The 115,343-nt window shown below is 55.3% G+C and carries 102 protein-coding genes (2 of these 102 only partly in view); 58 read left to right on the forward strand and 44 right to left on the reverse strand.

The window, feature by feature from the left end; genetic code table 11:
• Positions 1-987 carry the 3' end of an efflux RND transporter permease subunit gene (locus RGW60_RS01945; RefSeq protein ID WP_322201638.1) on the forward strand. It extends 2,079 nt beyond the left edge of the window, so only the last 987 of its 3,066 coding nucleotides appear in the window; its start codon lies beyond the left edge, outside the window; its stop codon occupies positions 985-987.
• A 70-nt stretch (positions 988-1,057) separates the two neighbouring features.
• On the opposite strand, the gene RGW60_RS01950 is transcribed toward RGW60_RS01945, so the two are convergent.
• From RGW60_RS01950 to RGW60_RS01980, 7 genes are all read right to left on the reverse strand, one after another.
• On the reverse strand, positions 1,058-1,747 hold the full coding sequence (locus tag RGW60_RS01950) for a DUF4197 domain-containing protein (protein WP_322201640.1): 690 nt from the start codon (positions 1,745-1,747) through the stop codon (positions 1,058-1,060).
• 65 nt (positions 1,748-1,812) lie between these two features.
• A complete protein-coding gene (locus RGW60_RS01955; RefSeq protein WP_322201642.1) occupies positions 1,813-2,211 on the reverse strand; it encodes a YbaY family lipoprotein in 399 nt (132 codons plus the stop codon).
• A 62-nt stretch (positions 2,212-2,273) separates the two neighbouring features.
• Positions 2,274-4,769: a glycerol-3-phosphate 1-O-acyltransferase PlsB gene (gene plsB, locus RGW60_RS01960; protein ID WP_322201644.1), complete on the reverse strand. Its 2,496-nt coding sequence runs from the start codon at positions 4,767-4,769 to the stop codon at positions 2,274-2,276.
• 193 nt (positions 4,770-4,962) lie between these two features.
• On the reverse strand, positions 4,963-5,340 hold the full coding sequence (locus RGW60_RS01965) for a hypothetical protein (protein WP_322201646.1): 378 nt from the start codon (positions 5,338-5,340) through the stop codon (positions 4,963-4,965).
• Positions 5,341-5,379: 39 nt separating this feature from the next.
• A complete protein-coding gene (locus RGW60_RS01970; protein ID WP_322206825.1) occupies positions 5,380-6,225 on the reverse strand; it encodes a putative RNA methyltransferase in 846 nt (281 codons plus the stop codon).
• Positions 6,225-7,376 carry a succinyl-diaminopimelate desuccinylase gene (gene dapE, locus RGW60_RS01975; RefSeq protein WP_322201648.1) on the reverse strand — a complete coding sequence of 384 codons (1,152 nt, stop codon included), beginning with the start codon at positions 7,374-7,376 and terminating at the stop codon, positions 6,225-6,227. The genes RGW60_RS01970 and dapE overlap by 1 nt, the downstream gene beginning before the upstream one ends.
• 117 nt (positions 7,377-7,493) lie before the next feature.
• On the reverse strand, positions 7,494-10,082 hold the full coding sequence (locus tag RGW60_RS01980; protein ID WP_322201650.1) for a glycosyltransferase: 2,589 nt from the start codon (positions 10,080-10,082) through the stop codon (positions 7,494-7,496).
• Between the two features lie 280 nt (positions 10,083-10,362).
• Between RGW60_RS01980 and tcdA the strand changes: the two genes are divergently transcribed.
• Entirely contained in the window at positions 10,363-11,193 is an 831-nt protein-coding gene (gene tcdA / locus RGW60_RS01985; RefSeq protein ID WP_407074120.1) for a tRNA cyclic N6-threonylcarbamoyladenosine(37) synthase TcdA, read from the forward strand.
• On the opposite strand, the gene RGW60_RS01990 is transcribed toward tcdA, so the two are convergent.
• The 16 genes from RGW60_RS01990 to map all read right to left on the reverse strand — a co-directional run bounded on the left by RGW60_RS01990 (position 11,169) and on the right by map (position 30,783).
• Entirely contained in the window at positions 11,169-11,582 is a 414-nt protein-coding gene (locus RGW60_RS01990) for a SufE family protein (RefSeq protein WP_322201654.1), read from the reverse strand. The two genes, tcdA and RGW60_RS01990, sit on opposite strands and share 25 nt — an antisense overlap.
• Positions 11,579-12,784: a cysteine desulfurase gene (locus RGW60_RS01995; RefSeq protein ID WP_322201656.1), complete on the reverse strand. Its 1,206-nt coding sequence runs from the start codon at positions 12,782-12,784 to the stop codon at positions 11,579-11,581. Before RGW60_RS01995 ends, RGW60_RS01990 begins: the two co-directional genes overlap by 4 nt.
• Before the next feature lie 68 nt (positions 12,785-12,852).
• A complete protein-coding gene (gene dapD / locus RGW60_RS02000) occupies positions 12,853-13,887 on the reverse strand; it encodes a 2,3,4,5-tetrahydropyridine-2,6-dicarboxylate N-succinyltransferase (protein ID WP_322201658.1) in 1,035 nt (344 codons plus the stop codon).
• 48 nt (positions 13,888-13,935) lie between these two features.
• Complete coding sequence (locus tag RGW60_RS02005; RefSeq protein WP_322201660.1) at positions 13,936-14,307, reverse strand: ArsC family reductase; 372 nt, start codon at positions 14,305-14,307, stop codon at positions 13,936-13,938.
• Positions 14,308-14,709: 402 nt separating this feature from the next.
• Positions 14,710-16,329, reverse strand: a complete 1,620-nt coding sequence (locus RGW60_RS02010; RefSeq protein ID WP_322201662.1) for an ArnT family glycosyltransferase — start codon at positions 16,327-16,329, stop codon at positions 14,710-14,712.
• Positions 16,330-16,449: 120 nt separating this feature from the next.
• On the reverse strand, positions 16,450-17,835 hold the full coding sequence (locus RGW60_RS02015) for a UDP-glucose/GDP-mannose dehydrogenase family protein (RefSeq protein ID WP_322201664.1): 1,386 nt from the start codon (positions 17,833-17,835) through the stop codon (positions 16,450-16,452).
• Positions 17,832-18,245 carry a 4-amino-4-deoxy-L-arabinose-phosphoundecaprenol flippase subunit ArnF gene (gene arnF / locus RGW60_RS02020; RefSeq protein ID WP_322201666.1) on the reverse strand — a complete coding sequence of 138 codons (414 nt, stop codon included), beginning with the start codon at positions 18,243-18,245 and terminating at the stop codon, positions 17,832-17,834. The genes RGW60_RS02015 and arnF overlap by 4 nt, the downstream gene beginning before the upstream one ends.
• A complete protein-coding gene (arnE, locus tag RGW60_RS02025) occupies positions 18,242-18,586 on the reverse strand; it encodes a 4-amino-4-deoxy-L-arabinose-phosphoundecaprenol flippase subunit ArnE (protein WP_322201668.1) in 345 nt (114 codons plus the stop codon). The genes arnF and arnE overlap by 4 nt, the downstream gene beginning before the upstream one ends.
• Entirely contained in the window at positions 18,583-20,229 is a 1,647-nt protein-coding gene (gene arnT / locus RGW60_RS02030; RefSeq protein WP_322201670.1) for a lipid IV(A) 4-amino-4-deoxy-L-arabinosyltransferase, read from the reverse strand. The genes arnE and arnT overlap by 4 nt, the downstream gene beginning before the upstream one ends.
• A complete protein-coding gene (gene arnD / locus RGW60_RS02035) occupies positions 20,226-21,110 on the reverse strand; it encodes a 4-deoxy-4-formamido-L-arabinose-phosphoundecaprenol deformylase (protein ID WP_322201672.1) in 885 nt (294 codons plus the stop codon). The genes arnT and arnD overlap by 4 nt, the downstream gene beginning before the upstream one ends.
• Positions 21,110-23,101: a bifunctional UDP-4-amino-4-deoxy-L-arabinose formyltransferase/UDP-glucuronic acid oxidase ArnA gene (gene arnA, locus RGW60_RS02040; RefSeq protein WP_322201674.1), complete on the reverse strand. Its 1,992-nt coding sequence runs from the start codon at positions 23,099-23,101 to the stop codon at positions 21,110-21,112. The genes arnD and arnA overlap by 1 nt, the downstream gene beginning before the upstream one ends.
• Positions 23,098-24,114 (reverse strand): undecaprenyl-phosphate 4-deoxy-4-formamido-L-arabinose transferase, encoded by a 1,017-nt coding sequence (gene arnC / locus RGW60_RS02045; RefSeq protein WP_322201676.1) that lies wholly within the window; start codon positions 24,112-24,114, stop codon positions 23,098-23,100. Before arnC ends, arnA begins: the two co-directional genes overlap by 4 nt.
• Complete coding sequence (gene arnB, locus RGW60_RS02050) at positions 24,111-25,259, reverse strand: UDP-4-amino-4-deoxy-L-arabinose aminotransferase (protein ID WP_322201678.1); 1,149 nt, start codon at positions 25,257-25,259, stop codon at positions 24,111-24,113. The genes arnC and arnB overlap by 4 nt, the downstream gene beginning before the upstream one ends.
• 717 nt (positions 25,260-25,976) lie before the next feature.
• Positions 25,977-27,170 (reverse strand): succinyldiaminopimelate transaminase, encoded by a 1,194-nt coding sequence (dapC, locus tag RGW60_RS02055; RefSeq protein ID WP_322201680.1) that lies wholly within the window; start codon positions 27,168-27,170, stop codon positions 25,977-25,979.
• A 65-nt stretch (positions 27,171-27,235) separates the two neighbouring features.
• Positions 27,236-29,935 (reverse strand): [protein-PII] uridylyltransferase, encoded by a 2,700-nt coding sequence (locus RGW60_RS02060; RefSeq protein WP_322201682.1) that lies wholly within the window; start codon positions 29,933-29,935, stop codon positions 27,236-27,238.
• Between the two features lie 59 nt (positions 29,936-29,994).
• Complete coding sequence (map, locus tag RGW60_RS02065; protein WP_322201684.1) at positions 29,995-30,783, reverse strand: type I methionyl aminopeptidase; 789 nt, start codon at positions 30,781-30,783, stop codon at positions 29,995-29,997.
• Positions 30,784-31,117: 334 nt separating this feature from the next.
• On the opposite strand from map, the gene rpsB reads away from it, so the two are divergent.
• From rpsB to ispD, 24 genes are all read left to right on the forward strand, one after another.
• Positions 31,118-31,861, forward strand: coding sequence for a 30S ribosomal protein S2 (gene rpsB / locus RGW60_RS02070; RefSeq protein ID WP_322201686.1), 744 nt, complete (start codon positions 31,118-31,120; stop codon positions 31,859-31,861).
• Positions 31,862-32,043: 182 nt separating this feature from the next.
• Positions 32,044-32,907, forward strand: coding sequence for a translation elongation factor Ts (tsf, locus tag RGW60_RS02075; RefSeq protein WP_322201688.1), 864 nt, complete (start codon positions 32,044-32,046; stop codon positions 32,905-32,907).
• A gap of 206 nt (positions 32,908-33,113) precedes the next feature.
• A complete protein-coding gene (pyrH, locus tag RGW60_RS02080; protein ID WP_003440426.1) occupies positions 33,114-33,857 on the forward strand; it encodes a UMP kinase in 744 nt (247 codons plus the stop codon).
• Positions 33,854-34,411 (forward strand): ribosome recycling factor, encoded by a 558-nt coding sequence (frr, locus tag RGW60_RS02085; RefSeq protein ID WP_322201690.1) that lies wholly within the window; start codon positions 33,854-33,856, stop codon positions 34,409-34,411. Before pyrH ends, frr begins: the two co-directional genes overlap by 4 nt.
• A 17-nt stretch (positions 34,412-34,428) precedes the next feature.
• A complete protein-coding gene (gene uppS / locus RGW60_RS02090) occupies positions 34,429-35,184 on the forward strand; it encodes a polyprenyl diphosphate synthase (protein WP_322201692.1) in 756 nt (251 codons plus the stop codon).
• Positions 35,184-35,999, forward strand: a complete 816-nt coding sequence (locus tag RGW60_RS02095; RefSeq protein ID WP_322201694.1) for a phosphatidate cytidylyltransferase — start codon at positions 35,184-35,186, stop codon at positions 35,997-35,999. Before uppS ends, RGW60_RS02095 begins: the two co-directional genes overlap by 1 nt.
• Positions 35,996-37,186 carry a 1-deoxy-D-xylulose-5-phosphate reductoisomerase gene (gene ispC / locus RGW60_RS02100; RefSeq protein WP_322201696.1) on the forward strand — a complete coding sequence of 397 codons (1,191 nt, stop codon included), beginning with the start codon at positions 35,996-35,998 and terminating at the stop codon, positions 37,184-37,186. The genes RGW60_RS02095 and ispC overlap by 4 nt, the downstream gene beginning before the upstream one ends.
• A gap of 41 nt (positions 37,187-37,227) precedes the next feature.
• Complete coding sequence (rseP, locus tag RGW60_RS02105) at positions 37,228-38,580, forward strand: sigma E protease regulator RseP (RefSeq protein ID WP_322201698.1); 1,353 nt, start codon at positions 37,228-37,230, stop codon at positions 38,578-38,580.
• 74 nt (positions 38,581-38,654) lie between these two features.
• Complete coding sequence (gene bamA / locus RGW60_RS02110; RefSeq protein WP_322201700.1) at positions 38,655-41,048, forward strand: outer membrane protein assembly factor BamA; 2,394 nt, start codon at positions 38,655-38,657, stop codon at positions 41,046-41,048.
• Positions 41,049-41,093: 45 nt separating this feature from the next.
• On the forward strand, positions 41,094-41,597 hold the full coding sequence (locus RGW60_RS02115) for an OmpH family outer membrane protein (protein WP_322201702.1): 504 nt from the start codon (positions 41,094-41,096) through the stop codon (positions 41,595-41,597).
• 2 nt (positions 41,598-41,599) lie between these two features.
• Positions 41,600-42,655, forward strand: coding sequence for a UDP-3-O-(3-hydroxymyristoyl)glucosamine N-acyltransferase (gene lpxD, locus RGW60_RS02120; protein WP_322201704.1), 1,056 nt, complete (start codon positions 41,600-41,602; stop codon positions 42,653-42,655).
• Positions 42,656-42,766: 111 nt separating this feature from the next.
• On the forward strand, positions 42,767-43,207 hold the full coding sequence (gene fabZ, locus RGW60_RS02125) for a 3-hydroxyacyl-ACP dehydratase FabZ (protein WP_322168082.1): 441 nt from the start codon (positions 42,767-42,769) through the stop codon (positions 43,205-43,207).
• A complete protein-coding gene (gene lpxA / locus RGW60_RS02130) occupies positions 43,204-43,980 on the forward strand; it encodes an acyl-ACP--UDP-N-acetylglucosamine O-acyltransferase (protein WP_322201706.1) in 777 nt (258 codons plus the stop codon). The genes fabZ and lpxA overlap by 4 nt, the downstream gene beginning before the upstream one ends.
• 11 nt (positions 43,981-43,991) lie before the next feature.
• Entirely contained in the window at positions 43,992-45,131 is a 1,140-nt protein-coding gene (lpxB, locus tag RGW60_RS02135; RefSeq protein WP_322201708.1) for a lipid-A-disaccharide synthase, read from the forward strand.
• An 11-nt stretch (positions 45,132-45,142) separates the two neighbouring features.
• The gene (gene rnhB, locus RGW60_RS02140; RefSeq protein ID WP_322201710.1) at positions 45,143-45,784 is read left to right on the forward strand and encodes a ribonuclease HII; all 642 of its coding nucleotides are present in this window, start codon (positions 45,143-45,145) and stop codon (positions 45,782-45,784) included.
• A 65-nt stretch (positions 45,785-45,849) separates the two neighbouring features.
• Positions 45,850-49,377 (forward strand): DNA polymerase III subunit alpha, encoded by a 3,528-nt coding sequence (gene dnaE, locus RGW60_RS02145; RefSeq protein WP_322201712.1) that lies wholly within the window; start codon positions 45,850-45,852, stop codon positions 49,375-49,377.
• Between the two features lie 137 nt (positions 49,378-49,514).
• Positions 49,515-50,462: an acetyl-CoA carboxylase carboxyltransferase subunit alpha gene (locus tag RGW60_RS02150; protein ID WP_322201714.1), complete on the forward strand. Its 948-nt coding sequence runs from the start codon at positions 49,515-49,517 to the stop codon at positions 50,460-50,462.
• Positions 50,463-50,619: 157 nt separating this feature from the next.
• A protein-coding gene (locus RGW60_RS02155) for an IS3 family transposase (RefSeq protein WP_416194835.1) occupies positions 50,620-51,986 on the forward strand; the annotation gives its coding sequence in 2 pieces (ribosomal slippage) (positions 50,620-51,096 and positions 51,099-51,986; 1,365 coding nt in all).
• A gap of 50 nt (positions 51,987-52,036) precedes the next feature.
• The gene (gene tilS, locus RGW60_RS02160; protein WP_322201716.1) at positions 52,037-53,356 is read left to right on the forward strand and encodes a tRNA lysidine(34) synthetase TilS; all 1,320 of its coding nucleotides are present in this window, start codon (positions 52,037-52,039) and stop codon (positions 53,354-53,356) included.
• Positions 53,357-53,623: 267 nt separating this feature from the next.
• The gene (locus tag RGW60_RS02165; RefSeq protein WP_322201718.1) at positions 53,624-55,255 is read left to right on the forward strand and encodes a CTP synthase; all 1,632 of its coding nucleotides are present in this window, start codon (positions 53,624-53,626) and stop codon (positions 55,253-55,255) included.
• A gap of 17 nt (positions 55,256-55,272) precedes the next feature.
• A complete protein-coding gene (gene kdsA, locus RGW60_RS02170) occupies positions 55,273-56,118 on the forward strand; it encodes a 3-deoxy-8-phosphooctulonate synthase (RefSeq protein ID WP_322206826.1) in 846 nt (281 codons plus the stop codon).
• 167 nt (positions 56,119-56,285) lie between these two features.
• On the forward strand, positions 56,286-57,575 hold the full coding sequence (eno, locus tag RGW60_RS02175) for a phosphopyruvate hydratase (RefSeq protein ID WP_322201720.1): 1,290 nt from the start codon (positions 56,286-56,288) through the stop codon (positions 57,573-57,575).
• A gap of 159 nt (positions 57,576-57,734) precedes the next feature.
• Positions 57,735-58,013, forward strand: coding sequence for a cell division protein FtsB (ftsB, locus tag RGW60_RS02180; protein WP_322168092.1), 279 nt, complete (start codon positions 57,735-57,737; stop codon positions 58,011-58,013).
• Entirely contained in the window at positions 58,010-58,711 is a 702-nt protein-coding gene (ispD, locus tag RGW60_RS02185; protein WP_322201723.1) for a 2-C-methyl-D-erythritol 4-phosphate cytidylyltransferase, read from the forward strand. The genes ftsB and ispD overlap by 4 nt, the downstream gene beginning before the upstream one ends.
• 8 nt (positions 58,712-58,719) lie before the next feature.
• Here ispD and RGW60_RS02190 read toward each other — a convergent pair whose 3' ends face one another.
• Positions 58,720-59,625, reverse strand: a complete 906-nt coding sequence (locus RGW60_RS02190) for a LysR substrate-binding domain-containing protein (protein ID WP_322201725.1) — start codon at positions 59,623-59,625, stop codon at positions 58,720-58,722.
• Positions 59,626-59,728: 103 nt separating this feature from the next.
• Between RGW60_RS02190 and RGW60_RS02195 the strand changes: the two genes are divergently transcribed.
• From RGW60_RS02195 to rpoS, 8 genes are all read left to right on the forward strand, one after another.
• The gene (locus RGW60_RS02195; protein ID WP_322201727.1) at positions 59,729-60,841 is read left to right on the forward strand and encodes an S-(hydroxymethyl)glutathione dehydrogenase/class III alcohol dehydrogenase; all 1,113 of its coding nucleotides are present in this window, start codon (positions 59,729-59,731) and stop codon (positions 60,839-60,841) included.
• Positions 60,842-60,925: 84 nt separating this feature from the next.
• Entirely contained in the window at positions 60,926-61,771 is an 846-nt protein-coding gene (gene fghA, locus RGW60_RS02200; protein ID WP_322201729.1) for an S-formylglutathione hydrolase, read from the forward strand.
• A 52-nt stretch (positions 61,772-61,823) separates the two neighbouring features.
• Entirely contained in the window at positions 61,824-62,297 is a 474-nt protein-coding gene (gene ispF, locus RGW60_RS02205; protein WP_322201731.1) for a 2-C-methyl-D-erythritol 2,4-cyclodiphosphate synthase, read from the forward strand.
• Positions 62,294-63,352 carry a tRNA pseudouridine(13) synthase TruD gene (truD, locus tag RGW60_RS02210; RefSeq protein WP_322201733.1) on the forward strand — a complete coding sequence of 353 codons (1,059 nt, stop codon included), beginning with the start codon at positions 62,294-62,296 and terminating at the stop codon, positions 63,350-63,352. Before ispF ends, truD begins: the two co-directional genes overlap by 4 nt.
• Positions 63,340-64,089 (forward strand): 5'/3'-nucleotidase SurE, encoded by a 750-nt coding sequence (surE, locus tag RGW60_RS02215; protein ID WP_322201735.1) that lies wholly within the window; start codon positions 63,340-63,342, stop codon positions 64,087-64,089. The genes truD and surE overlap by 13 nt, the downstream gene beginning before the upstream one ends.
• A gap of 41 nt (positions 64,090-64,130) precedes the next feature.
• Positions 64,131-64,766 (forward strand): protein-L-isoaspartate(D-aspartate) O-methyltransferase, encoded by a 636-nt coding sequence (locus RGW60_RS02220; protein ID WP_322201737.1) that lies wholly within the window; start codon positions 64,131-64,133, stop codon positions 64,764-64,766.
• A gap of 186 nt (positions 64,767-64,952) precedes the next feature.
• Complete coding sequence (locus tag RGW60_RS02225; RefSeq protein WP_322201739.1) at positions 64,953-65,825, forward strand: peptidoglycan DD-metalloendopeptidase family protein; 873 nt, start codon at positions 64,953-64,955, stop codon at positions 65,823-65,825.
• A 106-nt stretch (positions 65,826-65,931) separates the two neighbouring features.
• On the forward strand, positions 65,932-66,936 hold the full coding sequence (rpoS, locus tag RGW60_RS02230) for an RNA polymerase sigma factor RpoS (RefSeq protein WP_322201741.1): 1,005 nt from the start codon (positions 65,932-65,934) through the stop codon (positions 66,934-66,936).
• Between the two features lie 538 nt (positions 66,937-67,474).
• On the opposite strand, the gene fdxA is transcribed toward rpoS, so the two are convergent.
• Together fdxA and mutS are read right to left on the reverse strand one after the other, a co-directional pair.
• The gene (gene fdxA / locus RGW60_RS02235; RefSeq protein WP_322206827.1) at positions 67,475-67,798 is read right to left on the reverse strand and encodes a ferredoxin FdxA; all 324 of its coding nucleotides are present in this window, start codon (positions 67,796-67,798) and stop codon (positions 67,475-67,477) included.
• Positions 67,799-68,038: 240 nt separating this feature from the next.
• The gene (gene mutS / locus RGW60_RS02240) at positions 68,039-70,606 is read right to left on the reverse strand and encodes a DNA mismatch repair protein MutS (protein ID WP_322206828.1); all 2,568 of its coding nucleotides are present in this window, start codon (positions 70,604-70,606) and stop codon (positions 68,039-68,041) included.
• Between the two features lie 516 nt (positions 70,607-71,122).
• Here mutS and RGW60_RS02245 point away from each other — a divergent pair.
• The 3 genes from RGW60_RS02245 to recX all read left to right on the forward strand — a co-directional run bounded on the left by RGW60_RS02245 (position 71,123) and on the right by recX (position 73,246).
• Positions 71,123-71,605, forward strand: a complete 483-nt coding sequence (locus RGW60_RS02245; RefSeq protein WP_322206829.1) for a CinA family protein — start codon at positions 71,123-71,125, stop codon at positions 71,603-71,605.
• A gap of 102 nt (positions 71,606-71,707) precedes the next feature.
• A complete protein-coding gene (gene recA / locus RGW60_RS02250; RefSeq protein ID WP_322168105.1) occupies positions 71,708-72,766 on the forward strand; it encodes a recombinase RecA in 1,059 nt (352 codons plus the stop codon).
• Positions 72,767-72,778: 12 nt separating this feature from the next.
• Positions 72,779-73,246, forward strand: a complete 468-nt coding sequence (gene recX, locus RGW60_RS02255) for a recombination regulator RecX (RefSeq protein ID WP_322201743.1) — start codon at positions 72,779-72,781, stop codon at positions 73,244-73,246.
• Positions 73,247-73,258: 12 nt separating this feature from the next.
• Here the strand turns inward: recX and RGW60_RS02260 are convergent, their stop codons facing one another.
• Positions 73,259-74,377: an LOG family protein gene (locus RGW60_RS02260; protein ID WP_322201745.1), complete on the reverse strand. Its 1,119-nt coding sequence runs from the start codon at positions 74,375-74,377 to the stop codon at positions 73,259-73,261.
• Between the two features lie 205 nt (positions 74,378-74,582).
• On the reverse strand, positions 74,583-74,993 hold the full coding sequence (locus tag RGW60_RS02265; RefSeq protein ID WP_322201747.1) for a quorum-sensing-regulated virulence factor family protein: 411 nt from the start codon (positions 74,991-74,993) through the stop codon (positions 74,583-74,585).
• 250 nt (positions 74,994-75,243) lie between these two features.
• Between RGW60_RS02265 and RGW60_RS02270 the strand changes: the two genes are divergently transcribed.
• Positions 75,244-75,954: a tRNA-uridine aminocarboxypropyltransferase gene (locus RGW60_RS02270; protein WP_322201749.1), complete on the forward strand. Its 711-nt coding sequence runs from the start codon at positions 75,244-75,246 to the stop codon at positions 75,952-75,954.
• An 86-nt stretch (positions 75,955-76,040) separates the two neighbouring features.
• On the opposite strand, the gene RGW60_RS02275 is transcribed toward RGW60_RS02270, so the two are convergent.
• On the reverse strand, positions 76,041-76,976 hold the full coding sequence (locus RGW60_RS02275; RefSeq protein WP_322201751.1) for a DMT family transporter: 936 nt from the start codon (positions 76,974-76,976) through the stop codon (positions 76,041-76,043).
• Between the two features lie 223 nt (positions 76,977-77,199).
• On the opposite strand from RGW60_RS02275, the gene erdR reads away from it, so the two are divergent.
• Complete coding sequence (gene erdR / locus RGW60_RS02280) at positions 77,200-77,850, forward strand: response regulator transcription factor ErdR (protein WP_322201753.1); 651 nt, start codon at positions 77,200-77,202, stop codon at positions 77,848-77,850.
• 81 nt (positions 77,851-77,931) lie between these two features.
• Positions 77,932-78,297, forward strand: coding sequence for a diacylglycerol kinase (locus RGW60_RS02285; protein WP_322201755.1), 366 nt, complete (start codon positions 77,932-77,934; stop codon positions 78,295-78,297).
• Between the two features lie 12 nt (positions 78,298-78,309).
• Here the strand turns inward: RGW60_RS02285 and RGW60_RS02290 are convergent, their stop codons facing one another.
• Positions 78,310-79,236 carry a LysR family transcriptional regulator gene (locus tag RGW60_RS02290; RefSeq protein ID WP_322201757.1) on the reverse strand — a complete coding sequence of 309 codons (927 nt, stop codon included), beginning with the start codon at positions 79,234-79,236 and terminating at the stop codon, positions 78,310-78,312.
• A 122-nt stretch (positions 79,237-79,358) separates the two neighbouring features.
• Between RGW60_RS02290 and fpr the strand changes: the two genes are divergently transcribed.
• Positions 79,359-80,138 (forward strand): ferredoxin-NADP reductase, encoded by a 780-nt coding sequence (fpr, locus tag RGW60_RS02295; protein ID WP_322201759.1) that lies wholly within the window; start codon positions 79,359-79,361, stop codon positions 80,136-80,138.
• Between the two features lie 99 nt (positions 80,139-80,237).
• Here fpr and tsaA read toward each other — a convergent pair whose 3' ends face one another.
• The 3 genes from tsaA to RGW60_RS02310 form a co-directional block, all read right to left on the reverse strand.
• On the reverse strand, positions 80,238-80,945 hold the full coding sequence (gene tsaA, locus RGW60_RS02300) for a tRNA (N6-threonylcarbamoyladenosine(37)-N6)-methyltransferase TrmO (RefSeq protein ID WP_322201761.1): 708 nt from the start codon (positions 80,943-80,945) through the stop codon (positions 80,238-80,240).
• Between the two features lie 26 nt (positions 80,946-80,971).
• Positions 80,972-81,436, reverse strand: coding sequence for a DUF1456 family protein (locus tag RGW60_RS02305; protein ID WP_322168115.1), 465 nt, complete (start codon positions 81,434-81,436; stop codon positions 80,972-80,974).
• 77 nt (positions 81,437-81,513) lie between these two features.
• Positions 81,514-82,224 (reverse strand): rRNA pseudouridine synthase, encoded by a 711-nt coding sequence (locus tag RGW60_RS02310; protein WP_322201762.1) that lies wholly within the window; start codon positions 82,222-82,224, stop codon positions 81,514-81,516.
• 113 nt (positions 82,225-82,337) lie between these two features.
• On the opposite strand from RGW60_RS02310, the gene RGW60_RS02315 reads away from it, so the two are divergent.
• Positions 82,338-83,333, forward strand: a complete 996-nt coding sequence (locus tag RGW60_RS02315) for an alpha/beta hydrolase (RefSeq protein ID WP_322201764.1) — start codon at positions 82,338-82,340, stop codon at positions 83,331-83,333.
• Between the two features lie 101 nt (positions 83,334-83,434).
• Here RGW60_RS02315 and RGW60_RS02320 read toward each other — a convergent pair whose 3' ends face one another.
• A complete protein-coding gene (locus RGW60_RS02320; RefSeq protein WP_322201766.1) occupies positions 83,435-83,899 on the reverse strand; it encodes a GNAT family N-acetyltransferase in 465 nt (154 codons plus the stop codon).
• Positions 83,900-83,928: 29 nt separating this feature from the next.
• Complete coding sequence (locus tag RGW60_RS02325; protein ID WP_322201767.1) at positions 83,929-84,519, reverse strand: toxin VasX; 591 nt, start codon at positions 84,517-84,519, stop codon at positions 83,929-83,931.
• Between the two features lie 249 nt (positions 84,520-84,768).
• Between RGW60_RS02325 and RGW60_RS02330 the strand changes: the two genes are divergently transcribed.
• Positions 84,769-86,115 (forward strand): MFS transporter, encoded by a 1,347-nt coding sequence (locus RGW60_RS02330; RefSeq protein WP_322201769.1) that lies wholly within the window; start codon positions 84,769-84,771, stop codon positions 86,113-86,115.
• An 84-nt stretch (positions 86,116-86,199) separates the two neighbouring features.
• Positions 86,200-87,417 carry an MFS transporter gene (locus RGW60_RS02335; protein ID WP_322201771.1) on the forward strand — a complete coding sequence of 406 codons (1,218 nt, stop codon included), beginning with the start codon at positions 86,200-86,202 and terminating at the stop codon, positions 87,415-87,417.
• Between the two features lie 65 nt (positions 87,418-87,482).
• Here RGW60_RS02335 and RGW60_RS02340 read toward each other — a convergent pair whose 3' ends face one another.
• Positions 87,483-88,463 (reverse strand): DUF1853 family protein, encoded by a 981-nt coding sequence (locus tag RGW60_RS02340; protein ID WP_322201773.1) that lies wholly within the window; start codon positions 88,461-88,463, stop codon positions 87,483-87,485.
• A 171-nt stretch (positions 88,464-88,634) separates the two neighbouring features.
• Here RGW60_RS02340 and RGW60_RS02345 point away from each other — a divergent pair, with 171 nt between their 5' ends.
• Genes RGW60_RS02345 through pepN form a run of 6 tightly spaced genes read left to right on the forward strand, consistent with a single transcriptional unit; the run spans position 88,635 to position 95,182 of the window.
• Positions 88,635-89,525, forward strand: a complete 891-nt coding sequence (locus RGW60_RS02345) for an NAD(+) kinase (RefSeq protein ID WP_322201775.1) — start codon at positions 88,635-88,637, stop codon at positions 89,523-89,525.
• On the forward strand, positions 89,525-90,496 hold the full coding sequence (locus tag RGW60_RS02350; protein WP_322201777.1) for a metallophosphoesterase: 972 nt from the start codon (positions 89,525-89,527) through the stop codon (positions 90,494-90,496). Before RGW60_RS02345 ends, RGW60_RS02350 begins: the two co-directional genes overlap by 1 nt.
• Entirely contained in the window at positions 90,493-91,353 is an 861-nt protein-coding gene (locus RGW60_RS02355) for a rhomboid family intramembrane serine protease (RefSeq protein WP_322201779.1), read from the forward strand. Before RGW60_RS02350 ends, RGW60_RS02355 begins: the two co-directional genes overlap by 4 nt.
• Positions 91,354-91,380: 27 nt before the next feature.
• Positions 91,381-91,641 (forward strand): YeaC family protein, encoded by a 261-nt coding sequence (locus RGW60_RS02360; RefSeq protein WP_322201781.1) that lies wholly within the window; start codon positions 91,381-91,383, stop codon positions 91,639-91,641.
• Positions 91,638-92,468: a DUF2797 domain-containing protein gene (locus tag RGW60_RS02365; protein ID WP_322201783.1), complete on the forward strand. Its 831-nt coding sequence runs from the start codon at positions 91,638-91,640 to the stop codon at positions 92,466-92,468. The genes RGW60_RS02360 and RGW60_RS02365 overlap by 4 nt, the downstream gene beginning before the upstream one ends.
• Before the next feature lie 56 nt (positions 92,469-92,524).
• Complete coding sequence (gene pepN, locus RGW60_RS02370; protein WP_322201785.1) at positions 92,525-95,182, forward strand: aminopeptidase N; 2,658 nt, start codon at positions 92,525-92,527, stop codon at positions 95,180-95,182.
• A gap of 41 nt (positions 95,183-95,223) precedes the next feature.
• On the opposite strand, the gene RGW60_RS02375 is transcribed toward pepN, so the two are convergent.
• Positions 95,224-96,066, reverse strand: coding sequence for a VacJ family lipoprotein (locus RGW60_RS02375; protein WP_322201787.1), 843 nt, complete (start codon positions 96,064-96,066; stop codon positions 95,224-95,226).
• Positions 96,067-96,233: 167 nt separating this feature from the next.
• On the opposite strand from RGW60_RS02375, the gene RGW60_RS02380 reads away from it, so the two are divergent.
• From RGW60_RS02380 to RGW60_RS02395, 4 genes are all read left to right on the forward strand, one after another.
• Positions 96,234-96,944: a response regulator gene (locus tag RGW60_RS02380; RefSeq protein WP_322201789.1), complete on the forward strand. Its 711-nt coding sequence runs from the start codon at positions 96,234-96,236 to the stop codon at positions 96,942-96,944.
• Positions 96,941-98,272 carry an ATP-binding protein gene (locus RGW60_RS02385; protein ID WP_322201791.1) on the forward strand — a complete coding sequence of 444 codons (1,332 nt, stop codon included), beginning with the start codon at positions 96,941-96,943 and terminating at the stop codon, positions 98,270-98,272. The genes RGW60_RS02380 and RGW60_RS02385 overlap by 4 nt, the downstream gene beginning before the upstream one ends.
• A 248-nt stretch (positions 98,273-98,520) precedes the next feature.
• The gene (locus tag RGW60_RS02390) at positions 98,521-99,606 is read left to right on the forward strand and encodes a WD40/YVTN/BNR-like repeat-containing protein (RefSeq protein ID WP_322201794.1); all 1,086 of its coding nucleotides are present in this window, start codon (positions 98,521-98,523) and stop codon (positions 99,604-99,606) included.
• Positions 99,607-99,629: 23 nt separating this feature from the next.
• Positions 99,630-102,017 carry an RND family transporter gene (locus RGW60_RS02395; protein ID WP_322201796.1) on the forward strand — a complete coding sequence of 796 codons (2,388 nt, stop codon included), beginning with the start codon at positions 99,630-99,632 and terminating at the stop codon, positions 102,015-102,017.
• A 91-nt stretch (positions 102,018-102,108) separates the two neighbouring features.
• Here RGW60_RS02395 and RGW60_RS02400 read toward each other — a convergent pair whose 3' ends face one another.
• Both RGW60_RS02400 and RGW60_RS02405 read right to left on the reverse strand, forming a co-directional pair.
• Positions 102,109-102,831: a FadR/GntR family transcriptional regulator gene (locus RGW60_RS02400; RefSeq protein WP_322201798.1), complete on the reverse strand. Its 723-nt coding sequence runs from the start codon at positions 102,829-102,831 to the stop codon at positions 102,109-102,111.
• 160 nt (positions 102,832-102,991) lie between these two features.
• Positions 102,992-104,728 carry an IlvD/Edd family dehydratase gene (locus RGW60_RS02405; protein ID WP_322201800.1) on the reverse strand — a complete coding sequence of 579 codons (1,737 nt, stop codon included), beginning with the start codon at positions 104,726-104,728 and terminating at the stop codon, positions 102,992-102,994.
• Between the two features lie 169 nt (positions 104,729-104,897).
• Between RGW60_RS02405 and araD1 the strand changes: the two genes are divergently transcribed.
• From araD1 to RGW60_RS02425, 4 genes are all read left to right on the forward strand, one after another.
• Positions 104,898-105,890, forward strand: a complete 993-nt coding sequence (gene araD1, locus RGW60_RS02410; RefSeq protein WP_322201802.1) for an AraD1 family protein — start codon at positions 104,898-104,900, stop codon at positions 105,888-105,890.
• A 299-nt stretch (positions 105,891-106,189) separates the two neighbouring features.
• Positions 106,190-106,483, forward strand: coding sequence for a DUF5629 family protein (locus RGW60_RS02415; protein ID WP_322201804.1), 294 nt, complete (start codon positions 106,190-106,192; stop codon positions 106,481-106,483).
• Positions 106,484-106,649: 166 nt separating this feature from the next.
• Complete coding sequence (locus RGW60_RS02420) at positions 106,650-107,816, forward strand: lactonase family protein (RefSeq protein ID WP_322201806.1); 1,167 nt, start codon at positions 106,650-106,652, stop codon at positions 107,814-107,816.
• A 169-nt stretch (positions 107,817-107,985) separates the two neighbouring features.
• Positions 107,986-108,165: a hypothetical protein gene (locus RGW60_RS02425; RefSeq protein ID WP_322201808.1), complete on the forward strand. Its 180-nt coding sequence runs from the start codon at positions 107,986-107,988 to the stop codon at positions 108,163-108,165.
• A gap of 109 nt (positions 108,166-108,274) precedes the next feature.
• Here RGW60_RS02425 and RGW60_RS02430 read toward each other — a convergent pair whose 3' ends face one another.
• From RGW60_RS02430 to RGW60_RS02450, 5 genes are all read right to left on the reverse strand, one after another.
• The gene (locus RGW60_RS02430; RefSeq protein ID WP_322201810.1) at positions 108,275-108,910 is read right to left on the reverse strand and encodes a glutathione S-transferase; all 636 of its coding nucleotides are present in this window, start codon (positions 108,908-108,910) and stop codon (positions 108,275-108,277) included.
• On the reverse strand, positions 108,911-109,423 hold the full coding sequence (locus tag RGW60_RS02435; protein WP_322201812.1) for a peptidylprolyl isomerase: 513 nt from the start codon (positions 109,421-109,423) through the stop codon (positions 108,911-108,913).
• A 127-nt stretch (positions 109,424-109,550) separates the two neighbouring features.
• On the reverse strand, positions 109,551-113,198 hold the full coding sequence (locus RGW60_RS02440) for an AAA family ATPase (RefSeq protein ID WP_322201814.1): 3,648 nt from the start codon (positions 113,196-113,198) through the stop codon (positions 109,551-109,553).
• A complete protein-coding gene (locus RGW60_RS02445; RefSeq protein ID WP_322201816.1) occupies positions 113,195-114,439 on the reverse strand; it encodes an exonuclease SbcCD subunit D C-terminal domain-containing protein in 1,245 nt (414 codons plus the stop codon). Before RGW60_RS02445 ends, RGW60_RS02440 begins: the two co-directional genes overlap by 4 nt.
• A 178-nt stretch (positions 114,440-114,617) precedes the next feature.
• A protein-coding gene (locus tag RGW60_RS02450) for a BatD family protein (RefSeq protein ID WP_322201818.1) crosses the window boundary here: on the reverse strand, positions 114,618-115,343 show its end. The gene runs 936 nt beyond the window's last position; the window shows 726 of its 1,662 coding nt (coding positions 937-1,662); its start codon lies beyond the right edge, outside the window; it ends in the stop codon at positions 114,618-114,620.

Here is a 115,343-nt window from a genome sequence, read left to right on the forward strand (position 1 = left end):
CGGGAAAACCCGCGCGTGTCTAACGTCCATCTGGATTGGGAAGAGCCGAGCAAAGTTGTACACCTCAATGTCGATCAAGACCGAGCGAGAGCGCTTGGCGTGACCACGGCGGACTTGTCGCGCTTTTTGCAGAGTTCATTGACCGGCTCTAGCGTCAGCCAATACCGTGAAGACGATGAATTGATCGAAATTTTGGTGCGTGGAACCGCCGATGCCCGCAAAGACCTCGCCTCGCTGGCCAGCTTGGCGATTCCCACCGCTAACGGCACCAGTATTGTGCTTTCGCAAGTTGCGACGCTTGAATATGGCTTTGAAGAAGGCATTATTTGGCACCGCAACCGATTGCCCACCGTGACGGTGCGCGCGGACATCTACGGCAAGGAACAACCGGCCACGCTGATTCAACAAATCCTGCCGACGCTGGACACAGTGCGAGCTGAGCTGCCAGACGGTTACCTGCTGGAGGTCGGCGGTACGGTTGAAGAGTCTGAACGTGGCCAGCGCTCAGTCAACGCCGGTGTGCCGTTGTTCATCGTCGTGGTCCTGACCTTGTTGATGTTGCAACTGCGCAGCTTCTCGCGGGTAGCCATGGTGTTCTTGACCGCGCCGCTGGGCTTGATTGGCGTGACGTCATTTTTGCTGGTGTTTCACCAGCCCTTCGGCTTTGTCGCGATGTTAGGCACCATCGCTTTGTCGGGGATGATCATGCGCAACTCGGTGATCCTGGTGGATCAGATCGAACAGGATATCACTGCTGGGCTGGAGCCTTGGCACGCTATCATCGAAGCCACCGTCCGCCGTTTCCGGCCTATTGTTCTCACCGCTCTCGCGGCGGTGTTGGCCATGATCCCGCTGTCACGCAGCGTATTCTTCGGCCCCATGGCGGTAGCAATCATGGGCGGCCTGATCGTCGCCACCGCACTCACGCTGCTGTTCCTGCCCGCGCTGTATGCCGCGTGGTTCAGGGTAAAAAAGGTGGAGGTGTGACGATCCGCTGTTACCCAGCAAGCGCTAGGGGTTGCCAAAGCCGCCAAGCTCAATTTAAGGCAACGTTGAGTTACAGCGCGCCAAACACTTTCTTCGCCAAACTGGTCGCCGCCGCGGCCGGGTTTTTGCGGATGCTGGCTTCTTGCTCGCCGATCATTTTAAACAGGCCATTGAGCGCCTGTTCGGTCACGTAGCCTTCGATGTTGGCATCTTTAGCGTCGACGACACCCAATGCGGCAGCTTGTCCTGCAAAAGAGTTGTACTTCTGCGCCACGCCGACTTTGTCCGTCGCTTGTTTGACGATAGGCAGGAACTTGGCTCGGATCTGATCGCGGCTGGTCTTGCTCAGGTATTGGGTGGCTGAGTCACTGCCGCCGCTAAGGATGCCCTTGGCATCGGACATGCTCATCTTTTTCACGGCATCTACCAATAACGCCTGTGCTTGAGGCATGGCAGCTTCAGCAGCCTGGTTCATACTGGCTTCCAGTTGATCAACTTGTGCCCCCATGCCGAATTGCTTCATCTTCTTTGCGACTTTGCCGAGAGCACCCGGCAACTCGATACGCACCTCTTTGTTGTTACTGAAGCCACCGGGAACACCGAGCTCCTTGACGGCGATTTGTGCGCCTTGGGTCAGTGCGTCTTTTAGACCGCCGCCGGCATCCGACTGTGACAGATCGGTCAACGCCACGGCGAGGACATTGGCCGAAAACAGTACGCACGCGAACAGGCCTGCGTAGACAACGGAAGGGCGGAGCATGCAAATATCCTTTTAAAAAATCGATTTAAGCAAACGGCGCGGACTCGTGGGCCAACGCCAAGGTGTTACTGAACTGAGTCCAGACGAATCCGCAGCGGCTTTGGATCTTGTCCATCCAATCGTACGCCATGCTGCTCGGTACTGATGAACAGCAACTTGCCATCGAGTTCAATGTGCGCGCTGACCGAATAACGGTGGCCGGGTTGAACGTGCTTTGGATCGTAAGCCAGGGAAAAGGGCAGCGGTACCTGGCCTTTTACCGGGGCCGTTTGTCGGGCCAGAATCACCACCGGCGCATCGGCCCGGGAAATGTCCTGCAGGCTCACGGTCATGGTTGCGGCTGGTGGCAAGGCAATGCGTTGCAAGTAAAAAACCTCGCCATTAAGGCTGGCTTGATTCATGGGTTGCTGCTGGGCACAGGCGCCGAGCACGGTGGTTATCAATACGAGTAAAAGTTTTTTCATCGCAATCTCCATACGAGTGGCGGCAGAAGAAGCCTGACGCCACCGACAGGAATCTAACGGATTTATCCGGCAGGGTCAGCCTCTGAAACATCTTCACTGCGGTGTAGTGCCACTTGGCGAATCGATAAACGGATTTCGGCGGGCAGTACGCGCTTGGCTGCGCCCTCCGCCAGTTCTCCCAATAACGGGTGATAACTGAGCTTGCCTGCGGTGTCTTTGCGCAGCACCCCCAAGTCGAGCAGGTTCTGAATAAAGTGCCGAAACAGGCTTTTATCGAAGAACTCTGGTGCATTGAGCCCATGCAAAATCGACAGCCGTTGCGCCATGACTGTACACAGGTCTTCCAGTTCTTCGGCGCTGAGGCTGTTTTGACCGCCGTTGAGCAGCAGTGAGATTGCCATGTAGAAGCGTTGCAACGTCTGGGCAATGGCGCGTGACAGTAACGTCAGCTGCACGAACTGCCGCGAACTCGGCGCCGGACGCAAGTAAACTTCATTTTCCAAGCGCAACAGACCTTGCTCTACCAAGGCTTCGAGCCATTGATCAACGACCGCGTCCAGCTCGTTTAGCGGCCAGCGAATGAATAACTCAGACTGCAAATACGGGTACAGCGCGCGGGCGTAGCGCAGGATTTGTTCGCGGCTCATGCGCGACGCGCTTTGGAAAAAGCTCGCCAACAGGGAGGGTAGGGCGAAGATGTGCAACACATTGTTGCGGTAGTAGGTCATCAGAACTGCGTTTTGTTCATCCAAATATAGAATTTTGCCCAGCGCGTCGGCTTGTTCCGACAACAAGTTCATGCCCTTTACATAGCTGATCAGCGCCTTGCCATCGCCCTCCGGCAAAGTGGTGTGCGGCGAATAAGGCACTCGGCGCAGCAGCGTCAGGTACAGGTCCAGCACCCGGGTCATGGCCTGATCATCGAGCGCCAGTTTGTTGGTAGACAACAATGCCAGCGCCACCAGATTGACCGGATTAATTGCGGCGGCTTCGTTCAGGTGCTGCGCCACGCGCTGGCCGAGACGGTGAGTGGTTTCGTTCAACCAGGCAGGTCGGTAGAGCGGGCCAAGTTCTTGGTCACGCCAATTGGGTTGTTCATGGTCAAGGAATTCAGCCAGTTTGATCGGCTCGCCAAAGTTGACCGACACTTGGCCGAAGCGTTGTTTCTTCAGCGCACCAATGACTTTGAAGATATCGAAAATGGATTCTTTCTTTTTGCTCGCACCGCGCAACTCGCCCAAATACGTGCGGCCTTCTAGTACGCGTTCATAGCCGATGTAAACCGGCACAAACACAATTGGCATTCGCGAGTTGCGCAGGAAGCTGCGCAGGGTGATCGCTAACATGCCGGTTTTAGGCTGCAGCATGCGCCCGGTTCGCGAACGACCGCCTTCAACGAAATACTCGACCGGAAATCCTTTGGTGAACAGCGTGTGCAGGTATTCGTTGAATACCGAGCTGTACAAAGGATTGCCCTTGAAGGTACGGCGCATGAAAAAGGCGCCACCGCGTCTTAACAGGCCGCCGATGCCTGGCATGTTCAAGTTGATACCGGCAGCCACATGGGGTGGCGTCAGACCGTTGCGAAACAGCAGGTACGACAGCAGCAGGTAATCGATGTGGCTGCGATGGCACGGGACATAAATGACCTCATGGCCTGGAGCCACTGCTTGTACACCTTCGATGTGGCTGACCTTGATCCCGTCGTAGATCTTGTTCCAGAACCAGCTCAGCACCACTTCCATGAAGCGAATGACGGAGTAGCTGTAGTCGGAAGCGATTTCGTTGCCATAACGCAGCGCTTGCGTTTGGGCTTTGGCTTCTGTGATGTTAGACCGTTCGGCCTCTTCGAGAATCGCTTGCTTCACCAGCGGTTCGTCCAACAGGCCACGCACCAGCGTCCGGCGGTGGGACAAATCGGGGCCGATTACAGCGGTTTTAAGGTTGCGGAAATGCACCCGAAAAATGCGCTGGGCCATGCGCAATGTGCGTTCGTAACCTTTGTTTTCGTCGATCAGCTCGCGCAGGTGAACCGGTGCCGAAAACTGTACGCGGGTTTTGCGCCCTAAAATCAGGATGCTGACCAATCGGCGCAGACGCCCGGTAACCGCCCAACTGTCGGCGAATAATAACTTCCATGGGCTGGATTCGCTGTCCGGCGACTGGCCCCAAAACACACTGACCGGGATGATCTGAGCATCCTCTATGGCGTTCTGGGTGATGGTGCTGACCAACCGTTCCAAGGTAGGCGGTGCGCCGCGTTTGTCTTGACGGCCAAGCCAGTCAGGCTCGGGGGTCAGGTAGAAAAACGCAGCAGGCTCCAGCAAGTTGCCCACGGCTACCGGCAGGATCGGCCGAGGCAGGCCGGCTTTGCGGCACTCGGTGTCGACCACCGCGAGATCACTCAGGGACGGTGATTGCAGAACATAGAACACCGGTCGGCTGCGGTCGAGGTTGAGGGTGAACGACGATTGATTAATAGTTTCCGAGCGAACCCAGAGGTACAACAATCGGCGCAAGGTGCCAAACACAAGACGGCGGAGCGGAGAGCGGGTCATACGGTATCTGCTGCATAGTAAAAACGAGGCGGACAGTGTGCCGTATATGGTCGGGATGGGCAAAAGAGGGTCGTTAGTCCGGACCCGTTAAGTAACAACGTGTTGACGAAGCGGACGACGCGATTTTACTGTGAAAATGCCTCGTCAACAGGTTCGCTAAAGATATTTGCAAGAAGTCATGAGCATCACCAGATCAAGCGGTGTGCCAAACAATTTCTTCTTCGCCGTCGCTGCTGATGCGGATCCAGCGGTCGGCGGTTTCGTCGCTTTCTTCTTCGATCCAAGTGCCTGGTGCGCAACGCACTTCGACGCTCAGTGCGGCAAAGGCGGCACGGGCGCAGGCGATGTCGTCTTCCCACGGGGTCTGGTCGCTTTCCAGGTAAAGGCTGTTCCACTTACCGACGGCTTTAGGCAGCCAGGTCACTGCAATGTCGCCCGCGATGCATTTGTAGGTTTGGCCTTTCTTTTCCCACTCGCTGCACGGGCCGATGGCACCACTCAGCCAGGCGGCTACAGCTTTATAATCGACGTCGTGGTCTTTGAGATAAATTTCGATATCAGGTTGGCGCATGGATGCCTCGTCAAAAATTGAAAAAATCCATTCGCGGATTCAGGGTGTCGTGTTCGGTGCTTGTAGATGAGCTAAGGGCTCAAGCACGAAATAATCGTAGCGCATGGAGACCGTCACTTCGAACGGCTCTGGTTGATCAATCACATTGGCCCGGCGTTCGGCACTGGCTCGCCAGCCATGAGGCGTCATCGCCAGCAGGTTGGCGCGTGACTGACCGTCAACCAGCGTCAGCTTGAATTCCAGTGTTTCGCTGTGGTGCAACTGCATGCCTTCCGGGATCAGGGCCAAATGCTTGTCATCGGCGTAATTGCGTACTTCGTCGTATAGACGCTCGCGCAGCTCCATCAGATGTCCGCTGGTTGGGCCAACCCGTATCAGCCCGCCGCCCGGTGTCAGGAGGCGCTTGGCTTCATTCCAGTCCAAAGGGCTGAACACGCTGATCAGCAACTGGCAGCTGTCATCCGGCAGTGGCACTCGCGCCATGCTGGCGATCAACCACGTCAGTGAGGGATCGCGGCGGCATGCACGCTTGACCGCTTCACGGGAAATGTCCAGTGCGTAACCGTCGGCCTCGGGCAGCGCCGTGGCGATTTGCGCGGTGTAATAGCCTTCGCCGCAGCCGATGTCCAGCCAACGCGCTGGAACCTGCTCCGCTGCCAGTTCGGCCAAACGCTTGGCTACCGGTGTGTAATGCCCAGCGTTGAGAAAGTCGCGACGGGCTTCGACCATGGCTTGGTTATCGCCAGGGTCACGACTGTTTTTGTGCTGCACCGGCAGCAGGTTCAGATAACCCTGACGCGCGCGGTCGAAGCGGTGGCCAACGGGGCAAACGACGCCGTTATCGACGCCGCTAAGGGCGGCTGAGCAAATCGGGCAGGTGAGCATCATGCGAGTAATTTGACCAGCGTTTGAAAGTAGATCTCGGTCAACACGTCGAGGTCGGCGGCCAGTACGCGCTCATTGACCTGATGGATCGTGGCGTTGACCGGCCCCAGTTCGACCACCTGAGTCCCCATCGTCGCTATAAACCGTCCATCGGAGGTGCCGCCGCTGGTGGAGGCTTTGGTCTCGCGACCGGTGACGGCCTTGATGCTGGCCGAGACCGCATCCAACAGATCGCCCGGTTCGGTGAGAAACGGCAGGCCGGACAGCGCCCATTCCACGTGATAGTCCAGACCGTGCTTGTCGAGCAGGACCGCAACCCGTTGCTGCAAGCCTTCGACGGTGGATTCGGTAGAGAAGCGGAAGTTGAACACTGCAACCAGATCGCCAGGAATGACGTTGGTCGCGCCGGTGCCGGCGTTCAGGTTAGAAATTTGAAAACTGGTCGGCGGAAAGAATGCATTGCCGTTGTCCCAGTGCTCAGCCACCAGATCGGCCAAAGCCGGAGCCACCAGATGAATCGGGTTCTTTGCCAAATGCGGGTAGGCAACATGGCCCTGTACCCCGCGTACTGTCAGCGTGGCGCCCAACGAACCGCGTCGGCCGTTTTTCACGACATCGCCGACCAAGGTGGTACTCGACGGTTCGCCGACGATGCACCAGTCCATGCGTTCTTTGCGCGCCACCAGGCGCTCGATCACTGCCTTAGTGCCGTGATGCGCTGGGCCTTCCTCGTCGCTGGTGATCAGGAAGGCAACCTTGCCTTTATGGTTCGGGTATTCGCCGACAAAGCGTTCTGTTGCCACCAGCATTGATGCAAGGCTGCCTTTCATATCAGCTGCGCCACGTCCACAGAGCATGCCGTGTTCGTCGATCAAGGCATTGAACGGATCGTTTTGCCACGCTTTAACCGGGCCGGTCGGCACCACGTCGGTGTGCCCAGCGAAGCACAATACCGGGCCGTCCTGATGGCCGTGGGTGGCCCAAAAATTATCCACATCTTCGATACGCATGGGTTCCAGCGCGAAGCCGGCATTGCCCAGGCGCTGCATCATCACGGTCTGGCAGTCCGCGTCGATCGGGGTCACCGATGGACGACGGATCAAGTCGCAAGCGAGTTGAAGGGTGGGCGAAAGTTCGGCTGGGGCCGTCATGTACAAAACTCCGGTTAAAGCGCAGTAAACCTAGGTTTTTTAGGGTGCTTAAAAGGCGCATAGCTTAAAGCAAAACGGCGGCCCGAAGGCCGCCGTTTAATACCGCCCGTATTAATCTCAGGCCGACGTAGGCTCTACCACCTGTGTCGGTTTAGGCAGGGATGAAAGGAAGGCCATGATCAATGCGGCCAGATACGGCAGCGATTGCACCAACAGCATGGTCACCCAAAAACGCATATCGGCGCTTGGCAGGCCTTGGACCAAGCAGATACCCAGCGCGGCGCCCCACAACAGCAGCATGATGAACAATTCTTCCCGTGCTTCGGAAATCGCTACCCAGAGGCCGTGGCTGTCGACGTTCTTCGGTGTGCGGAAGAATGGAATGCTGGTGGTGAAGAACCCATACAAGACCGCTTTGGCGATGGTATGCGACAAGGCAAGGCCTGCCAGGGCTGCGGCAAATGCATCCTTAAGGTTGACGCCCACCGCGCGGCGGTAAAGGAAAATGATCTTGCCGACCTTGAACACGAACAGTGCCAGTGGCGGAATCGCGAAGATCAGCAGCGGTGGATCGACCCGTTGCGGCACGATTATCATCGCTCCAGACCACAGCAAGGCACCGAAGGTGAAGAAAATATTCATGCCGTCTGCCACCCACGGCAACCAGCCCGCAAGGAAGTGATAACGCTGACCGCGGGTCAGTTGCGTGTCTTTGCCGCGCAGCAGGCTCGACGTGTGGCGCTTGATGATTTGAATTGCGCCATAGGCCCAACGGAAACGTTGTTTCTTGAAGTCGATAAACGTGTCCGGCATCAGGCCCTTGCCATAGCTGTTATGGGCGTAGGCCGCAGACAGGCCTTTTTCGAACACCCGCAGACCCAGTTCGGCGTCTTCACAGATGCACCAATCAGCCCAGCCCAGTTCCTCAAGCACCGATCGGCGGGTCATGGTCATGGTGCCGTGCTGGATGATCGCATCGCGGTCGTTACGGGTGATCATGCCGATATGAAAGAAGCCTTTGTATTCCGAGTAGCAAAGCTTCTTGAAGGCGCTTTCGTTCTGGTCGCGGTAGTCCTGCGGCGACTGCACCACGGCGATTTTCGGATCGGCGAAGTGGGGCACCATGTGCTTGAGCCAGTTACGATCGACACAATAATCGGAGTCGATCACGGCAATGACTTCAGCATCCGGCGCGGTGTGTGGAATCAGGTAATTCAGCGCGCCGCCTTTGAAGCCAGCCAGCGGGGCAACGTGGAAAAACTTAAAGCGTGGACCGAGCAGTTCGCAATGCGCCTTGACCGGCTCCCAGACCGCAGGATCTTTGGTGTTGTTATCGATGAGAAGGACTTCGAAGTCCGGGTAATCGAGGGCCGCCAAGGCGTTAAGGGTCTGTTTGACCATCTCTGGCGGCTCGTTGTAGCAGGGCACGTGGACCGAGACTTTGGGTCGGTACGCGTTGTCGGTTTCCACCGGCAAGAATTCACGGCGACGCTTATGGGTCCAGACGGCTTCGGCCAGTTCATGCGCTTCGGCCATCAATACGATGAACACGCCCAGTGCGCCGAGCGCCAGCAAGAAGCCAACCGTCAGGCTAAACCAGGTGCTGTATTGCTGGCTGTAGTCGTAACCGATCCACACCAACACTGATCCACAGAGGAACGCGGTGAAGGTCAGGAAGGTTCGACCGCGTTGGCGCAACGCCGAACCGTCGATCAGCAATAGCGCTAGCGACAATAATGCCAATACCCCCGATCCGATGGCTAGAACTCGCCACTGAGGGATTGCGACAACGGGTCCGGTGAAGTTGAATTTCTGTTGGCGGTCGGCGTTGTACACGCCCCAATACGCGCCCACCGAACCTTCATCACTGGCTTTCCACGGCTGATCGAACGCTTCGATCACAAAGTAGTTGTAGCCTTGACGGTTCAGCTTGTTGACCAGCGTACGCAGATAAATCGCTTGATCTGCTGGGGTCGCGTCGGAACCGCCGCGCATACGGCCGTTACTCGGCCAGCCAACCTCAGAAAGTAACAGCGGTTTTTTCGGGAACATCTTTTTCAGTTCACGAGCGCGGTCGAGGACGAACTGACCCGCCTTGTCCACCGGGATGAATTCCCAGTAGGGCAGAATGTGCGCGGCGATCAAGTCAACGTGTTTGCCCAGCTCCGGGTATTTCTCCCAAATGTGCCATTGCTCCGACGTCGTTACCGGCACCTTAACCGCCGCACGAACCCTGTCCAGCAGCACGCTGAGTTGCTTGACGGTGATTTCACGGCGGAACAGGGCTTCGTTACCCACCACCACGCGAACTACACTGCGCGACGTGTTCGCCAGTTCGATGGCCCGGGTAATTTCGCGCTCGTTACGCTGCTCGTCGGGGCTGATCCAGATGCCCAAGGTTACGCGTAGGCCAAATTCTTCCGCCAGCTTAGGAATATCCTCAAGGGAACCGTCCACCGAATAGGTGCGGATACTGTCAGTCTGCTTGCTTATCAACTCCAGGTCTTGACGCATTTCATCGTCGGACGGGTAGATGCCTTCCTGTGGGCTTTGCCCCGGTCGGAACGGAGAGTAAGAGAAGCCTGAAATTTGCTCAGGCCAGTCAGGAGTAGTGACCGGGCGGTTGATTAGCGCCCAGAAACCGGTGAACAGCGCGGCAATTGCAACGACAACCACCAAGTTGAGTCCAAATTTACGCGATGACATAAATACGTCTGGTTCCAAAGATTGCAATGTAACTAAGTGTGTTGCGCCTATTAAAGCAGGGGAGGGGGGCGCGCGTCTTCGCGAATTTCGGCTGGAGGACGGATCTGTAGGAACCAACGTGTTGGCGAGAACCAGACACTGCGGCGTGTCAGGCACGACGCCTCGCCAACAGGTTGGCTTCTACAGCGGGCGGCGCGGTTACAGATTGCGGTTTGTCCGGATAAAGATGCTCTCCCGGGTATACCGCCCTATAATGCGCGCCGGTTTTGGGGTTATGGTCATGAACACAGAAGATCCGCGGTTTGCCGGCGTCGCCCGTCTGTATGGCATCGATGGCCTGGAGCGGTTACGTGCGGCGCATGTAGCCATCGTTGGCGTCGGCGGAGTCGGTTCGTGGGCGGCGGAAGCGATTGCCCGTTGCGGGGTCGGCGAAATCTCTTTGTTCGATATGGACGACGTTTGCCTCAGCAACAGCAACCGCCAGCTGCATGCACTGGCGGGCACGGTCGGTCGGGCCAAGGTCGAGGTCATGGCCGAGCGCTTGCGTGCGATCAACCCCGATTGCGTGGTTCATGCCGTCGGTGATTTCGTGACCCGCGAAACCATGGCCGAGTACATCACGCCGAACATCGATTGCGTGCTCGATTGCATCGACAGCGTCAACGCCAAGGCGGCGCTGATCGCTTGGTGCAAGCGCCGCAAGATTCAGATCATTACTACTGGCGGTGCGGGAGGGCAGATCGATCCGACGCTGATCCAGGTCTGCGACCTCAATCGCACGTTCAATGACCCACTGGCGTCCAAAGTGCGCTCGACCCTGCGCCGGGATTACGGTTTCTCGCGGACTATGACTCGCCACTACAGTGTGCCGTGCGTGTTCTCCACCGAGCAGCTGCGTTACCCGAAACCCGATGGCAGTATTTGCCTGCAAAAAAGCTTCGTCGGCGACGGTGTGAAGCTCGACTGTTCCGGCGGGTTCGGCGCGGTGATGATGGTCACGGCGACGTTCGGTATGGTCGCGGCAACCAAAGCAGTGGACAAGATTGTTGCCGGGGTAAGACGCCCGTCGGAACGGATAAAGCCGATTCAGGCCGTGCCGCAAGCCAGCTGACGCATCCGTTGCAACACTGCGTTCAACCCATTGCTGCGTGACGGTGACAAGTGGCGGCTCAACCCCAGTTGCTTGAACCAGTCCGCTAAATCAACCTGCTGCAAGTCCTCTGCCGGCAGGTTATTAACCCGCGCCAATAACAGGACCACCAAGCCCCGAATCAAACGCGCATCGCTGGCGGCACGGAATTGCCAGCGACCGCTTGTGAGGGTGCCCAACAACCACACTTGGCTTTCGCAGCCGTGTACGCGGTGCTCTTCGGTCTTTTCGTCGTCGCTCAACCCAGGCAAACGTTCACCCCATTGCATCAAGAGCCGCGCGCGTTGTTCCCAGCTTTGCGGTTTATTGAAGGTGTCCAGGGCTAATTGGGCCTCGGGTGGAAGGTTCATCGCAGCAACTCCAATGCTTGATCCAGCGCATCGAAAAAGCGCTGCACGTCGTTGGAATCGTTATACAGCGCCAGAGAGGCGCGAATCGCGCCGGTCAGGCCGAGCCGTTTGATTAAAGGCATCGCGCAATGATGCCCGGCACGAACTGCAATGCCTTGCTCAGTCAACAGGTGCGCCAGATCGGCATTGTGGATGCCCTCGACCACGAAGCTGACTAATGCCAGTTGCGGATCACCCAGCACCCGCACGCCCTGGCGTCTGTTCAAACCCTCCAGCAATAACCGGTGCAGCGCGGCTTCATGGGCCAGCACTGCACCGTGGTCGAGGCTGCTCAAATAGTCGAGGGTCGCGCCAAGCCCGATGACTCCGGCAATCGGCGGAGTGCCCGCTTCAAAACCCAGCGGCGCAGGGCGAAAGGTTGCGCTGTGGTAGTCCGTGGTCAGCACCATTTCGCCGCCCAATTGCCAATGACGCAACTGCGTCAAAGCCTCATCGCGGCCGTATAAGACGCCAACACCGTCCGGGCCATAGAGTTTGTGGCTTGAAAATACGTAGAAGTCGCAGCCTAGGGCCTGCAAGTCGTGTCGGCCATGCACCACACCCTGTGCGCCGTCGACGACGGTCAACGCGCCGTGAGCCTTGGCCATGCTCAGTAATTCTGGCAGTGGTTGCCAAGCTCCGAGCACGTTGGAAAATTGGCTGGTCGCCAACAAGCGGGTGCGGGGGCCGATCAGTTCGGCGGCGGCAACCAAATCAATAAGCCCCTGAGCATTGAGGGGCAAAATCACCAGTTCAAGCCCTTGACGCTGTGCCAGTTGCTGCCAAGGCAGCAGGTTGGCGTGATGCTCCAGCGCAGAGACAACGATCTCATCGCCGGTTTCAAAGCGATGCTCAAGCCCGTAGGCCAGCAGATTCAATGCCGACGTCGCGCCGTGGGTAAAAATAATCTGTGCGTCATCGCCGGCGTTCAACCATTGGGCAACTTTGCGCCGGCTGTTTTCAAACGCTTGCGTGGCAGCCGCCCCCGGCAGGTGCTGTGCCCGATGCACATTGGCGGCGCCGTTGACGTAGTAATGATTCAGCGCGTCGAGCAGCGCCTGAGGTTTTTGCGTTGTAGCGGCGTTGTCCAGATAGGTCTGGCCTTGCTGTTGCAGTGCGGCGATGGCTGGAAAGTCAGCGCGCCAAGGAGAGGGCAAAAGCATGGTTATTCAGCTCGAAGGATCAGGGCCTAACCCACTTGCGCGGTGTTGACCCTGAATACGACATCAGATCAGTTGTGAGCGTGCAGCGCTTCGTTCAGTTCGATGGCTGATTTATGGGATTTGCATTCCACGGCGCCCGTTTGTGAGTTACGACGGAACAACAGGTCCGGTTGACCCGACAGCTCACGGGCCTTGACCACTTTGACCAGCTCGTTCTTATCATCAAGCAGTGCGACTTTGGTTCCGGCTGTTACGTACAGACCGGCTTCCACGGTGTTGCGGTCGCCCAATGGAAAGCCAATTCCTGCATTGGCGCCAATCAGGCAGCCTTCGCCGACCTTGATCACTACGTTGCCGCCGCCCGACAAGGTGCCCATTGTCGAGCAACCGCCGCCCAGGTCCGAACCCTTACCGACAAATACCCCGGCCGAGACGCGGCCTTCGATCATGCCCGGACCTTCGGTGCCACCATTGAAATTGACGAAACCTTCGTGCATCACGGTGGTGCCTTCGCCGATGTAAGCACCCAGGCGTACCCGCGCGCTGTCAGCGATACGCACGCCGGTTGGCACCACGTAGTCAGTCATTTTCGGGAATTTGTCCACCGAGAACACTTCCAGGAACTCGCCCTTGAGGCGCGCCTCCAGTTGACGCTCAGCCAATTCAGCCAAGTCCACAGCGCCTTGGTTGGTCCAGGCGACGTTGGGTAACAATGGGAAAATGCCAGCCAGATTCAGGCCGTGTGGCTTGATCAAGCGATGTGACAACAAATGCAGCTTGAGGTAAGCCTCAGGCGTCGAGGTCAATGCTGTGTCTTCAGCCAGAAAGGTGACGACCAATGGCTTGTGACTTTCGGCCAGGCGAGTCAGTAGGGCCGCTTGGCCTGCATCGATATTCTTTAGCGTTTCGGCCAGTTGCGAGGCCTGGGTGGTGTTGAAGGCGACGGCCTGATTGCCACCGGTGTAGCCCAGTGCGGGTGCAATGGCAGCGATCAGTTCGGCAGACGGATTAATCAACGGCTGGGCGTAGAACACTTCAAGCCAGGCGCCTTTACGATTTTGAGTGCCGACCCCAAAGGCCAGGCTGAACAGGGTAGTAGACATGTGAATACCTCTAACTTATTGGAAAGGGGGCTCAAGCAGCGCTTTGGCTTACGTGAAGGCCGCCCCGTATACATCGGGCTTGAAGCCAACCAGGGTTTTGTCGCCAAGATCGAGCACCGGGCGCTTGATCATTGACGGTTGTGCGAGCATCAGTTCGATCGCCTTTGCTTGATCGAGATCGGCTTTTTGTCCGTCGTCGAGTTTGCGGAAGGTCGTTCCTGCCCGGTTTAAAACCACTTGCCAGCCATGCTCATCGCACCACTGAGTCAGGTGCTCACGGTCGATGCCGACCGTTTTGTAGTCATGAAAGTCGTAACTGACGGCGTTATCATCAAGCCAGGTGCGCGCCTTTTTCATGGTGTCGCAGGCCTTGATTCCATAAAGGTGTACGCCTTTATTATTACTGGAGGAATTGTCCATCCTCGAAACTCCCCACTTTGCCCAAAAAATCAGCGAATGATTATGCCACGTCGTTCCATTCAGTGCCTTGGCTGTCTCGGTAAGGTGCGGGGCGCACATCGCACAGTGAAAAGCCCGGCGGGGTTGCCGGGCTTTTCACTGTGACTGGATTATTCACCCATCGTGCTGCCTGCGCCTCATGCCTTGGTGCTAACCATCTGGCCGGCGATGCTTGAACCCTCTTCGGTCAACGCTCTTAGCAGGGCTCCGGAAGCGCTTTGTAATGAGGCACTGGTCGCGGCGATCTGGGTCCGCGCTGCGGCGACGGCTGCGGCCGCGATAGTTATAGCTTGAGCGCCCCAAGAAATGCGGGCCTATTCCAATGCCGCGCTGCCACGGAACAAATACGCCGTTTATAAACATTCAAGGTAGACGAAACAGCAGGTAGTCATCCTTATCAAATTGACTGCTAAGCAAAATCGGCAAGGCCGTCAGGCGGCTATCCGGCAGCGCTTGATATATATCTTTGGCGATCACCACGTAAACCGGTCCTTTCACCGCCGCCAATTCATCCGGAGAAGCAATGAAGATCGGCTTCAGGCCGTCGGGGATGTTGACCACGAACTTGATGGCCTTTCCATCCTTGGGCATTCCATATAGGGCGAGCGGCGCAGGATCATGCTGGATCAGGTCATGAACCGCTACGCTAAAGCCTTGCGTGTCGTAGGCTGCACGCTGAACGGGTTCATAAACCCAGATAAAACTCATCCACACCGCCAGTACCGCGCACGTTGCCAGACTTGCAACACGCCACCGGGCTTTGAACAAGGCGGCTAACGCAATCACTTGCAGCACCACAAGCACTGAAGTGATTCCACTAATCGATGTCAGCTGGTCGGCGAAACGATGGCGAGCCACCAACAATCCTGCAATCAACGCACTCGGCATCAGCAGCCAAAGTATCTGGAGCAACCCCCGTAACAAGGCGAGCAGGCGCCCTTGGGTCATTTGAAACGGATAAGCTGCGACGATCGCTGCCATTGGCACCATCGGCAGCATGTAGCGAGCTTTTTTCGCCTGCGGAATTGAAAGGCCAATCATGACAATCAGTCCGGCTGCAGTGCAAAGCATTACCAGTCGCAGCGCTGGTGTAAGGGGCTGCCGACCACGAACGATGATGGCCGCTAGCACCAAAATCGCCATTGGGTATGCCAGCGCATAGTTGCCCATCGAACTGCTGAAGTAATAGAAAGTACTGCTGGTGCCTTCAGTACCGTCCATACGTGAAGTGAATTGCATGCGCACCACTTCATCAAGGAACTGTTGACCGCCGCTGATCTTGGCAAACAGCAGTAGCATTCCCATGCAGATCGCCAGCAATACCGCCGCTTGCAGACCGAATATGAGCATTCGTCGCCATTGTCCATTCAGCACGTAGTAACTGCACAGCATGCCGGTAGGAACGACCAGCCCGATGGGGCCGCGAATAGCAAAGCCCAGCACTATAAGCGCGAGAATCAGACCTATGCGCCGACGCGCACCAAAGTGATCGGCAGCATAGCCCAGATAAAATACGGCGAACGATACGGTCGCGAGCATTTGGTCCAGGGATATGGCGCGGGTCTCGGTGATAAAGGTATTGCTCAGCAGCAGCAGGGCTACGCTGACCAGTGCCCAAGACCGAGAGTGCGCGGCCACCAAGCGATAAATAAGCGCAACCAAAATCGCCGATGCGATCGCGGTCGGAAGCCATGCGGTGAGGCTTATCACTCGGCCAAACGGCAGCGAGAGCAGGTAGATAAAGAAAGTTGATGTGGCGGAATAGTCTGGATAAGGCTCGCCATAGGTTGTGGGAAAAAAACTTGGGCCGTGACGCAACATTTCTTGAGCAAAAATTACAAAGCGCGAGTCGAATCCGATCGTGGCTTGTTCATAGTTACCCACGACAAATAGCAGGAGTGCCAGCCCCCCCAAGATAATGGACTGGCAGCGCACTGTTGCCAAAGAGGCCGATGAGGGCTGAGTCTGAGGTAGAAACGGCAAAGGGTATCTCCATATAGCAAAACGTTGCTGCGCTTCAGCTTGAACTCTAACGGGCACCGGACGCACAAAGGGTCAGTACCCGCGAACCAGATACTGGCTGCAGGCACTGACCCCTAATGATTACTGTGCGTTCGCTTCAGTAGCGCTGTTCGCATGCCATTGCTGAAACGGGATTGGCAGGCTGCGAGAGTCGCCACGGCCCATTGGGAAATACGTGAAGCCCTTTCGCGTCATGCGTTCGGTGTCGTACAAGTTGCGTCCGTCAAAAATTACCGGCGCTTTAAGACGTTCCTGCATCAGTTTGAAATCCGGAGCCTTGAACTGTTGCCATTCGGTGCAGACGATCAACGCATCGGCACCACCCAGCACGGATTCGGGGGTGCCCATCAAGCTCAGGCCTGGGTGATTGCCATAGATACGCTGGGTTTCCTGCATAGCTTCGGGGTCGAACGCACGTACGGTTGCGCCCGCCGCCCACAAGGCTTCCATTAACACTCGGCTCGGCGCATCGCGCATGTCATCGGTGTTTGGCTTGAAGGCCAAGCCCCATAGCGCAAAGATTTTTCCGCGTAAATCACCTTTGTAGAACGCATTGACGCGTTCGAACAGTTTGGTTTTCTGCCGTTCGTTAATGGCTTCTACCGCCTGCAGCAAATCGCTGGAGCACTGGGCTTCCTGAGCGCTATGAATTAAAGCGCGCATGTCTTTAGGGAAGCACGAACCGCCGTAACCGGCGCCCGGATAGATAAAGTGGTAACCAATGCGTGAATCAGCACCGATGCCCAAACGCACGGACTCGATGTCAGCGCCCAAGTGCTCAGCCAGCTCAGCAATTTGGTTGATGAAGCTGATCTTAGTGGCCAGCATGCAGTTGGCGGCGTATTTGGTCAGCTCGGCGCTGCGCAGGTCCATGAAAATGATGCGGTCATGATTGCGGTTGAACGGTGCATACAAGTCACGCATGACTTCACGCACTTCGTCGCGCTCGCAACCAATTACGATCCGGTCCGGGCGGCGGCAGTCGGAAACTGCCGAGCCTTCTTTCAGGAATTCAGGGTTAGAGACAATATCGAACTCCAACGGCCGACCAGCCAGGGCCTCTTCGGTATGCAGGCGCAATGCGTCACCAGTGCCGACGGGCACGGTGGATTTCTCGACCAGAATCAGCGGTTCAACCCGATGACGTGCAACCATTTCGCCTACCGCGAAAACTGCTTTTAAATCCGCTGAGCCGTCATCGCTGGAGGGCGTGCCGACGGCGATAAACAGCACCTGGCCGTGCTCAATGGCAAGCTTCTCGTCGTGAGTGAAACGCAGGCGTCCACTTTCCAGGTTTTCCCGGACCAGCGTTGCCAAGCCGGGCTCGAAAATGCTCACGTGACCCTGCTGAAGCTGTTTCACTTTTTCTGCATCGATGTCCATGCAGATCACATCATGGCCGACTTCGGCCAGGACTGTCGCTTGCACAAGGCCTACGTAGCCACTACCTAATACTGTAATTTTCATGCGGAATTCCTGGACCGTGTCGCGGAGCTGCGTTGTGAGTTAATGGTGATGACGCCGAGGATAACCAAGGTCACACCCAATGTTTTGGAAGCGCTGAACTGTTCCTGGAAAACCGGCAGGCTCGCTGCCAGTAAATAAACCAATGCGTAACTGATGCTGAGCAAAGAATAGGCTCGGCCTAGAGGCAGGTCGCGCAATGCGAGCAACCAACACAGCATCGAAAGGGCGTAGGCCAGAATCGCCGCAGAGACGACGCTGATAGCCAGCCTGTCGATACTGCCGTTATTCAGGGTATCCAGCCATTGGGTGGGCGAGGGCAAGCGCGTCATGCTCCAACGCATACCCAGTTGCGCACCGCTGACCAACAACACGCTGCCCATGGCGAATGTGACGCCGCGTCGCAGGTTCATGTGTGTTGGCCCAGCAAAATGACGCCACCGATCACCAGTACTACACCGAACCAGTGGCGGCGGTCGACGGATTCTTTGAACAAAAAGTGCGCCACTAGCGTGATCAAGACAAAGTTCAAGCTAAGCATCGGGTAAGCAATCCCGACTTCAACGCGCTGCAGCACCAACAGCCATAACAATAGTCCGAAACCCAGGCTGGCCAATGCCAGCCATAACCAAGGCGAGCGCAGCGCGAGGCCGAGGCCGACGTGTTGCCCACGCCAACCCTCAACGGCAAATTTTTGCGCGACTTGGCCCAGACAGCTCAACAAACACGCGGCCAGTAACAAAAACAGGGTCATGAGGCGGATTGCGCGAAGATCAGAATCACTATGTTCCCTTCCTCGAATCGCTGACCGTCTTTTGGTAAAAGCTCGATTTCATTGAGGTCGTCCTGACTATTAACTCGCATCACCACCCCGACCTGCCCTTCGCTTCGTGCTATGGCCATCCACTGTTGCACTTTTGCAGAATCGACTTTGCGCGCGGCGGCGTCAGTGTAAGTCAGACCATATTTGACTTCACCCACCGTGTTGTATAGCGCAACGTCAGGTCGCTGAATACGCCATGACAGCGCCGAGGCAGCGCCCAGGTCGTTACTCAGCAGAGTTTTGCTTTGGCTCAGCGCTGCTGCATGCTTGGCAATAAACTGATCGGGTGTTTTGTTGAGCACCACGCTGTTAGGTAGGCTCATCGGAATCAGTGCCACAAACAACCACGCGCCCAGCGCCGGCATGATCCACATGGTCAGCGGTCTGAATACCTGAACAAGGTTAGCGACGATCCAGCCCGCAACTGCAACCACTGCCATTGCAAGGTGCAGCGGCTCGTTTTCATAGACAGGTTTTTTGTATTGCATGTAAGCCACGGCGATCAGAACGATCGAGCCGAGTGCAAGGTTTAGCAACCCATTGAGACGTAGAGCTCGGACGCTGCCACGTTCGAGTCGATCTATCACCGCCTCTCCCATCAGCAGCGCCAAAGGCAGCATGCACGGCATCACGTACGTTGGCAGTTTGCCTCTGCTCAGGCTGAGAAACGCCAGCGGCAACAGTAACCACAGAAGCATGAAGATCGTATTTGGCTGGGCTTTGGACTTCCAGGCCTGTGTGAACGTCGTCGGCAACATTGCGGCCCACGGCAAACTGGCCATGACCATCACAGGAAGGTAAAACCACCATGGTTGAAGATGCTGAGCGTCTTCACCGGCAAAGCGACGAATGTGTTCGTGCCAGAAGAAGAAGTTCCAAAAGTCTGGTTCGCGCTGCTGCACTGCCAATGCCCATGGCAGGCATACCAGCAACGCAATCAGAACCGCCAGCGGGCCGTATATCAACAGTTCGCGAAAGCGTCTCTGCGAAACCATATACGGCAGGGCGATCAACGCCGGTAGCAGCAAGGCGAGAAAGCCCTTAGTCAGGAAGCCCATACCGCATGCGAAACCCACCAATACCCATGCAGCAATTCGTTCGCGGCCGGTGCTATTAACGGCGAGCCACAACCCGACCATGCTCAGGTTGACCCATAGGGTGAATTGCGGGTCGAGATTGGCGTAACCCGCCTGCACGGCGATGAGGCCAAAGCTTAAAAAAATCAGGGCGCACATAAAACTCTTGCGCCGGTCATTCCATAATCGATGTGCGACGGCGTAGGTCAGCATCGCACTGAGGCCGACGCTGAGCGCCGAGGCGATGCGTACGCCAAACAGATTGTCGCCGAAAATCGCCTGGCCGATGGCGATCATCCAATAACCGCCTACAGGTTTTTCGAAGTAGCGCAGCCCCATGAAATGGGGTGACACCCAATTGCCGCTGAGCAGCATCTCCTGACTAATTTGCGCATAACGGGTTTCGTCGGGAATCCACAGGCCGTGGCTACCCAGTGGTAAAAGAAAAGCCAGGAAAAACGCAATTAACAAAAAAGGTAACGCCCAGCGCCCCGTCATGTGCGCTGCACTCCCAGCCAGCCCTCGCGGCCGCTCAGTGTGCCTCTTATCAACTGACCTGCTGGCAGGGTATTGAGCTCAGTCGGCAATAGATTGCCGAGCGGTTGAAACTGGATCTCGCGCGATTTAGCCTGCGCCAGTAATTGACGAAAATCATCGGCCATTAGAATCCCTTCTACTTCTGCGTGAATCGTATAAATGTTCAGCTTCTCGGCGCTGAAACGGTCGAGAATAAATGAGTTAAAGTCTTTTGCGCTGACGTTTGGGCCCACCACTTCATCGAAGGTTGGAAGATCCACCGGAATCTGTGGTGTGCCTAATCGGCCATCCTTAAGCGTAGGGCGAAACAGACTATGGCCGCGACAATCGCTGTTGTAGCGAAAGCCAAACTGTTCCTTAGCTTCCACCACGCGCTCATCGGCACGCCAGCCAGCCGTGGCTGAACAGCCGACGCGTTGACCGGTGATGTCACTCAAGCACTCCACGCCGCGACGAATTTGCTCAATCAGTTGCACTTCGCTCCAACGCCCAGCATTGGCTTGCCAGCCGTGGTGATCCCACGCATGCAAACCGACTTCATGCCCGGCGTCGACCGCTTGACGCATCAGATGACCCAGGTTGCGACCAATGGGTTTCCCTGGCCAGGCAGTGCCGGCCAGAAGAATATCCCAGCCATATAGACTGGCCGCCTTGGAGCGAAGCATTTTCCAAAAGAATTGGGGACGGATGAGGCGCCACAAGTGGCGCCCCATGTTGTCCGGTCCGACACTGAAAAAAAACGTCGCCTTGACCTGTGCTTCATCGAGCATTTCCAATAACCGCGGCACACCTTCTCGGGTGCCGCGATAGGTATCTACATCGATTCGCAGTCCTGCCTGCATCAGCGCTTATCCGCGATTTCGGCCATGGCTTCACGCAGGAAGAAGTCCAAGGTGTTGCCAATGGTCTCACTCATTTCTACCGTCGGTTCCCAGTTCAACAGGCGCTTGGCGTTTTGAATGCTTGGCTTGCGGTGGGAAACGTCTTGGTAGCCAGTGCCGTAGAACGCTTTGCTTTCTACATCGCGGAAACCGGCAAACGGAGGGAAGTTTGCGCGCAACGGGTGAGCTTCGAACTGACGCAGCAGTTCTTCGCCCAACTGACGAATGCTGGCTTCGTTGTCCGGGTTGCCGATGTTGATGATTTGACCGTTACAAGCGTCATTTTCGTTGTCGATGATGCGTGCCAAAGCTTCGATACCGTCAGCGATGTCGGTGAAGCAGCGTTTTTGTTCACCACCGTCGAACAGGCGGATCGGCGTGCCTTCTACCAAATTCAGAATCAGCTGGGTAATGGCGCGAGAACTGCCGATACGTGCCGAATCCAGACGGTCCAGACGCGGACCCATCCAGTTGAACGGACGGAACAGGGTGAAATTCAGGCCTTTCTGGCCGTAAGCCCAGATCACGCGGTCAAGCAGTTGCTTGGAGACCGAGTAGATCCAGCGTTGTTTGTTGATCGGGCCGACCACCAGGTTCGAGGTGTCTTCGTCGAAATTCTGGTCTTGGCACATGCCATAGACTTCAGACGTCGAAGGGAAGATCACGCGTTTGTTGTACTTCACGCAGTAACGAACCAGTTTCAGGTTTTCTTCAAAATCCAGTTCGAAGACGCGCAACGGGTTGCGGGTGTATTCGATTGGCGTAGCGATGGCCACCAGCGGCAGAACCACATCGCACTTCTTGATGTGATATTCGATCCACTCGGAGTGGATGCTGATATCGCCTTCGACGAAGTGGAAGTTAGGGTGGCTGCGCAGGCGCTCTACAGCGTCAGAACCGATGTCCAGGCCGTATACATCGTATTTGTCGTCACGCAGCAGGCGCTCGGACAAGTGGTTGCCAATGAAACCGTTAACGCCGAGGATCAGCACACGGGTACGACGTGGGGCGCGGCCGGACTCGGCACCACGCAGCACAGAACCGTCCACCAAGCCCAATTCGTTAGCCAGTTGCGGACCGCTTAAATAAAGGCCGTTTTCGTTGCGCTGACCGGCTTTGATCACTAGCGAGTCTTCACCACACGCGATGCGCAATGGATCGACGCTGATCACCCGGCCTGGGGCCAGGCCTTCGTTGCCCTTGATGACGTCGGCGCTCCAAACGATCAGCTTGTGCTCGCCAGCTGCGCAGAAAGCGCCTGGGTATGGCTGAGTGACAGCGCGAACCAGATTGAACAATTCTTCAGCAGGACGCTTCCAGACCAGCTTGCCATCTGCTGGGGTGCGACGACCGAAGTAGGTCGCTTTGGATTCGTCCTGAGGTGTTTCGCTCAGTGTGCCCTTGGCCAGTTGTGGCAGAGCTTCGTTCATTAAGTTGGCAGCGGATTCGCGCAGTTTGCTGTGCAAGCTCAATGCGGTGTCGGAACGCTCAATGGCAACCCGTTGCTGGGCCAGAATGCCGCCCGCGTCAGCGCGTTTGACCATGCGGTGCAAGGTAACGCCGGTTTCGGTTTCGCCATTGACCAAGACCCAGTTAGCCGGCGCACGACCACGATAGCGCGGCAGCAGCGACCCGTGAAGGTTGAATGCGCCCTTGCCAGCACAAGCTAGCAGTTCGTCGCTCAGCAGGTTGCGGTAGTAAAACGAAAAGATGAAGTCCGGTTTGAGCTTGGCGATGCGCTCGATCCACAGTGGGTGGTTGGCATCTTCAGGGGCGTGAACCGGAATGCCTTTGCGTGCACACAACTGTGCAACGGAACCGTAGAAGGTGTTTTCCTTCGGGTCGTCAGCATGGGTAAACACGGCGGCGATTTCATAACCTGCGTTCAGCAGGGATTCAATGCCCGTGCAGCCAATATCGTGATAGGCAAAGACGACAACTTTCGGATTCATAACGTGACCTGAGTAGAAGATGAAGATTCTTTTGAGTCGCTAACGCTAACGGAAGACGTGACCGGTTGGCTGCGCAGCACTTTTTCGATGAAAAAGCGCGGGCGGGCACGAACATCGCTATACATGCGGCCTAGGTATTCACCCAGCAGGCCCATGCCGATGAACTGGCCGCCGGTAAACACGAACAATACCGCAAACAATACGAAAGTGCCGTCACCGGCCCAGACTGCGCCGAACAACAGGCGCAAGATGATCAGCATAATTGCAAAGAAGCCGCCCAGTATTGCCATGCTGAAACCGATAATGCTCAGCAAGCGTAGGGGAGTAGTGGTCATACAGGTGATCAAATCGAACATCAGATTGATCAGGCGCATGGTGCTGTATTTCGAGTCGCCGTGTTCACGCTCTGCATGCTGTACAACCACTTCTGTGGTGTGACGTGCGAAGCTGTTGGCGAGAATCGGGATGAAGGTGCTGCGTTCGCGGCAGGCAAGCATGGCGTCTACAACAGACCGGCGATAAGCCCGCAGCATGCAGCCGTAGTCACTCATGGCAACGCCAGTGGAGCGTTGAACCGCAACGTTAATCAGTCGCGAGGGCCAACGGCGCCAAGCAGAATCCTGACGATTACTGCGCACAGTACCGACTACGTCGTAACCCAGAGCTGCCTGTTCTACCAGGCGCGGAATTTCTTCCGGCGGGTTTTGCAGGTCAGCGTCGAGAGTGATGATTACATCGCCCTTGCACTGTTCAAAGCCGGCCATAATCGCGGCGTGTTGGCCATAGTTACGATTTAGGATCACGGCAACGATATGGCTGCCTTCGCGCTCAGAGGCGTCTTGCAGAATCTGCGCGGATTCGTCGCGGCTGCCGTCATCGACCAGCACAATCTCAAACCCATAAGGTAATTGGGCACAAGCGGCCTCGGTACGACGAAGCAGTTCAGGCAAGCTTTCTTCTTCGTTGTAGACCGGAATGACGATTGACACGAACTGAATCGGATAAGGTCTCAAAGGCTTTTTTCCAGAGTAGTTTCAATGGCGCTGGCGACTCGCTCGACGTCGTCGAGGCTCATGTCCGGGAACAGCGGGATTGAGCACAGACGTGTGGAGTTCCACTCGGTGTTGGGCAAATGAACATCCGGGAAACGTTGGCGGTAATAGGTGTGCATGTGGGTGGCGATAAAATGAATGCCGCTGCCGATATTCTGTTCCTGAAGGCCTTTCATGAAGGCTTCGCGGTCAATACCGCACTTCTCAGCGTCAATGCGCAGAATGAACAAGTGCCAAGCGTGTTGCTGTGGGTACTGCGGTACCTTCAGCGGCTGCACTGGCAAGCCAGACAGGCGTTTCAGGTAGGCCTGAGCCAGCACTTCACGCTTGACGTTGATCTCGTCAAGGCGCTGCAATTGGACCAGTGCGATAGCCGCATTCATGTCGGCCAGATTGTACTTAAAGCCTGGCTCGATAACCATTGCCTGCGGTTTGCGGCCATGGGTCATCCGGTCATAGGCATCAACGCCCAAGCCATGAAACTTGAGCGTGCGCACCCGATTGGCAAGCTTTTCGTCGTCGCTGACGAACATCGCGCCTTCGGCGCAGGTCATGTTTTTGATGGCGTGGAACGAGAAGATCGCCGTGCCTTTAGCGCCGACCGGGCGACCACGATAAACAGTGCCTGCCGCGTGGGCCGCGTCTTCAATCACGGTGATGCCGTGGCGATCAGCGAGGGCATACAGTGGATCAAGGTCATACGCAGCGCCAGCGTAATGCACCGGAATAATAGCTTTGGTGCGTGGCGTAATGGCCGCCTCGATGGCTGAGACATCACTCATAAGCGTATCGCGATCTACATCGACAAAAACTGGCGTAGCACCCAGCAAGCAAATCATGTTCGCGGTCGACACCCATGTTTGCGACGGCGTAATAACTTCGTCGCCTGGGCCAATGCCCAGCGCAAGCAGGGTAACGTGCATCGCCCCGGTGGCAGACGACAGCGCCACAGCATGACGGCTGCCCACGCGTTCGGCGAACTGGTGCTCAAGTTCCTGACTTTTTGGGCCGGTGGTAATCCATCCGGAGCGTAGCACCTGCTCTACGGCGGCTATTTCCTCGTCGCCAATACTTGGACGGGAAAACGGAAGGAAACTTTGATTCATGGGATCCTCTGGTGCAGAAAGGCATTGCGGCCGTACATGCAAGCCGTGCGCAATGCCCAGTGGTCAACTGTCTATTTGTTGAAAAACGAGGCTGTAATAACCATAGCGGTAACCGACCCTCGAAAATATCGGTGCAGTGAAGCATAGTTCGGCGCTGGTGAAAATTGCGTTTACATTCCTGGCCTTCGTGCACCGTACAAGTGTCGCCTGATTGGCCCCGTATTTATTGGGCTTTTCGGGTTTAAATCGGTTAAAGGAAACGAGGGTCTACTATTGCCCTTGTTCTAGATGTGCGTGTTTTGTTCGTGGTTTTCCTCCGCATACACTAACAGTTTGAACCTGAACAGTAACTGTCCGCGCAAGATTACAGGACGTTTAGCTTTTAGGGTGTAGTGTTCTACCGTCGGTTAGGTTGTTTTAACAATAGTTAAAATAGGTTTCCGGGTAGCGACTTAAAGCTATTTTTTCCGTTTTGTAGGCATTGCCGAGAACAGCGGCTCCGTTTGCTTGCCTTGCGGGCGCAGCGTCTTGAGCTTTACAGCTTGCGCCGCCATCACTGAATTGGCGACGACACGCTACGTCAGGTGCTTGGGGATCTGGACTTGAGTGAGGCTAATTTGGGGCCAGTCAAGTAGATGAGAATTGATCTAGGGGGTGCATTCGCAGACAAGCCTGCGAATGACTTGGTTTTAGGGTTTTGAAACCGCCGTCCAACAATCAACCTTTGATAAAATCCCGAATCCGCTCGGCGGCTTCGACGCACTCAGTCAGCGGAGCGACCAATGCCATGCGCACTCGGCCGGCGCCTGGGTTAAAGCCGTCCACTTCCCGGGACAGATACGAGCCCGGCACCACGGTCACGTGTTCGGCGACAAACAGGTCGCGGCAAAACTCGGCATCGTCAGTCCCGACCTTCGGCCACAGGTAGAAACCTCCGTCCGGGCGTTGCACATCAAGCACAGGGGCAAGTATCGCCAATACCGCGTCGAACTTCTCGCGGTACAACGCCCGGTTGGCACAAACGTGCTCCTCGTCATTCCAGGCAGCAATGCTCGCCAATTGGGTTTGCACCGGCATCGCGCAACCGTGGTAGGTCCGATACAGCAGAAATGCCTTAAGAATGTCTGCATCACCGGCCACGAAGCCTGAGCGCAACCCCGGCAGGTTTGAACGCTTAGACAAGCTGTGGAACACCACGCAGCGTTTGAAATCCTTGCGGCCCAGCGCCACGCAAGCGCTCAATAGACCAGCCGGCGGTGTCGCTTCGTCGAAATATAACTCGCTGTAGCACTCGTCCGCGGCAATCACGAAGTCGTGCTCGTCAGCCAGTGCGATCAGTTTCTTCAGTGTCTCCAGCGGGACCAGCGCCCCGGTCGGATTGCCGGGCGAGCACAGAAACAGAATTTGGCAGCGCTTCCAGATATCCGCAGAAACGGCGTCGAAATCCGGGTTGAAACCGTTCTCGGCCAGGCACGGCAGATAGTGCGGCTGGGCCCCGGCAAGGAACGCTGCGCCCTCATAGATTTGGTAGAACGGGTTGGGGCTGATCACCAAGCCGTCGTCGCTGCGGTTAACAACGGTTTGAGTGAATGCAAACAACGCTTCACGGGTACCGCTGACCGGCAACACGTTGCGCGCTGGATCAAGCCAGTCGGCAGGTATGCCAAAGCGTCGTTCGCACCAAGCCGTGATTGCTTCGCGCAACGCCGGGATGCCGAGCGTGGTCGGATAAACTGCCATCTGATCGAGATTGGCCGCCAGCGCTTCGGCGACGAACGTGGGTGAGCGATGTTTGGGTTCGCCAATGGACAGCGCAACCGGGCGCTTGTCGGGATTGGGAGTCACGCTGCCGAGCAGGACGCGGAGCTTTTCGAACGGGTAGGGCTGAAGCTGCTGTAGGGCGTTATTCATGGGCGCAAGGTCTCATAAGCGTGGCGCCCAAGGGGCGCTGTCGAGTCGAATCATAAAGGCGGGAGTCAGATACTGAGGCGCATCTCGCCGTGGGGTTCGTAACTGACGTTGAGCTGCTCGACGATGGCATCTTGCAACCGGATGCACAGTTCCGGGTCAGACAATGGTTGGTTGTTCGCGTCTGTAATAAAAAATACGTCTTCCACCCGCTCACCCAGCGTGGCAATTTTGGCGTTCTGCAACGACAGGTCGAAATCCAGAAAGATCTTGCCGATCCGTGCCAGCAAGCCGGGTCGATCCGGCGCGCTCAACTCCAGAATCGTCACCGGGCGCTGAGCGTCGGTAAGGATGGTGACCTGGGGTGCAAACGCAAAGTGCTTGAGCTGGCGCGGAACCCGGCGCTTGATGATGGTCGGGTAATCGTCCGGGTTGCGCAGGGCATCGGTCAGGCCTTCACGGATTTCTTTGATGCGTTGTGGGTTATCCCCAATCGAGCCGCCGTCGGTGTCGAGCACGATGTAGGTGTCGAGGGTGAACTGGCTGCTGGAAGTGATAACGCGGGCGTCATGAATGTTCAGGTTGAGCTGGTCCATGGCGGCCACGGTTACCGCAAAGAAATCATGTTGGTCAGGGGCGTAAATGAAAATCTGCGTGCCGCCTTCGAACTCGCGTTGGGTGGTTTCCCGGATAAGTACCAGAGGACCGCCGTCTGCCGGCTGCTGCAAAATAGCATCGCTGTGCCAGGCCACATCGCCTGCGGTATGGCGCAGGAAATAGTCGTCGCCTAGCTGAGACCAGAGCTGTTCAACATCGTCAGGGTCGGTGCCACTGCGCACCAGAATGTCCAAGGCTGCACTTTGGGTGCGACGGATCTGCTCTTCGCGGTCGACCGGATTTTCCAGGCCGCGACGCAAGGCTCGCTTGGTTTCGGTGTAAAGCTGGCGCAATAAGCTGGCGCGCCAAGAGTTCCAGAGTGTGGGGTTGGTTGCGTTGATGTCGGCCACGGTCAACACGTACAAATAGTCCAGGTGAACTTCATCACTGACAAGCAACCCGAAGTCATGAATGACCTGCGGGTCCGACAAGTCCTTGCGTTGGGCGGTGGTAGACATCACCAAGTGATTTTGTACCAACCAGACGATCAGGCGAGTGTCCCAGGCCGGCAGGTGATGACGTTGACCAAATGCTTGGGCGTCCACTGCACCTAATTCCGAGTGATCGCCGCCACGGCCTTTGCCAATGTCGTGATACAAACCGGCCAAGTAGATAAGTTCGGGTTTGGGCAGTTTGCCCATGATTTTGCTAGCGAGCTGAAACTTGTCCGAGGACTGTGTGTATTGCAGCTTGCGCAAGTGCTTGATCAGGTTAAGGGTGTGGGCATCGACCGTATAGATGTGGAACAGGTCGTGCTGCATCTGGCCAACAATATGGCCAAACTCGGGCAGGTACAGGCCGAGAATGCCATAACGGTTCATCCGCCGAAGGTTGCGGTGGATACCGAATTCACACTTGAACAGCTCAATGAAAAGGCTAGTGATGCGAATGTCGTGGCGGAACTCGTCGTTAATCAAATACCGGTTTTCGCGCAACAAGCGAATGGTGTCGGCGCGAACCCCTTTTATATCCGGGTGTTGAGCCAAGAGCACAAAGATTTCAATCATCGCAAACGGCGTGCGCGCGAACACGTTCGGGTGAGTCGCTTCGATGTAGCCGTCGTGCAACTGGAATCTTGAGTTGATCGGCTGGGTATTGCCGCTTTCGTCCGGCGAAAGAATGACTTCTTCAAAGTGCTGAATGATCAGCTCGCTGAGTTGAGCGATGCTGATCACCACGCGGTAATACTGCTGCATGAAGCGTTCGATGGCTAATTTGGCGTCGCTGTCTTCGTAGCCGAGGAGACCGGCGATACTGCCTTGATGATCGAACAGCAACCGGTCCTCTGAACGCCCAGCTAGCATGTGTAGTGCGTAACGTACTTTCCACAAGAATTCTTGGGACGAGGCGAGCAATTTATTTTCGCTTTCCAGCAAAAAGCCTTCGCCTGCCAGCGCGTGCAGATTCAAGGTGCCGTACTGGCGGCGGGCTACCCAAAGAATCGTCTGAATATCACGCAGGCCGCCGGGCGAACCTTTGACGTTCGGTTCGAGGTTGTATTCGGTGTCGTTGTACTTGTGATGGCGAGTCTTCTGCTCGGCGCGTTTGGCCAGAAAGAATTCTTTGCTCGGCCACATTCTTTCGGGGCTGGTGACCTCTAGCATTCGTCGACGCAGGCGTTCAGGTCCGGCAATCGTCCGGCTTTCCATCAGATTGGTAATGACGGTTAGATCGGCCAGCGCTTCTTGGGCGCATTCGTCTACCGAGCGGACGCTCTGGCCCACTTCCAAACCAATGTCCCACAGCAGCGTAAGAAAGCGCTCTATTGGCTCGCGAAAAATTTCATGGTCGGCGCTGTCGAGCAAAATCAGCAGGTCGATGTCCGAATACGGGTGCAGCTCACCGCGACCGTAACCGCCCACTGCCAGCAGCGCGATATCGGCTTCTTCGCTCCAGTCGAAGTGGTCCCAAGCCTGTTGCAGGATGTTGTCGACGAACCAGGCGCGGTCCTCGATCAGGCGCCGAATCTCGCGACCCGAACGGAAGCGCGCGTCAAGTACCTCGCGGGCCTGACGAATGGCTTTTTTGAAAGCGGCAATGGGGCTTGCTTTCAACGCCAGTTCGGCCTGGAACTGGCCGCGGTCGAATAACTCTGGATCCACCTGCGGCATCGAGCAGCTTTCCTTATATTGATCTGGCCAGTTCAATCGACAAACTTTAGAAGAGTTATTTACGCTAATGCCGATGTTCGAGCGATAGTGTCATCGCTACGCAGCGTAAAGATTTCGTAGCCGTCGGCGGTCACCAAAATAGTGTGTTCCCATTGAGCGGACAGCTTGCGATCCTTGGTTATCGCGGTCCAGCCGTCGCCCAGCAGCCGTGTTTCGGCGCGGCCTTGATTGATCATCGGTTCAATGGTGAAGGTCATCCCTTCCTTTAGTTCCATGCCGGTGCCAGCGCGGCCATAATGCAATACTTGCGGTTCTTCATGGAAGACCGTGCCGATGCCGTGGCCGCAGTATTCACGGACCACAGAAAAGCCGTTCTTTTCAGCGTGCTTCTGAATGACTTCACCAATGTCGCCAAGACGAGCACCTGGACGCACTACCTCAATGCCTTTGTACATGCATTCCTGGGTGATCTTCGACAGACGCTCGGCCCATTCAGGCACTTTGCCGACGTGGAACATTTTGCTGGTATCGCCGTGGTAGCCATCCTTGATAACGGTAATGTCGATGTTCAGTACATCGCCATCCTTGAGCGGCTTCTCATTAGGAATGCCGTGGCATACGACGTGGTTGATCGAGGTGCAAATGGATTTGGGAAAGCCTTTGTAGTTCAGGGGCGCCGGGATCGCCTTCTGCTCATTAACGATAAAATCATGGCAAATGCGGTCCAGTTCGTCGGTGGTCACGCCAGGTTTGACATAGTTACCGATCATTTCCAGTACGTCGGCAGCCAAGCGGCCGGCGACGCGCATTTTTTCGATGTCCTCGTGAGTTTTGATGGTGACAGTCATAGAATTCTCTCGGCGCGACAGAGCGCGGCTCAGCGGGTAAAGACGCGATTCTAACAGAGCGCTAGGTCCGAGGTGATCATCGCTTTTCCTCACCCTAAAAAAGGAGCCGGTCGCAGCGGCCTGGCTGCCCCTGCAGAGCACGTTTTCCGCGGCGTATATTTCGGGTTTCGTTGTCCGGCCTTTTATGATATAAAATGCGCCGCTTTACGGGGTATGCCCCGAGAGCTTAAACCCACACACGTGTCGACACGATGACCTGGGTGCCCTCAGCTTGAAGCTGTTGGTTGGTCATTGGGATACGTGGAGGCCTAACCCGACTTATCAAGGAACTATCATGTCCCAAGTCAATATGCGCGATATGCTGAAAGCCGGTGTCCACTTCGGTCACCAAACCCGTTACTGGAATCCGAAAATGGGTAAGTACATTTTCGGCGCACGTAACAAGATCCACATCATCAACCTTGAAAAAACACTGCCTATGTTCAACGAAGCTTTGGCTTTTGTTGAAAAACTGGCTTCGGGCAAAAACAAGATTCTGTTTGTCGGCACCAAACGTTCCGCTGGCAAGATCGTCGCTGAAGAAGCTGCCCGTTGCGGTTCGCCGTATGTGGATCACCGCTGGTTAGGCGGCATGCTGACCAACTTCAAAACCATCCGTGCCTCCATCAAGCGTCTTCGTGATCTTGAAATTCAGGCAGAAGACGGCACGTTCACCAAGCTGACCAAGAAAGAGGCGCTGATGCGTACTCGCGATCTGGAAAAGCTGGACCGTAGCCTGGGTGGTATCAAGGACATGGGTGGTCTTCCTGACGCACTGTTCGTCATCGACGTTGATCACGAGCGCATCGCGATCACCGAAGCCAACAAACTGGGTATCCCGGTTATCGGCGTAGTCGACACCAACAGCAGCCCTGAAGGTGTTGACTACATCATCCCAGGTAACGATGACGCGATTCGCGCTATTCAGTTGTACATGGGCTCGATGGCTGATGCAGTTATCCGTGGTCGTAACAATGCTAATGGCGGCACCGACGTATTCGTCGAAGAGGCTCCAGCAGCAGCAGTAGTAGAAGGCTGAGTAGCAAACGCCTAGCGTTTACTCAGTACGCGAAAAGGGGGCTTAGCCCCCTTTTTGCCACCTCGAAAACCCTGTTGGCGCCGCCCGCAGTCATGAGCCGCAGCCAGCAATAGTTTTCAAGAATTTGAACGCCCGTCCGTTCGGGTGGAATGGTTTAAGACCTATCCAAGAGGAATTTTGAAATGGCAGAAGTTACTGCAGCGTTGGTTAAAGAACTGCGCGAGCGCACCGGCGAAGGCATGATGGATTGCAAAAAAGCCTTGACTAAGGCTGACGGCGACATCGAAAAAGCCATCGACGACATGCGCGCATCCGGTGCGATCAAAGCCGCCAAAAAGGCAGGTAACATCGCTGCTGAAGGCTCGATCAGCATCAAGGATGACGGCAAAGCCGCTGTTATCGTTGAAGTCAACTCGCAGACCGACTTCCTCGCTCTACAGGACGACTTCAAGGCGTTCGTCGCTGCCAGTGTAGAAAAAGCATTCACTGACAAACTGACTGACGTTGCTCCACTGATCGCCGCTCAAGAGCCTGATCGTTTGGTACTAGTAGGTAAAGTAGGCGAGAACGTTAACATTCGCCGTCTGGCACGTATTGAAGGTGATGTTGTAGGTTCGTACCTGCACGGCAACAAGATCGGTGTTGTTGTTGCCTTGAAAGGCGGAAGCGTCGAGCTGGCTAAAGACATTGCCATGCATGTTGCTGCGAGTGCTCCCGAGTTCTTGCTGCCTACCGAAGTGTCCGCTGAAGCCATTGAACGCGAGAAAGGTGTGTTCATGACCCTCAACGAAGACAAGATCAAAGGCAAGCCACCTGAAATCGTTGAAAAAATGGTTGCCGGTCGTATCAGCAAGTTCCTCGCTGAAGCCAGCTTGGTCAATCAGCCATTCGTGAAAAACCCTGAGCTGACCGTTGGCGCATTGGCCAAGCAGGGCGGCGCTGAAATCGTTTCCTTTACTCGCTTTGCAGTGGGTGAAGGCATCGAGAAGCCAGTTGACAACTTTGCTGAGGAAGTTGCCGCACAGGTTGCTGCAAGCAAGAAGTAAGGCGGCTTTTAACTGTCGCCAAGAAGAGGCTGCCCGCTTACGCGCGCAGCCTCTTCTTCAAATAGGTAAAACGAATTTGTTTTCCTTGAGGAAGTGGCTTACAAGGCTGCATCCCCTCTGACGCTGTCACAGCGTCAACTAGAGTTAGCACAGGCTGAAAACAGCCCGCACAGAATTTTTTTAAAACGCGGCAGGAGAGATTCGCAATGGCTCAGCAGGGCAGTGGTTATCAGGCTCGCTATAAACGCATTCTACTCAAGCTTAGCGGCGAGGCCCTGATGGGCTCGGAAGAGTTCGGCATCGACCCGAAAGTCCTGGATCGCATGGCCCTTGAAGTTGGCCAGTTAGTTGGTATCGGCGTGCAAGTCGGTCTCGTAATTGGCGGCGGTAACCTTTTCCGTGGGGCGGCCTTAAGTGCTGCCGGTATGGATCGAGTCACAGGGGACCACATGGGCATGCTGGCCACTGTGATGAACGCTTTGGCCATGCGCGATGCGCTGGAACGTGCCAATATTTCAGCCATCGTGATGTCCGCTATTTCTATGGTTGGCGTGACGGATCATTACGATCGTCGCAAAGCCATGCGCCACCTCAATGCCAAAGACGTTGTGATTTTTGCTGCCGGTACCGGTAACCCTTTTTTCACTACCGATTCGGCAGCCTGTCTGCGAGCAATCGAAATTGACGCAGACGTAGTGCTCAAAGCGACTAAGGTCGATGGCGTTTACACTGCAGATCCGTTCAAAGACCCGCATGCCGAGAAGTTCGATCATCTGACCTACGATGAAGTGCTGGATCGCAAGCTGGGCGTGATGGATCTGACGGCCATATGCCTGTGCCGTGACCACAAGATGCCGTTGCGCGTATTTAACATGAATAAGCCCGGCGCCCTGCTGAATATTGTGCACGGCGGCGCTGAGGGAACTCTGATCGAGGAAGGCCAACAATGATCAATGAAATCAAGAAAGATGCCCAAGCCCGTATGCAGAAGAGCCTTGAGTCTCTGGCTCATGCATTCAGTCGTATTCGTACTGGCCAGGCCCACCCAAGTATTCTCGGTGGGGTGATGGTGCCTTACTACGGTGCAGATACTCCGCTGAATCAGGTGGCGAACGTTACGGTCAAAGATTCACGCACCCTGCAAGTCGTTGCGTTTGAACGCAACATGTTGGGAGCCGTTGACAAAGCGATTCAAAGTTCAGGGTTAGGTTTCAACCCAACGAACCTGGGCGAGTTGTTGCTGATCTCCATGCCTGCCCTGACCGAAGAGACCCGCAAGGGTTTCACCAAGCAAGCACGCGATGCAGCGGAAGATGCTCGGGTGGCGGTGCGCAACATTCGTCGAGATTCGCTGAGTCAGTTCAAGGATCTTATTAAAGAGAAAGAAATCAGCGAAGACGAAGAACGTCGTGCCGCTGATGACATCCAAAAGTTGACCGACAAGTTTGTGGCGGATATCGAAACCGCTGTGAAACAAAAAGAAGCGGACCTGATGGCCGTATAAAGGGTCAGTGCGTTTTTATGGATAAGACCAAACAGGCTTTACTGTCATCGATACCGCGACATGTCGCGATTATCATGGATGGTAATAATCGTTGGGCGAAGAAGCGTCTTTTACCCGGTATCGCCGGGCACAAAGCTGGCGTAGACGCCGTTCGTGCGGTCATTGAGGTTTGCGCTGAAGCCAAGGTCGAAGTATTGACCTTGTTCGCTTTTTCCAGTGAGAACTGGCAGCGCCCGGCCGAAGAAGTCGGGGCTTTGATGGAGCTTTTTTTCACCGCCTTGCGCCGTGAGACACGGCGCCTGAACGATAACTCCATCAGCCTGCGAATTATCGGAGATCGTTCTCGGTTCCACCCCGAGCTGCAGGCTGCTATGCGCGAAGCTGAATTGCAGACTGCCGGCAACGATCGTTTTGTGCTGCAAATTGCGGCCAATTACGGTGGGCAATGGGATATCGCTCAGGCGGCGCAGCGCCTTGCTCGCGAGGTTCAAGCCGGGCATCTTCAGCCGCAAGACATCACGCCGGAACTGTTGCAAACCTGTTTGGCAACCGGCGATTTGCCGTTGCCGGATTTATGCATCCGTACCGGTGGCGAACATCGCATCAGCAATTTTTTACTTTGGCAGCTTGCCTACTCAGAACTGTATTTCTCCGACCTGTTTTGGCCGGACTTCAAGCACGATGCCATGCGCACGGCACTGGCAGATTTTGCTTCCCGCCAACGTCGCTTCGGTAAAACGAGTGAGCAAATAGAAGCTGGAGCCCGGGCTTAATGTTGAAACAACGAATAATCACAGCGCTGATCCTATTGCCTATTGCCTTGTTTGGCTTTTTTCTCCTCGAAGGTGCGAGTTTTGCGGTGTTCATCGGTGTGGTTGTGACACTGGGTGCTTGGGAATGGGCACGTTTGGCAGGGTTTACCGCTCAGGTCGCTCGAATCATTTACGCGGCTTTGATCGCTGCATTGTTATGGCTTATGTACGTATTGCCGGATCTGGCGCCTTGGGTTCTGGGTGCTGCAGTTCTATGGTGGCTATTGGCAACGTTCCTTGTGTTGACCTTCCCCGAGACCAGTCGTCATTGGTCTAGCGCGGCCTGCAAGTTGGTGATCGGTTTATTGATACTGCTGCCGGCCTGGCAGGGACTGGTACTGATCAAGCAGTGGGAACTGGGTAACTGGTTGATCCTGTCAGTCATGGTACTGGTCTGGGGCGCAGATATCGGTGCGTATTTTTCAGGCAAGGCCTTCGGCAAGCGCAAGCTAGCGGCGAAAGTCAGCCCAGGCAAGAGTTGGGAGGGATTGTTTGGCGGCTTACTTGCCAGTTTATTGATCACCACTGTCGTTGGTATCTTTCGCGGTTGGTCCGGCTCGCAGTTTGCCCTTGGTTTGCTTGGCGCTGCCGTAGTGGTACTGATTTCGGTGGTCGGTGATTTGACCGAAAGCATGTTCAAGCGTCAGTCCGGGGTCAAAGACAGCAGTAACCTGCTTCCCGGCCACGGCGGGGTACTGGATCGAATTGACAGTTTGACGGCCGCTATTCCAGTTTTTGCGGTGCTGCTCTGGTCCGCTAACTGGGGTGTGATGTGAAAAAGCTTCAACAGATCACCGTGCTGGGTGCCACCGGCTCGGTGGGCCTTAGCACGCTGGACGTTATTGCTCGCCATCCGGATCTCTATCAGGTGTTCGCTCTAACAGGCTTCAGCCGATTGAAAGAGCTGCTTGCGCTGTGCGTGCTCCATTCTCCACGGTTTGCTGTGGTCCCGCAGTTGCACTTGGCACGCGGGCTACAGGATGCCTTAGCGGCAGCTGGTCTCGATACACGAGTGCTGGTGGGAGAGGATGGTCTCTGTGAGGTCGCAGCTCACTCACAAGTTGATACGGTGCTGGCAGCCATTGTTGGCGCAGCTGGGTTGCGTCCGACGTTGGCAGCGGTAGAGACGGGCAAGAAGGTTTTACTTGCTAACAAAGAAGCCTTGGTTATGTCTGGTGCTCTGTTCATGCAGGCGGTGCGTCGTAGCGGCGCCGTGCTGTTGCCGATAGACAGTGAACACAACGCTATTTTTCAATGCTTGCCTGCTGACTGTTCCAGTGGTTTGGGCGCGGTCGGCGTACGCCGTATCCTACTGACCGCATCTGGTGGTCCTTTTCGTGAAACGCCTCTTGCAGAGCTGATGAGCGTTTCACCTGAGCAGGCGTGTGCTCATCCAAATTGGTCGATGGGGCGCAAGATTTCTGTAGACTCCGCAACCATGATGAACAAAGGGCTCGAATTGATTGAGGCCTGTTGGTTGTTCGATGCCCGGCCTAGCCAGATTGAAGTAGTGATCCATCCGCAAAGTGTCATCCACTCCATGGTTGATTATGTGGATGGTTCGGTGTTGGCTCAGTTGGGCAACCCTGACATGCGCACGCCGATTGCCCATGCTTTGGCTTGGCCGCAGCGGATTGATTCAGGTGTGGCGCCGCTTAATCTATTCAGCATCGCGCGTTTGGATTTTCAAGCGCCGGATGAAGATCGATTTCCGTGTCTTCGTTTAGCCAGGCAAGCGGCAGATGCCGGTAATAGCGCGCCGGCTGTGCTAAACGCAGCCAATGAAGTTGCAGTGGCAGCATTTCTTGATCGACGCATCCGCTACCCCGAGATCGCGAGTATCATTGACGAGGTTTTGAATCTTGAACCCGTCATCGCAGTTTCAGAATTGGATGAAGTGTTCGAGATTAATTCGAAAGCTCGCGCTTTGGCTGAGCATTGGCTCACTCGTAGCGGGCGATAAAGGCAATTGGCTACAGGTACAGTTCGGCACGGAGGAAGTTGATGAGCGCGCTCTATATGATTGTTGGCACCCTGGTCGCACTAGGCGTGCTGGTGACCTTTCACGAATTTGGCCACTTTTGGGTAGCCCGGCGTTGTGGCGTCAAAGTTTTGCGTTTCTCGGTAGGATTTGGCATGCCGCTTCTTCGTTGGCATGACCGTAAAGGCACTGAATATGTGTTAGCTGCCATTCCCTTGGGCGGCTATGTAAAAATGCTCGATGAGCGCGAAGGCGAAGTGCCCCCGGATTTAGTCCACCAATCGTTCAATCGTAAAACCGTTTATCAGCGTATTGCCATCGTTATTGCCGGGCCGGCTGCGAACTTTTTGTTGGCTATTGTGTTTTTCTGGTTTTTGGCAATGCTTGGTAGCCAGCAAGTACGTCCGGTCATCGGCGGGGTTGAGTCAGGCAGTCTTGCGGACAAAGCTGGTTTGAGTTCGGGGCAAGAAATCGTTGCGGTCGATGGCGAGCCGACCTCGGGCTGGGCTGCCGTTAATCTACAGCTGGTGCGGCGCCTGGGTGAAAGCGGAGTTATCGCTTTGCAAGTACACGAGCAGGGCTCGACCGTTGATTCTCCGCACCAATTGACGCTAAATAATTGGCTTAAAGGTGCCGATGAGCCGGACCCGATTCGTTCGTTGGGTATTCGACCTTGGCGTCCTGCGTTGGCGCCGGTGTTGGCGGAGTTGGATCCGAAAGGCCCGGCGCAAGCCGCTGGTCTGAAGACTGGCGACCGTCTACTGGCGATCGACGAGCAACCTGTGAGTGATTGGCAGCAAGTGGTTGATTCGGTTCGTCTGAAACCGGAGGGAAAGATTTCCCTGCGTATTGAACGTGACGGTGCGCAATTAGAACTACCTGTGACGCTGGCTACTAAAGGCGACGGTAAGGCTACGACCGGCTATCTCGGGGCTGGCGTCAAAGGTGTCGATTGGCCACCGGAGATGTTGCGTGAGGTTAGATTCGGGCCTGTGGCCGCTATTGGTGAGGGCGTCAGGCGCACTTGGACCATGAGTGTGTTGACCCTTGATTCGCTGAGAAAAATGTTGTTCGGCGAGCTATCTGTAAAAAACTTGAGCGGACCGATAACCATTGCTAAAGTGGCGGGCGCTTCGGCCCAGTCGGGGGTAGGTGATTTTATAAATTTCCTCGCCTATCTGAGCATTAGCCTAGGGGTTCTCAATTTGTTGCCTATTCCAGTATTGGATGGGGGGCATCTATTGTTCTACCTGGTCGAGTGGGCGCGGGGTCGCCCATTGTCTGATCGGGTGCAGGGTTGGGGGGTTCAGATCGGGATTAGCTTAGTGGTCGGGGTAATGCTACTCGCCTTGGTCAACGATCTGGGTCGACTATAAAGCTTCGCTGTGTTGCGAATCTGCCGCATTTTGCGGCAGTTTGTTTATTGCCAGTTGGAATAAGAAAGGACTTCATGAAACGTCTGCTGCTAACTGCGGTTCTTGCCGTACTGATGATCGCCGAAGTTCACGCCGAGTCCTTCACTATCTCCGATATCCGTGTCAATGGCCTCCAGCGGGTCTCCGCTGGCAGCGTCTTTGGCGCCTTGCCGCTGAACGTCGGCGAGTCTGCGGATGATCGTCGTCTGGTGGATGCTACTCGTGCGTTGTTCAAAACCGGGTTCTTTCAAGATATCCAACTGGGCCGTGACGGCAATGTTCTGGTCATCACGGTGGTCGAGCGGCCGTCTGTTTCGAGTATCGAAATCGACGGCAACAAGGCGATTACCACTGAAGACCTGATGAAAGGGCTTAAACAGTCCGGTCTGGCCGAAGGAGAAATCTTTCAGCGTGCGACGCTTGAGGGCGTACGTAACGAACTACAACGTCAATACGTTGCCCAGGGTCGTTACTCGGCAGAAGTTTCTACCGAAGTCGTACCTCAACCTCGTAACCGAGTGGGCCTGAAGATCAACATCAATGAAGGCGCGGTTGCTGCGATTCAGCACATCAACGTCGTCGGCAATAGCGTCTTCCCTGACGAAGACTTGATCGGGCTTTTCGAGCTTAAGACTACCAATTGGCTGTCATTCTTCAAAAACGACGACAAATACGCTAGGGAAAAGCTTTCTGGCGACTTGGAGCGTCTGCGTTCGTATTATCTCGATCGCGGCTATATCAATATGGATATCGCTTCGACGCAGGTTTCTATCACGCCTGACAAAAAGAGCGTGTACATCACGGTTAACGTGAACGAAGGCGAAAAATATACGGTCAAGTCAGTCAAACTGAGCGGTGACCTGAAAGTGCCTGAAGATCAGGTCAAGGCGCTGTTGCTGGTCAAACCTGGTCAGGTGTTCTCACGCAAGGTCATGACCACAACGTCCGAGCTGATCACTCGTCGCTTGGGTAACGAAGGCTATACGTTCGCTAACGTTAACGGCGTACCGACCCCGAACAACGAAGATCACACCGTCGACATTCTGTTTGCCGTCGATCCAGGCAAGCGAGCTTACGTCAACCGTATCAACTTCCGTGGTAACACCAAATCCGCGGATGAAGTGCTGCGACGTGAAATGCGTCAGATGGAAGGCGGCTGGGCTTCGACCTACCTGATCGACCAATCGAAAACCCGCTTGAATCGCCTCGGCTTCTTTAAAGAAGTAAACGTGGAAACGCCGGCAGTACCGGGCACTGATGATCAAGTTGACGTTAACTACGCCGTTGAAGAGCAGGCTTCCGGCTCAGTGACGGCGAGCGTCGGTTTCGCTCAAAGCGCGGGTTTAATCCTGGGCGGCTCAATCAGTCAGAACAACTTCCTAGGTACAGGCAACAAAGTCAGCATCGGTCTGACGAAAAGCCAATACCAAACACGTTATAACTTCGGTTACGTCAACCCCTATTTCACGCCCGATGGCGTTAGCTTGGGCTATAACGCATTTTATCGCACCACCGACTACAAAAACCTCAGCGTAGATGTCGCCAGCTATGCGGTAGACAGCCTGGGTGCAGGTGTCAGTCTTGGCTACCCAATTGACGAAACGTCGCGTCTGACGTTCGGCTTGACCGTGCAACAGGACGAAATCAAGACGGGTGTTTATACCGTTGACGAGATTTTCGATTTCGTTAACCGGCAGGGCAACAAATACCTTAACTTCAAGGCATCCGCTGGCTGGTCCGAGTCAACCCTAAACAAAGGTGTCTTGGCTACCCGCGGGCATTCTCAAAGTCTGGTCTTTGAAACAACCACGCCAGGCAGCGATCTGTCTTTCTTTAAACTGGATTACCGAGCTCAGTATTTTCACCCGCTGACTGACAACTACACCCTGCGTCTGCACACGGAACTGGGGTATGGCGACGGTTTTGGTTCGACCTCCGGTCTTCCATTCTATGAGAACTACTACGGTGGTGGTTTCAACTCGGTGCGCGGTTTCAAGGACAGCAGTCTCGGTCCTCGCAGCACCCCGAGTCGTGGTGAATCTGTGACCGGCAACGCCGGAACCCAGGTTGATCCAGATGGGAAGGCGCTTCCTTTCGGCGGTAACTTGCTGGTTCAGGGGGGCGTAGAGGTGATGTTCCCTCTGCCATTTATCAAGGATCAGAAGTCGTTGCGTACGTCGCTATTCTGGGACGTAGGTAACGTATTCGATACAAACTGTGGTTCGTCTGGCAGCAACACTATCGCAGCCTCAAATGTGAAAACTAAATGCGACAGCGTCGGCCTCGCTGGCTTGGCAAGTTCTGTCGGTGTAGGCGTCACGTGGGTAACCGCGCTGGGTCCGTTGAGTTTCGCCTTGGCTGTTCCGGTCAAGACACCGAATAACGCAGACACCCAGATTTTCCAATTTTCCCTCGGTCAGACCTTTTAATCGTCTGATCAATGATAATGACAACAGATTTTGTAGGAGTGCATCGTGCGTAAGTTGACCCAACTGGTTCTTTTGGCTACCGCCTTGATAGCGACCCCAGCATTCGCTGAAATGAAAATTGCTGTTCTGAATTATCAAATGGCATTGCTCGAGTCAGACGCTGCAAAGAAATATGCTGTGGATGCCGAGAAGAAATTCGGTCCACAACTGACCAAGCTGAAAAGCCTTGAGAGCAGTGCCAAGGGTATTCAGGATCGCCTTGTTAGCGGCGGTGACAAGATGGCGCAACCTGAGCGCGAGCGCCTTGAGCTTGAATTCAAGCAAAAGGCTCGAGATTTTCAGTTTCAATCCAAAGAGCTTAACGAAGCCAAGGCCGTTGCTGACCGCGAAATGCTCAAGCAATTGAAGCCAAAGCTTGATCAGGCGGTAGAAGAGGTTATCAAGAAAGGAGCCTTTGATCTGGTGTTCGAGCGCGGTGCCGTGATTGATGTCAAACCTCAGTACGACGTCACTCGGCAAGTCATCGAGCGCATGAATCAGCTGAAGTAATCATGACCGTAACCATCAAACTCGGCCAATTGGCCGAGTTCCTCGGCGCCACGTTACGTGGCTCTGCGGATAGGGACATCACCGGGCTAGCCACTTTGCAAGAGGCTGGCCCTGGTCAGGTAAGTTTTTTGGCCAATCCTCAATACCGAAAATTCCTTGCTGTTACCCATGCAGCCGCCCTGTTGCTTAAACCGGCTGATGCAGAGGGTTTTGCAGGTGATGCGTTACTGGTGCCAGATCCTTATCTGGCTTACGCAAAGATATCCCATTTATTCGACCCGAAACCCAAGGCTATGCCGGGGGTTCATTCGTCCGCAGTGATTGCTGCGGATGCTCAGGTTGATCCTACCGCCAGTATCGGTGCGTTCGCCGTTATCGAAAGTGGTGCCCGTATCGCCGCAGACGTAACTGTAGGGGCCCACTGTTTTGTCGGCGTTCGCAGCGAAATAGGCGAAGGCGGGTGGTTAGCACCACGGGTCACGCTCTATCACGATGTACGCATAGGCAAGCGAGTTGTAATTCAGTCTGGCGCAGTACTGGGTGGTGAAGGCTTCGGCTTTGCCAATGACAAAGGCATTTGGCAGAAAATCGCGCAGGTCGGCGGTGTTTTGATCGGTGATGACGTTGAGATCGGCGTAAATACCGCTGTCGATCGGGGTGCCCTGGCCGACACGGTTATCGGCAATGGCGTCAAGCTGGATAACCAGATCCAGATCGCCCATAACGTGCAAGTTGGCGATCACACGGCCATGGCGGCATGTGTCGGAATCTCGGGAAGCACGAAAATTGGTAAGCATTGCACCATTGCCGGCGGTGTAGGCATGGTTGGGCACATCGAAGTCTGTGATGGGGTATTTGTCACGGGGATGACCATGGTGACCCGTTCGATCACCGAACCCGGCGCTTATTCTTCGGGGACTGCGATGCAGCCTGCTGCGGAATGGCGCAAGAGCGCGGCGCGTATTCGTCAGTTGGATGACATGTCGCGGCGCTTGCAGCATCTGGAAAAGGTTGTTGAGGCAGTGACCTCGGGCGGTAAAGCTACATCTGATGGCTGATACCTTTTTTATATCAAGCGTGCACAGCCGATAAACTGCCTCCTTGATTTGCAAGAGGAGTGCCGCGCGTTATCCGCGCACTCCCCATCTTTACTACAGGCTTCCCCCGAAATGATGGACATCAACGAGATTCGCGAATACCTGCCTCACCGTTACCCGTTCCTGCTGGTGGATCGGGTAGTCGAGTTGAATGTCGAGGCCAAAAGCATTCGTGCCTATAAGAATGTCAGCATTAATGAGCCTTTTTTCAACGGTCACTTTCCCCAGCATCCTATTATGCCGGGTGTATTGATCATTGAAGCAATGGCTCAAGCTGCCGGCATCCTTGGTTTTAAAATGCTCGATGTGAAGCCATCCGACGGCACGCTTTATTATTTCGTGGGCTCTGACAAATTGCGGTTCCGGCAGCCAGTCTTGCCCGGCGATCAGTTGATTCTTGAAGCTACGTTTATTAGCTGCAAGCGTCAGATCTGGAAATTTCAATGCCAGGCTTCGGTCGACGGCAAGCCGGTTTGCTCCGCAGAAATCATCTGCGCGGAACGTAAACTATGAGTTTGATTGACTCTCGCGCAATCATCGATCCGACGGCCATTCTGGCCGACGACGTAGAGATCGGCCCTTGGTCGATCGTCGGACCTGGTGTGGAAATTGGCGAGGGTACAATCGTTGGGCCACATGTGATTCTCAAAGGCCCTACGAAGATCGGCAAACACAACCATATCTATCAGTTTTCATCGATAGGTGAGGACACGCCTGATCTCAAATATAAAGGCGAAGAGACGCGCTTGGTCATCGGCGATCACAATGTCATTCGCGAAGGTGTAACAATCCATCGCGGAACTATTCAAGATCGAGCGGAGACCACGTTAGGTGATCACAACTTGATCATGGCCTATGTGCATATCGGCCACGACAGCGTCATCGGCAATCATTGCATTCTGGTCAACAACACTGCGTTGGCGGGTCATGTGCATGTTAATGATTGGGCGATTCTGTCTGGTTTCACGCTTGTGCATCAGTTTTGCCATATCGGTGCCCACAGTTTTTCAGGTATGGGCACCGCGATTGGCAAGGATGTCCCCGCGTTCGTGACTGTGTTCGGCAACCCTGCGCAGGCACGTAGCATGAACTTCGAAGGTATGCGTCGTCGTGGGTTCAGTGAAGAGGCTATCCACGCGCTACGCCGAGCCTACAAAGTTGTCTATCGCCAAAGCCTGACGGTTGATCAGGCTATCGCTGAGCTGGCCGAGCCAGCCGCGCTGTTTCCTGAAGTCGCAGTATTTCTTGAGTCCATTCAAACGTCGACCCGTGGCATAACTCGCTAATGAATTCGTTGATGATCAAGACACTGCGTGTTGCGCTGGTTGCAGGCGAAGCGTCCGGAGATATTCTTGGGGCAGGCTTGATGCGTGCGCTCAAGGCGCGGCACCCCGATGTCGAGTTCATCGGCGTTGGCGGTCCCCTGATGCAGGCCGAGGGTTTAGTGTCTTATTTTCCGATGGAGCGGTTGTCGGTGATGGGGCTGATTGAGGTCCTTGGCCGCCTTAAGGAGCTGCTGGCTAAACGTAAGCAACTGATCCAAACGTTGATCAGCGAAAAGCCCGACGTGTTCATCGGCATCGATGCCCCGGACTTCAACCTCACTATCGAACTCAAGTTGCGCCGTGCCGGTATAAAGACCGTGCACTACGTCAGCCCATCGGTATGGGCGTGGCGGCAAAAGCGCGTATTGAAGATCCGCGAAGGCTGCGATTTGATGCTGACGCTGCTACCGTTTGAAGCGCGCTTTTACGAAGAGAAGGGTGTGCCGGTGCGGTTTGTCGGCCACCCATTGGCCGACACCATCCCGCTGGAATCAGATCGTGCGGCTGCTCGTGCAGTATTGGGCTTGCCAGATGGCGTTGTGATTGCGCTGATGCCAGGCAGTCGGGGCGCAGAAGTCGGTAAGCTAGGCGGCCTGTTTTTCGACGCCGCCGAGCGCCTGATGTTACTGCGCCCAGGTATCCGGTTTGTGCTGCCCTGCGCAAGCCCCCAGCGACGCATTCAGATCGAGACCTTGCTGCAAGGACGCGACCTTCCCGTTCTGCTGCTTGATGGTCTGTCGCACCTTGCACTCGCTGCCTGCGATGCGGTGTTGATCGCCTCAGGCACTGCGACACTTGAAGCGCTGCTGTACAAACGACCAATGGTGGTTGCCTATCGTTTGGCACCGATTACCTTTTGGATACTCAAGCGTCTGGTGAAAAGCCCTTACGTCTCGCTGCCTAACCTGCTTGCACAGCGTTTGCTGGTCCCTGAGTTATTACAGGAAGCTGCGACCGCCGAGACCCTCGCGCAAACCTTGCTGCCGTTGCTTGAAAGTGGCGAAGTGCAAACGCAGGGCTTCGATGAGATTCACCGGACCTTACGCCGCGACGCCTCCAATCAGGCCGCCGATGCGGTGCTTGGGTTGTTGGGTCAATCGCCTTCACAGTGAGTTCGTTATAAATGCAAATGGGTTTGGACTTTAATCTGGTCGAAGAACTGGTCGCCGGTGTCGACGAAGTCGGTCGCGGTCCTCTCTGTGGCGCCGTAGTGACGGCCGCTGTGATTCTTGATCCACGCAGACCCATCCTGGGCCTTAACGATTCAAAAAAACTCACCGAAGCTCGTCGGGAAAAACTTTACGACGAGATCTGTGAAAAAGCCCTGTGCTGGTTCATAGCGCGGGCTGAAGTCGAAGAAATCGACGAGCTGAATATTCTCCACGCCACCATGCTGGCGATGAAGCGTGCGGTCGAAGGTTTGATCATTGTCCCTAAGCTGGCGTTGATCGACGGCAATCGCTGCCCTCAACTGTCAGTGCCCAGCGCCTCGGTTATTCAGGGCGACGCGTCGGTACCGGCCATCGCAGCGGCTTCTATCCTGGCCAAAGTCAGCCGGGACCGTGAAATGGCAGCGTTCGAGCTGATTTACCCCGGTTATGGGATGGGTGCTCACAAAGGCTATCCGACCCCCGTTCACCTGGAAGCATTGGCGCGTCTAGGTCCGACACCCATCCACCGACGTTCGTTTGCCCCTGTGCGAGCGGCTTACGAAGCTCAAGCCATGATGCTGCAAAGTCCACTCTCAATATTTGCGCCGGGCTGATGTTTTAACCGAGGCCCGGTAGAATCCGGGCCTTCGTTTTTTGAATTTCGCGCTATAGGATCAACATGCCGGCTTCTTTCGTTCATCTACGCCTGCACACTGAATATTCTCTGGTTGATGGTCTGGTCCGGGTCAAACCGTTGGTCAAGACTTTGGCCGCCATGAATATGCCAGCCGTGGCCGTGACCGATCAGAACAACATGTGTTCGCTGGTCAAATTCTATAAAGCGGCCATGGGCGCGGGTATCAAGCCGATCTGTGGCGCGGATTTGTGGCTGTCCAACAAGGATGCAGACGCCGGGTTGAGCCGAATAAGCCTGTTGGTGATGAATGCCAAAGGTTACCGCAACCTTACCGAATTGATTTCCCGTGGCTTCATCGATGGCCAGCGCAACGGCCAAGTGATCATTGAGCGTGAATGGGTCGCGCAGGCCAGTGAAGGTCTGATCGCATTGTCGGCAGCCAAAGAAGGCGAGATCGGCATGGCCTTGCTCGCTGGAAATCCCGGCGAAGCGGAGCAATTGCTGCGTGATTGGATGGCAGTATTCCCAGACCGTTTTTATGTGGAAGTACAGCGCACTAACCGCCCTAATGACGAAGAACATTTACACGCAGCTGTCGCCTTGGCTGACCGGCTGGGTGCGCCAGTGGTGGCCACCAACGATGTGCGCTTTATCAAGCAGGAAGACTTTGAGGCCCATGAAACCCGGGTTTGTATCGGCGAGGGCCGTGCGCTTGATGACCCACGCCGCTCACATAACTACAGCGATCAGCAATACCTTAAAACGGCAGCGGAAATGGCCGAGCTGTTCAGTGATTTGCCTGAGGCGCTGATAAACACCGTCGAAATTGCCAAGCGTTGCAATATCGAAGTGAAGCTAGGTACGCACTTTCTGCCTAACTTCCCGATTCCTGAAGGCCTGACCATGGATGAGTACTTCCGTAAGGTCTCGTTCGATGGTCTTGAAGACCGTCTTTCGGTATTAATGCCAAAGGACACCACCGAGGATTACGACGCCAAGCGTCAGGTGTACGTCGATCGGCTGAATTTCGAGCTGGATATCATTATCCAGATGGGCTTCCCCGGTTACTTTCTGATCGTAATGGACTTCATCCAGTGGGCCAAAAGCAACGGCGTTCCAGTGGGGCCAGGCCGTGGGTCGGGCGCTGGCTCGTTGGTGGCTTACGTTCAGAAGATCACCGACCTTGATCCACTGGAATACGACCTGCTATTTGAACGTTTCTTGAACCCTGAACGGGTATCGATGCCCGACTTCGATGTCGACTTCTGCATGGACGGTCGCGACCGAGTCATCGAGTATGTGGCGCAGAAGTACGGGCGCAATGCGGTTAGCCAGATCATTACTTTCGGTTCAATGGCTGCCAAGGCCGTGATCCGCGACGTTGCCCGGGTCCAGGGCAAGTCTTACGGCCTGGCGGATCGCCTGTCGAAAATGATCCCGTTTGAAGTCGGCATGACCTTGGAGAAAGCCTACGAGCAGGAAGAAACTCTGCGCGATTTCATCAAGATCGATGAAGAGGCCGCCGAAATATGGGAGATGGCCCGCAAGCTTGAAGGCATTGTGCGCAACGTCGGTAAGCACGCTGGCGGCGTTGTTATCGCACCGACCAAGCTGACTGACTTCTCGCCGATTTATTGCGATGAAATGGGTGATGGCCTGGTGACCCAATTCGACAAGGATGACGTCGAGGCTGCCGGGCTGGTGAAGTTTGACTTCCTCGGTCTGCGAACCCTGACCATCATTGACTGGGCACTGAAGACGATCAACCGCGAGCGCGCCAAGGTCGACGAGCTGCCGCTGGATATCGCGTTTATCCCGCTGGATGACAAGGCGACGTACAGCCTGCTGCAAAAGGCCGAAACCACAGCGGTGTTCCAGCTTGAGTCGCGTGGCATGAAAGAGCTAATCAAAAAGCTCAAGCCCGACTGCTTGGAAGATTTGATCGCACTGGTAGCGCTGTTCCGCCCAGGCCCCCTGCAATCAGGCATGGTAGACGACTTCATCAACCGAAAGCATGGCCGCGCAGAGCTATCGTATCCCCATGTTGATTATCAGTACGAGGGCCTCAAACCGGTACTGGCGCCGACATACGGCATCATTTTGTATCAAGAGCAAGTGATGCAGATCGCTCAGGTCATGGCCGGTTATACCCTTGGCGGCGCCGATATGCTGCGTCGAGCTATGGGTAAGAAAAAACCCGAGGAGATGGCCAAACAACGTGGCGGTTTCATTGAGGGCTGTAAAAACAACAACATTGAAGCGGACCTGGCCGGTAACATTTTCGACCTGGTGGAAAAATTCGCTGGTTATGGCTTCAACAAGTCTCACTCGGCCGCCTACGGGTTGGTGTCGTATCAGACCGCATGGCTGAAAACCCACTACCCGGCTCCGTTCATGGCCGCCGTGTTGTCGGCCGATATGCACAACACCGACAAGGTTGTGACCTTGATCGAAGAAGTGCGCAATATGAAGTTGCGCCTCGACGCGCCGGACGTGAACACCTCGGAATACAAGTTCACTGTCAGCGACGACGGCCGGATATTGTACGGACTTGGTGCAATCAAAGGCGTGGGCGAAGGACCGGTAGAAGCGATTACGGAGTCACGTCAGGCCGGGCCCTTCAAGGATTTGTTCGATTTTTGCGCGCGCGTCGACCTCAAACGTATTAATAAACGGACCTTGGACGGCTTGATCCGCAGCGGTGCGCTGGATCGCCTGGGGCCATATTTTGAAGACAATGTAGACGTCAAAACCTACCAGGCTAATCTCGATCGTAATCGTTCGGTGCTGTTGGCGGCGCTGGAAGAAGCAATCCAGGCGGCTGAACAAACTGCGCGCAGTCATGACAGCGGGCACTCGGATCTGTTTGGCGGCTTGTTCGTCGAGCCTGATGCCGACGTTTATGCGAACCATCGAAAAGCCAAAGAGCTGAGCTTGAAAGACCGTTTACGCGGGGAAAAAGAGACCTTGGGTCTGTACCTCACCGGGCACCCTATTGACGAATACGAAGGCGAAATTCGCCGTTTCGCTCGTCAGCGCATCATCGATCTGAAGCCTGCCCGTGACACTCAGACCGTTGCCGGTTTGATCATTGCGTTGCGGGTTATGAAGAATAAAAAGGGCGACAAAATGGGCTTCATTACCCTCGATGACCGTTCGGGGCGAATTGAAGCGTCGCTGTTTGCCGAGGCTTTCCATTCCGCGCAGTCGTTGTTGCAGACCGACGCGATGGTGGTGGTTGAAGGGGAAGTCAGCAATGACGACTTCTCCGGCGGCCTGCGTTTGCGGGCCAAGCGGGTGATGAGTCTTGAGGATGCGCGAACCAATCTTGCAGAAAGCCTGCGGTTAAAAATTCATGCCGACGCGCTCAAGGGTGATCGTCTCAAATGGCTGGGGGAATTGTGCAAGCGTCACCGTGGCGCGTGCCCGATCACACTTGACTACACCGGCATGGGCGCGAAGGCCTTGCTGCAGTTTGGTGAAGCGTGGCGAATCGATCCGGCGGACAGCTTGATTCAAGCGCTGCGTGACCAGTTCGGACGTGAGAACGTCTTCCTGCAATACCGTTGAAATAGTGCATGCCTGTAAATCCGGCCTGCGCTCAACCATAATTTTTAATCTCGACCTGGATGCGCCTGTTCCCGTAAGGTATGGCGCACACGGATCAACCGGCCGGCCCCTTGGCCGTCGACCCAAGACGGATGCCTATGAACCCGAATTTTCTCGATTTCGAACAGCCGATCGCTGACCTTCAAGCCAAGATCGAAGAATTGCGCTTGGTCGGTAATGACAACTCGCTAAACATCGGCGACGAAATTTCCCGTCTGCAAGAGAAGAGCAATACGCTCACCGAAAGCATTTTCGGCAACTTGACCAGTTGGCAGATCGCGCGCATGGCGCGTCATCCACGTCGTCCTTACACCCTGGACTACATCGAGCACATCTTTACTGAGTTCGACGAGCTGCACGGTGATCGGCACTTCTCCGACGACGCTGCCATTGTCGGTGGTGTTGCGCGTCTTGATGACCAGCCAGTAATGATTATCGGCCACCAGAAAGGCCGCGAAGTGCGCGAGAAAGTTCGTCGCAACTTTGGCATGCCACGGCCCGAAGGCTACCGCAAAGCCTGCCGTCTGATGGAAATGGCCGAGCGCTTCAAAATGCCGATCCTGACGTTCATCGATACGCCAGGCGCTTACCCGGGCATCGATGCCGAAGAGCGTAACCAGAGCGAAGCAATTGCCTGGAACTTGCGGGTAATGGCTCGTCTTAAAACGCCGATCATCGCTACCGTGATTGGTGAAGGTGGATCAGGCGGTGCATTGGCCATTGGTGTCTGCGATCAATTGAACATGCTCCAGTACTCGACGTACGCAGTGATTTCGCCGGAAGGCTGTGCCTCGATCCTGTGGAAAACCGCCGAAAAAGCCCCTGATGCGGCTGAAGCCATGGGCATTACGGCAGAGCGTCTCAAAGGTTTGGGCATTGTCGATAAAGTTATTAGCGAACCCTTGGGCGGTGCGCACCGCGACCCGGCGACTGCTGCTGCTTCGATCCGAACGGAATTGAGCAGCCAGTTGGCGATGCTCAAAAAATTCGACACAGACGCGCTGTTGGCTCGTCGTTACGAGCGCCTGATGAGCTACGGTCTCTGATTGCAGCCCCTCAATCCTGTGGGACCGAATTTATTCGGGAAGTGAGCGCACGGTATGTTCGATAGACCGCGTTGTTGTCTTCGCGATTGAATTAGCTCCTACGGGGTGAACTGCGCCCCAAATGTTGGACACCCATCCAACTACCGGGGTGTTTTTCATGGGTAAATATTCAACGCAGTTCAAGCGGTCCGCCATCAATGCTTTCCTTGAGCGCGGTCAAGGTTTTCGTCACATAGCCGCTCAATTTCAGATGGACCCTACGTTGCTCCGTCGTTGGGTGGCGGCCTACGAGCTGCACGGGGAAGCCAGCCTGCAGGGGCGTATGAAGGAACATGGTCCCGAGTTCAAACTGTCCGTTGTCCAGCACATGGAGCGTGAGAAGTTGTCATTTCGGCAAACGGCTGCGATTTTCAATCTGGGCAATTCAACGCAGATAGGCAGATGGCAGCAGCAATATTACAGTGGCGGCATCGAAGCCCTGACGTCAGGGAAAAAAGGCCCACGTAACGTTATGCCAAAGCCCCCCGCCAAGCCCCGCAAACCGGCAGTGCTCACCGACGAAGAGCGCGCCCACAAAGAGTTGCTCGACGAACTTCAGTACCTGCGCATGGAGAACGCCTACCTAAAAAAGTTAAAGGTGTTAGGCGAGGAGGCGATGAGGCGGGACAAAGAAGCGAAGAAAAAGCCTGGGTAGTCACTGAGCTGAGGAGCGATTTTCCAATCGACGCCCTGCTCAAGCTGGTCGGCTTGGCACGCAGTACTTACTACTATCAGGTCAAGGTACTGGCTGCCGGGGATAAATTTGCTCCGCTGAAAGCCTCTATTCAGACTATCCAGGACCAGCATAAGGGCCGCTATGGCTATCGCCGGATGACCGCCACGCTGCTCAAGGGCGGGTGGATAGTGAACAGCAAAACGGTACGCAGGCTGATGGCCGAACTAAACCTCAAGTGCACGGTGCGAGCCAAGAAGTATAAATCGTACAAAGGCCCTGAGGGGCAGGTAGCACCTAACACGTTGGCTCGGCAATTCGAGGCCGACCAGCCGAATGAGAAATGGGTGACCGACGTTACCGAGTTCAAGGTAGCCGGTGAAAAGCTCTACCTGTCGCCGATACTGGACTTGTACAACGGAGAGATCGTGGCGTACCAGACAGACACCAGCCCTCGCTACGCCTTGGTGGGCAACATGCTGGAAAAGGCGTTGAAGCGCTTGCCAGAGGGCGCCAAACCGATGGTGCACTCGGATCAGGGCTGGCAGTACCGCTACCACATCTACCGAAATCGTCTGGAAGAAATGAGCTTGGAACAGAGTATGTCGCGCAAGGGTAACTGCCATGACAATGCCACGATGGAGAGCTTTTTCGGCACACTGAAATCAGAGTTTTTCTACCGGGAGCGCTTCGACAGCGTTGCTCAGTTAGAGGCTGGACTGGATGAATACATCCATTACTACAACCACGAACGTATCAAAATGAAGCTCAACGGCTTGAGTCCAGTGGCATACAGAACTCAGGCCGCGTAGCTTATTCAATCACTGTCCAACATTTGGGGCGCAGTTCAGGGTTGTGTGCTTTGAAACAACATCTTCACGATCATTTGCTCAATGCCGTAGCTCGCTGGCGCGGCGCTCCCGCATGGCGTATCGCGTTTTCTGGCGGATTAGATTCCACTGTCCTTCTCCACCTTCTGGCCGATCTCGCTACCCGCGAGCCGTTGCCCCCTTTATCCGCCATTCACATTCATCATGGCCTTCAGGCTGCGGCAGACGCGTGGCCGGAACATTGTGCTGTGGTGTGCGGTGCCCTCGGCGTGCCACTGCAGGTGATTCGAATTGATGTGAAGCCGGGCGCCAGCGTCGAACGTGCCGCCCGTGAGGCGCGTTACGCGGCGTTTAACCAGGTGCTGGAAGTAGACGAAGTGTTGTTTACTGCCCAGCACCGTGACGATCAAGCCGAAACGCTGTTATTTCGGTTGCTGCGTGGAGCAGGGGTTCGGGGTTTGTCAGCCATGTCCGAGCAGCGTGCTTTGGGCAAAGGCAGGTTGTTGCGGCCATTGCTTAACGCTTCGCGGGCAGCGCTGGAGGCTTATGCCGCCGAGCACTCGTTGCGCTGGGTGGAAGATCCGAGCAATGCCAACAGCGAGTTCTCTCGAAATTATCTGCGCCGACAGGTCATGCCGTTACTCGTGGGTCGCTGGCCTCAAGCAAAAGCAAGCATGGCGAGGGCTGCCGGGCATCTGGCCGAGGCGCAAGGCCTACTCGACGAGGTGGCTGCGCAGGATCTGGCCGAAGCTGATTCGCCCTCGGCGTTTCCTTGGCTTGGGTTGCCGTCGTTGGCCCTGGCACCGCTCAAGCATCTTTCACTACCGCGCCAACGCAACGCGTTGCGTCACTGGCTAGCGGCCCTGACGCGCTTGCCGGACAGTGAGCATTGGGCCGGCTGGGATAGCCTGCGCGATGCTGGTGAAGGTTCTCAGCCTATTTGGCGCTTGGCCGACGGTGAACTGCATCGTGCCGAAGACCGAATCTGGTGGCTGCCTGATACGTGGTTAGCGCCATCGGCCGGCTCATTGGTCTGGCGCGATCCTAAACATCCGCTGACGCTAGCGAACAATGGCTGGCTTAGTTTCAGTGGGGAGGCTCCTGCAGGTGAGTTTCAGGTGCGTTATCGCGAAGGCGGGGAAGTTATGAAATTGCCCGGTCGAGGTCATCGTGATCTCAAGCGACTGCTAAATGAGAGCCGTCTTCCGGTTTTTGTGCGAGGTCGCTTGCCCTTGTTGTACTGCTCGGGCCAACTATTGGCCGTCGCCAACTTGCCTGAACTTGACGGAACAGCCCATGGTGACTGGCGATTACACTGGATCGCACCGACGAACGACCAAAGTTTGAGCTGAAAGGCCGTTTCCGGTAGACTACGCTCCCTTCTTGATAGAGCTTCTGTGGATTCTTTTGAATTGACGGAAGTTGCCAATTACCAGGCGGTTTTGCTGGGCGATTCTTAAAAATGTAGCGAGCAACAGACAGGCTTTTTCAGTCTGCCGGTTTCAACGCAGCAATTTTCAGGAGTGCACTGTGAGTTTTTTTGGTAATTGCGGGCTTCGGCCTTCATTCGCTTTCCCCGGCGGCTCTGACCGCTTTAACGCAGACTTCTAGGGTTTTTCATGACGCGCTACATCTTCGTCACGGGCGGTGTTGTTTCTTCATTGGGGAAAGGCATTGCTGCAGCTTCATTGGCGGCCATCCTGGAGGCGCGGGGACTTAAGGTCACCATGCTGAAGCTGGACCCCTATATAAACGTGGACCCGGGCACCATGAGCCCATTCCAGCACGGTGAAGTATTCGTCACGCATGACGGCGCTGAAACCGACCTGGACCTGGGCCATTACGAGCGGTTTATCCGCACTACCATGACCCAGAACAACAACTTCACCACTGGCCGTGTTTACGAACACGTCCTGCGCAAAGAGCGCCGCGGTGATTATCTGGGCGCAACCATCCAGGTGATCCCGCACATCACCGACGAAATCAAACGCCGGATCATCAAAGGCGCTGGCGATGCTGACGTCGCCATGGTCGAGATCGGTGGCACCGTAGGCGACATTGAATCGCAGCCGTTCCTGGAAGCTATCCGCCAATTGCGCGTTGAAGTAGGTGCCAAACGCGCCATGTTGATTCACTTGACGCTGGTGCCTTATATCGCCACTGCCGGTGAAACCAAGACCAAGCCTACTCAACACTCGGTAAAAGAGTTGCGTTCCATTGGTCTGCAGCCTGATGTATTGATTTGCCGCTCCGATCACCCCATCGACATTTCCTCACGTCGCAAAATCGCATTGTTCACCAATGTCGAAGAGCGCGCGGTTATCTCCCTGGAAGACGTCGACACCATCTACAAGATCCCGGCTGTGCTGCACGCCCAGGGTCTGGATGATTTCGTCGTTGAGCGTTTTGGCCTGCAATGTGGCGGCGCTGATCTGTCCGAGTGGGAAAAAGTGGTCGACGCCAAGCTCCATCCTGAGCATGAAGTCACCATCGCCATGGTCGGCAAATACATGGAGTTGCTCGACGCTTACAAATCGCTGATCGAAGCGATGAGTCACGCCGGCATCACCAATCGCACCAAGGTCAATCTGCGCTACATCGATTCCGAAGACATCGAAAACCAAGGCACCGCCTTGCTTGAAGGTTGCGACGCGATTCTGGTGCCGGGCGGCTTCGGTCTGCGCGGTGTTGAGGGCAAGATCACTGCCGTGCAGTTTGCTCGCGAAAATAAAGTGCCTTACTTGGGTATCTGCCTGGGTATGCAAGTGGCCGTGATCGAGTTCGCACGTAATGTGCTGGGCTGGAAAGACGCTAACTCCACTGAATTTGATCGCACCAGCGGCCACCCGGTTGTCGGTTTGATCACCGAGTGGGAAGACGCTACCGGCGCCGTTGAAGTGCGTAATGAGACGTCTGATCTGGGCGGCACCATGCGTCTGGGTGCGCAGGATTGCCAACTTGAACGCGGTTCGCTGGTTCACGATTGTTATGCCAAAGACGTTATCGTTGAGCGTCATCGCCATCGTTACGAAGTGAACAACAACCTGCTGCCGAGCTTGATGGAAGCTGGTCTGAAAATTTCCGGACGTTCCGGTGACGGCGCGTTGGTTGAAGTGATTGAAGCGCCGGATCATCCATGGTTCGTGGCGTGCCAGTTCCACCCTGAATTCACCTCGACACCCCGCGACGGCCATCCGCTGTTCAGTGGTTTCGTGAAGGCGGCACTGACCCAACACCAGAAGAAGGCCTGAGCCGGGATATGAACAGCATGTCGCAGAAGATCATCCGTGTAGGCTCAATCGAGATTGCCAACGACAAGCCGTTCGTGTTGTTTGGCGGCATGAACGTGCTGGAATCCCGGGACATGGCGATGCAGGTGTGCGAAGCCTATGTCAGGGCGACTGAAAAACTGGGCATTCCTTACGTGTTCAAGGCCAGTTTCGACAAGGCCAATCGTTCTTCCGTGGCTTCTTACCGTGGCCCAGGCCTGGAAGAAGGGATGCGGATTTTCGAAGAAATCAAAAAGACCTTCAGCGTGCCGTTGATTACCGATGTGCATGAGCCGCAGCAGGCGGCGGTCGTGGCTGAAGTCTGCGACATCATTCAACTGCCGGCTTTTTTGTCGAGACAAACCGATCTGGTGGTGGCGATGGCCAAGACTGGCGCGGTGATCAACATCAAGAAAGCCCAGTTTCTCGCGCCGCAGGAAATGAAACACATCTTGAACAAGTGCGAAGAAGCCGGGAACGATCAATTGATCCTATGCGAGCGCGGTTCCAGCTTCGGGTACAACAACCTGGTGGTGGACATGCTCGGCTTCGGCATCATGAAGCAGTTTCAATACCCGGTTTTTTTCGACGTGACTCACGCCCTGCAAATGCCCGGCGGTCGTTCGGATTCTGCCGGTGGTCGTCGGGCTCAGGTGCTCGATCTAGCCAAGGCTGGCTTGAGTCAGAGTCTGGCAGGGTTGTTCCTTGAGGCGCATCCAGATCCGGATAACGCCAAGTGTGATGGCCCTTGCGCTTTGCGTCTGGACAAGCTCGAACCATTTTTGACTCAGCTCAAAGCATTGGACGACTTGGTAAAAAGTTTTCCGACGGTAGAAACCGCTTAACAGCGGCTTCTCCGGTAGAGTGCCGTTCGGTAAAGTGCCGCACACTATTACTCTGATCAATGGTCAGAGGGTTGTCGTCAGTCAGGGCTGCCCGCTGCATACGTGCTGACGGCGGCCATCAATATTTCAGCTGCGTCGTTTTCGTCAATCTTGGAGTGTTTACAACAATGTCAAAAATCGTCGACATCAAAGGTCGTGAAGTTCTCGACTCCCGTGGCAATCCCACCGTCGAAGCGGATGTGCTTCTCGATAACGGCATCATCGGCAGTGCGTGTGCGCCGTCCGGTGCTTCCACCGGCTCGCGTGAAGCGCTTGAGCTGCGTGATGGCGACAAGAGCCGTTACTTGGGTAAAGGTGTTCTCAAGGCTGTGGCCAATATCAATGGTCCGATCCGTGCTCTGTTGATGGGCAAGGATCCGCTCGACCAGCAGGCGCTTGATCGCGCGATGATTGCTCTGGACGGCACTGAAAACAAAGCCAGTCTTGGCGCTAACGCTATCCTCGCGGTGTCTTTGGCTGCTGCCAAAGCCGCTGCTCAGGATCAGGATCTGCCGCTGTACGCCCACATCGCTAATCTCAACGGCACACCCGGCGTTTATTCCATGCCCGTCCCAATGATGAACATCATCAATGGTGGCGAGCATGCCGATAACAACATCGATATCCAGGAGTTCATGGTGCAGCCGGTTGGCGCCAAGACGTTCTCGGAAGCGTTGCGAATGGGCACCGAAATTTTCCACCACCTCAAAGCTGTGCTCAAGGCTCGTGGCTTGAACACTGCGGTGGGTGATGAAGGCGGTTTTGCGCCTAACCTGGCGTCTAACGAAGACGCGTTGAAAGTCATCTCGGAAGCTGTGGCTAACGCCGGTTACAATCTTGGCACCGACGTGACTCTCGCACTGGATTGCGCGGCCAGCGAATTCTACGAAGACGGCAAATACAACTTGTCCGGCGAAAGCCAAGTGTTTACCTCCGAAGGCTTTGCCGACTACCTCAAGGGCTTGACCGAGCGTTACCCGATCATCTCCATTGAAGACGGTCTGGACGAGTCCGACTGGGCTGGCTGGAAAGTCCTTACCGACAAGATCGGCGAAAAAATTCAATTGGTGGGCGACGACCTATTCGTGACCAACACCAAGATCCTGAAAGAAGGCATCGATAAAAAGATCGCCAACTCGATCCTGATCAAGTTCAACCAGATCGGCACCCTCACCGAAACGCTGGAAGCCATTCAGATGGCCAAAGCAGCAGGGTATACGGCGATCATCTCGCACCGTTCCGGCGAAACTGAAGATTCGACCATTGCTGACTTGGCGGTCGGTACTGCAGCGGGTCAGATCAAAACTGGCTCGCTGAGTCGTTCCGATCGCATCGCCAAGTACAACCAATTGCTGCGTATCGAAGAGCAATTGGGCGCCAAAGCTGTATACAACGGTCGCAACGAGTTTCGCGGCTGAGCTGGAGATGGTAAAAAGACGACGGGCACAATACGAAAAGTCGATTAACCGACGATTCTGTCCGTATATGAGTGATCGGACCCGGCTATCGGGTTCGATGCCCTCACTGCTTTAATGTGTCGGCACCGCTGTCTTTTTCCACTGAGTACCTGATATTCAATGCGCAGTCCTAACTGGTTGTTCCTGATCTTGCTCCTGCTGCTGGCTGGCCTGCAGTACCGCTTGTGGGTGGGTAATGGAAGCTTGGCGCAAGTGGCCAGTCTGTCTCAGCAAATTGCTGATCAGCATGCGGAAAACGATGCTTTGCTCGAACGTAACCGTATTCTCGACGCGGAAGTGTTGGAGCTGAAAAAAGGCATGGAGACCGTTGAAGAACGTGCTCGCCATGAACTTGGCATGGTTAAAGACGGCGAAACCCTCTATCAGTTGGCCCAATGATTTGCGCGTTGCCTGCCTTCTGGGCAGTTGTTCCCGCCGCTGGTATCGGCGCTCGCATGGCAGCTGACCGTCCTAAGCAGTATTTGCAGCTGGGCGGCCTCACTATTCTTGAACACAGCCTCAATTGTTTTCTCGATCACCCCCAGCTCCTGGGCTTGGTGATCAGTTTGGCTGTAGATGATCCCTATTGGCCAAGCTTGGCGTGCGCTGCAGATCCACGAATTCAGCGCGCTGCGGGTGGACGGGAACGGGCGGACTCGGTGCTTAACGCATTGCTGTATTTGCACGTGAACGGTGCCCATGATGACGATTGGGTGTTGGTTCACGACGCTGCACGCCCGAATTTGTCGCGTGAGGATCTGGACAAACTGTTGTCCGAATTAGCTGACGATCCGGTGGGCGGTTTGCTGGCGGTTCCCGCTCGCGACACTCTTAAACGTGCCGACAGCCACGGGCGCGTCACTGAAACGGTCGATCGTAGTTGTATCTGGCTGGCTTACACGCCGCAGATGTTCCGGCTTGGCGCACTGCATCGAGCGTTGGCCGACAGCCTAGTGTCGGAGGTCAGCATTACCGATGAAGCGTCCGCAATGGAATGGTCTGGTCAGTCTCCGCGACTGATCGAAGGCCGCTCCGACAATATCAAGGTCACACGTCCCGAAGATCTTGAATGGTTGCGTCAACGCCGTAAGTTTTAAGTCGGTCGCTAAATGTGATCAGCGCAATACTCCTTTCTCAGGGCCAACCCGGCCTTGAGATGCTCGACCAGTTTTCTCACCTTGGGTGACAGGTGGCGCTGCTGTGGATACAGCGCCCAGACGGCGGTATTCGGCGGTTGATGAGCATCCAGCAGCGAAATGAGTGCGCCGCTATTTAGGTGTTCAAGCACGTAATAGTCTGGCAACTGACACAGTCCGATCCCTTGTATTGCCGCATCGAGCACGGCTTGGCCGCTATTGCAGCGCCAGTTGCCCTGAACCCGTTGCGAAAATTCCCGCCCGTTCTGCTGTAGCAACCAAGTGTCGGTGCTGCCGATCAGGCAATTGTGCCGACTAAGCTCGGACAAGCTATGCGGTCGCCCATAACGTTCAAGGTAAGACGGCGAAGCGCACAGGTACATGCGGCGCGGCGCCAAGCGGGTGGCAACCAGTCGCGAATCTTGCAGGCGGCCGAGGCGAACGGCCAGGTCAAGACCTTCGTGAACCAGATCAAGGCTGCGGTTACTCAGCTCGATATCAACCCGAAGTTGCGGGTACAGTCCCATGAATACAGTCACCAACGGTGCGATGAAGCGCTCGCCATAGGCCACCGCGCAAGTCATGCGCAGCAACCCTTTGGGTTCGCTCGCTAAATCGCCGACCGCCCGCAATGCTTCCTCGCGCCCGTCTTGCAGGCGCTGACAATGTTGCAAAAACGTTTGCCCGGCTTCGGTCAGGGTGACACGTCGAGTGCTGCGGTAGAGCAGGCGTGTTTGTAGCCTTTCCTCAAGCCGGACGATTTGCCGACTGATGTGCGAAGACGAAACGCCCATGCGTTCTGCAGCAGCGGTGAACTGCCCGCATTCGGCGACTGCGACGAACTCATCCAATCCTTCCCAGCGGTTTGCAACCATCGATTATCCCTGCCCAGCAATAATGTTTTGCTTTTGGTCTGATTATTCTCCAAACGGCACTGTATTACACTGACCACCTGTATTTACTCGATGGAGAAAAATGATGATCAAGTCACGCGCCGCCGTTGCTTTTGAAGCCAAGAAACCGCTAGAAATCGTCGAAGTCGATGTTGCAATGCCCAAGGCTGGCGAAGTGTTGCTGCGGGTCGTCGCTTCCGGCGTGTGCCATACGGACGCCTATACCTTGTCGGGCGCGGACCCGGAAGGCATATTTCCATCGATTCTCGGCCACGAAGGCGGTGCAATTGTTGAAGCCATTGGCGAAGGCGTGACTTCAGTTGCGGTCGGCGATCACGTTATTCCGCTGTACACCCCTGAGTGTCGAAAATGTAAGTACTGCCTGTCAGGCAAGACCAACCTGTGCCAAGCCATCCGCGGCACTCAAGGCAAGGGTTTGATGCCGGATGGTACGTCGCGCTTTTCCTACAAAGGGCAGACGATTTTCCATTACATGGGCACGTCGACCTTCTCCGAATACACCGTGCTGCCGGAAATATCGGTCGCCAAGATTTCCAAAGACGCACCACTGGAAAAAGTCTGCCTGCTCGGCTGCGGGGTTACCACCGGAATCGGGGCGGTGATCAACACTGCCAAGGTCAAACCAGGCGACACCGTGGCGATTTTTGGTCTGGGCGGCATTGGTCTGTCAGCCCTGATTGGCGCAGTAAAGGCCAAGGCGGGACGGATTATCGCCATCGATATCAATCCGGAGAAATTCGACATCGCCAAACAATTGGGTGCCACCGATTGCATCAACCCTAAAGACTACGACCGGCCTATTCAGGAAGTGATTGTTGATTTGACCGATGGCGGTGTGGATTTCTCTTTCGAATGCATTGGTAACGTGCAACTGATGCGTGCAGCCCTTGAGTGCTGCCACAAAGGTTGGGGTGAGTCGGTGATTATTGGTGTTGCGGGTGCTGGTCAGGAAATCTCCACGCGTCCTTTCCAACTGGTTACCGGACGCGTCTGGCGCGGTTCGGCGTTTGGCGGCGTGCGCGGCCGAACTGAGCTGCCAAGCTACGTGGCAATGGCGCAAAGCGGCGAAATCCCGCTGGATACGTTCATCACTCACACCATGGGCCTGGAAGACATCAACAAGGCGTTCGACCTGATGCATGAAGGTAAAAGCATCCGTACCGTCATACATTTCTAATAGCAGCTACAAGCCTCAAGTAAGAGCACTGCGCATCATCTCTTGCAGCTTACCGCTTGAAGCTTACCGCTGGGAGAATCCCCCTTGTCCCTAGAAAATATTTCCTGCCAGAAAAGCTTCGGCGGCTGGCATAAGCGCTACAAGCATCACTCTGATGTGCTCGGTTGCGACATGGTGTTTGCCGTTTATTTGCCCCCGCAAGCGGAACTGGGCGGCAAGCTGCCGGTGGTCTATTGGTTGTCCGGATTGACCTGCACCGATGAAAGCTTCATGCACAAAGCAGGCGCGCTGCGGATCGCGGCCGAGTTGGGTTTGATTATTGTGGCGCCCGATACCAGTCCGCGTGGCCCCAACGTACCGGGCGATCCGGACGGTGCGTGGGATTTCGGTCTCGGTGCGGGTTTCTACTTGAACGCGACTCAGCAGCCGTGGGCCAAGCACTACCGCATGCATGATTATGTAGTGAACGAGTTACCCGTATTGGTCGAGTCGCATTTTCCGGCCTCGGGTCTGCGTGGCATTAGCGGTCACTCGATGGGCGGCCACGGCGCACTGGTGTGTGCTTTACGCAATCCGGGGCGTTATAAGTCAGTGTCGGCGTTTTCTCCAATCAGCAACCCGATGGATTGTCCTTGGGGTCAGAAAGCGTTCTCTCGTTACTTGGGGGAAGAGCGGTCTCGCTGGCGTGAATGGGATGCCTGCGCGCTAATCGCCGAGGCGGTTGAAAAACTGCCCATCCTCGTCGATCAGGGCGATCGTGATGATTTTCTTGCCCTTCAACTCAAGCCGGAAGGGTTAATCCAAGCTGCAAAATCTGCAGAGCATCCGCTTACGGTGCGCATGCAGCCTGGCTACGATCACAGCTATTTCTTCATTGCGAGCTTCATTGAGGACCACCTGCGGCATCATGCGGTCGCTCTAAGCGGTTAATGTGCAACAAAGTAGGTAGAATCACGCCCTGACTTTTTCGGGGCGTTTTTTTATGCGTATTGGCCACGGCTATGATGTGCACCGGTTTGCCGAAGGCGATTTCATTACCTTGGGCGGCGTGCGGATCGCGCACGGATTCGGGTTGCTCGCTCATTCCGATGGCGATGTGCTGTTGCATGCGCTCAGCGATGCATTGCTCGGGGCGGCAGCATTAGGCGATATTGGCAAACACTTCCCGGACACGGACCCGCAATTCAAGGGCGCTGACAGCCGCGCGCTGCTGCGTCGTGTGATGGAGTTGGTCAAAAAAAAGGGCTGGAAAGTCGGTAATGTTGACGCCACCATTGTCGCCCAGGCGCCGAAAATGGCCCCGCATATTGAATCGATGCGCGCGCTGATTGCTGCGGATCTTCAGGTTGAGTTGGATCAAGTGAACGTTAAAGCTACCACCACCGAAAAGCTCGGCTTCGTAGGCCGCGAAGAAGGTATTGCGGTTCACGCCGTCGCCTTGTTGCTCTGGGCATGACTGAATTCGAACTGCTCGGCCCTCGTGCTTATGGCGATGCGTTAGGCACTGCAGTGCTCAAAGCCACAGCCGAAGATTTTCAGGTCGACGAAGTGCTGGATATTCCCTTGACGGGCGATGGCGAACACTTATGGTTGTGGGTTGAAAAGCGCGGACTAAACACCGAAGAAGCTGCTCGCCGTTTGGCGCGTGCTGCCGGTGTTCCGTTGCGGACCGTCAGCTATGCCGGTTTGAAGGATCGACAGGCGTTGACCCGACAGTGGTTCAGCGTGCAGTTGCCCGGCAAGGCTGACCCCGATCTTTCGACGGCCCAGGACGGTACGCTGAAAATTCTGAAAATGAGTCGCCATAAGCGCAAGCTGCAGCGCGGGGCTCACGCCGCCAATGGCTTTACCTTGCGTCTGACCCAGCTGCATGGCGATCATGCGGCATTGCAGGCTCGGCTTGAGTTGATCGCTCGTCATGGCGTTCCGAATTACTTCGGCGCCCAGCGTTTCGGTTGGGATGGCGGCAATCTTGGGGAGGCCCGCGATTTTGCGGCGCGTAAGGCTTTGCCTGAACAGCGCGCAGTTCGTTCTCGATTGCTTTCCACGGCGCGCAGTTATCTGTTTAACAGGGTGCTGGCGGCCCGCGTGGCTGACGGCAGTTGGCAGCGAGCACAAGTCGGCGATCTACTGGCGTTTACCGACAGCCGCAGTTTTTTTCCTGCTGGCGAAGCGGAGTGCAGCGATCCGCGTCTGGCGATTCTCGACCTGCACCCGACGGGGCCGCAATGGGGTGAGGGCGACTCGCCCGCGACTGGCGTCACGGGTGTCTTGGAGCAATCAATTGCGGCGAGCGAATCTGACTTGCGCGACTGGCTGGTCAAAGCGGGCATGGAACACGAGCGTCGTATCCTGCGACTGCCCATTGGCGGGTTGACGTGGCATTATCCTGAACCTGACATTCTGCAACTGGAATTCGTCCTGCCGGCCGGATGCTTCGCCACCGTACTGGTGCGCGAACTCGTCAACCTGGTTCCGGTGGGGCTAACGGACAGCTCATGCGTATTCTGATTTCTAACGATGATGGGGTAACTGCGCCCGGTATTGCTGCGCTTCATGCTGCGCTGGCGGACTATCGCGAGTGCGTAGTCATTGCCCCTGACCAAGACAAAAGCGGCGCAAGCAGTTCGCTGACGCTTGACCGTCCGCTTCATCCTCATACGTTGCCCAATGGCTTCATCAGCGTAAACGGGACGCCTACCGATTGTGTGCACCTTGGGCTCAATGGGTTGTTGGAGAGCCAACCGGACATGGTTGTTTCCGGGATTAATCTCGGTGCGAATCTGGGGGACGATGTGCTGTATTCCGGCACCGTGGCGGCGGCTTTGGAGGGGCGTTTTCTTAAGCGTCCATCGTTTGCATTTTCGTTGCTATCGCGTCAAGTGGATAACTTGCCGACCGCTGCGCACTTCGCACGCCTTCTGGTCGAAGCCCACGAACAGCTTGATCTGCCACCGCGCACGGTACTGAACGTCAATATTCCGAACCTACCGCTTGAACATATTCGCGGTATTCAATTGACTCGGTTAGGGCATCGTTCTCGGGCTGCGGCGCCGGTCAAGGTGGTCGATCCGCGTGGTCGCGTCGGGTATTGGATCGCCGCGGCAGGAGACGCCGAAGACGGTGGTCCGGGGACTGATTTTCATGCTGTCATGCAAGGTTATGTATCTATTACCCCGTTACAGCTGGATCGTACTTATCCGGATGGTTTTACCAGTCTCAATGGCTGGCTAGAGGGGCTGCGTTGATGTCGCGTGAGCAAGATAGCTTGTTACGAAGAGGGATTGGCATGACCTCCCAGCGCACTCGCGAACGTTTGATCCAGCGCCTTTATGAAGAGGGGCTTTCCAACGCTCAGGTGTTGGAAGTGATCCGTAATACGCCCCGGCATCTGTTTGTCGATGAAGCGCTGGCGCACCGTGCTTATGAAGATACCGCGTTGCCCATTGGGCATAACCAGACTATTTCACAGCCCTACATGGTTGCGCGCATGAGCGAGCTGCTGTTGGCTGCGGGCCCGTTGGACAAAGTGCTTGAGATTGGCACTGGTTCTGGCTACCAGACGGCAGTGTTGTCGCAGTTAGTCGAGCGGGTATTTTCAGTCGAGCGCATCAAGGTGTTGCAGGATCGTGCGAAAGAACGACTGATCGAGCTTAACTTGCGCAACGTTGTGTTTCGTTGGGGGGACGGTTGGGAAGGCTGGCCCGCGTTGGCGCCTTACAACGGAATTATCGTGACCGCAGTCGCAACCGATGTTCCCCAAGCACTGCTCGATCAATTGGCCCCCGGCGGACGACTGGTCATTCCCGTCGGCTCTGGAGAGGTCCAGCAGTTGATGCTGATCATTCGTGAAGAAAATGGTTTTTCCCGGCATGTACTTGGTGCTGTAAGGTTCGTACCGTTGCTCAACGGTCCCCTCGCATGAAGGCTCGTTTAGCCTTTTAGTGAATTCTGGACAGCGATACAGGTCATACAGCTCGAAGGTCGGGTTAATGCAGTATCTTCATTTGGTGGTGTAAAGCACGGTTTTGCAAACAGTTAAGTATTAGCTGCCAGCCGTTATTACGGCACAATAGGCAACTTTAATTCAGTCACAGTAAAGGAGTGGCGGGTGCGTCTCACAGTCATTCAGCAGCGACTTTCTACAACTAGCATTCAGCGTTTGGTGATTGGCCTTGTCCTTGGTTGCTTGCTTGTTGGCTGCTCCAGTAGATCGCCGGGCGGTGCGCCGGTATTTGATCGCAATAAAGCTGCGCCTCAGCGACAGGCGGTTACAACTGGTCAATATGTAGTGCGGCGAAGCGATACGCTGTTTTCCATTGCATTTCGATACGGATGGGATTGGAAAGCGTTGGCTGAACGGAATCAGATACCAGCGCCGTACACCATCCATCCGGGCCAAGCCATTCGTTTTGATGGCCGCTCAAGCTCGGGTCCCGTTGTAGCCTTACCAGCAGTTAGATCGCAGATGGGCGCCTCCACGACAGGCTCTGGACCGTCAGGGTCGTTTAAAACGACTGTGCTTTCTCGCTCGGTTGGTGTTGTGCCGGTAGTTCTCCCGTTGAAAGAAAGCACTCCTGCGACAACACCGATTCAGTCTGTGGGGCATGCAGTGAGTGGCTGGGCATGGCCTTCTAATGGCATTCTGATTGGTAAATTTTCTTCAAACGGTAGTTTGAATAAAGGAATTGATATCGCTGGAGATTTGGGACAGCCTGTTTTAGCTGCGTCTGATGGTTCGGTTGTTTACGCCGGGAGTGGCTTGCGGGGCTACGGCGAATTAATAATCATCAAACACAGCGATACCTACGTCAGTGCTTATGGTCATAACCGTAGGCTGTTGGTTCGGGAGGGGGAGCAGGTCAAGGTCGGGCAGACAATTGCCGAGATGGGTTCAACTGGGACTGACCGGGTGAAGCTGCATTTTGAGATTCGCCGCCAGGGTAAGCCGGTAGATCCTTTGGAATTTCTGCCACACCGTTGATCGGTTGCCAGCCTGTTTCTTGCGTAGAGGGAACAGGCTCAAGCGTTGCCAAGGAAGATAAGGCGCCGCTAGAGCTTGAGGTCGAACTCACCAAAGGACTATAACAATGGCTCTCAACAAAGAAGCGCCGGAGTTTGACATCGATGATGAGGTACTCCTTATGGAGCCTGGCATCGTTTTGGACTTATCGCCGAACGAGGAAGCTGCGTCACCTCCCGTTCGCGCCCGAGCCAAAAACTCCACAACGCTCAAGCAGCACAAGTACATTGATTACACACGTGCGCTCGACGCTACCCAGTTGTACCTCAATGAAATAGGGTTCTCTCCCTTGCTTTCGCCCGAGGAGGAAGTTCACTTTGCGCGTTTATCGCAGAGCGGTGATCCTGCGGGGCGTAAACGAATGATTGAAAGTAATTTGCGGCTGGTGGTAAAGATTGCCAGGCGTTATGTCAATCGCGGTCTTTCATTGCTAGATCTGATTGAAGAAGGCAACCTGGGTTTGATCCGGGCAGTCGAAAAATTTGATCCAGAGCGCGGTTTTCGCTTCTCAACGTACGCGACATGGTGGATTCGTCAGACCATTGAGCGCGCCATCATGAATCAGACCCGTACGATCAGGTTACCGATTCATGTGGTTAAAGAGCTCAACGTATACCTGCGAGCCGCTCGCGAACTGACTCAAAAGCTAGATCATGAACCCTCTCCTGAAGAAATCGCAAATTTGCTCGAAAAGCCGGTATGCGAAGTCAAACGAATGCTTGGGCTTAATGAGCGGGTCTCCTCGGTGGATGTTTCGCTCGGCCCGGACTCGGATAAGACGCTGCTTGACACGCTGACCGATGACCGACCAACCGACCCTTGTGAATTGCTCCAAGACGATGATCTTTCACAAAGCATCGATCAGTGGCTTTCTGAGTTGACTGACAAGCAGCGTGAAGTCGTCGTGCGGCGTTTCGGTCTAAGAGGACATGAAAGCAGCACGCTGGAAGATGTGGGTCTTGAGATAGGTTTGACGCGAGAACGGGTCAGGCAGATTCAGGTCGAAGGGCTTAAACGTTTGCGCGAGATCCTTGAAAAAAACGGTCTGTCGAGCGAGTCTTTGTTTCGATAACAGAGTTTCGCCTCATCCAAGCATGCTGATGTCGTTCATACAAACTCCCCGACTGGTTCGGGGTTTTTGTATGCGGCTAGAAATCGTTAGTAGGTGAGTCTTGATCGGCTTTCTTATCGGTAGTTAGAACGGTTGTGCCAAGTAAAGTGGTACTTTTCAATGTAAGCCTTTGCTTATTCGTATTGTAAGTAATCGTGGTTTTTAGGTGTAAATTCGGCCGTATGATGCCTTATAAATATTATAACTAACTGATTTTATGTCTTTTTTTAGTAGTCATTAACTTTTCACGTATTTTTTTGAAAGATTTGGCGGGTTGCTCTCCACTCCTAAATCACTATTATTAGAACTGTGCCAACGGACAGGCACAGGCCGTCAAGGACGACAGTCATGGACATCGCAGGATGCGATTCATCAGGATGATGAAAAGGGTATAAAGGACTAGGGAAAAAATGTGGGCGGGTTATCCCGCCCCTTTTTTTACCCGTTAAAAAGCTAAAACAAAAAAGGCCCGCAGGGCCTTTTCAGTAGCCAGTGGAACTTAGCGTTCCAAATCCTTCAGCTTACCTTTAACGCCATCAAAGTCTTCGGCGCCGGGTAGGCCCTGTTTCTTTTCGGTGATATTTGGCCAGATTTCCGCTAACTCTACGTTTAGCTGAATAAATTCCTTCATGTCCTCAGGAACTTCATCTTCTGAGAAAATGGCGACGGCAGGGCATTCGGGCTCGCAGAGTGCGCAATCGATGCACTCATCCGGGTGGATCACCAGGAAATTCGGGCCTTCGTAAAAGCAGTCCACCGGACACACTTCTACGCAGTCGGTGTACTTGCACTTGATGCAGTTGTCGGTGACGACGAAGGTCATTTCTAGTTCTCTCCTCAGGCGGCGGTAGCAGAGCCCTTTCAGCAGGGTTGCCAAGGTCGGGGGAATCTCCCGGGCCGGGTGAAACATTTGCAGTCGGCAGGCAGACGTTCAGAGACCACGACGTATTGACCTGCTTTGGTTCGCAACGTACTCACTTGGCTCGGACGATCTGCGCAGTCAGGCTAAAAACCCGCAGCATCCCAAACCGCGCGGGATTCTAACAGCTTGTAACGAATCCCGTTAGATACGAGTTTGTAAGGAATACAACAACTCTAGCGCCTGGCGGGGTGTCAGATCATCGATTTTGGTTTTCGAGAGTTCTTCCAAGACAGGGTGCGGCAGACTGGCGAACATATCGCTTTGCTGTGGGATCGGCGGTTTTCCAGGTGCTGCCCGCGGGGCCTCATGGGGCAGACTGGTCGTTTCCAATCGCAGCAAGTGCTCCTTGGCGCGCATGATAACCTTCGCCGGAACCCCGGCCAGCTGGGCTACGGCCAAGCCATAGCTCTGACTGGCGGGGCCAGGCAATACCCGGTGCAAGAAAACAATGCGTTCGTTGTGCTCCGTTGCATTGAGGTGCACGTTGGTAACGAGCGGTTCGCTTTCCGGCAGTACTGTAAGCTCAAAATAGTGGGTAGCGAACAATGTGTAAGCACGCAGTTGTGCGAGACATTCTGCCGCAGCCCACGCCAACGAAAGACCGTCGAAAGTGCTGGTGCCGCGGCCGACTTCGTCCATCAGCACCAAACTGCGGTCTGTGGCGTTATGCAAGATATTCGCGGTTTCGCTCATTTCCACCATGAAGGTCGAGCGTCCGCCAGCGAGATCATCGCTGGAACCGATTCGGGTAAAAATTCGATCGACCAGGGACAACTCGCAATGGGCGGCCGGTACGAAGCTGCCGATGTGAGCTAACAACACAATCAGCGCTGTCTGGCGCATGTAGGTCGACTTACCGCCCATGTTGGGGCCGGTGATTACCAACATTCGAGTGTTGTCGTCGAGCGCAAGGTCGTTGGCGACGAAAGGGGTCGTCAGGACTTGCTCGACCACCGGATGCCGACCCTGCTCAATGCGCATGCACGGCTCATCAACAAAGCGCGGGCAATTCAAGTCCAGATGAAGCGCACGTTCGGCCAGGTTGTTGAGCACATCCAGCTCTGCCAAGGCCGCTGCGGTGTCCTGTAACGGCGCCAAATGGCCAATCAGGTCTTCGAGCAGCGCTTCGTAAAGCATTTTCTCTCGGGCCAGCGCACGGCTCTTGGCCGACAGTGCTTTGTCCTCGAACGCCTTTAATTCCGGAGTAATGAAGCGCTCCGCCCCCTTGAGGGTCTGACGGCGAATATAGTCAGCTGGTGCCTGCTCGGCTTGCTTGCTCGGAAGCTCGATGAAATAACCATGAATCCGGTTGTAGCCGACTTTCAAATTGGCCAAGCCCGTGCGGGCCTTTTCGCGGGTCTCCAGATCGATCAAAAACTGCCCGGCGTTTTCGCTGAGGGATTGCAGATCGTCCAACTCAGCGTCGTAACCGGTTTTCAGCACACCGCCGTCACGGATCACGGCGGGTGGATTATCAATCACCGCGCGCTGTAACAGGTCCGCCAACTCAGGGTAGGTGCTGGTGGTTTTCGCCAGTTGCTGGATATGAGGCGCTTCCAGTTCCACCATCGCGATTTGCAATTCGGGGAGTGCGGTAAGAGCATCACGCAAACGTGCCAAGTCACGCGGACGTGCGTTGCGCAGGCCAATGCGCGCGAGAATTCGTTCGATGTCGCCAATTTCTTTTAATTGCGGCTGCAGGTGTTCGAAGCGATAACGTTCGAGCAAGCAGGCAATCGAGCTTTGTCGAGCTTTCAATACCGCCAGATCCCGCAAAGGCCTATTCAACCAGCGCGTGAGTAAACGGCTGCCCATAGCGGTTTGGCAGCGGTCTACGACAGATTGCAACGTGTTGTCGCGGCCGCCAGCCAAGTTGGTATCCAGTTCAAGGTTGCGCCGTGTAGCGCCATCAAGCACCACGGTATCGTCCAAGCGCTCATGACGCAGGCTTCGCAAGTGCGGCAAGGCGGTGCGTTGGGTTTCTTTGGCATAACCAAGCAGGCAGCCGGCGGCACCTATGGCCAACGTCAGGTTCTCGCAGCCGAAGCCTTTCAAGTCTTGTGTAGAAAATTGTTGGCACAGGGCTTTTAACGCAGAGTCGCGTTCGAAGTCCCACGGCGCGCGACGCCGTGTGCCGCGACGCTTTTCTGCTGGCAAGCCTTGTGGCCAGTCGTCAGGGATCATCAGTTCAACCGGATTGACCCGTTCTAACTCAGCCAGCAGATTTTCCCAGCCCTTGATTTCAAGGACGCTGAAATTACCGCTGGTGATGTCCAGAACTGCCAAGCCAAACAAGCGTTCATCGCCTAACACGGCGGCAATCAAGTTGTCGCGACGCTCGTCGAGCAATGCTTCATCGCTGACCGTGCCGGGGGTAATGATCCGCACGACTTGACGGTCCACCGGGCCTTTGTTGGTGGCGGGATCGCCGATCTGCTCACAGATCACCACCGATTCCCCGAGCTTCACCAGCTTGGCGAGATACCCTTCAGCCGCGTGATAGGGAATCCCACACATAGGAATCGCCTGTCCTGCGGACTGACCTCGGGCCGTCAGGGTGATATCCAGCAGCTTCGAGGCCTTCTTCGCGTCCTCGTAGAATATTTCGTAGAAGTCGCCCATGCGATAGAACATCAACTGGTCCGGGTGCTGATTTTTCAGCCGCCAATACTGCTGCATCATCGGGGTGTGCGAGGAAAGGTCGGTAATTGCTTTATTCATCGGGTTTTAGGCGAATTCGTTAAAAAGTGTGAGGCAAGGAAAGGCACGTGCGAACGTTCATCGGCGTGATGAGATCCTACTGCCCGGCTGCTTGCTGCGATGGGCGCAAGATTACCACGCAGCATCTTGTGTTGCAGAGTCTGGCGGGGAAAAGCGCGGTTACGACTTCACCTTGGGCGGCTAGGCGGATAGAGCTACGCTGGCAGTGCGGTATCTCCTTTAAACACGATGAACAGGACGTTCAATATGAAAAATAAACGAGGACGGGATTCCGGTAGTGGCCGCTTTATTCCAGTAGACGAGGCAAAGAAAAGACCGAGAGAGACAACGGTCGAAACCATTAGACGGCCGGTCAAAAAAGAAACCTGTCCAGTGAGCTAAATTCTTGTTGCAAGGTTCGCAGTGCTTTCCGAAAACAGCGTTGCGACCCTTGCACCTAAAAGATGCTCGTGTACGGTATCTGCCCTGACGTGCTGTCTGATGCAAGACCTGTGGGAGAACGCCGTGGATGAAATTACTCAACTTGCCGCCGAACTTGGTAATCGCCTGCAATCGCTCAAGGCTCAAGTGACCACTGCCGAGTCGTGTACCGGTGGAGGGATTGCCGAGGCCATTACTCGCATACCGGGCAGTTCAGCTTGGTTTGAAGCGGGTTATGTCACCTATTCCAATGCCCAGAAAATCCGCCAGCTGAATGTGCCGACTGAACTGTTTTCCTCGGTAGGGGCTGTCAGTCGCGAGGTGGTCGAGGCCATGGTTTCGGGGGCGCAGGCTAAAAGTCAGGCATATTTTGCGGTCGCTGTCAGCGGAGTTGCCGGTCCTGATGGCGGGTCGGACGACAAACCGGTGGGCACCGTATGGCTTGCTTGGGGTGAAGGAACACAGGTTGTTTCTGAGCGTCGCCAATTCGAAGGTGACCGCTACGAGGTTCGCCGACAAACGGTTAAGGCCGCGCTAGAAGGGCTGATCCGACGTACTGCCAGATAAATACCAAAACGGGGGTAGGCGAGCGCTCAACCCTGTGGAATAATACTGGCTACTTATACAGTTATTGTGGCCGCGAGGCCTTATTGATACGAGAGGACTTCAATGGACGAGAACAAGAAGAAAGCCTTGGCTGCGGCCTTGGGTCAGATCGAGCGTCAATTCGGCAAAGGTGCCGTAATGCGCATGGGCGACCATGACCGCCAGGCGATTCCTGCTATCTCCACCGGTTCTCTGGGTCTTGATATCGCACTGGGCATTGGTGGCCTGCCAAAAGGTCGGATCGTTGAAATCTACGGTCCAGAGTCTTCGGGTAAAACCACGCTGACGCTTTCGGTTATTGCTCAGGCTCAGAAAATGGGCGCTACCTGTGCATTCGTCGATGCCGAACACGCGCTGGACCCTGAATACGCTGGCAAATTGGGCGTCAATGTTGACGACCTGCTGGTTTCGCAACCGGATACTGGTGAGCAAGCGCTGGAAATCACCGACATGTTGGTGCGTTCCAACGCCATTGACGTCATCGTGATCGACTCCGTGGCCGCACTGGTGCCTAAAGCCGAAATCGAAGGCGAAATGGGTGATATGCACGTTGGTCTACAGGCACGCTTGATGTCTCAGGCGCTGCGAAAAATCACCGGCAACATCAAAAACGCAAACTGTCTGGTTATTTTCATCAACCAGATTCGGATGAAAATCGGGGTCATGTTTGGCAGTCCGGAAACCACTACCGGCGGTAACGCACTGAAGTTCTACGCTTCTGTCCGTCTGGATATCCGCCGTACTGGCGCGGTAAAAGAAGGCGATGAAGTCGTCGGCAGTGAAACCCGCGTCAAGGTCGTGAAAAACAAGGTGGCTCCACCGTTCCGTCAGGCAGAGTTCCAGATTCTCTACGGTAAGGGTATTTACCTTAACGGCGAAATCATTGATTTGGCGGTGCTTCACGGTTTCGTCGAAAAATCCGGTGCCTGGTACAGCTATCAGGGCAGTAAGATCGGTCAGGGTAAGGCCAACTCGGCCAAGTTCTTGGCAGACAACCCGGAAGTAGGCGCAACGCTGGAGAAACTGATCCGTGACAAGTTGCTGACACCGGGCGTTGACACAAAAGCAGTAAGCTCCCGAGTGCCTGCTGACGATTTGGCTGAAGCTGACGTCGATATCTGATCGATAACGTCCATGGCTGTAGTGCTTGATACGCCTCTCGCCATTCGGCGTACTGCAATGGACCTGCTCGCACGTCGCGAGCATGGCCGGGTCGAGCTGACGCGCAAGTTGCGTCAGCGAGGCGCACCTCTTGAATTAATCGACCCAGCCCTTGACCGTCTTACGGAAGAAGGATTGCTGTCCGAATCTCGCTATCTCGAAAGTTTCGTCTCCTACCGTGCTCGCTCGGGCTATGGTCCTTTGCGTATACGCGAAGAACTGGGCCAGCGCGGCTTGCAGCGCGCGGACATAGAACAAGCATTGAAAGAATGTGGTTTTGACTGGAAAGAAAAACTGCAAGAAACCTGGGAACGCAAGTTTTCCGGGCAAATGCCAAGAGACATGCGCGAGCGTGCTCAGCAAGGCCGCTTTCTAAGCTACCGAGGTTACCCGCTGGATTTGATCGGCCGCTTGTTGAGCGGCCGGCATGACGATGATTAAGCGGTAGGCAGGCTACGTGACCTTCAGAGGCTTGCGTGCCTGAGTTTGCTTTTGCGAGGGGGCAAGTGCCCAGTTTTCAGGCAGATTGATGTAATCGACCAACTCTCGCAGGTGTCCGTTGTTTCGTCCGGTGAAGGAAAACGCCAGGCGGGCAAGGTGGCTGAACTGTGCTTCGTCGTGCTCTTCCCCAAGATACGCATGCTGGTGGAAATTCTCACTCAGGCACAAGTCAGCATACGTTGCTTGTATGTGGTCAATGGCTTGTTCGTTGAGTGGGTGATGCATGCGGATGACGAACTTGTTTTTCAGCCAGCGGCTGGAGTGGAAATTGTTGTAGAAGCCATTGATCTCTTCTACCGCTTCTTCTGCGCTGTAAACCAGTCGCAGCAATTTCATGTCACTCGGCAAGATATAGCGGTTGGCTTCCAGTTGGTTTTTGATGAAGTTAAGCGCTTCCTGCCAGAAGCTACCCCCCGGCGTGTCGAGTAGCACGATGGGAACCAAAGGGCTCTTGCCGGTCTGGATCAACGTCAAAACTTCTAGGGCTTCATCCAGTGTGCCAAAGCCGCCCGGGCACAATACTAGCGCGTCGGCCTCTTTGACGAAAAACAGTTTACGGGTGAAGAAAAAGTGGAACGGCAACAAGTTCTCAGTGCCGTCCACGGTCGGGTTGGCGTGTTGTTCGAAAGGTAGGGTGATATTGAACCCCAAGCTGTATTCCAGACCTGCGCCTTCGTGGGCTGCCGCCATGATGCCGCCGCCAGCACCGGTAATGACCATCAACTCCGAACGGGCCAACAGGGCGCCGAGCTTCCGCGCCAGCGCATAAAGTGGATGTTCCACAGGCGTGCGCGCTGAGCCGAAGACCGTTACTTTGCGGCGTCCTTTAAATTGCTCTAATACCCGGAAGGCATTTTCCAGTTCGCGTATTGCTTGCAGCGTAATCTTGGCATTCCAGCGATTGCGATCGTCTTGGGCCATGCGCAGGACTGTCAATATCATGTCGCGATAAAGCGGAAGATTTGGGCTATTGGGAGCAACCATACGGATTTGATCTTCCACCGTGCTGACGAGGTCAACACCGTCGCTCTGAAAATGTCGCGACAAAAGATCATTCGGTTCATAGGGCATTCAAGGTTCTCCTTGGCGGAACCATTAGGTGTCGACCACATGTTGATTGATCTTGTGCTTACATCGACAACACTGGCAACGAGTGATTACGGCAATATGCCTATTGATTGCGGGGTGGGGAAATAGCAGGTCAATGAAATGCGTGTCGACGATAATGTCTCCACGCATACACGATTAGAGATAATGCTCGAAGGTTTAAATATGACTATTTCTTCATCTTGCAATCAGCCGCCTTGAATACATGGGTCGCGACTGCACGGTTGGTTTTGTATTCAGTGAACTCATATTTAAGCAGTGCACCTTTGGCCATGAGTTGGCGAAAACCTTCATTGTTGCAAACACTGGAGCCCAGTTGATTGCGAACGACATCAGGGTTTGCGCGCATCTCTACGGCGTGACTTTCGAGTACGCTCAGGTGGTCGATGAGTTCTCTTCCTTCGACGGTATAACCCTGATCAAGGATATTTTCGTTTATCGCCCGAGGCGTACCGACGCTGCTCTGCGCCGCTACTTTTTCCAGCATCTTGCTCAGTTCGTAATCCTGTTTTGAGGCCGCTTGGGCGCCAAAGGGTACGATTAGCAAAAGTGTGAGGGTGGGGACGATGAGGCGAAGCATTGAACTCTCCTGATTCAGTGACTGGCCCTTGGACCATTGACGAGAACGTGCGTTCACCGGACGCCTGATCATTACAACCCAATAAGGCGTATGTCAGGCGGTAATTGCGCGGCAGTATAAATGAATGACTGCGCAAACAAAGTGTCACCTCGCCGCGGGCGCCGCATGTGGCTCTGATAAACTCTACCGACTTTTTTATTCAACGAGTTTCTGTTATGTCAATGTTCTCTATTTGGCGACGTAAATACCGATGAGTCATGCCGTTTCCCGCCTTCGTGCCCAACGCTTGGCCCGCGCCGTCAAACCCTTTGTAGCCAGGGGGTCTAGAGCGCCACGTTGCCCTGGATGCCGGGTAATCCCCAGCTACTGCCTATGCGCTTGGCGCCCGACGGCGGCAGCAAAATCAGCTATGTGCCTGCTAATGTACGACGTCGAGCCTTTAAAGCCGACCAACACAGGCTGGTTGATCGCTGATGTTATTGAGGAAACACATGCATTTGGCTGGTCGCGGACAGAGGTTGATGCCGAGTTGCCAGCGCTACTCAGCGATCCGCAATGGCAGCCCTACATCGTTTTTCCCGGCGAATTCGTTGCCCCGGAGCGGGTGGTGACGCAGGTGAAGCTTGAAAAAGGCAAGCGTCCTCTGTTCATCTTGCTGGATGCTACTTGGAGTGAAGCACGCAAAATGTTTCGCAAAAGCCCGTATCTGGATCATTTACCGGTGCTTAGCCTGGAGCCGGAACAGATCTCTCGCTATCGGCTGCGTCGTTCCCGCCGTGATGACCACTTCTGCACCGCTGAAGTGGCGGCGCTATGTCTGGAACTGGCAGGTGACCAAGCGGCTGGCGGTGTGTTGGATGCCTATCTTGATGTTTTTAGCGCCCATTATATGGGGGCCAAACATCTACTCCCGGTTGATCTGGAGGACGGGCCGCATACTTATCTGAAAGCTTTTCTGTAAGCGATGCCAGCAGGCCGTAGCCAACGTATTGACGAAGAACTCACTGCGGTGTCTCAGGCTTGCCGGCGCCCGAACAAGCTTGCCCCTTAATTTTTTCTCTCACGCGCCATTGCAGGGTGCAGCATTTTCACGGATGGCTCAGGTTTTTTGGGCCATAACTGCGCCAGTATCATTCCCGTTAACATTAATGCGCAGCCCAGATAACCTTTCAGATGCAACGATTCGTTTAGCATCAGTGCACCGGCAATCGCGGCAAAAACTGCTTCCAGAGAAAGAATGATCGCCGCGTGAGACGCTATAGCGTTTTTTTGCGCAATCACTTGAAGGGTATAACCGACTCCTACAGCGACCACTCCGCCGTAAAGTAACGCGGGGCCAGCTGCGATGATGGATTGCATATGGATGTCTTCAAAAAATAGGGCAATGATCAAACTAACGACGGAGCAGGTGACGAACTGCAGGAACGCCAAGCGGATAGGGTCGTGGCGACTGGCGAATAGGCTGACCAGGATCACGTGCCCGCCCCACACAAATGCCCCGATCAATTGCAGCCAATCACCGGTCGCGACATGGAAATTGTCCCCGACACTGAGCAGAAACATGCCCGCTACGGCCATCCCTGCCCCCAACCAAGTGCCCATTCCAGTCTTGTGTCCCATCAGTAATCCCAGAAGCGGAACTACAATGACGTAAAGACCGGTAATGAATCCCGCATTGGTTACGCTGGTAAACAGCAGCCCAACTTGCTGCAGATTGATGCCAGCCGCCAACGCAAGGCCCATTACCAGTCCGCCGAGTAACAAATTACGCGTCATAAAGGGTTCTGGCTTGGCCGCCTTGGCACTTGAGGGCCGACGCAGGATGAGCGGCAACAAACACAATGACCCCAAGGCAAAGCGCAAGCCGGTAAAAAGATAGGGGCCGATATGGGCCATACCTGAGGTTTGAGCGACAAAACCCGATCCCCAAATCATCGCGGTAAGGAGCATTAGAAGGTCGGCACGCAGGGCTTGTTTTTGCATCATAGTGCTCGGGTCAGGGGGTCGCAGACTGTGCCGGAAAGCGTTGAACTTGACCACCCCGACTTCGCTCGTCATCCTTGTCGCCGCAATGACGCTTGAACGCCGATTGTCTGGGCTTGGCGATAACCGTGCCAAGTCGGCGCTGTGAGTTTGCTGGCATCACTAGATGCCTTCGTGAGGACTGAATTCTTCAGCACTCACCTAAAAACAGGATCATTTATAAATGACATACGAAATCCTGATTGCCGATGACCATCCGTTGTTTCGCAGCGCACTGCGCCAGGCTGTGAGCCTGGGCCTTGGTCCGGATGTGAAGTTGGTCGAAGCGGAAAGCATTGCCGAACTTGAAGTCCATTTGGCGGACAAGCGTGATTGGGATCTGGTGCTGTTGGATTTGAACATGCCGGGTGCATACGGATTTTCTGGGCTGGTTCTGTTGCGTGGGCAGTACCCACAAATTCCGGTGGTGATGGTTTCGGCCCAAGAAGAGGCATCCATCGTCGTACGTTCACGGGAGTTTGGCGCCAGCGGCTTTATCCCCAAATCCAGTTCTCTGGAAACGATTCAAGACGCGGTGCGCACGGTGCTCGCGGGTGACGTTTGGTGGCCACCTCAGGTCAATGAAGCGATCAGCGTCTCACCCGAAGCCAAAGCAGCCAGCGCTGGGTTGGCCAGTCTGACTCCACAGCAATTTCGCGTGCTGACCATGGTCTGCGAAGGTCTGCTGAACAAGCAAATTGCTTACGAACTCAGCGTGTCGGAAGCAACGATTAAAGCGCATGTCACCGCAATTTTTCGAAAGCTCAACGTGCGAACGCGTACTCAGGCGGCGTTGTTGTTGCAGCAAATGGAGTCGATTCCGCTTATAAACTAATGGGTTATAAGATTAGTTATCCACGCTTTTTTGACCTTTGTTAAATTAGCTTTCGCGTCTTTTTTCAAGCAGTAGTTATCTATGTCGCCCTTCAAAGGTCAAACTGGTCTGAAACGAATTCTCAACGCCACGGGCTACTCATTCGATGGTTTGCAAGCAGCCTTCAAGGGTGAAGCTGCCTTTCGCCAGTTGGTACTGCTCAATGTCATTCTTATCCCGCTGTCGTTTGTATTTCACGTCAGCCGGGTCGAGCGGGCGGTGTTAATAGCGGTGTGCCTCTTGGCGCTAATCGTCGAGCTCCTCAACTCAGCCATTGAGGCAGCGATTGACCGTATTTCGTTGGACCTACATCCCTTGTCGAAAAACGCCAAAGACATGGGTAGCGCGGCGCAATTCGTTGCGCTGTGCATCATAGGTCTGGTGTGGGCGCTGATTCTGCTGGATTGATGGCCTAAAAGCTTAGGCAATATTGGGCAGCACGATTTCATCGCTGCGCTGTACGCCTGCGGTGAATGCCCGGCACAAGTCGAGAAACTCGCGGATGGCAGACGTCTGGTATTTCTGTTTGTGCCAGATGAAATAGAACTGCCGCGACAGGTCCAACTCCGGGGTTTCCACCGCCACCAGGCTGCCTCTGCGAAAAGCATCGCGCAGGGCCAAGCGCGAGATGCAGCCAATGCCTAACCCTGACTCTACAGCGCGCTTGATGGCTTCGGTATGCTCCAGCTCCAGCCGCACATTTAACGCATTGCGATGATGGCGCATGGCTTGGTCGAACGTCAGCCGGGTTCCCGAACCCTGCTCACGAAGAATCCAGGCTTCCTGAGTAAGTTCTTCCAAAGTTGCGCGACCGCGTTTCGCCAGCGGGTGCTGCGGTGCGCAGAACACCACTAGTTCATCTTCGACCCAGCTTTGCACTTCGATGTCTGGGTGTGTGCAATCGCCCTCGATAAGACCTAGATCAATTTCGTATTGAGCCACTTGCTGCACAATGTGCGCAGTGTTCTGTACATGCAGTTTGACTTGGCTCTCCGGGTGACGCTGCATGAAACTACCTATCAACAGGGTGGCTAGATAGTTGCCAATGGTCAGCGTGGCACCCACCGACAGGGAGCCAAAGCCGGATTTGCCGTTGAGCAGGTCTTCTATTTCCTTTGCCTGATCAAGCAACGCAACGGCTTGGGGTAATAACTGGCGTCCGGTTGCATTCAAGCTCAAGCGCTTGCCAGCGCGGTCGAACAGTTGGCAGCTGGATTGGCGCTCTAGCTCTGTGATCGAGGTGCTGGCCGCCGACTGCGACAGTGCTAAAAGGCCGGCAGCTCGCGAGACGCTCTCTTGCTGGGCAACGGCGACGAAAATCTGAAGTTGACGTAGAGTAAATCGCATATCTATATAACCGATAACCTATATCTTAATAATTCGTTTAACAGATATTGTGCTTGCTACTAGAATGACGCGCAATGGCGCTCAACGATGGCGCAAGCGAAACTTTCAGGAGCCACCTTTACATGAGCAACATGAATCACGAGCGCGTCCTCAGCGTCCATCACTGGAACGACACGCTCTTCAGTTTCAAGTGCACCCGTGATCCAGGTCTGCGCTTTGAGAACGGTCAGTTCGTGATGATCGGTCTGCAGCAGCCAAACGGGCGCCCGCTCATGCGTGCTTACTCTATTGCTAGCCCGAACTGGGAAGAGCATCTCGAATTCTTCAGCATCAAAGTGCAAGACGGTCCGCTGACCTCCCAGTTGCAGCACTTGAAGGAAGGCGACGAGATCATCATCAGCAAAAAGCCTACCGGCACGCTGGTGCTTGACGACCTCAAGCCGGGCAAACATTTGTATCTGCTCAGCACAGGCACTGGCCTCGCGCCGTTCATGAGCGTGATTCAGGACCCAGAAACCTACGAGCGTTTCGAGAAAGTTATCCTATGCCACGGCGTACGCTATGTGAATGAAGTTGCTTATCGTGAGTTCATCACCGAGCATTTGCCACAGAACGAATTCTTCGGCGAAGCACTGCGTGAAAAGCTGATTTATTACCCAACCGTCACTCGCGAGCCGTTTGAGAACCAAGGCCGGTTGACCGACTTGATGCGCAGCGGCAAGTTGTTTCGCGACATCGGTCTGCCGCCGATCAATCCTCAGGACGACCGTGCGATGTTGTGCGGTAGCCCGAGCATGTTGGATGAGACCAGCGAAGTGCTAAACAGCTTCGGTCTCAAGGTCTCTCCTCGGATGCGTGAGCCAGGCGATTATTTAATCGAACGCGCTTTCGTCGAGAAATAGATTACCGTCTAAGATTGCACTTTCTCATTAGGCATCAACTTGTTAGCGACAGGCCTGACGCAGTGTGTCAGGTCCGACGCCCCGCTTAAAAGTCGGCTCTTACAAGGTTTGTGCTACGGCGGGTACGACCTCAAGTACATGTATTAGCCCCGCCTGCGGATAATGCCAGCGAACATCCACGTCCCACAGTTGTGTGCCGTAGCGGCGCTCCGGTGCAGGGATCTGATAAGCCGGGCGCGGGTCTTGAGCCAGGCACTGTTCAATCAGTTCGATCAATGGCTCACCTAGGCGTAACGCGTGTTCACGAGCTTGAAACAGCGCGCTGTCTTCCCATTTCACTGGAATCAATAACGGCGCCGCACTGGCGATGCGGTTTGAGGCGCCTTCGACGACGTCGGCATACGGCACGTAGGGTTTGACGTCGAGTACCGGAGTGCCATCCAACAGGTCGATGCCCGAGACCCAGAGACGTCCGGGTTCTACTTTGTCCAGCTTCACCACTGACTGACCAATTCCGTTGGGACGATGGGTTGCCCGTGTGGCAAAGACGCCCGTGAATTGATTGCCACCCAAGCGCGGCGGGCGGACTTTCAGGCGAGGTTTTTCTTCCAGCGCTTGATGAAACAAAAATAGCAGCCAGACATGGCTGACCTGTTCGAGCCCTTGCACGGCGTCGGCATGGTTGAACGGTGCTATGAGTTCCAGCACGCCGCGTGCGGCAGGCGCGAGTTGCGGCTGGCGAGGGATGGCGAACTTCTCTTTGAAACAAGAACGCATGAAGCCGATGGGCGAAACGGTGTAAGTCATGGTCGCCATCGGCCTCGGTGCAGGAATCAGCCGCGAATACGCAGGGTCAGGCCCTTGAGGAAATTACGCAGCAACTGGTCGCCACAGGTGCGGTAGTTGCTGTGGCCGAACTTGCGGAACAAGGCGCTCAGCTCTGGTTTGGAGACCGGAAACTCTGACGCTTTGAGGATCGCGTGCATGTCGTCTTCTTTAAGTTCGAAGGCAACCCGCAGCTTTTTAAGGACGGTGTTATTGGTCACCGGCACTTCGATCTTTTGCGGTGGGCGGCTGTCATCTTTGCCACGTTTGAAGACCACCAAGCCGTCCAGAAAGTGCGCCATGATTTCATCGCTGCAATCCAGATAACCTTCTTCTTCCTCGTCCTTCTTCATGAAGGCGATTACGTCAGCTTTGGAGACATCGTAGCCGCCGAGTTTGACGATATCGACGATTTTGCCATCGCTGATATCAAGCATATAGCGAACGCTACGCAGTACATCGTTGTTCATCATGGTGTTCGGGTCCTGATAAGACGGGGTGAGCGGCGCACGCAAATCCTGGCGCCACTCAAAGGTGGGTCAGCGAAGGGTTAGAATTTTTCCTTGCTGGACAGGTAACGCCACTGGCCTTCTGGCAGCTTGCCCATAGAGACGCCGCCGATGCGTATACGTCGTATGGCGACGACTTTGAGACCAACGGCTTCGCATAGCTGGGCGATGACGCCGGGCTGCGGGTTCTTCATCGCAAAGCGCAGGCGGTTCTCGTTCTGCCAGCTGGCCTTGACTGCTGGCAAATCCTTGCCCTTATAGGTCAATCCATGAGTAAGGCGATTAAGCCCATGGGCAACCATGTCGCCGGAAATCTCGACTACGTATTCCTGTTCGATCTTGCTGCGATCATCAGTCAGCTTGCGTAATACCTTCCAATCCTGACTGAACACCATCAAGCCACTGGCATTGGCTTGTAGGGTGGAGATCGGCGAAAGACGCATGAAGTGCCCTTTGAGTGGGCGCTTGCCGTAGCGATGCTCTTCGGACAGTGTGCCGGGGCTGATCAACTGCAACGCGCTTTCAGCATCAAAGCTCGCGGGTTGATGCAGCAGAATAGTGACGGGCTCAGGTGCAGTCGCCTTGGCATGCGGGTCCAGTTCGATTTTCTGGGCATCGACCTTGAATTGCGGCTCTTCAATGACTTCGCCATCAACCGTGACCCAACCGCCTTCAATAAACAGTTCGGCCTCCCGGCGGGAGCAGCCGAACAATTCGACAAGGCGTTTGGAGAGGCGAATGGGTTCTGTCATGACAAAGAGCCGTACTAGGGGGAAAGGCGGGTATTGTACCCGCGCCCGCCCGGTTAATCGCGGCTACATTGAAAATGCCTTGAGATAGCGTTTTTTTTCTGGAGTCCAGCCCCATGAGCAAATGGTTTATCCTCATGATAATGAGCGTCAGTTTGCCGCTTTTCGCTGCCGAAGCGCCGTCTTACGGCCCACAACTAGAAGGGTTTAATTATCCTTACTCCGCGAAAAACTATGTGTTCGAGTCTCAAGGCCAACGTATCCAAATGGGCTACATGGACATCAAGCCGTCAGCTAAGAGCAACGGAAAAACAGTTGTTCTATTGCACGGAAAAAACTTCTGCGGTGCAACATGGGAATCAGCGATCAAGCCGTTGAGTGAGGCCGGTTACCGAGTGGTGGCGCCTGATCAGATTGGCTTCTGCCGATCAAGCAAGCCTGAGCATTACATCTACAGCTTTGAACAGCTGGCGCAAAACACGCGACGGTTGCTGAACAGTCTGGGTATTGATCACGTCACGGTCGTCGGGCATTCCATGGGCGGTATGCTTGCCACCCGTTTTGCGCTGACGTACTCGAAGCAGGTGGACCAACTGATACTGGTCGACCCGCTAGGCCTGGAAGATTGGAAAGCCAAAGGCGTACCGGCCATTACGTTCGAACAGTGGTATGCCCGTGATCTTAAAACCACTGCGCAAACCATTCGTAAATACCAACAAGCGACCTATTACGCGAACCAGTGGCGACCCGAGTTTGATCGCTGGGTCAGTATGCAAGCCGGCATGTATACCGGCAGCGGCCGCGAAGAGGTTGCCCGGGCATCCGCACGCACCTACGTAATGATCTTCAATCAGCCGGTGTTTTACGAGTTCGAGAAACTGTCAATGCCGACCCTGCTGTTGATCGGCCAGAAAGACAACACCGCCATCGGCAAAGACCTTGCGCCCGAACCGTTGCGCAGCACGTTGGGTAACTATCCGCAATTGGGCAAAGCGGTCGCCAAGCGCATACCCCGCGCAACGCTGGTGGAGTTCGCCGATTTGGGCCATTCACCGCAAATTCAAGATCCAGCACTGTTTAACAAAGCGTTGCTTAATGGCCTGATTCACTGACAGTACTTAATTCCACCTCTGTGGATTTCATTCGGAACGAATTCATTCGCGAATGGCTTGATGGACTGTGCCGGTGTACCGCTTTACGAATGAATTGGGTGCTACAGATTCCCTCCGACCAATTTCAAACGCATGTGCAGCAACGGATAAGGCTGGCCCATGCCATCAAGCTCCTCCCGACCGATGACTTCAAATCCCAGTTTGAGATAGAAACCCCGTGCCTGATGATTCTGTTCATTGACGTCCAGTCTATCTGCATGAAAATGATCGATGGCGTGATTTAACAGCAGCTTTCCGATACCTTGGCCCCGATACTCGGGGTCTATAAACAGCATCTCGACCTTGCCAGCGGCGATTCCGGCAAAACCGGTAATTCGTTGTTGAGTATCTTTGCTGCAAATCAACATCACTGCATCCAGATACTCGTCAAGCACCAGACGCTTGAGCATCAAAATATAGGAGTCGGGCAAGAAATCATGGGTGGCTCGCACCGAGTCTTCCCACAGGCGAGCAAGTTCCGGGTAGTCGCTTTGCTTAGGTGTATGAATGACAGAATGATTTCGCATACAACCTTCTCCTGAGGCCAGCGCGTCGATCAATGATTCGACAGCGCTTGAAGTCGATAGCTGAGGCGGGGTGGTTCTTCTAGTGTCCTCGAATGGATCAGGGGTGCGACAATGTTTTCGCTGTTGGCCTGGGTCAGGTCGACGCGCTGCATGAAGTGCTCGCGCTCACTGGCGTTGTCCAGCACTTGCCGGCATTTGGCGACCGCCCATTGTGTTTCCGCATAAGCCACATGCAGCACGCTGCGCCGGGAGAAAATCATTTCCGGTGGGTCACCCAGCGGCGTGCGATGTTCCTTGATGTCTTTACCGGTAAACAGCCAATACTCCAATGAGCCGTCCTTGACAGTGTATTCGCTCAACAGACCGGTGGCGCTGTCGATCACGTACAAGAAGCCATCGCGCAGCATCTGCAAACCCAGTGGTCGACTTTGCAGCGTGTAGGGCATTGCCATATCAGCGCGAGGATCAAGGCCCGGTTCGACCAGACCGTAACGCATCTGCAGCAGTTGGATAGTGGTTTTCGTCAGCGGACACACGCCGATTTCGCCGAAGGGGGTGGCGCTTTTGGACAGGGCAACCAGATTGGCCATGTGACCACGTGGGGTCATGAAATCGGTCATTGCGCGTTCCTTGCAGTTCGAAAGCGCGCAGCCATGGATATGCAATGTCGCCTCAATCCCCCGGACAGCCTTTGGGAAAAGGCCTACACCTAGTGTCGGCACTTCCTCTCCGCCCGCCGATGGCACGAATCCTGCGGACATTGACCTGCATCGGGTCGGTGTTTGACATGTGGAGGGCAGTTTCAGATCAGCCCCTCCCAACGTGATCCCGATAATCGATACCTTCCTAACGAGCGCGCCGAGGCCAGCATGACAACCCAAGCAATGACGCGGGTAGACCCTGCCACCTTGAGACGTGTGATCTGTGCGGCGGCCATTGGCAACTTTGTCGAATGGTTCGACTTCGCCGTGTATGGTTTTTTGGCAACGACCATTGCCCAGCAGTTTTTCCCCAGCGGCGATCCTGGCGCGGCCCTGCTGAAAACCTTTGCAGTGTTTGCCGTGGCCTTTGCGTTTAGGCCCTTGGGCGGCATCTTTTTTGGCATGCTCGGTGACCGAGTGGGGCGTAAAAAAACCTTGGCCCTGACCATCTTGTTAATGGCTGGCGCCACGACGTTGATCGGTATGCTGCCGAGTTACGCTGCTATCGGCGTCATGGCGCCGGTGCTGTTGACCATTATTCGCTGTGTTCAGGGGTTTTCTGCCGGTGGCGAATATGCCGGTGCTTGCGCTTACTTGATGGAGCACGCGCCGCGCACCGAACGTGCGTGGTACGGCAGCTTTATTCCGGTGTCGACGTTTTCCTCCTTCGCCTGCGCGGCAGTAGTGGCTTACGCGCTGGAATCTTCGCTGTCGTTAGAAGCCATGAGCAGTTGGGGCTGGCGTTTGCCGTTCCTCCTCGCCGCGCCGCTGGGCCTGGTGGGTTTGTACCTGCGCTGGAAACTGGATGAAACCCCGGCGTTTAAAGCCGTCACTAACGAACACGCCGTGACTCACTCGCCGTTACGTGAAACCCTGAAGACCCACGGCGCCGCGATTTGTTGCCTGGGGGCGTTCGTCTCGCTGACGGCGTTGTCGTTCTATATGTTCACCACGTATTTCGCCACCTACTTGCAGGTCGCAGGCGGACTTAGCCGTGCTTCGGCGTTACTGGTGTCGGTGATTGCCTTGGTTTTTGCGGCAGCCATTTGTCCATTGGCGGGTGCGTTTTCTGACCGGGTAGGGCGTCGCGCAACCATAGCCAGTGCGAGCGTGCTGTTGCTGGTGGTGGTATATCCCGCGTTTTTGATGGCCAGTTCGGGATCGTTCATCGCCTCGATTGTCGGCGTGATGCTGCTGGCCGTCGGCGCGGTGTTGTGTGGTGTGGTCACAGCGGCCCTGCTGTCAGAGACATTTCCTACCCGTGCCCGATACACCGCATCGGCGATTACCTACAATCTGGCCTACACGATCTTCGGCGGCACCGCGCCGTTGATGGCAACATGGTTGATTACCTCGACGGGCAGTAATTTATCTCCGGCGTTTTACCTGATGGTGGTCAGCGTGATTGCATTGATTGGCGGGATGGCCTTACCTGAAACGTCGAAAATTTCCTTGCATGGGCCGGAGTGTGAAGAAGATCAACCGCCGCAACAAAAAATGGCATCAATGCGTTAAAAAATGGCACATTGGCGCCCCAAGCGCGGATGACCCGTTTTGCAGGCTTTGCAACGCGCAGGTCCATTTAGACGGATGAACTTCATGGCTCTCACAAACGCGCAGTCGAGCGCAATACCTCCTGTGGTCTCAACGCAGAGCAACCCACTTGTAATGCGCATTATTGGTGCGGTGGCGTTGGCGCACCTGATTAATGACTTGATTCAGTCGGTGCTGCCGTCGATCTACCCGATGCTTAAAGCGAACTACGGTCTCAGCTTCAGCCAGGTTGGTTTGATTACGCTAACATTTCAGCTGACTGCGTCGCTGTTGCAGCCGTGGGTCGGTTATTACACGGATCGCCATCCGAATCCGCTGCTGTTGCCAGCAGGTTCTCTCTGCACTCTGCTGGGTATTTTGATGCTGTCGATGGTTGGTAGCTTTCCACTGATTTTGCTGGCGTCAGCACTGATCGGTATTGGTTCTTCAACCTTCCACCCCGAGGCGTCGCGTATTGCTCGATTGGCCTCGGGTGGTCGTTTTGGTCTGGCGCAATCAACCTTTCAAGTGGGGGGTAACACGGGCTCAGCGTTCGGGCCGTTATTGGCCGCAGCGATCATCATTCCTTTTGGTCAGGGTCATATCGCCTGGTTCGGGCTAATCGCGGTGTTTGCTATAGGTTTGCTTTATGCCATCAGCCGTTGGTACAAGGCGCATTTGAACTTGTTCAAGCTTAAAGCCGGACAAAAAGCCACCCACGGCTTATCGAAAAATCGTGTGATAGCAGCGTTGGTGGTACTTGGATTTTTGGTGTTCTCCAAGTATTTCTACATGGCGAGCTTCACCAGTTATTTCACGTTTTACCTGATCGAGAAATTCAGCCTGTCGGTGGAAAGCTCACAGCTGCACTTGTTCTTATTCCTAGGAGCTGTGGCAGCGGGTACGTTTTTTGGTGGCCCTATCGGCGACAAGGTGGGACGAAAGACCGTAATCTGGTTTTCGATTCTCGGAGTGGCACCTTTTACGTTGGTGCTGCCGTACGCGGACCAGTTCTGGACTACCGTGTTGAGCGTGATCATTGGCTTTATCCTGGCATCCGCGTTTTCTGCCATCGTCGTTTTCGCACAGGAATTGGTACCGGGCAACGTCGGTATGATCGCCGGGGTGTTCTTCGGCCTGATGTTCGGTTTCGGCGGTATTGGCGCTGCGCTACTGGGTTACTTGGCAGACGCCCACGGGATTATTTATGTGTATACGTTGTGCTCATTCCTGCCGTTGCTGGGTATATTTACCGTGTTTTTGCCCAAAACCAAGCATGGGTAAATTCACATGGGTCCATCTTTAGAGCTTGCTCGCGATGGCGGCGCAGTTCTCGCGTGTGACCGGCGTTAAAGCTCCAACGCCCCTAAATTGCGGTTGTTAGTTATGTCCCCAAGGTTCGGCCATTTATCCGAGACCAGGAACAGACGTTCCGCTTCTTCCCACTCGCCTGCTGGATTTTCGCTCAATCTCACCATCAGTTGCGCCGGGGCCATGGGGTCGAGTTGCCTGAGCCAAGCGTCAAGCTGATGGTTTTGCCACGTCTGGTCGTCGCTATAATGGGCAGGTGCCAGCCAGGCGTGACGCGGCAGGGGCTGCCAGCGGCCGACCGGGCTTTGTGCAATAAACGCCAGCCAATCGCGCTGATGAAGCCATCGCCCGTGCAAATGCTGAAGATGCGCCCCAACCGGCGGTTGCGCGTGACCGGGCCATGGATAAAGCAGGTATCCACCGAGCCACAGCTCTGCGCTGAAGTGCGTGATACCCAGCTTGGCTAACGCCTGTCGACTTTCCGGTCGCGCCGAAATAGGCAGTTGATGCTCACTCAAATGCGCCAGCTTACGGTCCAGTCGGTCGTGACAACCTGGCCCCAGCCATTGCGCCGGGTCCTTGCCATTGCCTGCTTGCGGCCCCAAATAGAGTTTGATCGCCAATTCCACGTGATGTACGCCATCAGCGTCGCGCAGCAGCATGTCCAACTCACCCAGCGTTTGCCCGGCCACACGAATCGGGAGGTTGGCCGTTATCAGTTCAACGCCGGGGGCTTGATGCACGGCAAACTGCCAGAGACGTTCGTAATACAGGCCCAAACGCCGGGTTGCGCCCAATGCCAGCCAATGATTGAGGGGATCGCCGTCCTGATCAAGGCGCAAGAGCCAATCGGCGAGGTGTTGCGGGGCCTGCACCCAATCGCTGGCGGTCAACGGATGGCGTTGAGGCCAAGGCGTCTGGCTGAGCATCGGTGGCGCGAGGATCACCCACGCCAAATCGCGCACTTCAGGGTGGCGCAGTTGGGGGGGGAGGTCGAGTAAGCTTGGAAACAAAGTCATGGTGCGAGAATAGCTGGTGTTGCTCTGGCTGGCGCCTTCGTGAATAAATTCGCTCCCACAGCGTGAACTGCGCCCAAGGAGTTGGACAAATATTTTTGTTGGTTTGCCGCTGGCCCAGCCTTTCACCCATAATCGATCTCTTTGAGTCGCATGGAATTTCGCAGGAGCCCCATGGAGCAATTTCGCAATATCGGCATCATTGGTCGCCTCGGCAGTTCGCAGGTGCTGGATACCGTGCGCCGCTTGAAGGCGTTTCTGCTTGAACGGCACATGCATGTGATCCTCGAGGACACTATCGCCGAAGTCTTGCCGGGCCATGGTTTGCAAACATCGACGCGCAAAATGCTTGGGGAAGTCTGCGACATGGTGATTGTCGTCGGCGGTGATGGCAGCCTGCTAGGCGCCGCGCGCGCGTTAGCGCGACATAACGTGCCGGTGCTGGGGATCAACCGAGGCAGCTTGGGTTTCCTCACCGACATTCGTCCCGACGAGTTGGAAGTGAAAGTCGCCGAAGTCTTAGACGGCCACTACTTGGTGGAAAACCGCTTCTTGTTACAAGCAGAAGTCCGGCGTCATGGCGAAGCCATTGGTCAAGGCGATGCGTTAAACGATGTGGTGCTCCACCCCGGCAAATCGACGCGCATGATCGAGTTCGAGTTGTACATCGACGGTCAGTTCGTCTGTAGCCAAAAGGCCGACGGCTTGATCGTTGCTACGCCCACCGGCTCGACTGCCTATGCTTTGTCTGCTGGCGGCCCGATCATGCACCCCAAACTCGACGCCATTGTCATCGTGCCAATGTACCCCCACACCTTATCGGGGAGGCCCATCGTGGTGGACGGCAACAGCGAGTTGAAAATCGTCGTCTCGAAAAACATGCAGATTTATCCCCAGGTCTCCTGTGATGGGCAGAACCACTTTAGCTGCGCGCCCGGCGACACCATTACCGTCAGTAAAAAACCGCAAAAACTGCGCTTGATCCATCCTCTGGACCATAACTATTACGAAGTCTGCCGCACCAAGCTTGGCTGGGGCAGCCGGCTCGGTGGTGGAGGCGATTGATGCTCGATCCCGCGCGTGGCTATGACCTGATCGGTGACGTGCACGGCTGCGCTCATACGCTTGAGCACTTGCTTGACACCCTCGGTTACCGTTTTAAGGGCGGGGTGTGGCGCCATCCTGAACGTATCGCTCTATTCCTGGGCGACATTATTGATCGCGGACCCAGAATTCGTGAAGCGCTGCATATCGTCCGCGGCATGGTCGAGGCCGGTCAGGCGCGCTGCATCATGGGTAACCACGAATTCAATGCGTTGGGTTGGAGTACGCCAGCGCTGCCTGGAACCGATAAGCAATTCGTGCGCGAACATACTCCGCGTCATGCTCGGTTATTAGGTGAAACTCTGAGCCAGTTCGAGCAGCACCCGGCGGAATGGCAGGACTTTCTCGCCTGGTTCTATAAATTGCCGCTGTTCATCGACGCTGGGCGCTTTCGCATGGTTCACGCTTGCTGGGATGCGGAGCTGATTGAACCGCTGCGTGCACTGCACAGCCATGGTTGTATCGACCAGGCTTTTGTTCAGGCCTCCGCAGAAGCGGGAAGTTTCGCCAGCAATGTCTTTGATCGTTTGTTGCGTGGCACCGATATGCGCTTGCCCCACGGCCTGACGCTGACCGGTGGTGATGGCTTGACCCGCGCCTTCTTCCGCACCAAATTCTGGGAAGACGATCCGCAAACCTATGGCGACGTAGTGTTCCAACCGGATGCACTGCCTGAGTTGGTGGCAAAAACGCCGTTAACTTCTACCGAAAAAAGTGCCTTGCTGCGCTATGGCAGTGCCGAGCCGATGTTATTTGTCGGCCACTACTGGCGCAGCGGCCATCCCGCGCCCATAAGGCCGAATCTGGCCTGTCTGGATTACAGCGCCGTGCTTTACGGCAAGTTGGTCGCCTATCGGCTGGACCAAGAAACCCAAATCGACCCGCATAAGTTTGTTTGGGTCGACGTCGAACGTCCCGAGGCTTCGCAATGAGTGCTGTTGCCGTATTTCGTTTGCCATTGACTACCGATTTAAGTGGGTTTGTCAGTTTGCTGCAGCGCTTGCGCGTGCCCCATCGCGTCAGTGAAGACGGCACTGAGCAAGTGCTGTGGGTGCTTGATCCTCAATTGGCCGACGACATCCGCTCGCTGTATCAGCGGTTTCCTGAAGGCGATCCGTCTTTTGAACTGCCGGTGCCCGAACAAGCTACGACTTTGGCCCGGCCCGGCATCGTTCAGCAATTGCGCAATAGCCCAGTTACGACGCTGGTGCTGCTGCTGAGCTTGATTGTCGCGGGCATTACCCTGTTTGGTGAAAATCTTGAAAGTCTCAGCTGGCTGACCTTTCAGGAGTTCAACCTTCAAGGCCAGTTCACGCCGGTGGCCGATAGTCTGGCAGCCGGACAGTGGTGGCGCATTGTGACGCCGATGCTGTTGCACTTTGGCGTCCTGCACTTGGCCATGAACGGTATGTGGTTCTGGGAGTTAGGACGGCGGATCGAGTTGCGTCAGGGCAGTTGGAACTTGCTCGGCCTGACTCTGGTGTTCAGCGCGGTGTCCAACTACGCGCAATATTGGTACAGCGGACCAAGTTTGTTTGGTGGTCTGTCGGGCGTTCTTTACGCCTTACTCGGTCATTGCTGGATCTACCAGATGCTGGCGCCGAACCCGATTTATCGGCTGCCACGTGGCGTGCTGGTGATGATGCTGATCTGGCTGTTGCTGTGTATTTCGGGCCTGGTCAGCATGCTGGGCTTTGGTGCCATTGCCAACGGTGCCCATGTCGGTGGACTGATCATCGGTTGTGTTACAGGTCTATTGGGCGGTGTGTTCGCCCGCCGTAATCGCTAAAATCGCGCACCTACTTTGGAGAGTGCAATGTCCTCTTTCGTTGAAATGATTGAAAACATTACCCCGGATATCTACGAAAGCCTGAAATTGGCTGTAGAGATTGGCAAATGGTCCGATGGCCGCAAGTTGTCCCAAGAGCAGCGCGAGTTGTCCTTGCAGGCACTAATCGCCTGGGAATTGCAGAACCTGCCAGAAGATCAACGCACTGGCTACATGGGTGCGCAGGAGTGTGCGTCCAAGTCCATCACCGTACCGAACATCCTGTTCAAGTCGGATTCCGTCCATTGATCGAAATCGGTCGTGGTGCAGTTAACAAAATGTCGGTGCGCCTTGACGCGCCGACCGTGCAGTACGGTTTTCGTCTGGGTGATACGAACATTCCAGTCAATCCAATGATTGGGAAAACGGTGCGCCTGGAATATCTGGGTGCGATCCATTGCAGCCATTGCGGACGCAAGACCAAAACCAGTTTCAGTCAAGGGTATTGCTACCCCTGCATGATCAAACTGGCCCAGTGTGACGTGTGCATCATGGCCCCGGAAAAATGTCACCACGAACATGGCACCTGCCGTGATCCGGCGTGGGGCGAACAGTTCTGCATGACCGACCACGTGGTGTATTTGGCCAACTCCTCCGGGGTCAAAGTCGGTATTACTCGCGCAACTCAGTTACCGACCCGTTGGCTAGACCAAGGCGCAATCCAAGGGTTACCCATCGCCCGTGTGGCGACCCGGCAACAGTCCGGTTTCGTCGAAGACCTGTTTCGCAGCCAAGTCGCCGACCGCACTAACTGGCGTGCATTGCTCAAAGGCGATGCGTTGCCCGTTGATCTGAGAGCAGTTCGTCAGCAACTTTTCGAGTCTTGCCGTGAAGGCTTGTTGGGCCTGCAAGAACGATTTGGCCTACAGGCTATCCAACTACTCCATGACGTAGAACCCACTGATATTCGTTACCCAGTCGAAGCATATCCAACCAAAATCGTCAGCTTTAACCTGGATAAAAACCCAATTGCTGAAGGCACGCTGCTGGGGATCAAGGGCCAATACCTGATCTTCGATACCGGTGTAATCAACATTCGCAAATACACGGCATACCAACTGGCCGTGCATCACTAGACTTTGAATCACTAGGCACGTCTCCCAAGGACGCGCACCAGTAAGGGGATTCCAGCATGCGCACAGAACAACCGAAAATGATTTACCTGAAAGACTATCAGGCGCCTGAGTACCTCATTGATGAGACGCACCTGACCTTCGAGTTGTTCGATGACCACACGCTGGTCCATGCTCAACTGATCATGCGCCGCAACCCGGCGCGTGGTGCCGGCCTGCCGCCGCTGGTGCTGGACGGGCAATTGCTAGAGCTGGTGATCCTCAAGCTTAATGACACCGAGCTTAGCCCCACCGATTACCTGCTGACGCCCGATAACCTGACGGTGCAGCCGAACGCCGAGCAGTTCACCCTCGACACTACCGTGCGCATCCACCCGGAAACCAACACGGCGCTGGAAGGGCTGTATAAATCCAGCGGCATGTTTTGCACCCAATGCGAGGCCGAAGGCTTTCGCAAGATCACCTATTACCTCGACCGCCCGGACGTGATGAGCAAATTCACCACTACCCTCAGCGCCGAAAAGCACAGCTTTCCGGTGCTGTTGTCCAACGGCAACCCGATTGCCAGCGGCCCGGAAGACGGCGACCGGCACTGGGCGACCTGGGAAGACCCGTTCATGAAACCGGCGTACCTGTTTGCGCTGGTTGCCGGTGATTTGTGGTGCGTCGAAGACACCTTCACCACCATGAGTAATCGTGAAGTGACGCTGCGGATTTACGTCGAGCCAGAGAACATCGACAAATGCCAGCACGCCATGAACAGCCTGAAAAAATCCATGCGCTGGGACGAAGAAACCTACGGTCGTGAATACGATCTGGACATCTTCATGATCGTTGCGGTCAACGATTTCAATATGGGCGCCATGGAGAACAAGGGCCTCAATATCTTCAACTCCAGCGCCGTTTTGGCCCGCGCCGAAACCGCCACCGATGCCGCTCACCAGCGGGTCGAAGCGATTGTTGCCCACGAATATTTCCACAATTGGTCGGGCAACCGCGTGACCTGCCGCGACTGGTTTCAGTTGTCGCTCAAAGAAGGCTTCACGGTGTTCCGCGATTCAGCCTTCTCGGCGGACATGAACTCGCGTACGGTCAAGCGTATCGAGGATGTGGCGTATCTGCGCACCCATCAGTTCGCCGAAGACGCAGGGCCTATGGCCCATGCCGTGCGGCCGGACAGCTTCATCGAGATTTCCAACTTCTATACCTTGACCGTGTACGAAAAGGGCTCGGAAGTGGTCGGCATGATCCAGACCTTGGTCGGCGCCGAAGGCTTCCGCAAGGGCAGCGACCTGTATTTTGAACGCCATGACGGCCAGGCCGTGACCTGTGACGACTTCATTGCCGCCATGGAAGACGCCAACGGCGTCGACCTGACTCAATTCAAACGCTGGTACAGCCAAGCAGGGACGCCACGCTTGGCGGTCAGCGAGTCATACGACAGCGCGGCAAGCACCTACAGCCTGACCTTCCGCCAAAGCTGCCCGCAAACCCCGGACAAGCAGGAAAAGCTGCCGTTCGTGATTCCCGTAGCGCTGGGCTTGTTGGACGCTGCCGGTAATGAATTGCCATTGCGCTTGTCAGACGAAGCCGCCGCTGGCAGCACCACCCGGGTGATCTCGGTCACCGAAGCGGAGCAGACGTTTACCTTTGCCGACATCGCTGAACAGCCTCTGCCATCGTTGCTGCGGGGTTTCTCGGCGCCGGTGAAAATGAGTTTTCCGTACAACCGCGACCAACTGATGTTCTTGATGCAGCACGACAGCGATGGCTTCAATCGTTGGGACGCCGGTCAGCAACTGTCGGTACAGGTGTTGCAAGAATTGATCGGCCAGTATCAAAAAGGTCAGGACTTGGTGCTCGATCAGCGCTTGGTTACGGCGCTGAGCAGCTTGTTGGCCAACGATCAACTGGATCAGGCCATGGTCGCAGAAATGCTGTCATTGCCGGGTGAGGCTTATCTCACTGAAATAAGCGAAATTGCTGACGTCGACGCCATCCACGCCGCCCGTGAGTTCGCCCGCAAGCAATTGGCGACCTTGCTGTTCGATGGCTTGTGGAAGCGTTATCACGCGAATCGTACGCTGTCGAAGACCACGGCCTATATCGCCGAAGCCGAGCATTTCGCCCGTCGCGGTCTGCAAAATATTGCGCTGTCGTACCTGATGCTCAGCGGTAAGCCTGAGGTATTGGCGGCGTGTCTTGAGCAGTTCGAGACCAGCGACAACATGACTGAGCGCCTGACGGCCTTGGCAGTGTTGGTCAACTCACCTTTCGCTGAAGAAAAAGCCAAGGCGCTGGCGACCTTTGCGGAAAATTTCAAAGACAACCCGTTGGTCATGGATCAATGGTTCAGCGTCCAGGCTGGCAGCACCTTGCCGGGCGGTTTGGAACGAGTGCGTGCGCTGATGAAGCACCCTGCGTTCAACATGAAAAATCCGAACAAGGTTCGCTCGGTGGTCGGCGCGTTTGCCGGCCAAAACCTGATCAACTTTCACGCGGCAGACGGTTCGGGTTATCGCTTCCTTGCGGACTTGGTGATTGAGTTGAACGCGTTCAACCCACAGATCGCCTCGCGCCAATTGGCGCCGTTGACGCGCTGGCGTAAATACGACAGCAAACGTCAGGCGTTAATGAAAGGTGAGCTGGAACGCATCCGTGCGTCAGGCGAACTGTCGAGCGATGTGTATGAGGTGGTGAGCAAAAGCCTGGCTTGATGGTGTGCGGATAGCTATAGGGGACCGGGTGCGCGGCAAAGTTACAGCGCACCTTTCGCCGCATCGGCATCTTCCGGGGAGATCAGACAGCGCTGTGCCAAAGTTGAATGGGTAACGGCGCCCTGCTTGCCTTCAAGTACGAGTGCGCTGCGATGCTCTCCTTTTTTATCTCGTAACGCACTGTAGTAGTCGGGCGACAGCTCCAGCTTGTCTGTCAGTGGTAGTGCTCGTGCACGTCCGTCGACGATACCACCCACGGTGTTCACGGTACTTAAGGTGCTGTAGGTGCTGCTATTAACATTGCCAAAAGGGTCCAGCACAAAATTGGCGACTTTTCCCACGCTGTCCCTCACGTTTGAAGAACCAAATAGGGGAAGCTCCACTGTTGGCCCGCTACGCAAACCCCACACGCCAAACGTCTGCCCAAAATCCGCTTCATGGTAAGGACGATCCCAGCCGGTGGCAACGTCCATCAAGCCCAGCACACCCACCGTGCTGTTCACCACAAAACGCTGCAACGTATTTGCCGAGCGGCGAATGTTGCCTTGAAGCACGTCATTGATAAACACCTTAGGCTCGCCGAAGTTCGAGGTAAAGTTGTGGACGCCATGTTGAACCAGCTCAGGCAGACGCTTATACCCATGAGCAACTGGTTTTAAGGCGTAGGTATCAACCCCCTTATTGAAAGCAAAGACTTTGCGGTTGACCGAAGCGCCTGGATCGTTGACCTGATAATTCAGTTCGTCGCACGGCACTTCTGTCGGTAGTTGAGTGCAGGCGCCCAGAATCCCCGCTCCCAATAATAGACCAACGATCTGAAGTGGCGCTCTCCAGGTATTTTCCGGGTTTTTTCGGGATTTTATACGTCTGAGTGCTGACTGCATGGCGGTATTTTCCAGTGGATGGCGTTCACCCAAGAATGGCTACCGGACCTTGCTGGAATATGTCCCGTTTATGCCATAACGGAATGATTATTACGGAATTGAAATATATGACCGAGCCCTCCAATTGACTTAGATTAGGGCTCGTTAATAGCCCTGACTGGACCCTCGTGAGCAAACTCCTGATCGTCGACGATGACGTCGAAATCCTCGACCTGCTGAAAAGGCTTTTCGTTAAGCACGCATACGAAGTGGCGGTCGCGTGTGATGGTGTGGCCATGTGGGTGGCGATTAAGAACGAACGCCCTGACATCATCGTGCTGGACGTGATGTTACCGGGAGAGGGCGGTCTGAGTCTGTGCCAGAAAATCCGTGCTGAATCGAACACGCCGGTGGTCATGCTAACCGCCATGAGTGAGGTCAGTGATCGAATCATCGGCTTGGAGCTGGGCGCCGATGATTATTTGACCAAACCGTTTGACCCCCGCGAGCTGTTGGCCCGTTTGCGCTCAGTGCAAAGGCGTATGGCGGATCAACCCGTGCGCTTGGCAGTTGACGTGCGTCCATTGATTTTGTTTGGTAGTTGGCAACTTGACGTCACTCGACGAGAGCTGCGTTCAACCGAAGGCGTCATGGTTCCGCTTTCGGGAGGCGAATTTGATTTGCTGCGAGTATTTGTAGACCATCCGCAACGCATCTTGACTCGAGAGCAATTACTCGATCTTGCCCGGGGACATTCCCATGAGGCCTTCGATCGCAGTATTGATGTGCAGGTCAGCCGCTTGCGCCGCAAGATCGAACCCGACAGCAAACGCCCGGACATCATCCGCACCGTGCGCAATGGCGGTTATATCTTCACCGCCAGTGTGAGCCGCCAATGAGCAAACCCCACGGTTCTCAAGACACGATAGTGAGCTGGATTGCACTCACCATTGCGGCAGCCATGATCGCGTCGCTTGGGCTCTACGCACTGTTTATCCAAGCCGCTGGGGTCTGGTCGCGTCCGTCGCTGGAACAGATCGGATTGCTAGATCAAGCCGCTGCCATCACCCGTATCATTGATGCCGCCCCAGTCCAATTACGCCCAAAATTAGCCAGCGCCGCGAGCAATCCGCTGTTCACCGTCAGTTGGTACGCGCAACACTCGAGTATCGGAGCGCCACTTAAAACCGGGGTTCAATTCACTGACGCTATTGTGATTCAGCGACTAACGAGTTCGCCGCAACGTCGAGTAGAGGCCTACGGACCTCAAGATTGGCCAAAAGGCGATTCCCTACCCCACTACATGCTCGCCGTACAGTTAACTGATGCGACTTGGTTGGCATTTGTCGCGCCGGAGCGCACGTGGGGTCTATCTCAAACTGCACGCAACGCCGTGCTGGGGCTGCTGGGTTTGATCGCCGCGTTGTCAGTGGCTTGGTTTGCTACTCGTCGACTGGCCGCTCCATTGAGGCGTTTTGCTCATGCTGCCAAACGTTTCGGTGGTGATTTTCACTCCCCTGCCATCACCCCCGAAGGGCCCTACGAAATACGCCAAGCCATCATTGCGTTCAATGCCATGCAGGCGCAGATTCGGCATTTCGTCACTGATCGAACTCAGATGCTCGCAGCCATTTCCCATGATTTAAGGGCGCCACTGACCCGCATGCGGTTGCGCGGCGAGTTCATTGAAGATGAGGAGCAACAGCGCAAACTTTTTCGTGATGTAGATGAAATGCAGTCGATGATCACCTCGGCCTTGGAGTTTTTTCGCGATGATGCCCGGCTTGAGACTGCCACCGCTTTCGATCTTTCCGAATTGATTCAAACTCTCATTGATGACTACCGCGATCAGGGTGTGACAGTAGATTTTTCCGGCCCCAGCAAACAGGTTTATTTCGGCCGCCCGTTGGGTATCAAACGGGTCGTCACTAACTTGTTGGAAAATACGATCAAATATGCAGTAGCGCCACGTATCGACCTGACTCAGTCTGAGACGTCGATCATCATTGAGGTGACTGACAGTGGACCGGGTATTCCCCAAGCGCTGCTTGAGAAGGTCTTCGAGCCGTTTTTTAGACTGGAGGCTTCACGTAATCGCAACACCGGCGGTGTCGGGCTGGGTCTGTCGGCAGCTCGGGCGATTGTTCTGGAGCATGGCGGGGAGTTACGTCTTTATCGTCGGCTCGAAGGCGGCACGATAGCACGGGCCTCGTTGCCCAAGCAGTAACCGGCTGGCTCAGTAAACGACTCCTGCGGATCACTGTCTCTGGCAGCGCTTATCGCTCATCAATCAAACGAATACCTCATAATCACGCCGTATCGGCTTAACAAAAGATAACGTCATGTCGATTGTCATACGTTTCTAAAGCTGGATAGGATAGGCCTGCTTCCGAAAGGGTGCTCCTAGAGCGCTTGCAGCTGTTTACTCAGCGCACTTGAAGGTCGACCTAATAACAATAAGAAGGGGAATAGTCTATGAGTGAGCCTGTGAGCCGGCGCACCCAGCTCGATGGGGCGTTGGCGTTGTGCCCCCCATTGACGTTACACAAAGGCACGTCCCTGGCGGCAGCGTTGTGTGTACTCGGCGTACTCTCGGTGTTTGTGTTTTGCACGCCTGTATACGCGGCGCAAGCCGCTGCTCAAAACCCCGAGATATCCATCCTGTCATCCCGATCTTCTCGTAGCCTATTACTCGGTATTACTCACGCTGGCGCGCGTCTGGTAACAGTGGGTGACCGGGGGCATATTTTGTACTCCGATGACCAGGGCAAAACCTGGACCCAAGCCACAGTGCCAAGCCGTCAGTTATTAACGGCTGTCTATTTTGCCGACGACAAACATGGCTGGGCAGTCGGCCATGATGCACAGATCCTTGCCAGCATCGACGGCGGCGTCACCTGGACCAAACAGTTCGAAGACCTCAAACGTGAGGCGCCGCTGTTGGATCTTTGGTTCAAAGACATCAACACCGGATTTGCCGTAGGCGCGTATGGTGCATTGCTGACCACTACCGATGGCGGCGCACATTGGGCTGATGTCAGCGACCGCATCGACAACCAAGACCAGTATCACTACAACGGCATCACTTACGTGAAGGACTCCGGCTTATTCATCGTTGGCGAACAAGGCTGCATGTTTCGCTCCGCCGACGACGGCCAGACCTGGGAGCGGGTGCAAAGTCCGTATCAGGGTTCACTGTTTGGCGTTATCGCCACTGCTAAACCTGCAACGCTGTTGGCTTACGGTTTGCGCGGTAACTTACTGCGCTCTACCAACTTCGGTGACACTTGGACCCCTATTGGTTTGAAAGGCGCCCGTGGCCCGCTGGAATTTGGCCTGTCGGGGGCGTCCTTGTTACCCGATGATTCGCTGGTGCTGGTAGGCAATGGCGGCAGCGTCATGCGCAGTAGCGATAATGGACAGACGTTCGTGGTAACCAACCGTTCTGATCGAATTTCCCTTGCAGGTGTGACCGTTAATGACAAAGGCGATCTGATCCTGGTAGGGCAAGGCGGCGTCCACATCACCTCGCCCACCGGCGCTGAGCTGGTCCAACAATAAGACCTATTAAGGCGAGAATTTTTATGACCAATCACCAACCACTGACGCCTCAAACTAAACCCACTCGTCTTGAGAATCTGATTTTCAACCATCGCCCTGCGGTGATCTTTATCTGCCTGGTGGTTAGTATTTTCCTGTTCTACCAAGCGACACTGGTGAGGCCTTCGACCAGCTTCGAAAAAATGATTCCGCTGGAGCATCCGTTTATTCAGAAGATGCTTGAGCACCGCCACGACTTGGCCAACATGGGCAACACCGTGCGGATTTCCGTGGAAGCGGTGAAGGGCGATATTTTCACCAAGGAGTACATGGAAACTTTGCGTCAGATCAACGACGAAGTGTTTTACATTCCAGGCGTTGATCGTTCTGGGATGAAGTCGTTGTGGAGCCCTAACGTGCGCTGGACCGAGGTGACCGAAGAGGGTTTTGCCGGCGGTGAAGTCATCCCTCAAAGCTACAACGGTTCTGAAGACAGCCTTGATTTACTGCGCAACAACGTACTCAAGTCCGGTCAAGTCGGGCGTTTGGTATCCAACGATTTTAAATCCAGTGTGGTCGAAATTCCGCTATTGGAGTCGTACCCTGACCCACAAGACCAAGGTAAATTGCTTGCCCTTGATTACCGGCAACTGTCCCATCAGCTCGAAGAGAAAGTTCGCGACAAGTTTCAGGCGCAAAACCCGAATGTGAAGGTACATATCGTCGGCTTTGCAAAAAAAGTTGGCGACCTGATCGATGGTCTGGTCATGGTAGTGATGTTCTTTGGTGTAGCGTTCATGATTACCCTCGTGGCGCTGATCTGGTTTACTCGCTGCGTGCGAAGTACCGTCGCGGTATTGAGTACCACCTTGATTGCGGTGGTCTGGCAACTAGGTTTGATGCACCTGGTCGGCTTCGGTTTGGACCCGTATTCAATGCTTGTGCCGTTCCTGATCTTTGCCATTGGTATCTCCCACGGGGTACAGAAAATCAACGGCATTGCGCTGCAATCCAGCGAGGCCGAAAACTCTTTGATGGCCGCGCGAAGGACGTTCCGTCAATTGTTCCTCCCAGGGATGATCGCGATCCTTGCAGACGCCGTGGGGTTTATTACGTTGTTGATTATCAACATCGGGGTAATCCATGAGTTGGCCATTGGCGCGTCAATTGGAGTGGCCGTCATTGTCTTCACCAATTTGATCCTGCTGCCAGTGGCCATTTCCTACGTCGGGATCAGCAGGAAGGCGATCAGTCGCAGTAAAGAGGATGCAGTGCGTGAGCATAAGTTTTGGCGTTTGCTGTCGAACTTTGCCAATCCGAAAGTTGCTCGGGTATCGATTGTTCTGGCGCTGCTGGCCTTTGGCGGCGGCCTTTGGTATAGCCAGAACCTTAAAATTGGTGACCTTGACCAGGGCGCGCCGGAGCTGCGCCCGGATTCGCGTTACAACAAGGACAACCGTTTTATCATCAACAATTACTCCACCAGCTCCGACGTATTGGTGGTAATGGTCAAGACGCCACCTGAAGGCTGTTCGGCTTATCCCACGATGTCGGCGATCAACGAGCTGACCTGGAAGATGGAGAACACCCCCGGCGTACAGTCGGCGATCTCTTTGGTGACGGTGTCTAAGCAGATGATCAAAGGCATGAATGAGGGCAACCTGAAATGGGAATCCTTATCGCGCAATAAGGATGTGCTGAACAACTCCATTGCCCGAGCCGATAGCCTGTATAACAGCGACTGTTCGCTGGCACCGCTACTCGTGTTCCTTAACGACCATAAAGCCGAAACCCTTGACCGGGTTGTAAATGCGGTTAAGGACTTCGCTCAGCAAAATGACAAGGACGGTCTGCAATTCCAACTGGCGGCGGGTAACGCCGGGATTGAAGCAGCGACCAACGAAGTGATCAAAGAGTCTGAGCTGACGATTCTGATTTTGGTATACGTTTGTGTAGCGACCATGTGCATGATCACTTTCCGTTCATGGGCTGCGACCTTGTGCATCATCTTGCCGTTGGTTCTGACGTCGGTACTGGGCAATGCACTGATGGCGTTCATGGGCATTGGCGTCAAGGTGGCGACGCTGCCGGTGGTGGCGCTTGGGGTGGGGATTGGCGTTGACTACGGGATTTATATCTACAGCCGACTGGAAACCTTCCTTCGTGCCGGCCTACCGCTGCAAGAGGCGTATTACCAGACGCTGAAATCTACCGGTAAAGCGGTGCTGTTCACTGGTTTGTGCCTTGCAATTGGTGTTTGTACCTGGATTTTCTCAGCAATCAAGTTCCAGGCCGACATGGGTCTGATGCTGACCTTTATGTTGCTGTGGAACATGTTCGGTGCCTTATGGCTGTTACCGGCCATCGCTCGGTTCTTGCTCAGACCGGAGAAAATGGCTGGGCAAGTAGGGCACTCTTTGTTTTCCCACTGAGTGATTCAACGCTTCGCAAGCAAGCCTGCTCCCACAGCGTAATCTTTGTGGGGCAGGCTTGCCTGCGAATGGGGCTATTGGGTTTCGCAGATTAACCCTGGTTTTCCCGCCCCAACACCAGCTTTAGTGCAAATTGCGCATCATCCAACTGCACCAGCGTTGCGTGCTTTGCGGCGAGGGCATCGCGGTTTTCGATGGCAGTGAGGATCGCTTTGTGACGCGGCATCGCCAACTCATGCAAGTTAGGTCGCTGATTGGAGTGCTTCAATGCTTCGCGCAGGGCCAGCGACAACATGTTGCTCAAGTGGGCGAGCAGGTCGTTGTGAGTGGCGTCGGCGATTCGGCTGTGGAAATCCAGGTCAGGCTGTAACAACTCTTCGGGTGACGTCGCGGCGTCCATGCGCTGGTACGCTTCGCTGATCGAGGCGATTTCTTCGTCCGTTGCATGCTGGGCGGCGAGGGCGGCGGCGGCAGGCTCAATGATGCTGCGAACGCTGGTCAGCAGGGCGAAGAACTCATTTTGTGGCGTGCTTTGCATGACCCAGTGCAACACGTCCGGGTCGAGCAAATGCCATTCACGGCGCGGTTTGACCACCGTGCCGACCCGAGGCCGGGAATACACCAGGCCTTTGGCAACCAATACCCGCGTGGCCTCACGCAGCACTGGCCGGCTGACCGCATATTCTTCGCACAAGGTCGCTTCAGCCGGCAGTTTGTCGTCGGGCTTAAAGCGACCGGAGACAATCTGCATGCCGACTTCCTGAACGATACGGGCGTGCATGCTTTTGCGGGCTGAGGGCTTACGGTAATCCATGGGGGACGTGTTGATCCTGAGTCGTGAATGCGGCGGATCATAACATTGCGCCCCTTATGTGGTGGGGCTGATGGCCTCTTCGCGAATGAATTCGCTCCCACAGAGTGACTAAACCCGTGGAAGCGAATTCATTCGCGAAGGCAATATTTCAAACACCAAATCAATGCGAATGACGCGGCACCTCGGATCCACGGCAGCCGACTAGGAAGTCGAAGTCGCAACCCTGATCCGCTTGCATCACGTGCTCAATGTACAGCTGGCGATAGCCACCCGATATCAGTTTTTCAGGCGCTTTCCACTCAGCCAGCCGTGCAGCCAGTTCGGCGTCAGAAATGTCCAGATGCAACCGGCCACTGGCGCAGTCGAGTTCGATGAAGTCACCTTCTTGCACCACCGCCAACGGCCCGCCCGCTGCAGCTTCCGGTGCGACGTGCAAGACCACGGTGCCGTAAGCGGTGCCGCTCATGCGCGCATCGGAAATGCGCACCATGTCCGTCACGCCTTGGGCCAGCAGCTTTGCCGGCAGGCCCATGTTGCCGACCTCGGCCATGCCTGGATAACCCTTCGGCCCGCAGTTTTTCATGACCATGACGCAGGTGGCATCGATGTCCAATTCCGGGTCGTTGATCCGCGCCTTGTAGTGGTCGAAGTTCTCGAACACCACCGCGCGGCCGCGGTGTTGCATCAGCTCAGCCGTCGCCGCCGACGGTTTGAGCACCGCACCCAGTGGCGCGAGATTACCGCGCAATACGCAGATTCCGCCGTCAGCGCGAATCGGGTTGTCCAAGGCGCGGATCACTTCATCCTCACCATAAATCGGCGCGGCTTTAACGTTGTCACGGATGCTTTTGCCGTTGACGGTCAAGGCATCAGGATTGGGTAGCAGATTGGCTTCATCCAGTCGACGCAGCACCGCAGGCAAACCACCGGCGTAGTAAAACTCTTCCATCAAGAAGCGTCCAGACGGCTGCAGATCGACGATGGTTGGCATGCCACGACCCATGCGTGTCCAGTCATCCAGGTCCAGGTCGACACCGATACGACCGGCAATCGCTTTCAAGTGAATCACCGCGTTGGTCGAACCACCGATGGCGGCGTTGACCCGAATCGCGTTTTCGAAGGCTTCTTTGGTGAGAATTTTCGACAGGCGCAGGTCTTCTTTGACCATCTCAACCGCACGCATACCGGACATGTGCGCCAGTACATAGCGGCGGGAATCGACGGCCGGGATGGCGGCGTTGTGCGGCAACGAAGTGCCCAATGCTTCGGCCATACAGGCCATGGTCGAGGCGGTGCCCATGGTGTTGCAAGTGCCGGCTGAGCGCGACATGTCGCCTTCCGCCGCAAGGAAATCGTCCAGTGTGATTTGACCGCCTTTGTAGGCTTCATGCATCTGCCAAACCACCGTGCCGGAGCCGATATCTTTGCCTTTATGCTTGCCGTTGAGCATTGGGCCGCCGGTGACGACGATTGCTGGGACGTCACAGCTGGCCGCGCCCATCAATAGGGCCGGAGTGGTTTTATCGCAACCGGTCAGCAGCACCACACCGTCAATAGGGTTGCCGCGAATTGCTTCTTCTACGTCCATGCTGGCGAGGTTACGGGTGAACATCGCCGTTGGGCGCAGGTTGGATTCGCCGTTGGAGAACACCGGAAATTCAACCGGAAAGCCACCGGCTTCGATCACGCCGCGTTTGACGTGTTCAGCGAGGGTGCGAAAGTGCGCGTTGCACGGGGTCAGTTCTGACCAGGTGTTGCAGATACCAATAATCGGTTTGCCATGAAATTGATGGTCAGCGATGCCTTGGTTCTTCATCCAACTGCGGTACATAAAGCCGTTCTTGTCGGCAGTACCAAACCACTGGGCAGAACGCAGGACAAATTTTTTATCAGGCATGTCAGGCATCGTCGGCACTCTTATTGTAAGACTTAATGGCTTTTTCGAAGGCTAAAGTAAGCCTAAACGGAGCCTTTTGGAAGTGTTGTGGCTAATATAGTATTACTATATAGTGATTTTCCCTGAGGGACGATCCTGCGACTGTGCCTGTTCAGTAAGGAACATGAATATGCGTTTAGTACAGTTTGAATTGAGCAATGGTGAACGTCGCGTTGGCGTGGTCGACAGTGATCGCGTACATGAAATATCAGGTGCTGGCAGCGTCCGTGAATTGGCCATGGCCGCTATTGAAGCGGGCTTAAGCCTGGTGGAGCAGGTGGACAGCCAAGGGCTCGGCGCCAATCATGATTACGCGCAACTGTTGCAGGATTTGCGGATTCTTCCACCGCTGGACCATCCCGATCCAGCCCACGTATTGGTCAGCGGCACCGGCTTGACGCACTTGGGCAGCGCTTCTGCGCGCGACAAAATGCACCAACACGCCGTGGATGACGCCACGCTGACAGACAGCATGCGCATTTTTCAGTGGGGACTGGAAGGTGGCAAGCCCGCGGCCGGTGTGGTCGGTGTTCAGCCTGAATGGTTCTACAAAGGAGACGGCAGCATCATCGTGCGCCCGGGGCACGCTTTTCCGCTGCCGCCGTTCGCCGAGGACGCGGGTGAGGAGCCTGAACTCAGCGGGTTGTATGTGATCGGCCATGATCGCAAGCCGTACCGTCTGGGGTTCGCCATCGGTAACGAGTTTTCCGACCACGTGATGGAGCGCAAAAACTACCTGTACTTGGCACACTCCAAGTTGCGCGCCTGTTCGTTCGGCCCGGAACTGCGAGTTGGCGAGCTGCCGAAAAACCTTTCCGGCACCAGCCGCATTCGGCGCAATGGCGAAGTGCTGTGGGAAAAAGAGTTCCTCAGCGGCGAAGCCAACATGTGCCACAGCTTCGAAAATCTCGAATACCACCACTTCAAGTACAACCAGTTCCTCAATCCGGGCGACGTACACATTCATTTCTTTGGCACCGCGACCCTGTCGTTTGCCGATGGCGTGCGCACGCAACCGGGTGATCAGTTTGAAGTCAGCCAAGCCGATTTCGGTGCGCCGTTAATCAACGGCATCGCGCCGGTTGAAGCGGTGTATGCGCCGGGGCAGGTCAAAGCGCTTTAACCCCAAAGACCGCATCAAGCTTTCGCAGGCAAGCCTGCGCCCACACAATTTTGAGCGCGATTAAGCCTGGGCTGTTCTGAAAATTGAACTGCGCCCCAGAAGTTGGACATAGATCCAGCGTCTGGGGCGCAGTTCAGTGCCCGAAGCTACCGAGTTTGCGTGAAAAAGTGCTCCCTTTTGGTTGTCCAGATAGTGCTCGGCGAAAGTGGCTTGCGTCGATATGCGCGCATCCGATCCATCCGACACCCTTGGCCCGATATTTCGCCTACAATTCGCGCCTTTACCTAGGCGATCTTTCCATGACCACTCCAACGCTTTTATCCATTTTGCAAACCCCCCACATGCTGGAAATCGACGGCTTGCACGCCTTTGAATTCTTGCTAAACGACACTCAGTTGGAAATCGAAGCCGTCGACGGCCGTGAACGCAAAGTGTGGAAGTTCAGCGTGGCGCAAGTAGAAGCCGCAACCTTCGATGCTCAATTGCAAAGCTGGGTGTTGACCGACGGCAACGCCGATCACCGCTTGGTATGCCTTGAGGCGTTTTCCCCAAGTGACGAAGACGACTCCGAAGACCCTGCTGAACAAGACTGATCTGCGCATCTAACGTTAACAGTGGTAAGCGGTGTGAAGGTTCGGTGGCATTTCTGGCCATGCGCTTGGGCGCAATAAAACTAGTTGGTGAGGGGCGCTGTCTACAGCGGAGGTCAGTATTGACCGCGTGCGGCGCCCAACAAGCCTAATAACCAGAGAGATGCCCATGAACCGTAAAATTCTGCCTTGGCTGATGATGGCCAGCGGCCTCACTGCTTTCCCTGTCCTGGCGCAAAACATGACTGATTACGACCTGCTGGTGGGTGCTTACACCCAAGGTAAGAGCGAAGGTATCTATCGCTACCGGTTCGACAGCAAGACCGGGCAGATTGATGCGCAGCCGCGGCAGGTGATCAAAAGTGAAAACCCATCCTGGCTGACTCTTTCCAAAGATCAGCGCTTGCTGTTTGCGGTCAATGAAAACGGACCGGGGCAGACGGACACCGTGGGCAAGGTCAGCAGTTTTGCGATCAATGGCAAAACCCATGACGTCACACCCATCAACCAGGTCGACAGCAAGGGTGATGAGCCGACTCACTCCAGCTTGAGCGCAGACGGGCATTTCCTGTTTGTCGCCAACTACGCCGTAAATCCTGATCCAGGCGGCGTGCTGGCGGTGGTGCCGGTGGACAAATTCGGCAAGCTTTCGGACGTATCGCAAACTGTCACTCACCCGGCCAGCAAGGTTGATCCTGAGCGCCAGGCGTCGTCACACGTGCATTCGGCGGTGACGTCGGCGGATGGGAAATACTTGATCGCCAGTGATTTGGGGGCGGACAAGCTGTTCGTCTTCCACTACACCGGGAAAGGCCCGCAACCGCTGCAACCCGCTAAAGCGCCCTCGGTGGACTTGCCGCCGGGCAGTGGTCCCCGGCACTTGTTGTTCAGTAATAATGGTAAGCACGCCTACCTGACCCTGGAAATGGCCGCGCAAGTAGCGCTGTTCGATTACCACGACGGGGTATTCAAGCGCACGCAGTTGGTTGATTTGTCCGACAAGAGCATCAAGCAGAAAGTCGGCGGCGGCGGGCTGCACAGCTCAGCCGACGGCAAGTTCCTCTACGTTGCGAATCGCGGCGATGTTAATGAACTGGTGGTGTTCGCCATTGATTCCGCCAACGGTAAGCTCAAAGAAATTCAGCATCGTTCAGTTGAAGGTACAGAACCCCGTGAGTTCAGCATCGATCCCAGCGGGCATTTCATGCTGATTGCAAATCAGAAAAGCAACCAGATTGTCACGGTTCGCCTTGATCCAAAGACCGGGTTGCTGGGTGATACCGTTCAAAAAATGGATTTCGATTCACCCTCTGACTTCAGGTTCATCACTCGATAACGCCTGAGTGGGATGCTGCAGCCCCGTACAACGTGGGCTGCAGCCTCTATTAATTGGACTGATATGGTCTAGTAGCACAAAGCATTTCTGACATCGAACCCTCGGGCGTAAGTTTGACTCAACGGCCTTAAACGGCAGCTACCCAAACCGAACATCGAGGCTTACTGAAATGAACTTCAATCTTTTTTCCATCATTGCAGCATCCGCTATCTCCGCCACCGTCGCTCTGCCTGCCAGCGCCAGTGTTGAGATGCATCAGAAAAAATCCAGCATCACCCAGACTTACACCGCAAAATACCTGCAGAAAAGCGCGAACTTCTACGCGGCGTTGGATCATAAGATTCAATAAATGCAGTCGTTATAAATTGAACCCATTCCCCGTTAACGATAATACCGATAACGGGGAATGGGTTCGTCTGCTTTAGCAGCCAAATGCATTCAGCAGCCTTCGCCATGTTTTACAAAGGTTTTTTCATAACGGCTATAAATAGGTTCGAATCTAGAAATGCTCTAAGCCAGCACCCCAGGTGCGGATAAGAACCCCGCCAAAACCATTCCGGATCGACAAAGCAGAACTGCCGTACGAAGGGCGCCAGTGCGACATCGGCCAGAGTAATGTGGTCGGCGGCTAAAAACGTGTGCTGCAATAATCGAGTTTCAAGCGACTGCAAAAATACTGCGCCGATATCACGGTAATGTTCTTGGGAATGTTCGGGATAACGATTTGCGTATTTATAGCGATCCAAATGCTTTTTGAACACATGATCGTTTTCTTCTATCAATTCGCCCATGTGTTGCTGAGCCAGATCATCCTGCGCTAACAGCCAGTCATCAGGGTCGCTGTAGGCCAACGCCCAGCGCATAATCGCCAGGCTTTCATCGATCACGCCGCTTCCAGACACCAACACTGGCACCGTGCCTTTGGGTGAGCAGGCAAGCAGGGATGCGGGTTTGTCTTTGAGGCTGACTTCGACTATCTCCACCGCTCGCCCCGAGTACAACAACGCCATGCGAGCGCGCATGGCGTAGGGGCAGCGGCGGAAAGAGTAAAGAGTCGGGGTCGCCGTGTTCAGCGCAACCACCGACGCTGTCATTTACGCTTCTTCGGTCAGTTGACCGCAGTCAGCGATGGTGACTTTTTTGCTGGTACGGCCGGACTTCGAGCCCATGGCTTCGATGGCTTTAACCACGTCCATGCCTTCGACTACTTTACCGAACACCACGTGTTTGCCATCCAACCAGCTGGTGACGACGGTGGTGATGAAGAACTGGCTACCGTTAGTGTTCGGGCCAGCGTTGGCCATCGACAGCAGACCTGGCTCAGTGTGCTTGAGGGTGAAGTTTTCATCCTTGAACTTTTCGCCGTAGATCGACTTGCCGCCGGTGCCGTTATGGTTGGTGAAGTCACCGCCTTGCAGCATGAAGTCAGTGATCACACGGTGGAAAGATGAACCTTTGAAGGTCAGGCCTTCGCCTTTCTCGCCGGTGCACAGGGCACGGAAGTTTTCAGCGGTTTTTGGCGCCACGTCTTCGCGCAGTTCCATAACGATGCGACCCATAGGCTCGTCGTTGGCGGTGATGTCGAAAAATACTTTTGAATTGGACATGGTTCTACCTTTCTCATTGAACAGGGCGCGACGGGTCGCGCCGTGGGTGTGTAGGGTCGCACAAAAATTCCGGTTATCGGTTTTGTACGACACGAATATGTAGTCTGCGTTCGGGAATACCCGGATTTTATGACGCACTGACCTCGATTGTACTCAGGCCGTTGCCTTTGCGCCGAACCTGAATCTGCACCGGAATCCGTTCGTGCATTTCCTGCACGTGGGAAATTACTCCGACCTTGCGCCCTTGCGCTTGCAAGCCATCAAGGGCGTCCATGGCCAGTTGCAGCGATTCCGGGTCAAGACTGCCGAAGCCTTCGTCAATGAACAAGGATTCAATTTTTAAGGTGCTCGATGCCATCGACGCCAATCCAAGGGCCAAGGCCAAGGACACCAGAAACGTTTCGCCGCCGGATAACGAATGCACGGACCGCAGCTCGTCGCCCATTTCGGTGTCCATCACTAATAAGCCAAGCATGCTGCCGCCGCGTTTCAACCGATAGCGTCGCACCAGTTGGCGCAATTGCGCGTTGGCGTGGTGTACCAGCAGGTCAAGATTATACGCCTGAGCGATCTTGCGGAATTTGTCGCCTTCGGCCGAACCTATCAACGTCGCCAAGCGTGCCCAGCGCTGAAATTGCACGTAAGCCTCGGCAATCTGCTGCGACAGCGCCTGATTGGCGTCTTGTCGGCGCTGGTCGTCAGCCTGTTGGGCGCGCAACTCAGCACATCGCTGTTCACCGACGGCGGTTTGGCTGTGCAACTGCGCCAGTGCGCTGTCCAGCTGCTCGGCATCCAGCGTGCCCTCGTGTTGCGCTTGATGGATTTGCAGGCGTTGCTCACGTTCGTGTAACAGAACCTTGGCTTGCTCAACGGCCTTTTCGCTGTGATGCAACTGTTGCCGCAGGTGATTGACCTGTTCATCGTCAACACTGAGCAGTTGCGCCAAACCGCTGTCGTCCAGTTCAGGATGACGGCTGCGCCATTCAGCGATTTTAAGGCTCAGCTCGCGGTGTTCCAGCTCGATGCTGTTAAGGCGTTCTTGCTCGGACTTGAGTTCGGCGCTGAGTTGGGTCAGTACGTTACGCGAATCCTGCAAGGCTTGGCCCGCTGTGCTTTCGGCGTGTCGGGTGTGCTCGACCGCCTGTTCCAACTGTTGCTGCCAGTGCTCGGCGCTAGGGTGTTCGCCCAGCAATTCGCTCAATTGTTGCTGACTGACCTGCTGTTGATCGGCCAAGGCGGCGCAGTGTTGTTGCAGCTTTTCCTGTTCCTGGACCCGGGCGGTTTGCTGCGCCTGCTCCAGCTCGATTTTGTGTTGACGATTGCGTTGTTCGAGCTGTTCTTCGCCCTGTTGCTCCAGCTGTTGCAGACGCTGGGTCACCTGCTGATCCAATTGCATGACGGTCGTGGTGGCCTGAGTGCGCAGGGCATCAAGGATCTCGGTCGGTAGTAGGGTGTCAAATGCGGCCAGCTCTTCTTCCAGACGGGTTCGATCACTGGCCAATTGACGGTGTTGATCGGCTAGCTGTTGAGTGGCCGCTTGGCTAGATTGCGTAGCGATTTGCAGCTGCTGTTGCAGGTAGGCGGCGTCTTTTTGCAGCGTAAGCAGAGCATTCTGCCGCTGTTCGTCCTGGGCGATGTTTTGCGCTAACTGATTCAGGTGCTGAGTCAGCCAGTTATCACGTTTAGCGAAATCCTGTTCCAGCAGCCGAGCGCTCAGCGGATGCGCTTCGAAGTTCGGCGCCAAGGCCTGCTGTTGAGTCGCCAGTTGCTCTTGCTGTTGCAGGAATTCTTTTTGCTGCGCGATCAAGCCAGCGACCGTGGCGCGCAGGTCGACCAATGTGTCTTTCAGGGTGTCCACGATCTTCAACGCATTGGCTTCTTCACTTTCGTCATGCTTAGTCAGGCTTTGCAACAGTGCTTCAGGCTGGTGATAAGGATGTTCGTGGCTGCCACACACCGGACACGGTTGGTCATTTTGCAATTGCCCGCGCAGTTCTTCGACACTGGCGCTGCGGGCCATGCGTTGGCGTTCTAGCAACTGGCGGGTGACGGACAGGGTGTGTTCGGCATTGGTCAATTCACTTTTGGCCTGCAAGCCTTCGCGGTTGAGCTGTTCGCGCTGTTGCTGAGCTTCCTGCTGCTTGTGCGTCAGCTCCAGCACGCGCTGGTCGAGCTGTTGCTGAGTGGCCCAGAGCCGCGAGAGGTCCTCGAAGGCGCGTTGCTGTTTGCGATTGTCTTGCAACAGGCTGCCGAGAATTTGAATCTGCTCGCCAACCGCGTGTGCTTGCGCGCCCGCTTCACGGTATAGCAGCTCAAGGGTATTGCGTTGTTCGGTAAGTTGCTGGTTGGCACTGGCGGCGCTTTGTTCGAGTTGCGGGAGCTCAATCGTGCCTTTATTCAGCCGACCGCCGATTTGCATCAGTTGCTTCAATCGTTCGTGATAGATGTCCCATGCGGCGCTGAGCGGCGCCAATCCAGCACTGTGCTCAAGCTGCGCGGCGATTAGCTCTAACCGTTCAGCCACGCGTTGTTGTTGCTCAAGCAAATCGCCCAGCGTGCGTTGGCCTTGCGCGGTTTTTTGCTTGGCCTGTTGCTTGAGTTCAGTGGCCTGATTCATTTCCTGAATTAACCGCGTAACGCTGCCTTGCGTATCGAAGGCTTGCTGAAGCCGTGGTTTGGCCTCGGTTAGTTGTTGCTGGGCATTAAGCGCGGCGGACTGAGCGTCGAGGCGCACTTTTTCAAGCTGATCCTGCTGCGTGTTCTGTGCAGTTTGTTGCACAAGGTGCTGCTGAATCTTTGCCGCCAACGGGCTGATTTGGCTGTTCAGCTCAGTCTGTCGAGCGAATTGATGACGCTGCGGCGCAAGATTTTCCAGCCGCGAAAAATTCAAACGTTCGGCACTTTGACTGTCCCAGCTCAATTGGTCTTGCGTTAGCTGTTGGGCAGCGCTCTGGTGTTCGTTGCGCAATTGAACCAGCACCTTGAGCCATTGCTGTTGCAGCTCAAGCTGCCTGAACTGCGCTTGCTGGGCTTTCAATTGTTGCTGGGCCTCATCAAAGCATTTATCGAGATCGGCGCGGGCCTCGGGTTCCAGCGGGGTGATCCCTGTGGCCAGCGATTTGAGGTCGTCGTGGGCCTTTTTTGCTTCATTGCTTTTGCTGTAGGCGCGGCGGCCCAATTGGCTGTAAATCGCGGTGTCAGTGAGCTTTTCCAGCAGTTCACTGCGCTCTTTGTCATCGGCCTTGAGGAACGCGCTGAATTCGCTTTGCGCCAGCATCACCGCGCGGGTGAACTGTTCGAAGTTCAGCCCCAAACGCGCTTCGAGCATGGTTTTGTATTCGGTTTTGTTCTGGCTGCTGAGCACCTGTTCGCTGTCCAGATCGATCAAGGTCTGGCGACTGGCTTGCAGCTTTTTGCTGGCGTTGTCCCGGGCACGGTTGGTTTCCCAGCGGGCGCGGTAACGACGGTTGTCGATGCCGACGAAATCCACTTCGGCATAACCGCTGCCGGTGCCACGGCGCAGCAACGTGCGCGGGTCGTTGGTGCTGATGTCGCCGTCGATTTCCGGGACTTTGGATTGGCCGATATTATTCAGCCGAGGAATGGCACCGAACAAGGCCAGACACAGTGCGTCGAGCAGGGTGCTTTTACCTGCACCGGTGGGCCCAGTGATTGCGAACAAACCGGCACTGGCCAAGGGCTCGGCGGTGAAGTCCAGCTCAAACGGGCCGGCCAGCGAGGCAAGGTTTTTCAGGCGGATGGCGAGAATTTTCAAGGCTGTTCGCTCTCCAGTTGTACGTCTTGCAACAGCGTGGCGAAGTCTTGCAGCGTTTGCTCATCGACCTCGGTGCCATAGTTATCCCGCCAGGCACGGCAGAACAACTCTTGTGGGCTCAGTTGATCGAGATTGACCAACCCTGCGCCGCTGTCATTGCCTTCAGCATCGCCTTTGCCCGCATATTCGGCGCCGATTCGCACCAAGCGCACGGCTTTTCCTTGCAGCGCGGTTTCGATCTGATGGCGCAGGTCCGGTTGCGGCTCGTCCAGACGCACTCGCACTTCCAGCCATGGCTGGCGTTCTATGTCGGCTAGCAGGTCGATATTGGGCAACGACGCCAGTTGCAGCAGCAACTCGGCAAGTGGCGCCGGTCCGACCCGCTGTAGGTTGACGGCACGGGGAATCAGGATCGGTTCGACACTGGTCAGTTGGTCGCCGTCGCAGGTGATGTCGAGAATCTGGTGCGGGTAGCCGATTTCTGAAAACGACAGCGGGATCGGTGAGCCGCTGTAGCGGATGCGGTCTTCGCCGTTGACCTTCTGCGGCTTGTGCAAATGGCCGAGGGCAACGTAGGTGATGCTCGGTCCGAACAGGCTGGCGGGCAGCGCTTCGGCGTTGCCGATGATCAAGCTGCGTTCGGAATCTTCCGACACTGAACCACCGGCCATGTGCGCGTGGCTGATGGCGATCAGTGCTTGTCCTGGCGTGCGCTTGAGGTTGGCGGCGTCGATCAGCAGTTCATGAACGCGACCGATTCCTCGCAGATAATCATCCCCCAGCGTGGCGCCGGTGACCTCGGCCGGGCGTAAGAAGGGTAGCGCCAGGCACCAGGCGCCGATTGCCCCGGTCTTGTCAGGCAACGGCAGCAGCAGGCGTTCGGCGTCCAGTTGCCCGTCATCGAGCCACAACACTCGGCCCAGAGCGTGGGTGCGTAAACGGCGCATCAATGGCGCGGGTAATTCGATGCGCGAACCGGAGTCGTGGTTGCCAGCGATCATCACGATGGTCAGCAGTGGCTGTTGCTCATGGGCACTGACAATGAATTCGTACAGGCGCTCTTGGGCTTTGACCGGCGGATTAACGGTGTCGAAAATATCGCCCGCGATCAATAGAACATCGGGTTCACGTTCGGCGATTCGGGCCAGTAGCCAGCTTAGAAAGCAGCCGTGCTCGTAGTCGCGTTCTTGACCGTGGAGGTTCTGCCCGAGGTGCCAATCGGAGGTGTGAAACAGACGCATTAGAGGTCCTTGTGTCGAGCGGTTTGGGTCGTGTATCCAAGCAGATCAAAACTTGGCGATTCCCTGTGGTACTGAATTCATTTGCAACGGCGACGACGCAATATGTCTGATGAACCGCGTGGCCTATTTCGCGAATCAACTCGCTCCCACAGGGGCACTGCGTCTAGCCGTTGACCGGTTATTTCGGGTACAGCGGCGGCAGGCTGGTGTCGGTCGCCGGGTCTGGGATTCGTTCGCTGGTGGGTAAGGTGCGCACGGCGCTCCATAGGGCTGCGCCTTGCCAGTCGTGGCCTGTTTCGCTATATAGCGCGCCGTTCAGTCCGTCGAGTGCGTCGGACAATGGCACAAACCGCGCGGCCATGCCGGCCAGGGTTTCTGGTTGCTGACGTGCCCATGCGTCTAGTGCCTGGCGGGTCGCTTGCGGATCATTGGCCAGGCTGGCGCGTTTGAGTTCATCCAGCACTGTGCGTGGACTTGGGCCGGTTTGTACCACCCGTGCTTCCGCCGGTTGCCAGCGCGCCCGCCACCAGAGCCCGAAGCCAAGCAGGGTCGAACCGGCCAATAGAAAGGTGCTTAATTGCCATGGCCATAGCAGCGGACTACTCAGGCCCAGACCATTATTGGTGTTTACCGGCGTGTCGACAGAAAGACTTGGGTTGCTCGCGACCTGCAACGTGCGGGCGGGCAAGCTGCTTTGTTCCAGATGATCTTCGTGAGTGTTCCACCACACGACATCTACCGCTGGTAAATCAATCGCGCCAGTGCGGGTAGGCACTAAGGCTTCACGCTCTACTCGACTGCCGATCAAGCCTCGGTCGCTGCCCTGGTTGGCCAACTGCGGTTGGTCGGGGTAACGCCGTAGACCGCCGACGTTGGTCGCCGGCAACGGCGGCAATTGTGCGCT

The sequence above is a fragment of the Pseudomonas sp. AB6 genome, assembly GCF_034314105.1.
In the GTDB taxonomy this organism is placed as follows: Bacteria; Pseudomonadota; Gammaproteobacteria; order Pseudomonadales; family Pseudomonadaceae; genus Aquipseudomonas.

What these genes read in the sequence shown, in the direction of transcription:
- RGW60_RS01950 (WP_322201640.1), bottom strand. Translation starts at nt 1,747, where the DNA reads ATGCTCCGCCCTTCCGTTGTCTACGCAGGCCTGTTCGCGTGCGTACTG.
- RGW60_RS01955 (WP_322201642.1), bottom strand. Translation starts at nt 2,211, where the DNA reads ATGAAAAAACTTTTACTCGTATTGATAACCACCGTGCTCGGCGCCTGT.
- plsB (WP_322201644.1), bottom strand. Translation starts at nt 4,769, where the DNA reads ATGACCCGCTCTCCGCTCCGCCGTCTTGTGTTTGGCACCTTGCGCCGA.
- RGW60_RS01965 (WP_322201646.1), bottom strand. Translation starts at nt 5,340, where the DNA reads ATGCGCCAACCTGATATCGAAATTTATCTCAAAGACCACGACGTCGAT.
- RGW60_RS01970 (WP_322206825.1), bottom strand. Translation starts at nt 6,225, where the DNA reads ATGCTCACCTGCCCGATTTGCTCAGCCGCCCTTAGCGGCGTCGATAAC.
- dapE (WP_322201648.1), bottom strand. Translation starts at nt 7,376, where the DNA reads ATGACGGCCCCAGCCGAACTTTCGCCCACCCTTCAACTCGCTTGCGAC.
- RGW60_RS01980 (WP_322201650.1), bottom strand. Translation starts at nt 10,082, where the DNA reads ATGTCATCGCGTAAATTTGGACTCAACTTGGTGGTTGTCGTTGCAATT.
- tcdA (WP_407074120.1), top strand. Translation starts at nt 10,363, where the DNA reads ATGAACACAGAAGATCCGCGGTTTGCCGGCGTCGCCCGTCTGTATGGC.
- RGW60_RS01990 (WP_322201654.1), bottom strand. Translation starts at nt 11,582, where the DNA reads ATGAACCTTCCACCCGAGGCCCAATTAGCCCTGGACACCTTCAATAAA.
- RGW60_RS01995 (WP_322201656.1), bottom strand. Translation starts at nt 12,784, where the DNA reads ATGCTTTTGCCCTCTCCTTGGCGCGCTGACTTTCCAGCCATCGCCGCA.
- dapD (WP_322201658.1), bottom strand. Translation starts at nt 13,887, where the DNA reads ATGTCTACTACCCTGTTCAGCCTGGCCTTTGGGGTCGGCACTCAAAAT.
- RGW60_RS02005 (WP_322201660.1), bottom strand. Translation starts at nt 14,307, where the DNA reads ATGGACAATTCCTCCAGTAATAATAAAGGCGTACACCTTTATGGAATC.
- RGW60_RS02015 (WP_322201664.1), bottom strand. Translation starts at nt 17,835, where the DNA reads ATGAAAATTACAGTATTAGGTAGTGGCTACGTAGGCCTTGTGCAAGCG.
- arnF (WP_322201666.1), bottom strand. Translation starts at nt 18,245, where the DNA reads ATGAACCTGCGACGCGGCGTCACATTCGCCATGGGCAGCGTGTTGTTG.
- arnE (WP_322201668.1), bottom strand. Translation starts at nt 18,586, where the DNA reads ATGACCCTGTTTTTGTTACTGGCCGCGTGTTTGTTGAGCTGTCTGGGC.
- arnT (WP_322201670.1), bottom strand. Translation starts at nt 20,229, where the DNA reads ATGACGGGGCGCTGGGCGTTACCTTTTTTGTTAATTGCGTTTTTCCTG.
- arnD (WP_322201672.1), bottom strand. Translation starts at nt 21,110, where the DNA reads ATGCAGGCAGGACTGCGAATCGATGTAGATACCTATCGCGGCACCCGA.
- arnA (WP_322201674.1), bottom strand. Translation starts at nt 23,101, where the DNA reads ATGAATCCGAAAGTTGTCGTCTTTGCCTATCACGATATTGGCTGCACG.
- arnB (WP_322201678.1), bottom strand. Translation starts at nt 25,259, where the DNA reads ATGAATCAAAGTTTCCTTCCGTTTTCCCGTCCAAGTATTGGCGACGAG.
- dapC (WP_322201680.1), bottom strand. Translation starts at nt 27,170, where the DNA reads ATGAATAACGCCCTACAGCAGCTTCAGCCCTACCCGTTCGAAAAGCTC.
- RGW60_RS02060 (WP_322201682.1), bottom strand. Translation starts at nt 29,935, where the DNA reads ATGCCGCAGGTGGATCCAGAGTTATTCGACCGCGGCCAGTTCCAGGCC.
- map (WP_322201684.1), bottom strand. Translation starts at nt 30,783, where the DNA reads ATGACTGTCACCATCAAAACTCACGAGGACATCGAAAAAATGCGCGTC.
- rpsB (WP_322201686.1), top strand. Translation starts at nt 31,118, where the DNA reads ATGTCCCAAGTCAATATGCGCGATATGCTGAAAGCCGGTGTCCACTTC.
- tsf (WP_322201688.1), top strand. Translation starts at nt 32,044, where the DNA reads ATGGCAGAAGTTACTGCAGCGTTGGTTAAAGAACTGCGCGAGCGCACC.
- pyrH (WP_003440426.1), top strand. Translation starts at nt 33,114, where the DNA reads ATGGCTCAGCAGGGCAGTGGTTATCAGGCTCGCTATAAACGCATTCTA.
- frr (WP_322201690.1), top strand. Translation starts at nt 33,854, where the DNA reads ATGATCAATGAAATCAAGAAAGATGCCCAAGCCCGTATGCAGAAGAGC.
- uppS (WP_322201692.1), top strand. Translation starts at nt 34,429, where the DNA reads ATGGATAAGACCAAACAGGCTTTACTGTCATCGATACCGCGACATGTC.
- RGW60_RS02095 (WP_322201694.1), top strand. Translation starts at nt 35,184, where the DNA reads ATGTTGAAACAACGAATAATCACAGCGCTGATCCTATTGCCTATTGCC.
- rseP (WP_322201698.1), top strand. Translation starts at nt 37,228, where the DNA reads ATGAGCGCGCTCTATATGATTGTTGGCACCCTGGTCGCACTAGGCGTG.
- bamA (WP_322201700.1), top strand. Translation starts at nt 38,655, where the DNA reads ATGAAACGTCTGCTGCTAACTGCGGTTCTTGCCGTACTGATGATCGCC.
- lpxD (WP_322201704.1), top strand. Translation starts at nt 41,600, where the DNA reads ATGACCGTAACCATCAAACTCGGCCAATTGGCCGAGTTCCTCGGCGCC.
- fabZ (WP_322168082.1), top strand. Translation starts at nt 42,767, where the DNA reads ATGATGGACATCAACGAGATTCGCGAATACCTGCCTCACCGTTACCCG.
- lpxA (WP_322201706.1), top strand. Translation starts at nt 43,204, where the DNA reads ATGAGTTTGATTGACTCTCGCGCAATCATCGATCCGACGGCCATTCTG.
- lpxB (WP_322201708.1), top strand. Translation starts at nt 43,992, where the DNA reads ATGATCAAGACACTGCGTGTTGCGCTGGTTGCAGGCGAAGCGTCCGGA.
- rnhB (WP_322201710.1), top strand. Translation starts at nt 45,143, where the DNA reads ATGCAAATGGGTTTGGACTTTAATCTGGTCGAAGAACTGGTCGCCGGT.
- dnaE (WP_322201712.1), top strand. Translation starts at nt 45,850, where the DNA reads ATGCCGGCTTCTTTCGTTCATCTACGCCTGCACACTGAATATTCTCTG.
- RGW60_RS02150 (WP_322201714.1), top strand. Translation starts at nt 49,515, where the DNA reads ATGAACCCGAATTTTCTCGATTTCGAACAGCCGATCGCTGACCTTCAA.
- RGW60_RS02165 (WP_322201718.1), top strand. Translation starts at nt 53,624, where the DNA reads ATGACGCGCTACATCTTCGTCACGGGCGGTGTTGTTTCTTCATTGGGG.
- kdsA (WP_322206826.1), top strand. Translation starts at nt 55,273, where the DNA reads ATGTCGCAGAAGATCATCCGTGTAGGCTCAATCGAGATTGCCAACGAC.
- eno (WP_322201720.1), top strand. Translation starts at nt 56,286, where the DNA reads ATGTCAAAAATCGTCGACATCAAAGGTCGTGAAGTTCTCGACTCCCGT.
- ftsB (WP_322168092.1), top strand. Translation starts at nt 57,735, where the DNA reads ATGCGCAGTCCTAACTGGTTGTTCCTGATCTTGCTCCTGCTGCTGGCT.
- ispD (WP_322201723.1), top strand. Translation starts at nt 58,010, where the DNA reads ATGATTTGCGCGTTGCCTGCCTTCTGGGCAGTTGTTCCCGCCGCTGGT.
- RGW60_RS02190 (WP_322201725.1), bottom strand. Translation starts at nt 59,625, where the DNA reads ATGGTTGCAAACCGCTGGGAAGGATTGGATGAGTTCGTCGCAGTCGCC.
- RGW60_RS02195 (WP_322201727.1), top strand. Translation starts at nt 59,729, where the DNA reads ATGATCAAGTCACGCGCCGCCGTTGCTTTTGAAGCCAAGAAACCGCTA.
- ispF (WP_322201731.1), top strand. Translation starts at nt 61,824, where the DNA reads ATGCGTATTGGCCACGGCTATGATGTGCACCGGTTTGCCGAAGGCGAT.
- truD (WP_322201733.1), top strand. Translation starts at nt 62,294, where the DNA reads ATGACTGAATTCGAACTGCTCGGCCCTCGTGCTTATGGCGATGCGTTA.
- surE (WP_322201735.1), top strand. Translation starts at nt 63,340, where the DNA reads ATGCGTATTCTGATTTCTAACGATGATGGGGTAACTGCGCCCGGTATT.
- RGW60_RS02220 (WP_322201737.1), top strand. Translation starts at nt 64,131, where the DNA reads ATGACCTCCCAGCGCACTCGCGAACGTTTGATCCAGCGCCTTTATGAA.
- rpoS (WP_322201741.1), top strand. Translation starts at nt 65,932, where the DNA reads ATGGCTCTCAACAAAGAAGCGCCGGAGTTTGACATCGATGATGAGGTA.
- fdxA (WP_322206827.1), bottom strand. Translation starts at nt 67,798, where the DNA reads ATGACCTTCGTCGTCACCGACAACTGCATCAAGTGCAAGTACACCGAC.
- recA (WP_322168105.1), top strand. Translation starts at nt 71,708, where the DNA reads ATGGACGAGAACAAGAAGAAAGCCTTGGCTGCGGCCTTGGGTCAGATC.
- recX (WP_322201743.1), top strand. Translation starts at nt 72,779, where the DNA reads ATGGCTGTAGTGCTTGATACGCCTCTCGCCATTCGGCGTACTGCAATG.
- RGW60_RS02260 (WP_322201745.1), bottom strand. Translation starts at nt 74,377, where the DNA reads ATGCCCTATGAACCGAATGATCTTTTGTCGCGACATTTTCAGAGCGAC.
- RGW60_RS02265 (WP_322201747.1), bottom strand. Translation starts at nt 74,993, where the DNA reads ATGCTTCGCCTCATCGTCCCCACCCTCACACTTTTGCTAATCGTACCC.
- RGW60_RS02270 (WP_322201749.1), top strand. Translation starts at nt 75,244, where the DNA reads ATGAGTCATGCCGTTTCCCGCCTTCGTGCCCAACGCTTGGCCCGCGCC.
- RGW60_RS02275 (WP_322201751.1), bottom strand. Translation starts at nt 76,976, where the DNA reads ATGCAAAAACAAGCCCTGCGTGCCGACCTTCTAATGCTCCTTACCGCG.
- erdR (WP_322201753.1), top strand. Translation starts at nt 77,200, where the DNA reads ATGACATACGAAATCCTGATTGCCGATGACCATCCGTTGTTTCGCAGC.
- RGW60_RS02285 (WP_322201755.1), top strand. Translation starts at nt 77,932, where the DNA reads ATGTCGCCCTTCAAAGGTCAAACTGGTCTGAAACGAATTCTCAACGCC.
- RGW60_RS02290 (WP_322201757.1), bottom strand. Translation starts at nt 79,236, where the DNA reads ATGCGATTTACTCTACGTCAACTTCAGATTTTCGTCGCCGTTGCCCAG.
- fpr (WP_322201759.1), top strand. Translation starts at nt 79,359, where the DNA reads ATGAGCAACATGAATCACGAGCGCGTCCTCAGCGTCCATCACTGGAAC.
- tsaA (WP_322201761.1), bottom strand. Translation starts at nt 80,945, where the DNA reads ATGACTTACACCGTTTCGCCCATCGGCTTCATGCGTTCTTGTTTCAAA.
- RGW60_RS02305 (WP_322168115.1), bottom strand. Translation starts at nt 81,436, where the DNA reads ATGATGAACAACGATGTACTGCGTAGCGTTCGCTATATGCTTGATATC.
- RGW60_RS02310 (WP_322201762.1), bottom strand. Translation starts at nt 82,224, where the DNA reads ATGACAGAACCCATTCGCCTCTCCAAACGCCTTGTCGAATTGTTCGGC.
- RGW60_RS02315 (WP_322201764.1), top strand. Translation starts at nt 82,338, where the DNA reads ATGAGCAAATGGTTTATCCTCATGATAATGAGCGTCAGTTTGCCGCTT.
- RGW60_RS02320 (WP_322201766.1), bottom strand. Translation starts at nt 83,899, where the DNA reads ATGCGAAATCATTCTGTCATTCATACACCTAAGCAAAGCGACTACCCG.
- RGW60_RS02325 (WP_322201767.1), bottom strand. Translation starts at nt 84,519, where the DNA reads ATGACCGATTTCATGACCCCACGTGGTCACATGGCCAATCTGGTTGCC.
- RGW60_RS02330 (WP_322201769.1), top strand. Translation starts at nt 84,769, where the DNA reads ATGACAACCCAAGCAATGACGCGGGTAGACCCTGCCACCTTGAGACGT.
- RGW60_RS02335 (WP_322201771.1), top strand. Translation starts at nt 86,200, where the DNA reads ATGGCTCTCACAAACGCGCAGTCGAGCGCAATACCTCCTGTGGTCTCA.
- RGW60_RS02340 (WP_322201773.1), bottom strand. Translation starts at nt 88,463, where the DNA reads ATGACTTTGTTTCCAAGCTTACTCGACCTCCCCCCCCAACTGCGCCAC.
- RGW60_RS02345 (WP_322201775.1), top strand. Translation starts at nt 88,635, where the DNA reads ATGGAGCAATTTCGCAATATCGGCATCATTGGTCGCCTCGGCAGTTCG.
- RGW60_RS02350 (WP_322201777.1), top strand. Translation starts at nt 89,525, where the DNA reads ATGCTCGATCCCGCGCGTGGCTATGACCTGATCGGTGACGTGCACGGC.
- RGW60_RS02355 (WP_322201779.1), top strand. Translation starts at nt 90,493, where the DNA reads ATGAGTGCTGTTGCCGTATTTCGTTTGCCATTGACTACCGATTTAAGT.
- RGW60_RS02360 (WP_322201781.1), top strand. Translation starts at nt 91,381, where the DNA reads ATGTCCTCTTTCGTTGAAATGATTGAAAACATTACCCCGGATATCTAC.
- pepN (WP_322201785.1), top strand. Translation starts at nt 92,525, where the DNA reads ATGCGCACAGAACAACCGAAAATGATTTACCTGAAAGACTATCAGGCG.
- RGW60_RS02375 (WP_322201787.1), bottom strand. Translation starts at nt 96,066, where the DNA reads ATGCAGTCAGCACTCAGACGTATAAAATCCCGAAAAAACCCGGAAAAT.
- RGW60_RS02385 (WP_322201791.1), top strand. Translation starts at nt 96,941, where the DNA reads ATGAGCAAACCCCACGGTTCTCAAGACACGATAGTGAGCTGGATTGCA.
- RGW60_RS02390 (WP_322201794.1), top strand. Translation starts at nt 98,521, where the DNA reads ATGAGTGAGCCTGTGAGCCGGCGCACCCAGCTCGATGGGGCGTTGGCG.
- RGW60_RS02395 (WP_322201796.1), top strand. Translation starts at nt 99,630, where the DNA reads ATGACCAATCACCAACCACTGACGCCTCAAACTAAACCCACTCGTCTT.
- RGW60_RS02400 (WP_322201798.1), bottom strand. Translation starts at nt 102,831, where the DNA reads ATGGATTACCGTAAGCCCTCAGCCCGCAAAAGCATGCACGCCCGTATC.
- RGW60_RS02405 (WP_322201800.1), bottom strand. Translation starts at nt 104,728, where the DNA reads ATGCCTGATAAAAAATTTGTCCTGCGTTCTGCCCAGTGGTTTGGTACT.
- araD1 (WP_322201802.1), top strand. Translation starts at nt 104,898, where the DNA reads ATGCGTTTAGTACAGTTTGAATTGAGCAATGGTGAACGTCGCGTTGGC.
- RGW60_RS02415 (WP_322201804.1), top strand. Translation starts at nt 106,190, where the DNA reads ATGACCACTCCAACGCTTTTATCCATTTTGCAAACCCCCCACATGCTG.
- RGW60_RS02420 (WP_322201806.1), top strand. Translation starts at nt 106,650, where the DNA reads ATGAACCGTAAAATTCTGCCTTGGCTGATGATGGCCAGCGGCCTCACT.
- RGW60_RS02425 (WP_322201808.1), top strand. Translation starts at nt 107,986, where the DNA reads ATGAACTTCAATCTTTTTTCCATCATTGCAGCATCCGCTATCTCCGCC.
- RGW60_RS02430 (WP_322201810.1), bottom strand. Translation starts at nt 108,910, where the DNA reads ATGACAGCGTCGGTGGTTGCGCTGAACACGGCGACCCCGACTCTTTAC.
- RGW60_RS02435 (WP_322201812.1), bottom strand. Translation starts at nt 109,423, where the DNA reads ATGTCCAATTCAAAAGTATTTTTCGACATCACCGCCAACGACGAGCCT.
- RGW60_RS02445 (WP_322201816.1), bottom strand. Translation starts at nt 114,439, where the DNA reads ATGCGTCTGTTTCACACCTCCGATTGGCACCTCGGGCAGAACCTCCAC.